84 protein-coding genes, 5 tRNA genes and 2 riboswitches (2 of these 91 running past the window's edge) are annotated in these 115,343 nt (G+C 45.0%); of the genes, 52 read left to right on the top strand and 37 right to left on the bottom strand.

Going from position 1 to position 115,343, the window contains the following annotated elements; translation table 11 throughout:
- The 4 genes from IDJ77_RS19740 to IDJ77_RS19725 all read right to left on the bottom strand — a co-directional run.
- A tRNA-Gly gene (locus IDJ77_RS19740) sits at window positions 1-56 on the bottom strand (it extends 20 nt beyond the left edge of the window).
- A 50-nt stretch (window positions 57-106) separates the two neighbouring features.
- Window positions 107-191: transfer RNA gene (locus tag IDJ77_RS19735), tRNA-Leu, on the bottom strand.
- 93 nt (window positions 192-284) lie between these two features.
- Window positions 285-357, bottom strand: a tRNA-Gly gene (locus IDJ77_RS19730).
- 122 nt (window positions 358-479) lie between these two features.
- Entirely contained in the window at window positions 480-962 is a 483-nt protein-coding gene (locus IDJ77_RS19725) for a regulatory protein RecX (protein ID WP_191190706.1), read from the bottom strand.
- 57 nt (window positions 963-1,019) lie between these two features.
- Here IDJ77_RS19725 and IDJ77_RS19720 point away from each other — a divergent pair, with 57 nt between their 5' ends.
- Together IDJ77_RS19720 and IDJ77_RS19715 are read left to right on the top strand one after the other, a co-directional pair.
- Window positions 1,020-3,482: a bifunctional UDP-N-acetylmuramoyl-tripeptide:D-alanyl-D-alanine ligase/alanine racemase gene (locus tag IDJ77_RS19720; protein WP_191190705.1), complete on the top strand. Its 2,463-nt coding sequence runs from the start codon at window positions 1,020-1,022 to the stop codon at window positions 3,480-3,482.
- 14 nt (window positions 3,483-3,496) lie between these two features.
- Window positions 3,497-4,090, top strand: coding sequence for a DUF502 domain-containing protein (locus IDJ77_RS19715; RefSeq protein ID WP_191190704.1), 594 nt, complete (start codon window positions 3,497-3,499; stop codon window positions 4,088-4,090).
- Here IDJ77_RS19715 and IDJ77_RS19710 read toward each other — a convergent pair.
- The 4 genes from IDJ77_RS19710 to IDJ77_RS19695 all read right to left on the bottom strand — a co-directional run bounded on the left by IDJ77_RS19710 (window position 4,074) and on the right by IDJ77_RS19695 (window position 9,089).
- Complete coding sequence (locus IDJ77_RS19710; protein WP_191190703.1) at window positions 4,074-5,345, bottom strand: TCR/Tet family MFS transporter; 1,272 nt, start codon at window positions 5,343-5,345, stop codon at window positions 4,074-4,076. The genes IDJ77_RS19715 and IDJ77_RS19710 overlap by 17 nt on opposite strands.
- 51 nt (window positions 5,346-5,396) lie before the next feature.
- Window positions 5,397-6,659 (bottom strand): TCR/Tet family MFS transporter, encoded by a 1,263-nt coding sequence (locus tag IDJ77_RS19705; protein WP_191190702.1) that lies wholly within the window; start codon window positions 6,657-6,659, stop codon window positions 5,397-5,399.
- Window positions 6,660-6,761: 102 nt separating this feature from the next.
- Entirely contained in the window at window positions 6,762-7,469 is a 708-nt protein-coding gene (locus IDJ77_RS19700; protein WP_191190701.1) for an LOG family protein, read from the bottom strand.
- Window positions 7,470-7,589: 120 nt separating this feature from the next.
- Window positions 7,590-9,089, bottom strand: coding sequence for a sodium:solute symporter (locus IDJ77_RS19695; RefSeq protein ID WP_191190700.1), 1,500 nt, complete (start codon window positions 9,087-9,089; stop codon window positions 7,590-7,592).
- A 359-nt stretch (window positions 9,090-9,448) separates the two neighbouring features.
- Between IDJ77_RS19695 and trpA the strand changes: the two genes are divergently transcribed.
- Window positions 9,449-10,219, top strand: coding sequence for a tryptophan synthase subunit alpha (trpA, locus tag IDJ77_RS19690; RefSeq protein ID WP_191190719.1), 771 nt, complete (start codon window positions 9,449-9,451; stop codon window positions 10,217-10,219).
- Window positions 10,220-10,389: 170 nt separating this feature from the next.
- Here trpA and IDJ77_RS19685 read toward each other — a convergent pair whose 3' ends face one another.
- From IDJ77_RS19685 to sucC, 5 genes are all read right to left on the bottom strand, one after another.
- Complete coding sequence (locus tag IDJ77_RS19685) at window positions 10,390-11,010, bottom strand: L-threonylcarbamoyladenylate synthase (protein ID WP_191190699.1); 621 nt, start codon at window positions 11,008-11,010, stop codon at window positions 10,390-10,392.
- 19 nt (window positions 11,011-11,029) lie between these two features.
- Window positions 11,030-11,866: a hypothetical protein gene (locus IDJ77_RS19680; RefSeq protein ID WP_191190698.1), complete on the bottom strand. Its 837-nt coding sequence runs from the start codon at window positions 11,864-11,866 to the stop codon at window positions 11,030-11,032.
- A 118-nt stretch (window positions 11,867-11,984) separates the two neighbouring features.
- Complete coding sequence (locus IDJ77_RS19675) at window positions 11,985-12,518, bottom strand: YceI family protein (protein ID WP_191190697.1); 534 nt, start codon at window positions 12,516-12,518, stop codon at window positions 11,985-11,987.
- Window positions 12,519-12,735: 217 nt separating this feature from the next.
- Window positions 12,736-13,206 (bottom strand): hypothetical protein, encoded by a 471-nt coding sequence (locus IDJ77_RS19670; protein ID WP_191190696.1) that lies wholly within the window; start codon window positions 13,204-13,206, stop codon window positions 12,736-12,738.
- Between the two features lie 612 nt (window positions 13,207-13,818).
- Complete coding sequence (gene sucC / locus IDJ77_RS19665) at window positions 13,819-15,012, bottom strand: ADP-forming succinate--CoA ligase subunit beta (protein WP_191190695.1); 1,194 nt, start codon at window positions 15,010-15,012, stop codon at window positions 13,819-13,821.
- A gap of 178 nt (window positions 15,013-15,190) precedes the next feature.
- On the opposite strand from sucC, the gene IDJ77_RS19660 reads away from it, so the two are divergent.
- From IDJ77_RS19660 to IDJ77_RS19645, 4 genes are all read left to right on the top strand, one after another.
- Window positions 15,191-15,850 carry an ABC transporter ATP-binding protein gene (locus IDJ77_RS19660; RefSeq protein ID WP_191190694.1) on the top strand — a complete coding sequence of 220 codons (660 nt, stop codon included), beginning with the start codon at window positions 15,191-15,193 and terminating at the stop codon, window positions 15,848-15,850.
- Window positions 15,850-16,158, top strand: coding sequence for a hypothetical protein (locus IDJ77_RS19655; RefSeq protein ID WP_191190693.1), 309 nt, complete (start codon window positions 15,850-15,852; stop codon window positions 16,156-16,158). Before IDJ77_RS19660 ends, IDJ77_RS19655 begins: the two co-directional genes overlap by 1 nt.
- Window positions 16,139-16,756 carry an HAD hydrolase-like protein gene (locus IDJ77_RS19650; RefSeq protein WP_191190692.1) on the top strand — a complete coding sequence of 206 codons (618 nt, stop codon included), beginning with the start codon at window positions 16,139-16,141 and terminating at the stop codon, window positions 16,754-16,756. The genes IDJ77_RS19655 and IDJ77_RS19650 overlap by 20 nt, the downstream gene beginning before the upstream one ends.
- 65 nt (window positions 16,757-16,821) lie before the next feature.
- The gene (locus tag IDJ77_RS19645; protein WP_191190691.1) at window positions 16,822-18,348 is read left to right on the top strand and encodes a S41 family peptidase; all 1,527 of its coding nucleotides are present in this window, start codon (window positions 16,822-16,824) and stop codon (window positions 18,346-18,348) included.
- A gap of 60 nt (window positions 18,349-18,408) precedes the next feature.
- On the opposite strand, the gene smc is transcribed toward IDJ77_RS19645, so the two are convergent.
- From smc to IDJ77_RS19595, 10 genes are all read right to left on the bottom strand, one after another.
- The gene (gene smc, locus IDJ77_RS19640) at window positions 18,409-21,951 is read right to left on the bottom strand and encodes a chromosome segregation protein SMC (RefSeq protein WP_191190690.1); all 3,543 of its coding nucleotides are present in this window, start codon (window positions 21,949-21,951) and stop codon (window positions 18,409-18,411) included.
- 137 nt (window positions 21,952-22,088) lie between these two features.
- Complete coding sequence (locus tag IDJ77_RS19635; RefSeq protein ID WP_191190689.1) at window positions 22,089-22,874, bottom strand: PhzF family phenazine biosynthesis protein; 786 nt, start codon at window positions 22,872-22,874, stop codon at window positions 22,089-22,091.
- A gap of 11 nt (window positions 22,875-22,885) precedes the next feature.
- On the bottom strand, window positions 22,886-23,542 hold the full coding sequence (locus IDJ77_RS19630) for an ATP-binding cassette domain-containing protein (protein WP_191190688.1): 657 nt from the start codon (window positions 23,540-23,542) through the stop codon (window positions 22,886-22,888).
- Window positions 23,539-23,841, bottom strand: coding sequence for a hypothetical protein (locus IDJ77_RS19625; protein ID WP_191190687.1), 303 nt, complete (start codon window positions 23,839-23,841; stop codon window positions 23,539-23,541). Before IDJ77_RS19625 ends, IDJ77_RS19630 begins: the two co-directional genes overlap by 4 nt.
- Window positions 23,842-23,969: 128 nt before the next feature.
- On the bottom strand, window positions 23,970-24,830 hold the full coding sequence (locus IDJ77_RS19620) for a sigma-70 family RNA polymerase sigma factor (RefSeq protein ID WP_078348167.1): 861 nt from the start codon (window positions 24,828-24,830) through the stop codon (window positions 23,970-23,972).
- Window positions 24,831-24,952: 122 nt separating this feature from the next.
- Complete coding sequence (locus tag IDJ77_RS19615; protein WP_191190686.1) at window positions 24,953-25,792, bottom strand: MBL fold metallo-hydrolase; 840 nt, start codon at window positions 25,790-25,792, stop codon at window positions 24,953-24,955.
- Between the two features lie 273 nt (window positions 25,793-26,065).
- Window positions 26,066-26,992, bottom strand: a complete 927-nt coding sequence (locus tag IDJ77_RS19610) for a hypothetical protein (protein ID WP_191190685.1) — start codon at window positions 26,990-26,992, stop codon at window positions 26,066-26,068.
- A 321-nt stretch (window positions 26,993-27,313) separates the two neighbouring features.
- Window positions 27,314-28,105 (bottom strand): polysaccharide deacetylase family protein, encoded by a 792-nt coding sequence (locus IDJ77_RS19605; protein WP_191190684.1) that lies wholly within the window; start codon window positions 28,103-28,105, stop codon window positions 27,314-27,316.
- Window positions 28,086-29,063 carry a glycosyltransferase family 2 protein gene (locus IDJ77_RS19600; RefSeq protein ID WP_317174361.1) on the bottom strand — a complete coding sequence of 326 codons (978 nt, stop codon included), beginning with the start codon at window positions 29,061-29,063 and terminating at the stop codon, window positions 28,086-28,088. Before IDJ77_RS19600 ends, IDJ77_RS19605 begins: the two co-directional genes overlap by 20 nt.
- Window positions 29,064-29,097: 34 nt before the next feature.
- A complete protein-coding gene (locus IDJ77_RS19595) occupies window positions 29,098-30,312 on the bottom strand; it encodes a glycosyltransferase family 87 protein (protein ID WP_191190682.1) in 1,215 nt (404 codons plus the stop codon).
- 296 nt (window positions 30,313-30,608) lie between these two features.
- On the opposite strand from IDJ77_RS19595, the gene IDJ77_RS19590 reads away from it, so the two are divergent.
- The 12 genes from IDJ77_RS19590 (at window position 30,609) to IDJ77_RS19535 (ending at window position 44,435) form a co-directional block, all read left to right on the top strand.
- The gene (locus tag IDJ77_RS19590) at window positions 30,609-31,301 is read left to right on the top strand and encodes a class I SAM-dependent methyltransferase (RefSeq protein ID WP_191190681.1); all 693 of its coding nucleotides are present in this window, start codon (window positions 30,609-30,611) and stop codon (window positions 31,299-31,301) included.
- A gap of 290 nt (window positions 31,302-31,591) precedes the next feature.
- Window positions 31,592-32,710 (top strand): glycoside hydrolase family 130 protein, encoded by a 1,119-nt coding sequence (locus tag IDJ77_RS19585; RefSeq protein WP_191190680.1) that lies wholly within the window; start codon window positions 31,592-31,594, stop codon window positions 32,708-32,710.
- 243 nt (window positions 32,711-32,953) lie between these two features.
- Window positions 32,954-33,505, top strand: coding sequence for a hypothetical protein (locus tag IDJ77_RS19580; RefSeq protein WP_191190679.1), 552 nt, complete (start codon window positions 32,954-32,956; stop codon window positions 33,503-33,505).
- 192 nt (window positions 33,506-33,697) lie between these two features.
- Complete coding sequence (locus tag IDJ77_RS19575) at window positions 33,698-34,633, top strand: hypothetical protein (protein ID WP_191190678.1); 936 nt, start codon at window positions 33,698-33,700, stop codon at window positions 34,631-34,633.
- 16 nt (window positions 34,634-34,649) lie between these two features.
- The gene (locus IDJ77_RS19570; protein ID WP_191190677.1) at window positions 34,650-36,194 is read left to right on the top strand and encodes a phosphatase PAP2 family protein; all 1,545 of its coding nucleotides are present in this window, start codon (window positions 34,650-34,652) and stop codon (window positions 36,192-36,194) included.
- Between the two features lie 27 nt (window positions 36,195-36,221).
- Window positions 36,222-37,034 carry a hypothetical protein gene (locus tag IDJ77_RS19565; RefSeq protein WP_191190676.1) on the top strand — a complete coding sequence of 271 codons (813 nt, stop codon included), beginning with the start codon at window positions 36,222-36,224 and terminating at the stop codon, window positions 37,032-37,034.
- A gap of 228 nt (window positions 37,035-37,262) precedes the next feature.
- Window positions 37,263-38,363: a transporter gene (locus IDJ77_RS19560; RefSeq protein ID WP_224751166.1), complete on the top strand. Its 1,101-nt coding sequence runs from the start codon at window positions 37,263-37,265 to the stop codon at window positions 38,361-38,363.
- A gap of 167 nt (window positions 38,364-38,530) precedes the next feature.
- A complete protein-coding gene (locus tag IDJ77_RS19555; RefSeq protein WP_191190675.1) occupies window positions 38,531-38,998 on the top strand; it encodes a RidA family protein in 468 nt (155 codons plus the stop codon).
- 17 nt (window positions 38,999-39,015) lie between these two features.
- Window positions 39,016-40,116 (top strand): D-TA family PLP-dependent enzyme, encoded by a 1,101-nt coding sequence (locus IDJ77_RS19550; RefSeq protein WP_191190674.1) that lies wholly within the window; start codon window positions 39,016-39,018, stop codon window positions 40,114-40,116.
- A gap of 62 nt (window positions 40,117-40,178) precedes the next feature.
- On the top strand, window positions 40,179-41,249 hold the full coding sequence (locus IDJ77_RS19545) for a dipeptidase (protein WP_191190673.1): 1,071 nt from the start codon (window positions 40,179-40,181) through the stop codon (window positions 41,247-41,249).
- 9 nt (window positions 41,250-41,258) lie between these two features.
- Window positions 41,259-43,856 carry an MGH1-like glycoside hydrolase domain-containing protein gene (locus tag IDJ77_RS19540; protein ID WP_191190672.1) on the top strand — a complete coding sequence of 866 codons (2,598 nt, stop codon included), beginning with the start codon at window positions 41,259-41,261 and terminating at the stop codon, window positions 43,854-43,856.
- A gap of 75 nt (window positions 43,857-43,931) precedes the next feature.
- Window positions 43,932-44,435 carry a hypothetical protein gene (locus tag IDJ77_RS19535; RefSeq protein ID WP_191190671.1) on the top strand — a complete coding sequence of 168 codons (504 nt, stop codon included), beginning with the start codon at window positions 43,932-43,934 and terminating at the stop codon, window positions 44,433-44,435.
- Between the two features lie 57 nt (window positions 44,436-44,492).
- Here the strand turns inward: IDJ77_RS19535 and IDJ77_RS19530 are convergent, their stop codons facing one another.
- On the bottom strand, window positions 44,493-45,119 hold the full coding sequence (locus tag IDJ77_RS19530; RefSeq protein ID WP_191190670.1) for a hypothetical protein: 627 nt from the start codon (window positions 45,117-45,119) through the stop codon (window positions 44,493-44,495).
- Between the two features lie 178 nt (window positions 45,120-45,297).
- Between IDJ77_RS19530 and IDJ77_RS19525 the strand changes: the two genes are divergently transcribed.
- Together IDJ77_RS19525 and IDJ77_RS19520 are read left to right on the top strand one after the other, a co-directional pair.
- The gene (locus tag IDJ77_RS19525; RefSeq protein ID WP_191190669.1) at window positions 45,298-46,809 is read left to right on the top strand and encodes a family 43 glycosylhydrolase; all 1,512 of its coding nucleotides are present in this window, start codon (window positions 45,298-45,300) and stop codon (window positions 46,807-46,809) included.
- A gap of 319 nt (window positions 46,810-47,128) precedes the next feature.
- Entirely contained in the window at window positions 47,129-48,058 is a 930-nt protein-coding gene (locus IDJ77_RS19520) for a sugar phosphate isomerase/epimerase family protein (protein WP_191190668.1), read from the top strand.
- 99 nt (window positions 48,059-48,157) lie between these two features.
- Here the strand turns inward: IDJ77_RS19520 and IDJ77_RS19515 are convergent, their stop codons facing one another.
- From IDJ77_RS19515 to htpG, 4 genes are all read right to left on the bottom strand, one after another.
- Window positions 48,158-48,430 (bottom strand): hypothetical protein, encoded by a 273-nt coding sequence (locus IDJ77_RS19515; protein WP_191190667.1) that lies wholly within the window; start codon window positions 48,428-48,430, stop codon window positions 48,158-48,160.
- 4 nt (window positions 48,431-48,434) lie between these two features.
- Window positions 48,435-48,950 (bottom strand): DUF4251 domain-containing protein, encoded by a 516-nt coding sequence (locus tag IDJ77_RS19510; RefSeq protein ID WP_191190666.1) that lies wholly within the window; start codon window positions 48,948-48,950, stop codon window positions 48,435-48,437.
- Window positions 48,951-48,960: 10 nt separating this feature from the next.
- A complete protein-coding gene (locus tag IDJ77_RS19505) occupies window positions 48,961-49,116 on the bottom strand; it encodes a hypothetical protein (protein ID WP_191190665.1) in 156 nt (51 codons plus the stop codon).
- Window positions 49,117-49,385: 269 nt separating this feature from the next.
- Window positions 49,386-51,269: a molecular chaperone HtpG gene (htpG, locus tag IDJ77_RS19500; RefSeq protein WP_191190664.1), complete on the bottom strand. Its 1,884-nt coding sequence runs from the start codon at window positions 51,267-51,269 to the stop codon at window positions 49,386-49,388.
- A gap of 135 nt (window positions 51,270-51,404) precedes the next feature.
- On the opposite strand from htpG, the gene IDJ77_RS19495 reads away from it, so the two are divergent.
- Window positions 51,405-51,938, top strand: a complete 534-nt coding sequence (locus IDJ77_RS19495; RefSeq protein ID WP_191190663.1) for a hypothetical protein — start codon at window positions 51,405-51,407, stop codon at window positions 51,936-51,938.
- Here the strand turns inward: IDJ77_RS19495 and IDJ77_RS19490 are convergent.
- The 3 genes from IDJ77_RS19490 to IDJ77_RS19480 all read right to left on the bottom strand — a co-directional run bounded on the left by IDJ77_RS19490 (window position 51,898) and on the right by IDJ77_RS19480 (window position 55,275).
- A complete protein-coding gene (locus IDJ77_RS19490) occupies window positions 51,898-52,428 on the bottom strand; it encodes an NADPH-dependent FMN reductase (RefSeq protein WP_191190662.1) in 531 nt (176 codons plus the stop codon). The genes IDJ77_RS19495 and IDJ77_RS19490 overlap by 41 nt on opposite strands.
- A 143-nt stretch (window positions 52,429-52,571) precedes the next feature.
- Window positions 52,572-53,927 (bottom strand): sensor histidine kinase, encoded by a 1,356-nt coding sequence (locus tag IDJ77_RS19485; RefSeq protein ID WP_191190661.1) that lies wholly within the window; start codon window positions 53,925-53,927, stop codon window positions 52,572-52,574.
- A complete protein-coding gene (locus IDJ77_RS19480) occupies window positions 53,917-55,275 on the bottom strand; it encodes a sigma-54-dependent transcriptional regulator (RefSeq protein ID WP_191190660.1) in 1,359 nt (452 codons plus the stop codon). The genes IDJ77_RS19485 and IDJ77_RS19480 overlap by 11 nt, the downstream gene beginning before the upstream one ends.
- A 311-nt stretch (window positions 55,276-55,586) precedes the next feature.
- Here IDJ77_RS19480 and IDJ77_RS19475 point away from each other — a divergent pair, with 311 nt between their 5' ends.
- The 14 genes from IDJ77_RS19475 to IDJ77_RS19410 all read left to right on the top strand — a co-directional run bounded on the left by IDJ77_RS19475 (window position 55,587) and on the right by IDJ77_RS19410 (window position 86,660).
- Window positions 55,587-56,846, top strand: coding sequence for an efflux RND transporter periplasmic adaptor subunit (locus IDJ77_RS19475; RefSeq protein ID WP_191190659.1), 1,260 nt, complete (start codon window positions 55,587-55,589; stop codon window positions 56,844-56,846).
- Window positions 56,847-56,990: 144 nt separating this feature from the next.
- Window positions 56,991-57,668, top strand: a complete 678-nt coding sequence (locus IDJ77_RS19470) for an ABC transporter ATP-binding protein (RefSeq protein ID WP_128534849.1) — start codon at window positions 56,991-56,993, stop codon at window positions 57,666-57,668.
- 288 nt (window positions 57,669-57,956) lie between these two features.
- Window positions 57,957-60,314: an ABC transporter permease gene (locus tag IDJ77_RS19465; RefSeq protein ID WP_191190658.1), complete on the top strand. Its 2,358-nt coding sequence runs from the start codon at window positions 57,957-57,959 to the stop codon at window positions 60,312-60,314.
- Between the two features lie 89 nt (window positions 60,315-60,403).
- Window positions 60,404-62,779, top strand: a complete 2,376-nt coding sequence (locus IDJ77_RS19460) for an ABC transporter permease (protein WP_191190657.1) — start codon at window positions 60,404-60,406, stop codon at window positions 62,777-62,779.
- Between the two features lie 76 nt (window positions 62,780-62,855).
- Window positions 62,856-65,282: an ABC transporter permease gene (locus IDJ77_RS19455; RefSeq protein ID WP_191190656.1), complete on the top strand. Its 2,427-nt coding sequence runs from the start codon at window positions 62,856-62,858 to the stop codon at window positions 65,280-65,282.
- A 136-nt stretch (window positions 65,283-65,418) separates the two neighbouring features.
- Window positions 65,419-67,815, top strand: coding sequence for an ABC transporter permease (locus IDJ77_RS19450; protein ID WP_191190655.1), 2,397 nt, complete (start codon window positions 65,419-65,421; stop codon window positions 67,813-67,815).
- Between the two features lie 105 nt (window positions 67,816-67,920).
- Window positions 67,921-70,275: an ABC transporter permease gene (locus IDJ77_RS19445; RefSeq protein ID WP_191190654.1), complete on the top strand. Its 2,355-nt coding sequence runs from the start codon at window positions 67,921-67,923 to the stop codon at window positions 70,273-70,275.
- Between the two features lie 134 nt (window positions 70,276-70,409).
- On the top strand, window positions 70,410-72,785 hold the full coding sequence (locus IDJ77_RS19440) for an ABC transporter permease (protein WP_191190653.1): 2,376 nt from the start codon (window positions 70,410-70,412) through the stop codon (window positions 72,783-72,785).
- A gap of 126 nt (window positions 72,786-72,911) precedes the next feature.
- A complete protein-coding gene (locus IDJ77_RS19435) occupies window positions 72,912-75,305 on the top strand; it encodes an ABC transporter permease (protein WP_191190652.1) in 2,394 nt (797 codons plus the stop codon).
- A gap of 114 nt (window positions 75,306-75,419) precedes the next feature.
- Window positions 75,420-77,843 (top strand): ABC transporter permease, encoded by a 2,424-nt coding sequence (locus tag IDJ77_RS27870; protein WP_191190651.1) that lies wholly within the window; start codon window positions 75,420-75,422, stop codon window positions 77,841-77,843.
- A gap of 96 nt (window positions 77,844-77,939) precedes the next feature.
- Window positions 77,940-80,345 carry an ABC transporter permease gene (locus tag IDJ77_RS19425; protein WP_191190650.1) on the top strand — a complete coding sequence of 802 codons (2,406 nt, stop codon included), beginning with the start codon at window positions 77,940-77,942 and terminating at the stop codon, window positions 80,343-80,345.
- Window positions 80,346-80,610: 265 nt separating this feature from the next.
- On the top strand, window positions 80,611-82,992 hold the full coding sequence (locus tag IDJ77_RS19420) for an ABC transporter permease (protein ID WP_191190649.1): 2,382 nt from the start codon (window positions 80,611-80,613) through the stop codon (window positions 82,990-82,992).
- A 132-nt stretch (window positions 82,993-83,124) separates the two neighbouring features.
- A complete protein-coding gene (locus IDJ77_RS19415; protein WP_191190648.1) occupies window positions 83,125-84,144 on the top strand; it encodes a DUF4097 family beta strand repeat-containing protein in 1,020 nt (339 codons plus the stop codon).
- Window positions 84,145-84,290: 146 nt separating this feature from the next.
- On the top strand, window positions 84,291-86,660 hold the full coding sequence (locus IDJ77_RS19410) for an ABC transporter permease (protein ID WP_191190647.1): 2,370 nt from the start codon (window positions 84,291-84,293) through the stop codon (window positions 86,658-86,660).
- 145 nt (window positions 86,661-86,805) lie between these two features.
- Here IDJ77_RS19410 and IDJ77_RS19405 read toward each other — a convergent pair whose 3' ends face one another.
- Window positions 86,806-87,027 (bottom strand): DUF6965 family protein, encoded by a 222-nt coding sequence (locus tag IDJ77_RS19405; protein WP_191190646.1) that lies wholly within the window; start codon window positions 87,025-87,027, stop codon window positions 86,806-86,808.
- Window positions 87,028-87,214: 187 nt separating this feature from the next.
- On the opposite strand from IDJ77_RS19405, the gene IDJ77_RS19400 reads away from it, so the two are divergent.
- The 6 genes from IDJ77_RS19400 (at window position 87,215) to IDJ77_RS19375 (ending at window position 98,428) form a co-directional block, all read left to right on the top strand.
- Entirely contained in the window at window positions 87,215-87,808 is a 594-nt protein-coding gene (locus tag IDJ77_RS19400; RefSeq protein ID WP_191190645.1) for an RNA polymerase sigma factor, read from the top strand.
- A 108-nt stretch (window positions 87,809-87,916) separates the two neighbouring features.
- Window positions 87,917-89,176, top strand: coding sequence for a FecR family protein (locus IDJ77_RS19395; protein WP_191190644.1), 1,260 nt, complete (start codon window positions 87,917-87,919; stop codon window positions 89,174-89,176).
- A 276-nt stretch (window positions 89,177-89,452) separates the two neighbouring features.
- Window positions 89,453-92,686, top strand: coding sequence for a TonB-dependent receptor (locus IDJ77_RS19390; protein ID WP_191190643.1), 3,234 nt, complete (start codon window positions 89,453-89,455; stop codon window positions 92,684-92,686).
- Window positions 92,687-92,696: 10 nt separating this feature from the next.
- Window positions 92,697-94,376, top strand: a complete 1,680-nt coding sequence (locus IDJ77_RS19385; RefSeq protein ID WP_191190642.1) for a RagB/SusD family nutrient uptake outer membrane protein — start codon at window positions 92,697-92,699, stop codon at window positions 94,374-94,376.
- A 105-nt stretch (window positions 94,377-94,481) separates the two neighbouring features.
- A complete protein-coding gene (locus tag IDJ77_RS19380; protein ID WP_191190641.1) occupies window positions 94,482-96,509 on the top strand; it encodes an FAD-dependent oxidoreductase in 2,028 nt (675 codons plus the stop codon).
- An 11-nt stretch (window positions 96,510-96,520) separates the two neighbouring features.
- The gene (locus tag IDJ77_RS19375) at window positions 96,521-98,428 is read left to right on the top strand and encodes an FAD-dependent oxidoreductase (protein WP_224751165.1); all 1,908 of its coding nucleotides are present in this window, start codon (window positions 96,521-96,523) and stop codon (window positions 98,426-98,428) included.
- Window positions 98,429-98,993: 565 nt separating this feature from the next.
- On the opposite strand, the gene IDJ77_RS19370 is transcribed toward IDJ77_RS19375, so the two are convergent.
- Window positions 98,994-99,992 carry a helix-turn-helix domain-containing protein gene (locus tag IDJ77_RS19370; RefSeq protein ID WP_191190640.1) on the bottom strand — a complete coding sequence of 333 codons (999 nt, stop codon included), beginning with the start codon at window positions 99,990-99,992 and terminating at the stop codon, window positions 98,994-98,996.
- A gap of 99 nt (window positions 99,993-100,091) precedes the next feature.
- On the opposite strand from IDJ77_RS19370, the gene IDJ77_RS19365 reads away from it, so the two are divergent.
- Both IDJ77_RS19365 and IDJ77_RS19360 read left to right on the top strand, forming a co-directional pair.
- Complete coding sequence (locus IDJ77_RS19365) at window positions 100,092-102,350, top strand: TonB-dependent receptor (protein WP_191190639.1); 2,259 nt, start codon at window positions 100,092-100,094, stop codon at window positions 102,348-102,350.
- A gap of 41 nt (window positions 102,351-102,391) precedes the next feature.
- Complete coding sequence (locus IDJ77_RS19360; protein WP_191190638.1) at window positions 102,392-103,762, top strand: HmuY family protein; 1,371 nt, start codon at window positions 102,392-102,394, stop codon at window positions 103,760-103,762.
- 106 nt (window positions 103,763-103,868) lie between these two features.
- On the opposite strand, the gene IDJ77_RS19355 is transcribed toward IDJ77_RS19360, so the two are convergent.
- Both IDJ77_RS19355 and IDJ77_RS19350 read right to left on the bottom strand, forming a co-directional pair.
- Window positions 103,869-105,308, bottom strand: a complete 1,440-nt coding sequence (locus IDJ77_RS19355; RefSeq protein WP_191190637.1) for a SusD/RagB family nutrient-binding outer membrane lipoprotein — start codon at window positions 105,306-105,308, stop codon at window positions 103,869-103,871.
- Between the two features lie 5 nt (window positions 105,309-105,313).
- Window positions 105,314-108,502 carry a SusC/RagA family TonB-linked outer membrane protein gene (locus IDJ77_RS19350; RefSeq protein ID WP_191190636.1) on the bottom strand — a complete coding sequence of 1,063 codons (3,189 nt, stop codon included), beginning with the start codon at window positions 108,500-108,502 and terminating at the stop codon, window positions 105,314-105,316.
- A 389-nt stretch (window positions 108,503-108,891) separates the two neighbouring features.
- A riboswitch (SAM riboswitch) is annotated at window positions 108,892-109,000 on the bottom strand.
- A gap of 238 nt (window positions 109,001-109,238) precedes the next feature.
- Between IDJ77_RS19350 and IDJ77_RS19345 the strand changes: the two genes are divergently transcribed.
- Together IDJ77_RS19345 and IDJ77_RS19340 are read left to right on the top strand one after the other, a co-directional pair.
- Window positions 109,239-109,829 carry a class I SAM-dependent methyltransferase gene (locus IDJ77_RS19345; RefSeq protein ID WP_191190635.1) on the top strand — a complete coding sequence of 197 codons (591 nt, stop codon included), beginning with the start codon at window positions 109,239-109,241 and terminating at the stop codon, window positions 109,827-109,829.
- Between the two features lie 523 nt (window positions 109,830-110,352).
- Window positions 110,353-110,712 carry a diacylglycerol kinase family protein gene (locus IDJ77_RS19340; RefSeq protein WP_191190634.1) on the top strand — a complete coding sequence of 120 codons (360 nt, stop codon included), beginning with the start codon at window positions 110,353-110,355 and terminating at the stop codon, window positions 110,710-110,712.
- A gap of 88 nt (window positions 110,713-110,800) precedes the next feature.
- On the opposite strand, the gene IDJ77_RS19335 is transcribed toward IDJ77_RS19340, so the two are convergent.
- A tRNA-Cys gene (locus IDJ77_RS19335) sits at window positions 110,801-110,872 on the bottom strand.
- Window positions 110,873-110,881: 9 nt separating this feature from the next.
- Complete coding sequence (locus IDJ77_RS19330) at window positions 110,882-112,000, bottom strand: cysteine desulfurase family protein (protein ID WP_191190633.1); 1,119 nt, start codon at window positions 111,998-112,000, stop codon at window positions 110,882-110,884.
- A 387-nt stretch (window positions 112,001-112,387) separates the two neighbouring features.
- Between IDJ77_RS19330 and IDJ77_RS19325 the strand changes: the two genes are divergently transcribed.
- From IDJ77_RS19325 to IDJ77_RS19300, 6 genes are all read left to right on the top strand, one after another.
- Window positions 112,388-113,284 (top strand): PIG-L family deacetylase, encoded by an 897-nt coding sequence (locus IDJ77_RS19325; protein WP_191190632.1) that lies wholly within the window; start codon window positions 112,388-112,390, stop codon window positions 113,282-113,284.
- Between the two features lie 255 nt (window positions 113,285-113,539).
- Complete coding sequence (locus IDJ77_RS19320) at window positions 113,540-113,722, top strand: histone H1 (protein ID WP_191190631.1); 183 nt, start codon at window positions 113,540-113,542, stop codon at window positions 113,720-113,722.
- A 6-nt stretch (window positions 113,723-113,728) separates the two neighbouring features.
- Window positions 113,729-113,802: transfer RNA gene (locus tag IDJ77_RS19315), tRNA-Cys, on the top strand.
- 11 nt (window positions 113,803-113,813) lie between these two features.
- On the top strand, window positions 113,814-114,248 hold the full coding sequence (locus tag IDJ77_RS19310; RefSeq protein ID WP_191190630.1) for a hypothetical protein: 435 nt from the start codon (window positions 113,814-113,816) through the stop codon (window positions 114,246-114,248).
- A 5-nt stretch (window positions 114,249-114,253) separates the two neighbouring features.
- Window positions 114,254-114,574, top strand: coding sequence for a thioredoxin (trxA, locus tag IDJ77_RS19305; RefSeq protein WP_191190629.1), 321 nt, complete (start codon window positions 114,254-114,256; stop codon window positions 114,572-114,574).
- 84 nt (window positions 114,575-114,658) lie between these two features.
- A riboswitch (SAM riboswitch) is annotated at window positions 114,659-114,775 on the top strand.
- 98 nt (window positions 114,776-114,873) lie between these two features.
- Window positions 114,874-115,343, top strand: partial view of a cysteine desulfurase family protein gene (locus IDJ77_RS19300; protein WP_191190628.1) — the 5' portion only. Its footprint extends 667 nt past the window's final position; 470 of the gene's 1,137 nt are visible here — the first part of the coding sequence; the start codon lies at window positions 114,874-114,876; the stop codon falls past the right edge of the window.

Raw genomic sequence — 115,343 nt, 5'->3', positions numbered from 1 at the left:
GAACTCGCGACCCCGACCTTGGCAAGGTCGTGCTCTACCAACTGAGCTACTTTCGCGTTGGTCTTCATAAATCAAAAAACCGATACGGGCATGCATCGGTTTTTTGTACTCAGAGCGGGAATCGAACCCGCACTCCGTTTACGGGAACAGGATTTTAAGTCCTGCGTGTCTACCAGTTCCACCATCTGAGCGAATGATCTTCTGAATCTAAGTTAGTTATAAAACCAACAAATATTAGTAAGAACCTTCAAAAATAAATCCCTTCTTTTTAACGGAAGGGATTGAGCGAAAGACGAGATTCGAACTCGCGACCCCGACCTTGGCAAGGTCGTGCTCTACCAACTGAGCTACTTTCGCATTGGTATTTCCTTTTAAACTTTGGCTTCGGTGTACCCCTTTGCCTATCTCGTTTGCGGGAGTGCAAATATAGACAGAATTGAAGGTTCTGCAAGGAAAAAATGAACTTTTTTTTAAGTTTTTTATAACTCGCTGTTTTTCAAAACCTCCGAGCTTAGCTCCGGTTCAAAACCGCGGCTTAAAGCGTACTGCTGCAGTTTATAGTTGCGTTTAGCTGTATTCTTTTCGGTTACGGTGTTTGCTTTTTTCTCTATTAGTCGGGTTAGCGCGGCCATATAGTCGCTAAGATCGATGGTTTGCAGCGCCTTTTTTATCAGCACCGGCGATACATTTTTTTGTTTAAGCCCCTGTTTTATCTTAATGCGGCCCCAGCTTTTCTGGTTAAATTTGCCGCGTACATAAGCATTGGCAAAGCGCTCCTCGTTTAAATAATTTCCCTCAATTAATTGGATGATAATGTTTTCTATGGCAGCCGTATACAAGCCCCATTCGTACAGTTTATCGCGCACCTCCTGCTGCGAGCGCTCCTGGTAGGCGCAATAGTGCTCGGCTTTTTTAAGCCCCACGGCCTGGTCGGTAATTTTTACTTTTTTAGGGCTGTCCATCAAAACCAAAATTCGTTAAAATTCTTGTATTCGTAGAAATATAAGCAAATTCGTAACATGCAAAACACTTATTTGGTAAGCGAAGTAAAAGGCATCATAAATGCCGGCGGAGATGTGGTGACCGATAGCCCCGTTAGTGTTTTGCTCACCGATAGCCGACGCATCACCAATCCCCCGGCCTCGCTGTTTTTTGCATTGAGCGACAGGCGCAACGGGCACGAGTTTATTGCCGACGCCTATACAGCCGGCGTTCGCAGCTTTGTAGTAAAGCAGCGGCCGGAAGTAACCATGGCCGATGCCAATTTCCTGGTAGTGGCCGATGTGCTGACTGCGCTGCAGGCGCTCGCCACACATCACCGCAACCAGTTTAGCCTGCAGGTGATAGGCATTACGGGCAGCAACGGCAAAACTATTGTTAAGGAGTGGCTGTATCAATTGTTCTGCCCCGAGAAAAATATCGTGCGCAACCCCAAAAGCTATAACTCGCAGATAGGGGTCCCACTTTCGGTATGGCAGATAAACGCTGGGCACAACCTCGGTATTTTTGAAGCGGGAATCTCTACCTCCGGCGAAATGGAGAAGCTGGAGGCGATGATCAGCCCCTCAATTGGCATCCTTACACATATGGGCACTGCGCACGATGAAGGCTTTGAATCGCCGGAGGCCAAACTGAAAGAAAAATTAAAGCTGTTTAAAAATTGCAAACAGCTGGTATATAATTACGAGGTGTTGCTAAACTATAAAGATGCGCTAAGCGATATCGAATGCTTTACCTGGAGCCGGAAGTTTAAGCTTGCCAACCTGTATGTTTTCAGCGAAACCGCCATATCTGATAAATATTACCTGCGGGCCATCTACAAAGAAAAAGAGGTAGAATGCCTTATCCCCTTTAGAGATGATGCATCGATAGAGAATGCCATTGTTTGCTGGGCAACCATGCTGGCTATGGGGTACAGCCCTGCCGATGCCGATGACAGGATAGAGCGCCTGAGCGCCGTAAGTATGCGCCTGGAGCTGAAGCACGGCGTAAACGATTGCTCTATTATAGATGATTCGTACAATTCCGATATCCAGTCGCTGGAGATAGCGCTCAACTTTTTGGGGCAGCAGAACCAGCATTATAAAAAAACGGTGATACTGTCGGATATCTACCAATCGGGCTTGCAGCAGGATGCCCTGTACAAGCAGGTGGCGCAACTCATCAAAGACAAAAGAATAGAGCGCTTTATTGGTGTTGGTGCCGATTTGAACCAACATAAGGAATACTTTACCATCCCCGAAACTCATTTTTACCCCGATACGGCGGCGTTGCTACAAGATATTGGCAAACTGCACTTCCGCGAGGAAACCATTCTGATCAAAGGTTCGCGCAGTTTTGAATTTGAGCGGATAAGCCGTGTGCTGGGCCAAAAAGCGCACGAAACGGTGCTGGAGATAAACCTGAATACGCTGCTGAGCAACCTCAATTTTTATAAAGCTAAGCTAAACCCGGGGGTTAAGGTAATGGCCATGGTGAAGGCATTCTCGTACGGCAGCGGCACCTTCGAAGTGGCTAATATGCTGCAATATAATAAGGTAGATTACCTCGCGGTAGCTTATACCGACGAAGGTATCGCGCTTCGCGAAGGTGGCATCACCCTGCCCATTGTAGTATTAAACCCCGAGCCTTTGGCTTATGATAAGCTAACCATTTATAAGCTGGAGCCCGAGATCTACAGTTTTACCTTGCTGGATGAGTTTGTAAAATATGCGCAAGAGAACGAAATTACTAATTACCCCATCCACATAAAAATAGATACGGGTATGCACCGGCTGGGTTTTGAGGAGTACGAGGTAGAGACCCTTTGCGATCTGCTGGAGATCAATAAATATGTAAAGGTGAAATCGGTATTCTCGCACCTGGTGGCCAGCGATAACGAGCAGCATGACCTGTTCACACTAAAGCAAATAGGCATATTTCAGAAAGCCTACGCGCAGATAGAGGAAGCTGTAGGCTACACCGTGATAAAGCACATCAGTAATACATCGGGCATAAGCCGCTGGCCTACCGCGCAGTATGATATGGTGAGGCTGGGTATTGGCTTGTACGGTGTAGACGCGGCGGTGCCCGCAGATGATGCCGGCTTAAAACCCGTGGCCACGCTGAAAACCACCGTATCGCAGGTGAAAAAAGTGCTTGCTAATGATACCATTGGCTACAACCGCAACGGCAGCCTCAAAGATGATGGCGTAATAGCCACGGTACGCATAGGTTATGCCGATGGCTATTTACGCGCTTTTGGCAATGGCGTGGGCCGGATGCTGGTGAACGGCGTGCTGGTGCCAACCGTTGGCAATGTATCTATGGATATGTGTATGCTGGATATTACCGACGTACCCGGCGTACGCGAGGGGGATGAGGTGATCGTTTTTAACGAGCAGCAACGGATAGAACAGCTTGCTGCACAGATAGGTACCATTCCGTATGAAATATTAACAAATATTTCGCAACGGGTAAAAAGGGTGTACTTTTACGAATAGCGTATATTTGCCGCATGAAAAGGTTATTTGGTGCCCTGTTAAATTACTTTATAAAAGGCTTACTAATCGTAGTGCCGCTTGGCGCTGCATTCTTTTTGATATTCTGGGCGGTATCAACGTTGGATAACGCGCTTAACCTGAGTGCCCACCTATGGGTTGACAAAAACGGCAAACCTATTTACATCCCGGGTTTGGGAATCCTCAATGTGTTCGTCATCATTTTTATAGCCGGCATACTGGTTACAAATGTTATAACCGACCCGATAAAAAACTGGTTCAGGCGCTGGCTCAACCGCTTGCCCATATTCAAATTCCTGTACTCCTCTATAAAAGACCTTACCGAAGCATTTGTTGGCGATGAGAAGAAATTCAACGAACCCGTATTAGTAGAGGTGAACGAATTTGGACTAAAGAAAATAGGCTTTATGGTACGTAAGGACATGTCTTCGATAGGTCTGCCCGGAGAAGTAGCTGTATATTTTCCATGGTCGTACTCATTTGCAGGGCAGGTGGTTATCATATCCGCCGCTAAAGTAACGCCTATAGATAAGAGCGCTGCCGAAATAATGAAGTTTGTGATATCCGGTGGTGTTAGCGGGCTGGAATAGTGGCCTGTTGCGTTAATAGCTTAGGGTCTTTCTTTTTAAAACTCCTGATGGTTAATATAATGGCGATCCCCATCAGTATCGCTCCCAATAAAAACGGTGCTCCCGGGAAATAGATCTTCGATTCGTTTGTGGTAAAGTGGTGGAATATGGTGGTCATCATCAGCGGGCCAATAATAGTGGTAACGCTCACTAAACTGGTTAAAGCGCCCTGTAGCTCGCCTTGCTCTTTTGCCGATACGTGTTCGGAAATAAAACCCTGAAGCGCTGTGCCGCCAATGCCGCCCATACAATAGGGTATCATTACTACATACATCAGCCACGGCGTATTATTAAACGATATGAGGGCCAGCCCAATTCCATAAAGGGCGATACCCGCCAGGATGTTTTTCCTCAAGCCGAACTTCGGGATCGTCCACCTCACCAGCCCCCCCTGCACGCCAACAATAAGTAAGCCCAGGAAGATCCCCAATGCGCCAATGCTGCTTTCCGACCATTTGAATTTCTCCACCACGTAAAACGGCAAAACACCTTCTACCGCTTTTTGGCCAATGTATACAATGGTATAAGCCGTGATGAGTGTACTTACTGCCAGCGAATGGTGCCTTAAACCCAATAAAGAACCGATAGGGTTAGCACGTTTTATTTCGAACCTGCGGCGGTTTTTCAGATGGAGCGATTCGGGAAGTACAAAGTAACCGTAGATAGCATTAATAAAGGCCAGCCCGGCTGCAACAAAAAACGGCAGCCTGATGAATACACCGCCTAAAAAGCCACCGAGGCCAATTCCTAAAATAAAACCCAGCCCTGTAGCAGCGCCTATTAGCCCGAAATTGGCGGCCCGTTTATCGCCCGTGCTTACGTCTGAGATATACGCCGAAGCCGTAGTGGTACTGGCGCCCGCTACGCCGGCTATAAAACGCCCGATAAACAACCAAAATATGGTTGGCGCGAAGCCCATGAAAAGGTAATCGATACCAAAACCGAAGAGAGATATCAGTAATACCGGGCGGCGCCCGTAGCGGTCGCTCAGATTGCCCAGTATAGGGGCGCACACAAACTGCATAGTGGCATAGGTAAAGGTAAGCCAACCGCTGTACTGGCTGGCCATACTAACGCCAACATGGCCCAATTGCTCTAAAAGAGTAGGGAGTATAGGGATAATGATACCAAGGCCCATGGTATCGATCAGAACCGTAACAAAGATAAACCCCAATGCACCATGCCGTTTTTTCGGCTTCTCCTGTATATCTGCCATGTATATTGCTTAGAACAGATAAACTGCTGAAAGTTTCATTGATATTGATAATTAGTGTGCCGCAACCTCAATTGGCACAGCATTTTTACTTTCGCGCGCTCGTTTAAAGCTCAAAATGGCTAAAATAGTACTCAACAGCATTAATAGCGCACCCGCCAGAAATGCCGCGCCCGGGAAATGGACAGGTGCCGTTTTACCTGTAAAAAAAGAGAACAGGTTAGTCATCATAATTGGCCCGAAGATAGAGGTCACGCTCATTAAACTGGTAAGGCCGCCCTGTAATTCGCCCTGCTCGTTTGGCGGTATTTGCCCGCTGATAAGGCCCTGTAAGGCGGGCCCGGCTATACCACCAAGGCAGTATATCACCAAAATGGCAAACATCATCCAGCTTTGGCCCGCAAACGCAAACAAGAACAAGCCCAAAGTGTAGAGCAGCAAGCCGTAAATAATACTTTTCTTTTGCCCAAAATACGGGATGGTTGCCCTGATGAGCAAGCCCTGCACCAAACCTGACAGCACGCCAACCAAACCCAGCGACAAACCCACAATGGATTCTGTCCATTGAAAACGCTGCATGGTAAAGAAGGTCCAGGTGCTTTGCACGGCGTGCGCTGCAAGGTATATCAGTATAAGCGATGCGATAAGCCCGCTTACTGCAGGATATTTTTTTAATTGCATTAAAGAGCCCACGGGGTTTGCGCGGCGCCATTCAAATGGGCGGCGGTGCGCCTTATCTAACGATTCGGGAAGTACAAAGTAACCATAAGCGGCATTGATCAATGCCAATGCGCCCGCGGTAAGGAAGGGTAGTTTGGTGCTGTATTGACCCAATACACCACCCAATACCGGGCCAATTATAAAGCCAAGCCCAAAGGCCGCGCCGATAATACCAAAGTTTTGCGCACGTTTTTCGGGCGGACTAACGTCTGCTATATATGCCGAAGCAGTGGTGAAACTTGCGCCGGTTATACCCGCGATGATACGGCCCACAAATAACCACCAAATAGTAGGGGCGAATGCCAGGAAAGCATAATCGATAGCGAAACCAAGCAGAGAGCCCAATAATACAGGACGACGGCCGTATTTGTCGCTAAGGTTACCCAAAACCGGCGCAAACAGGAATTGCATTACCGAATAAGCAAACAATAGCCAGCCACTCCATTGCGCGGCAGCACTAAGGTCGCCGTGGATGAGGTTCTCTATCAATTTTGGAAATACCGGGATGATGATACCAAAGCCGGTGATATCAATAAGCAGCGTAACAAATATAAAGCCTAAGGCTGCAGGTTTTTTGGTTTGGGCAGAAGCGTCCATACCGTAAAGATGTGATTAAAATTTAAAACATCCTTAAAAAGGTATAAAAAAAGCGATGGGGAGTAAACCGCATCGCTTTTAATTCTGTGTGTGTGTTTCCGCTTAAAAATTCGGTTTAAGTACATATTTATCATAAAAACGGAAGATGTGCTCGGCCGCTTCTTCGGCAGTATCAACCACACGGTAAAGGTTCAGGTCGTCTTTGCTGATGTTGTGCTCTTCATCCAGCATGCGTTCTTCAACCCATTTAAACAGGCCGCCCCAGTAATCCTTACCCACAAAAACAATGGGGAAACGGGCTATCTTACCGGTTTGTATGAGGGTTATCGCCTCAAAAGATTCGTCCATAGTACCAAAGCCGCCGGGCAGGATGATGAAGCCCTGCGAGTACTTCATAAACATTACCTTGCGGATAAAGAAGTAATCAAACTCCAGAATCTTATCCCTATCGATATAACGGTTATGGAACTGCTCAAAAGGCAACTCGATGTTTAACCCTACCGATTTACCGCCGGCTTCGTAAGCGCCTTTGTTGGCCGCCTCCATAATACCCGGGCCACCGCCGGAGATGACGCCGTAACCGCGCTCGGTTAACAGGCGGGCGGTATCTTCTGCCAGTTTGTAAAATTTGTTATCGTTTTTGGTACGTGCCGAACCGAAGATGGATACGCAGGGGCCTATTTTTGCCAGCTTCTCAAATCCGTCTACAAACTCGGCCATTATCTTAAATATCTGCCAGGAATCGGTAACCTTTATCTCCTGCCAGTTCTTGTTCTCAAACGCTTGTCTTATTTTATCCTCACTTGTCATAACTGTATTTTAATACGAAGGGAAACATTTATTAATATCCAAAAGCTACCCTCCAAAATTTTTGGAAAGTTCGAAAGTTAGTAAATGCTTTTGATAGTACAATAGTTGGGCGGTTAAGTTTTAGGCTTTTGCTGTGCTCACCTCAACGCGGTGTGCTTTTTTGCTCGATGTTACCCATAATCCAAAGAAAGTTATCAGCCCGTTTACAATGATGAGCTCGTTATCAAAAACGTAGCCGCCCAACAGGCGCTTGCTTTCGGTGCTCAGGAAGAAACATATCGCCGGGGAGATCAGGCAAATAAAAGGTACCAGTTTATCTTTCACCTGCCTGCCGCTCACAAATAAGCCAAAGGAATATAAGCCCAACAGCGGCCCGTAAGTGTACGATGCAACTTTAAAAATGGCTCCAACAACGGCATCATTATTAATAGCATTGAAAATAATGATAGTTAAAAACATCAGCCCCGAAAAGGCTATATGCACGATGTGTCTGGTGCTTACATTTTTTTTGCTGTTTACATCATCTTTTTTATTGAAGCCTAAAAAGTCCACACAAAAGGAGGTGGTGAGCGCCGTTAATGCCGAATCGGTTGTGGCGAAGGTTGCCGCCGTTAAACCCAGCATAAATACCATGGCGGGTACAATGCCCAGGTATTTTAAGGCGATGGTAGGGTAGAGGTAGTCGGTTTTTTCTACGCTAATGCCATATTTATTGGCGTAGATATAAAGCAGTGCACCTACGCTGAGGAAGAAAATGTTAATCACCACGAACACTGCTGTAAAGCTGAACATGTTCTTTTGCGCTTCCTTGATGTTTTTAAGGCTGAGGTTTTTCTGCATCAGATCCTGGTCTAAACCGGTCATGCCGATGGTGATAAACATGCCACCAAGAAACTCTTTGGTGATATGGAACTTGCTGCTCAGGAAATCGTTAAAGAAGAAGATCTTAGAATAGCTGCTTTCTTTAACAGCTTCAATGGCCTGCAAAATATTATAATCGAGGCTACGGCAGATGAAATAAATCGACAGGAAAACAGACGTAACCAGGAAGAACGTTTGCAGGCTATCAGTAATAATGATTGTTTTTAGGCCGCCCTTGTAGGTGTAGCTCCAGATCAGCAGCAGCGAGATCAGCACTGTAACCGCGAAGGGGACCCCATAGCTATCGAAAATGAATTTCTGCAGCACAATAACCACCAGGTACAGCCGGAACGACGACCCGATGGTGCGGCTGATAAGGAAAATACCAGCTGCGGTTTTGTAGCTCCAGGTGCCCAGCGCCTGCTCTATATAGCTGTAGATAGAAGTTAGCTTTAAGCGGTAGTATAAAGGCAGCAGTACCGTAGCGATGATGATAAAACCGGCGGCGTTCCCCAATACAAACTGGAAGTAGGCAAACTGATCGCCGCTTGGGGCACCAACTTTACCGGGAACGGAGATAAACGTAACCCCGCTCAATGCTGTGCCTATCATCCCGAAGGCCACCAAATACCATTTGGAGTTGCGGTTAGCCACAAAAAAGGTATCGTTATTGGCCGAGTTTTTTGAGGTGAGGTGCGATATCACCAGCAACACCAAAAAGTAACCTATTATAAATGTGAGCAATATTCCGGGGGCCATGGCTTTTTCTGTTTTTTCGAATGTAGGTGTTTAAGGCCTATCAAGCAAATTATTGATCTTTTGCCTGTAAGTGTTCCACTTTGAATGTGGAACACCTGTTTTTTTCATTTAATTGATAATCAGTATTTTGCATGTTTTTAGTAAAACAATTTGGAACACCCCTGTTGTTTAAATAATCGCTATAATCATCTGAATATAAAATCATTAACAAAAATAAGCTATATCGGCCATAGCACGCTGAAACACCTTTAGTGGAACACCCATAAAAGTTTTTCAATAAACAGCCCGAAAGAAATTATTTAACGATATTTTTGTAGTGTACTTTGCATGCGAACAATATGGCTGATATAATTACCCCGATGAACCGGTTGAACAAACTTTTCGAAACCAAAAAGGATAACCTGCTGTCTATCTACTATACTGCCGGTTACCCGGAGCTGAACACCACGGTTGATATTGCCGAGGCCCTTGAAAAAGCCGGTGCCGATTTCCTGGAGATAGGGTTCCCATATTCCGATCCGGTTGCAGATGGGCCCACCATTCAGCATAGTTCTGAAAGCTCGCTGTTAAACGGAATGACCTTAACCGTATTATTTGAGCAGCTGAAAGATCTGCGCCAGCGGGTAAGCATCCCTATTTTATTGATGGGTTATGTAAACCCCATTGTACAGTACGGCGTGGAGCGTTTTTGCAAGGACGCCGCGGCTGTTGGTGTCGACGGCATCATCGTGCCCGACCTGCCCATGTACGAGTACGAAATGCTGTACAGCAACCATTTTGAAGATAATAACCTCAGTAATATATTCCTCGTAACCCCGCAAACCTCAGAAGAGCGTATCCGCAAGATAGATGAGCTGAGCAATAGCTTTATTTACCTGCTTTCATCCTCATCCATTACCGGTGGTAATTTACAGCTTACCGATAGTATAGAAGGCTATTACAATCGCGTAAAAGCCATGAACCTGGAAAACCCTGCCATTATCGGTTTCGGTATTTCAGATCATGCTTCGTTCAGTAAAGCCTGCCAATACGCCAATGGCGCTATTGTAGGCAGCGCTTTTGTGAAATTGTTGGGTACGGAGAATTATATGGAGAAGATCCCGGGATTTATTGCGGGGATAAAGGGATAACTCTCTTTCGCGTTATATAATTGCACGCTGCGCATTGTAGCCGTCATGTTGAACCTGTTTCAACACCCCATCATAAAAGTAGCCACAATGCTTAATCGCTGCGCATGATCATGGGCCCGTCCCGTGAGGTGTCGAAATAAATTCGGCATGACGTGGAAGTTTATTTATCCTTACAAATACTCTTCCAGCTCACCTTTACCTTCACGGATAATTTCAAACTCGCCATTGGTGCAGTCTACTACGGTAGAAGGGACGTTATCGCCGTAGCCGCCGTCAATCACCATATCTACCAGGTCCTGGTATTTTTCGTAGATCAGTTCGGGGTCGGTACTGTATTCGATGATCTCATCCTCATCATGTATCGAGGTGGATAGGATAGGGTTACCCAATATCTTTACAATTTCGCGGGCTATGTTATTATCAGGGACACGGATACCCACTGTTTTCTTATTAGAACTCAGCATCTTGGGCACCGCGTGGCTGGCATTGAAAATAAAAGTGAACGGCCCTGGCAATGCTTTCTTCAGCACCCTGAAAGTGGTGTTGTCAATGGGTTTTATATAGTCGGAAATATGGCTCAGATCGTAGCAGATGAAGGAGAAATTTGCCTTCTCGGGCTTAATGCCGCGGATCTTGCAAATAGCTTCGATAGCCTTATGGTTAGTGATATCGCAGCCAAGCCCGTAAACGGTATCGGTAGGGTAAATGATGAGCCCGCCCTTGCGCAGCACTTCGGCCACCTGCTCAATAGCTTTCTCGTTCGGGTTTTCGGGGTATATTTTTATCAGCATAATATTATTAGCTGCAATATTAGTAGTTTGAATATTGAAACTCCTGTGCCATTGTCAAATAGGCGTAATTAGTTATTAAACCATCTATTTCCTTTACTGTTTTAAACATTTCTCTCAAGGCTGCGGGCCTGCTCAGTGGGTCAAACTGATCGGCGTTGTTATTTATCTCGTCCGTTATCGCTTGCCGTAATGAGCGTATGTAGATGGCCTTTTGCGTTTGTGTGCTATACGATTTTGTAAAATAGTCATCTGTTTTACCTGTTTTTCTATCGAACGCTTTGTAAACAGCATACTCGGCATACCCAACAATTCGCATATCCTGGTGAGAAAAATTAAAGCCACCACTCAGCCTGCCGCAAACATGATTGATAGCTCTAAAGAGCTTTTGCAACGTATCGCGTTTGCCCTTAAATAATTGTTCGCCGTTGTATTTTTTTAAAAAGTAGAAGTACAATTCAAAATAAGCATCATGACATACCTCGCAACTGAAACTATCACCGTCACACGGTGGTAGTTTCCCTTGAAGTCCGCGCTTAGCGTAGGTTTGATCAGGAGGGAGTATTTGCGTAGTATCTCCTAATTCGGGGAATGAAAGCAATAAGCGTTTAAGCTCCCCAACAGACATGTAGAATTTGCGGCCATCCGTTTCGTTAATTAAAATGCTGGCGCGGTTAGCCGGATTTTTTGAGAGTTTGGCCGAGTCGCAACTGTTTTCGATACTTGTGGTGTCGCTGGATCTGGCAACTAACTCAGGAGTAATTACCCTGTCTTTTGTGGCAGAAGTTTTCGTCTGGTCTTTACATCCAAAAAGGATGCATATCAACAATAATAGCAATAAGGTTCGGTCGGCTGGCATAAGAGGCAATTTACTCAATTTGGCCCAAAGACTAAACAAAAAAACCACCCGATGTGGGTGGCTTTTTTGTTTATTTTATATTTGAATCCGAAATCTCAATTCCGAAATCCCAAATCAATTACGCTTGTTTTGCAAACTGAACGTTGATGATCAGTTTAATGTCTGAACCTAACACAACCGAACCTGCTTCGGTTACGCCGTCCCAAACCAAACCAAAATCTTTACGGTTAATTTTACCGGTTACTTCAAAACCAGCTTTAGTGTTACCGTAAAAATCGCCTGCTACACCGCCGTGCTCTACATCAAGGGTCACCGGTTTGGTTACGTCTTTAATAGTAAGGTCGCCGGTTAATTTATAGTCGTCGCCATCTTTGGTAAACGAGGTTGATTTGAAGCTGATCTTTGGATATGTTTCTGCATCAAAAAACTCTGCCGATTTTAAGTGACCATCGCGCATTTCCTGGTTGGTGTCGATGCTGTTCACATCTAATGAAAAGCTTACGTCAGCGCCTTCGAAATCGTCGCTTTCGGTTGTTAATTCGCCTTCAAATGTTTTGAAAGAACCTGTTACGGTTGATATTACCAAGTGTTTTACTTTAAATTGTACTTCTGAGTGCATTGGGTCTAAAACCCATTTTGTTGCTGTTGCCATGATGTTTTTATGTTTTAAATTTTGTTTCTCTTAATTATGATACAAATATAATAATAGATGTTTAAACATGTATTATATTCTTCTCATTTTACAATAGGTAGACAATTGTAAGTTATAACATGTATTTTATAGATATTGTTTCGGCAAATAAGCGACAAAAGGGGCAAAGTGCCATTATTATAGCGTGAAGGATATGTTAAGTTATTGGGTAGCAGGCTTAATTTATAAGGATCTCAAAATAGTCGTCGTTTTTACCGGTGATCTTTTTTACGCTTACCAATAGCTGTTTATCTCCATTTTTAAAAACGAAGTAGCTTTCTTTTTCAATTATGCCGATCCCCGTAAACTTATAGCCTTCTTTTACGAGGTTATCCATAAATTCTTTGTAGAAGAAAATGTTCATTATCCAGTACCGCAACGACTTGTTTTTGGGCGAGGTTGCTTTCAATAAATAGAAGTCGGCTACTTCATCTACCGATCTTGTTTGAAATTCCCATGTATAGATCTTGCCGCCGCTTTCTTCCTGGGCTGATGTCATTCTATAGCCCTTGCCTACTAAGGTTTCGTTGATAGTGCTATCCGGCACCTGGTGAAAGCGCATCAAGTCTGCGGGCGTAAAAAGTGTTTGGCTTTTTGCATTTAATAATGATGCTAAAACGGTGATAATGATAATTAGGGTTTTTTTCATGGTTAAGTTTATGCACAGGATGCAAAACCACGTCACATTCCATAATGGATGTTACTAAATCTTAATGTTCCCACAGGTCTCTGGCAGATTTAAGTTAACCCATAAAAACACCGCTTTAAAAGACATCGCTACTGCATATTTAATATCATAAAACGTTCCGATGGAACGTAAAATGGACGGTTTACATGTTTCTACCCATAAGCCGTCCCGAAGGGACGAAGAAGGTAAATGCGTATCCCTTCGGGATACCTTATGGGTAGAAAAAAGAAAGGTATAAAGCGCGTTCCATCGGAACGCTTTATGGGTTCTGACGATGATAATTAGCACAAGATTTTATGGATTAATTTAAATTTTTCAAAGAGCCCCTGCGGGAGAAAAAATTCCTGTCACGTACTTTGCAGCTCGCTATTTGACTCACCCCGAATGCGCTTCGCTGTTCGACCCTCTCTACTTCGTAAAGAGGATTTAAGAAAGGAAGAAATAAAAAAAGAACCCCTTCTTTGCGCAGCAGAGAAGGGGCGGGGGATGAGTAAACTCGCGTCGCGCACAACTGCAACTATTAAACAAAAAAGGGGCACAAGGCCCCTTCATATACTTTATGCTTTTGTTAAATTATAAAGCTAAAACTTCTTTAACACGCTCAGCAGCTTCTTTTAAAAGGATAGCTGAGTATACTTTTAAGCCTGAGTTATCTATCAGTTCTTTCGCTTCGGCAGCGTTGGTGCCTTGTAAACGAACGATGATTGGCACCGGGATGTTACCGATCTCTTTGTAAGCGTCAATAACGCCCTGTGCAACACGGTCGCAACGAACGATACCACCAAAGATGTTGATGAGGATAGCTTTCACGTTAGGGTCAGACAGGATGATGTTGAAACCAGCTTTAACCGTTTGCGCGTTTGCTGTTCCGCCAACGTCTAAAAAGTTAGCGGGCTCGCCGCCGGCCAGTTTAATAATATCCATGGTTGCCATGGCCAAACCTGCGCCGTTAACCATACAGCCAACGTTACCATCAAGCTTTACATAGTTAAGGTTGCTTTTGCTTGCCTCAACTTCTGTTGGATCTTCCTCGTCGGTATCGCGCATCGCTGCGTAATCCGGGTGGCGGTATAAAGCGTTATCATCTAAGTTTACCTTAGCATCAACCGCTAATATTTTGTTATCAGATGTTTTTAAAACCGGGTTGATCTCAAACTGTGAAGAATCGGTAGCATCGTAAGCTTTGTACAAAGCAGTGATGAATTTCACCATGTCTTTAAAAGCATCGCCGCTTAAACCCAGGTTAAAGGCAATTTTACGCGCCTGGAAAGCTTGTAAACCAACTTTAGGGTCGATCTCTTCTTTGTGGATCAGCTCCGGAGTGCTGTGCGCTACTTCTTCGATATCCATACCACCTTCGGTAGAATACATGATAATGTTGCGGCCCGCAGCACGATCGAGCAGTACGCTCACGTAAAACTCTTTTACTTCGCTTTCGCCGGGGTAGTAAACATCCTGTGCTACTAATACTTTCTTTACTAATTTACCTTCGGGTCCGGTTTGCGGGGTAACCAACTGCATGCCGATGATCTTGCCAGCAATTTCTTTTACCTGTTCGGCATTTTTAGCAAGCTTTACACCGCCGCCTTTGCCGCGGCCACCTGCGTGGATCTGTGCTTTAATAACCGTCCAGTCCGACCCATAGTCTTCCTTCATTTTCTGGGCAGCTGCAACAGCATCCTCTGGTGTATCTGCAACTATGCCTTCCTGTACTCTAACGCCAAAGCTTTTTAGTATCGCTTTGCCCTGATATTCGTGAATATTCATGTTTTTTGAAAGATTTGCGGTAAAACTACTATTTTCTTTTTAGAGATTGGAGGTTAGAGGTTAGAGATTTGTCACAAATTAGAGATTTGAGGTTAACGGCTGGAGATTGAATAGCAGTTCTTCTAACCTCTGGTCAACTAATCTCTAAACTCTGAACGCAAATCACTAATTTTACCGCATGCTTAAAGCACAATCTATCCATAAATCCTACGGGCAGCTTCATATATTAAAAGGTGTTGATCTGCAGGTAAACCGGGGCGAAATTGTAACTATCGTTGGCGCGTCGGGTGCGGGCAAAAGTTCGCTGCTCAATATCCTGGGCACACTGGATAATGCCGATTCGGGGCAGCTGTTTATTGATAATGTGGAGGTGAGCAAGCTGGATAACAAACACCTGAGCGATTTCCGGAACCGTAAAATTGGCTTCATATTCCAGTTCCACCACTTACTGGTAGAGTTTAACGCGATAGAAAATGTATGTATGCCCGCCTTTATTGCCGGTGTACCACGCCCCGAAGCTGAAAAACGCGCAACAGAATTGCTGGAAATGCTTGGGCTGGGCGACAGGCTTACGCATAAGCCTGCGGAACTATCGGGAGGGGAGCAGCAAAGGGTTGCCGTTGCGCGTGCTTTAATAAACAAACCCGCGCTGATATTTGCGGATGAACCCTCAGGGAATCTTGATTCGAAGAACGCGCTGGAATTGCACGAGCTTTTTGTGAGGCTGCGTAATGAGTTTAACCAAACCTTTGTAATTGTAACCCACAACGAGGAACTCGCCGGCATGGCCGACCGCACCATATTAATGAAGGATGGTTTGATAGTAGATAGTTTATAGTGAGTATATTAATAACCACCGCCACATCTGCACAGGCATATAAGCTGAAAAATAAGCTGAACAACCCGGATATTTTGCTGGGCGATTTTAGCGATCTGCCCGATTTTATGGTGAAAAGCATGGGGCTGCTTAAGCTGCCAAACCCCGCATCGGTAAGTTACCAGCACGAGATGCTTACGCTTTGTTTGGATAACGGTATTGATACCGTTTATGTTTTAACAGGGCAGGAGCTTGAATTGCTGCGCGAATCCGCACTATTGTTTAAAGAATATAACATCGATATTTTAGATGGCCAAATTGAAATATAGCGATATAGACCCGCGTAAAAAGGCTTTTATTTTTGAACTGGATAATGTTTTGTACCCCGAAAAGGATTACATATACCAAATTTACTATCTTTTTGCCAACCTGCTGGAGTACACCGATCTTACCGACGCGAAACAGACAACCAATTTGATGATAGATACGTATATCAATAAAGGAGGCGATGCTGTTTTTGATGAATTGGTGCATACGCTGAAGGTTGACGAAAAATACCGGCCGAATTTGGGGCTGCTGATGGACAACGGCAAAGTGCCCCTAAAGCTGCTTTTGTACCAGAATATCCTGGAGTTTTTGCAGGAGGCCGTTACCGACAGGAAAAAACTATTCATCGTTACCAACGGAAACCCTCAGCAGCAGCTTAATAAAATTAAGCACATGGAGTGGCATGGTTTGGAGCCATATTTAATAGCTTATTTTGCAAATGAAACTACGCCAAAACCTGAACCCGATGTGCTGCATTTGCTGATGAAAGAGCATCAACTGGAAAGAAGAGACCTGTTGATGATAGAAAATTCTGAAACAGATGTTTTATGTGCCCAAACAACAGGAATAGATTACGTAAATGTGAACGAGTTTTTGTAATTTCAAGCCTGTAATATATTATTGATATATCCGTTAACCAACATATACTATATACATATATAAAAATGCGAAAAATATTTTACCTTGTTATATTACTTGCCGTAGTTGTATCATCCTGTAAAAAAAGCAAAACGCCGGCTCCGGACGACACGCCTATAGGCCCATCTAAAACAGGCACTACGCTCGATTTGATCCGCGATTCGATCTACCTGTACGCCAAAGAAGCCTATTATTGGAACGATGGTCTGCCGGATTACGCTACTTTTAAGCCACGTACTTTTACCGGCAGCGATGATATCAGCGCTTTGCAAAAAGAGGTTGACGCTTTATCTCAATATAAAATAAACCCAAGCACCGGTAAGCCATACGAATACTATCCCGCCTCGCCGGGCGAAGCCAAATATTCGTTTATTGATGACGGTACCGTATCATCAGAATTGAACGGCGTAAACGGCGATTTCGGCTTTGCGCCGATCTATGCCGCAGTAAATGATTTGCGCGTAAGGTATGTTTATCCTAACTCACCTGCCGACCTGGCCGGGTTGAAACGCGGATACCAGATCACCAGTATTAACGGGCGTACCAATTTAGCTTATGATGGTAATGGCGGCGCGGGTACAAATTTAAATTTTGTAATAAATGCTTATGCCAACAGCAGTACTATTACCATGGTACTAAAAAAACCGGATGCAACCAATATAACTGTTACCCTTAATGCAACTACTTATACAACAAACCCCGTGATAACCCATAAGGTTTTTGACCAGGGGACCGGCAAAAAAGTTGGGTATATTGTATTTAACAGCTTTACATCGATGGCAAATGCGCAGCCAAAACTGGATGAGGCGTTTACCGATTTTAACACACAGGGCATTACCGACCTGGTGGTAGATCTGCGCTATAACGGCGGTGGTTTTGTAAACACAGCCGAATATTTGAGTAACCTAATAGTACCCGCAGCAAAATCGGGTACCACTATGTATACCGCTTTTTACAATACCGATCTGCAAGCCAATAAATATCCTTTATTGAGTACTATATATGATATTTCGCCAGGCGATTTTTTACCGGTCAATAACCAGGTGAAATTCAGTAAGAAAGGTAGCCTGAATATCAGCAGGGTGTTTTTTATCGTAACCGGTTCAACGGCTTCAGCAAGTGAGCTTACTATCAATAATTTGATCCCCGAAATGGATGTAAAACTAATTGGTACCACAAGTTACGGCAAGCCTGTTGGTTTTTTTGGTATAGATATTAACAAGTACCAGCTTTATGTGCCTGAATTTGAAACCAAAAATTCGGCAACCAAGGGAGGCTATTATGCCGGTATGACGCCGGGATCGACAGATTACCCGGGGCTTGAGCATATAGATGACGTTACCAAAGATTTTGGCGACCCAACCGAACTGCTGCTTGCATACGCGCTTAATTATGTAAAAACAGGCACATTTACCGTAGCTGGCCAGGTGATACAAAGCACCGCCGGAAAAGCCAATGTAATGTCGGTTGACCAATCAAGGGAGGCGGGTATAGAAATGGATGGCAATAAATTCCGCGGAATGGTGTTTAACAAATCGCTTAAAAAGAAATAGTTTTAGGTGTTATAGATAACGATAAAAAGGCGTTTCGGGAAACCGGGACGCCTTTTTTGTTTAGTCGGCCAGTTCGCGCAGATCTACAGGCACTACGCGGGAGATGCCTTGCTCTACCATGGTAACACCGTAGATAATATCGGTACAGGCGATAGTGCGTTTGTTGTGCGATATGATGATAAACTGCGATTCTTTTGAGAATTTGCGGATGATATTGTTAAACTTATCAATATTGGTATCATCAAGCGGGGCATCCACCTCATCAAAAATACAGAAAGGGGCAGGTTTAAGCAGGTAAAGCGAGAACAGGATGGCCGTTGCTGTAAGTGTTTTCTCCCCCCCCGAAAGCTGGTTGATAGATAGGGGGCGCTTGCCTTTTGGCCGGGCGATGATATCTATTTCCGATTCCAGCGGGTGCGATGGGTCGGAGAGGATGAGGTCGCAGCTGTCTTCCTCGTTAAATAATGAGCGGAACACTTTAATGAAATTCTCGCGCACCAGCGTAAACGCCGACATGAATTTTTCTTTAGCAGTATCATCAATTTCCTGAATAGTAGCTAAAAGCGATGCCTTTGCCTCCGCCAGGTCCTTCTTTTGTGCCTGGATAAAGCTGTGGCGTTCGCTCATCTCGTTATAAGCCTCTACCGCCATCGGGTTAATGGCGCCAAAATCATCCATCTGGCGTTTCAGTTTATCGGTACGCTCACGTATGTCGGCTTCGCTTTCAGTTTGATTTTCTTCCGTTTCGGGGAGGTCGGCAATATCTACATTAAACTCTACCGAAAGGCGCTCTTTAAGTGCGTTCAGTTCCAGTTTTAAGTTATTGCGGGCATCCTTCAATTCGTTCTCTATCAGTTCGGCCTGGTCTTTATTGCGGCGTAATACCAGTATCTCGTTCTCACTCTCGGTGATGCTGCCGCGCCATGTATAATACTCTCGCTCGGCTTCCTGGGTAGCTTTTTCAAGGTTTTCTTTTTGCTCGTACATCCCCAACAGGTCCTCGTCGCTATCGCCGGTTTGCTGCAGGTTCTCTTTGATCAACGCCTTCACTTTCTCCATCTCGGCGCTATTGTGCATAATACGGCCATCCAGGTTATCCAGCTGCGATTCGCGGTACTCCAAATCCTTCAGCAAACCCGAAACCTTGTTCTGCTGCTGATGGAAGCGGATATTTTCCTGGTTGTAGGCGTTGGACTGCACGGATACAAACTCGTTCAGCTCGTTAAAGGCTTGTTGCTTATCCAGCATCAGGTCGGCCTGCGCCTGTTTTTGCTCGCGGTACTCAACCAAAGCCGGTTGCAGCGTTTGTATCTCGAGTTTGATGCCGGCTATTTTGTTTGCAATATCCTGTTTGCGGTTGAGGCTGTTCTCAATAAAGGCCTGGTATTGTTCCTGCTTTGTTTTTACCGTTACCAGTTCGGTGTTCAGTTTATTAAGATCGATTTGTTTTTGCCTGATCTCGTTTGCTTTGCCGGATGCTTTTAGGGCAGTTAATGTGCTCTGTAGCTCCTGGCTTTGATTTTTGAATGCACCAATGCGCGTTTCCGCTTGCTTAATTTCCTTCAGCAGGTTATCCAAATTCTTGGCGCGCCCAATTCGCTTACCCTCAAACAAACCTACCGAACCACCCGCCATGGTATGGCGCGATTTATTGAACTTCCCGCTTTTGCCAATAAGCACCACGCCATCGGGCAGAGCCATGTTATTAATATCCTGTTCCGTATGGTCATTTACCAAATAAACATTTTTGAGTAAGTGGGTACAAAGAGGAGCATAACGCGGCTCTACTTCAATAACCGATAGGGCAGGGATAGATACTCCACTTAAATTAACATTGGCAACTGCTGTTTCTGCGCTATAATTATCTAATATAAAAAATTGTGCCCTGCCTTTTGATGAATTGCTGAGCAGGTTGATCGCTGCTATCGCCTCATCGTAATTATTCACCACATAGTGGTTCATCAGCGGCTCCAGGTAGTTTTCTATCGCTATGCGGTATTCTTCCTTACAAAACAGTATATCGCTGAACAGGGTAATATTTTTGGCCCAGTTGGTGTTCTTTTTGAGGAAACGGATCGACTCGGGGAAACCCTCCAAATTATCAACCATGCTTTTGGTAAGGTTGTATTCGTTCTGCTTTGCATCCAGCTTGCGGCTATCGGCGGCAATGCTTTCGGTAACGGTTTTTAACTCGCCCTCGGTAGTTATTATCTGTTCCTGCAGCTTGTTTTCTGCATCAACAGCAAGTTCGTATTCGCTTTTCAGCGTTTCGGTACGGCCATCCAGTTCGGCAACAACGCGGTTAAAGTGGGAGAGTTCCACCTCCTTGTTGCTGGCATCCTCCATATTGCGCAGGCTTTCCTGCTCCAGGGCCTGCTGCTGGATATTCAGGATATCAATATCCTTTTCGGTTTTATAAACCTGGTTTTGCAGGCGGTTGTTTACCGCGTTTAGCTCATTCAATTCGGCACGCGCTTCCGTTTGCGAAAGGCGCAGATCATCTACCGCGGCTTTTAGCTCGGCAACGCGGGCGGTAATGGTTTGCAGGTTTTCATCCTCCTGCATTTTTTCCTCGTTGAGGCGCTTAATATTATACTGAACGTGCTTGTGCTGGTTGGTATCCCGCTCCAGTTCTTCCTTTAAGCGGCTTTCTTTATCCTGCTGATGTTTTAACTGCTCGTTCTTAATGCGCTTTTCGCTTTCGTATGCACGGATCTTTGATACAAATTCGTTGGTGGTTTTCTGCTGTGCAGCAAGGTTCTTTTCCCGCGTAAGGCTATCCAACTTTTGCTGCTGCAGGGCCGCTTCCAAAGTATCTATTTTGGTGGATAGGCCAGAACGTTCTACCCGTTGCTTCTGCTCTTTTTCCTCAATCTCCGCCAGTGTCTTGCTGAACCCCGCAATGCGAAAGGATGCGAGCGACATGCTCAATATTTTATACTGATCGCGCAGGCGGTAGTAGCGTTCGGTTTTCTTAGCCTGGTTCTCCAGGGTTTTCAGGTTTTTTTCGATCTCGAAAAGCAGGTCCTCCACGCGCTCCAGGTCGGCCTCGGTATCTTTTAACTTGCTGAAGGTTTGTTTTTTGCGTAGCTTGTATTTGGAGATGCCCGACGCTTCCTCAAACAAATTACGGCGCGAGCCTTCCTTGTTGTTGATGATCTCGTCTATCATCCGCAGCTCGATGATGGAGTAGGAATCGGCACCTACGCCGGTATCCATAAACATATCGGTGATGTCCTTCAGGCGGCATTGCACATCGTTCAGGCGGTACTCGCTTTCGCCCGTGCGGTACAGGCGGCGGGTTAATGTTACCTGCGAAAAATCGGTAGGGAGGATGTTTTTGGTATTATCGAAAGTGAGCGATACCTCGGCTAAATTGGCCGCCTTACGGCTCTTGGTTCCGTTAAAAATAACATTATCCATCTTCTCCGATCGCAGCATCCGGGTACTTTGCTCGCCCAAAACCCAGCGGATGGCATCTACTACATTGCTCTTACCACAGCCATTGGGCCCCACAATAGCGGTAACACCCTCATTAAAGTTGATGGTTATTTTATCGCCAAAGCTTTTGAAACCCTTGATTTCTAATTGAGTAAGCTGCATTCAGGGAGATGTCCGTATCTAAAAATTCAAACCTTGAAGATAGGAAAAAAACTTTAGCCCCCCAACCCCCTGAAGGGGGAGTTGAAATTTATTTGAGCGTGTAAAAAGCTCCCCCTTCAGGGGGCTGGGGGGCGCTGCTAAACGTAAATTTCTCCCTTTAAATAAGTAACCGCTTTACCAGCCATCAATACCCTGTCGCCTTTCAATTCGCACCAAAGCTCGCCTTTACGTGCACTGACCTGGTAAGCATGTAATGTGTTTTTGCCTAATTTGCCGGCCCAGTACGGAATTAAATTGCAATGCGCCGAACCGGTAACCGGGTCCTCGGGTACGCCGGCAGCAGGGGCAAAGAACCGCGACACAAAATCAACCTCCTTACCCGGCGCGGTAACGATTACGCCCAGTGTATCTATTTTGGCTAAAGCAGAATGATCCGGAACGATACCCGTTACATCTTCTTCGCTTTCGTAAACCAGCATATAATCCCGCGAGCGCAATACCTTCAGCGGCTTCTTACCCCCCAATGCCGCTACCAAACCTTCGGGCGCGTCTGCTGCGAAGGGCGGCCTCGATGGGAAATCCATACAATATTTATTGCCATCGCGCTTTACGGCCAGGGTGCCCGCTTTTACGGTATCGAAATAAATGGTATCGCCATCATAGCCCAACTCGGTAAAAATAATATGGGCCGAGGCAAGGGTGGCGTGGCCGCAAAGGTCTATCTCCAGCTCGGGCGTAAACCAGCGCAGCAGGTAGCCATTCTCGTTCTTTACAAAAAAGGCGGTTTCGGCAAGGTTGTTTTCCAAAGCTATCTTTTGCATCACAGCATCGGGCAGCCACTCGCTAAGCGGACAAACAGCAGCCGGGTTACCGCCGAAAAGCTTATCGGTAAAGGCATCGGCCTGGTAAATTGGGATGATCATGGTATTGATGTTTACTTCCCGCTAAGATACCCGTAAGTAACCAGTTCATCATTATTGTTGATGTGTTTTGTTACCCCATCGCTCAATAAAATTACCTTATCGCTTACTTCGAGGATGTTGTGGTATTGGTGGTCGGTTATAATGATGCCTTTGCGTTTGGCGCAGGCGCGGATCACCGGCTTAAACTCCTCTGCCTGGATAGGGGAGATATGGGTAAAGGGCTCATCTAATAATATAAAATCGGCACGGCTGTGAATGATCATCATGGTTTCCAATTGTCGCAGTTCTCCGCCGGAAAGTTCGTGGATCTTTTTACCGGCGTTACGCTGAAAAATGGACAGTTCGGTAAACTCCGCCCACGATTGCGGATCTACTATTTGCTTCGCCAGCTTTTCTATCTTGATGCCGGCAGGCAGGTAGTTATGCTGCGGCAGATAGGCAATACGATTATGATGATACCCCTTTTGAATATATTGCTCATCTATACTTACATAGCGGTAGCCCGCCTCAAGCGTGCCGAAGATGATTTTTAATAGCGATGACTTTCCGCAGCCGTTGCGCCCCAGCAAACCTATTACTTCGCCCTGCCTGCAGTTAAGATATACACTCTGCAGTATCTTGCGCCCATCGAACTCCAGCTGCACGCTGTCTACCTTTAGTGTTTTCATTTTATTAAAAGGTAGATGGTTAACATGGCGAAGTAGAGGGTAAGGTCGATGCCGTAGGTGTAAGCGTACATCCGCCGGATACTGTAGCCCGCGTTGCGGTAATACATGTATACATTTTTGGCGGTATAACTTTGCAGGTAGGTGGTAGCCGCGTAGCCTATCAGCTTGAAAAACAAGATCAAACCGGCAATTTTAACGCCATACAGGTATATAAACCATAAACAAACAAAACTGAACGCGAGGTTCCAGAGTAAAATGGGTTTGTAAAAATACCAGACGAGCTTGCGGATATCAGACATTGAGTTAATTGTGCCAGGCAGACAAGCGGTAAACGCAATCGGTAAATTGATATTGCCCAACAGGCAATAAAGAGCATAAAAAAACCTCCGCTGTTCGGGCGGAGGCTTTTATAAGTTGATCTGAGGTATTATCCCAGGTATGATTTCAGGATCTTACTGCGTGAGGTATGGCGTAAACGTTGCAGCGCCTTATCTTTTATCTGGCGCACTCGTTCGCGGGTTAAATTGAACTTTTCGCCAATTTCTTCCAGCGACAGCGGGTGGTTACTACCCAAGCCGAAGAACAATACAATGATTTCGCGCTCGCGTTCGGTAAGGGTGGATAAAGAGCGCTTTATTTCTTCTGATAACGACTCGTTGATCAATATCGAATCGGTATTTGGTTCCTGGTTTTCCAGTACATCCAGCAAAGTATTTTCTTCGCCCTGTACAAAGGGGGCGTCCATACTTACATGGCGACCGCTGTTACTCAGCGTATCAGAGATCTTATCTACAGTAGTTTCCAGTATATCTGCCAGTTCTTCAGGAGATGGCTCGCGCTCGTATTCCTGCTCTAACTTGCTGAATGCCTTGCTTATTTTACTAAGCGAACCTACCTGGTTCAATGGTAAACGTACTATACGGCTTTGCTCGGCAATAGCCTGCAGTATCGACTGGCGGATCCACCAAACGGCGTACGAAATGAATTTGAATCCCTTGGTTTCATCGAAACGCTTTGCGGCTTTAATAAGGCCTAAATTGCCTTCGTTTATAAGGTCGCCGAGGGTAAGGCCCTGGTTTTGATATTGTTTGGCAACAGACACCACAAAGCGAAGGTTGGTTTTTGTTAACCTTTCTAATGCAGCCTGGTCGCCCTCGCGTATTTTTTGAGCTAAGATTACTTCTTCTTCGGCAGTGATCAAATCAACTTTACCAATTTCGTGCAGGTATTTGTCGAGGGATTGCGACTCACGATTGGTAATGGATTGCGTTATTTTGAGTTGTCTCATCTATTTAGTTAAACCTCGATTCTGTTTTTTAGAATTGAACGTGCAAAGCTATAATTTTGTTTCTTAAAGTTAAAAAACGCCGTTGCTAAAATGCAATATTTATTGATATATTAAAAGCAAAATTAAAGTTTATCAAGGCTAAATATTTCGTTAACCTTAATGCCTTTCTCGGTTTGCTGCAAAGTACAACATTCGTTTACCGGGTCGTGTTCTAAATACAATATGTATTCTTTTTCAACTGCCTCATTCCAAAACACTTTGCGCTCTTCCAACGTTTTCAGCGGGAACATATCATAGGCCATTACATAGGGCAGGGGCAAATGCCCAACAGAGGGCAGCAGATCGGCCATATATAATATCTGCCTGCCTTTGTAATTGATCAGGGGCAGCATCATGGCATCGGTATGCCCATAGGCCAGGCGGATGCTGATATCATCAGTAAAGCTTGCACCATCCACGGCATCTATAAAACGCAATTGCCCGCTTTCCTGTATCGGTAAAATGTTCTCTTTCAAAAAGGAGGCTTTCTCCCGGTCGTTTGGGTTTACGGCCCAGTCCCAATGCTGCGGGTTACTCCAGTAGGTGGCATTTTTAAAGGCCGGTTTCAGCAATTCCCCATCGCGCGTAACTGCACCGCCTACATGGTCGAAATGGAGGTGGGTGAGGAACACATCCGTTATATCATCCCGGTGGAAACCTTTGGCGGCAAGTGAACTATCCATGGTAGCATTGCCGTGCAGGTAATAGTGGCTAAAAAACTTCTCGCTTTGTTTATTGCCGATACCGGTATCTATCAATATTAGCCGGTCGCCGTCCTCTATCAGCAGGCAGCGCATGGCCCAGGTACACAGGTTGTTCTCGTCGGCCGGGTTAGTTTTTTGCCAGATGGATTTGGGGACTACGCCAAACACAGCCCCGCCATCCAATTTAAAAAAACCTGTATCTATAGTGTGAAGGTTCATAATTGATACGAATTTGAAAAATATTATTGATACAACCGCCAATAAATTCAAATATCATTAGCATTTGTGAGCACGTTTTCGTGTGCAAAAAAGTGCATAAATTTCTTATTTTTTTATGTTAGCATATGGTCTTTGCAGTAAACCCGTCACAAAAACTCAAGGTTTTGCAATGGTTTTTGAATTTATATTCCGCAAAAATGCCCCGCAAGTATTGATCTTGCGGGGACATGGGCGTAAATAGGTTTAGATAAATTACGTATATCAAGCTTTGGTTTAAAGAAGATTAAACTTCTGCATCAGTTGGGTAACGTTTTGCCTTTGGAAGCCAACAAAGTTGCTCAAAGCATAACTATCCCTGTCTTTTAGCATATCATCAGCCACGGCGGCATCTACCCAAAAGGAGCCATCTGGTTGGTCGTGTCTTTTAGGCCCGTCTATCCAGTCATTTCCCCACGAATTGCAGCAGAGCAAGCCCTTGCGGTCCGCAGCATCATCAACAGCAACAAAACACATGCAATGAGACCAGGTGCCATACGGCGCGGCAAAACCTTCGGCATCACGCTGGTTCCTAAACCCTCTGTTTGATGCCACTACCACCGGGTATCCATTTGCTATGGCGTCCCTCGCTTCTTCATACGAAGTAACCAGGGCGTAATTTTGTACGGGGTGTAAACGTGCTATAGGTTCTAAAAAGTCGGGCACCCCTTGCTGCCCCCAGTTTTTAGCTCTTGGGCCCGAGTATGCCGACAGGTCTACCGTATCGTAAACCTGCCTAAGCAATATGCCAAACTGTTTTATCCATTGTGCGGCCCAGATGCCGGTACTGCCATCGTGCGAAAGGATGCTCCTTGGCACACCATTGTTGGCTATTTCTACCCTTGATCCGCCGTATATGGGTTCGGTAGCTGTATCGGTTATAAATTCCTGCGTATCATCAAACGATTTTTGCATGGCCATCAAAACGTTTACGCCCAAAGCGAAACCAAAAGAAACACAATCGCCGATAGCCTGCATCCAAACCGGGAAACTGGTGCCTGTAACCTGCTCATATATCTTGTGCAATAAAATAACTTTGCCTGCCCCGTCCCCGGCTATATCATTATAAAATGAAACTGCCTGGATGTCGAAGCTTTCCTGGGCCATCAGTGCGCTTGCCGGATCATCTATCCAGCCGCATAATTTTTCAAAATCGTTTGTCATTGTTTTAGTTTTAGGTTGTTTATTGTAAATGGAAATGAGTATAATAAACTTATGGCTACCTATTTGGGCGATAGCGAAGTTATTACCCGAAGATACTGTGTGTATTTGAAAACAAACACCGTAAATAGCCCGGAGCGGGGTGGGTATTTTTCCCGCATCACTAAAATTAAAAGAGTAGGGGGAAGTTAAAATTCAGGTGTTAGCTTTCAGCTTGCGAAGCCTTCGCGCAACACCTTGCAACACAGCGCGGTAAAATAGCGCACGGTAAACCGAAACCCTTTTTGAAAAAAAAAATCTTTGGGTAAAAGAAGGGCTGGAACTCTAAGCTTCGGCCTGAATTGAACTCAGCTCCAAAAACTCACTTATCGTCCCAAAAGCTAAGCCTCTTTGCTTAAAGCTGATGATCAACTCTTCCATGCGCCGCAGCATGGCCGCCCCGCTGTTTTTACTCACATAGCCGGGGAAGCCGAATTTGGCTTTATCGTTAAGATCGGTGAACTCCCAGGGATGATAGTACAGGTTAAGGTATTTATCAGCCCGGTAGGTTTTGTGGCACAGGTATTTATAAAACCACATGGGGAAGTTATGCAAGGCCAGCCAAAAGAGGGGCAACCTCAGTTTCGGGCTTACCGATGCAGGCAATTGCAGCACGCCACTTTGCCAAAACATGGTGCGCGAAACCTTAAGGTTATTATACCGCCCCGGCAGGAATGTGGGGTTAATAGAGCTATTGTACAGGTAACCGGCTTTGTGGATCTCGGCCTCGTCAACCGGCATCATGCGGGCCATACGGTAGCCGGTTACGGGCTGGCCGGTGATGCCTTCCAATACCAGTTTGGAGCTAAGCAAATGCGCAGGCTCAAATTCTGAATGATAATATCCGTGCGAGGCAACTTCGTGCCCATCAGCTACCATCCTTTTAATAAGCTGAGGCCTGGCAAGCGCGAAGGTGGCGGTGCAAAAAAACGTGGCTTTTACCTGCTGCTTTTGCAGCATGGCCAGTATAACTTCGGTACCCGCGGTTGATATGGCTATCTGCTCGTCGAAAGAAATGGTTTTGCCGTATTCAAGCGGCATATCAAATTCCTCTATATCAAAACTCAACAAGATCATGCTGCTGTTGTCTTATGCTACTGCTTTCTACCACGTAATTTGGCCTTAACTTGGTTTGCAGGAATATTTTGCCCACGTAAATACCAATAATACCCATGATGATGAGCTGCAGGCCGCCTAAAAAGAATACAGACATTAAAATAGATGCCCACCCGGCAGATGCGTAACCTACCACTGCGTGCCCCATATAATAGCAATACAGCACATAAGGCAAACAAATAGCGGTTAAGGTAGAAAAGCCAAAACCCAGGTAAACCGCAAAATAAAGCGGGCGGATACTGAACGAGGTGATCCCCTGGAAAGCAAAGCGTACCATTTTAATAAACGAATACTTACTCTCGCCAGAGTGGCGCGGATCGGCCACGTAATTGATACCGTATTGCGAAAAGCCCAGCCATTTGATAATGCCGCGTAAAAAAGGGTCTATCTCTTTAAATTGCAACAGGGCATCGGCAACCTTCCGGTCGATGAGCCTGAAATCGGCGGTGCCGGGTTCCATATTTATTTCGGACAAACGGTTGGCCAGCGCATAAAACATATTGGATGTAGTACGCTTAAACAACGATGTTTCAGCGGCAGATTTTCGCCTGCTGTATACAATATCGTAACCTTCTTCCCATTTGTTTAAAAACGCGGGGATCAGTTCCGGCGGGTGCTGCAGGTCGCCATCCATACAAATAACGCAATGGCCGTCGGCATAGTCCAGGCCTGCTTTTAAAGCATTTTGGTGCCCAAAATTGCGGCTCAGTTTTATATAATGGATGTGGCCGTCCTGGCTGTTCAGGGTTTTTAACAGGTTGGCGGTCTCGTCCTTGCTTCCGTCGTCCACAAAAATAAATTCGTAGTCGTAAGGCTGGGCGGCAAAAACCTTGCGCAGGCCTTGTATAAGTATAGGTAAATTTTGTTCTTCGTTAAATGCAGGTACAACAACCGATACCTTTTTCTGGAGGCTGTTCACTGTTTTTGTTCGATGGTTAGGGGCTATCATATATTTAATTGGTAGGGGCAATAGTTTGTGCGGGCTCGGTAACCCGTATAATTTGATGTGCAGGCTTTTTCGCCAGCATTTCGGTTATTACTGCAAGCCATACCAGCAGGCATGGTAACGCTTTTAGCGCGTACGGCAGCATAAAATTACTTTTGATGTAAGCCGGGAAAATATCGGTACGGAACAAGCTGCCAACATAAATGGCGAACACAAAAAGTGCTATCTGCCCCTTTGTGAAAGGCCTTGGTGCTGATATAAACCAGATCGCTATCCCCACAAAGGCAATTATGTAAGTACACTGTTCGGAACCGGTGCTAAACAACACTACAAATAACAGGCAAGAGGACAGCATCAGCAATCTTGGCCGTATGCCCTCGGCCATATAATTTTTAAGGCTGGATAGGCCAAACAGCGCAAGCCCGGCTAACAGTACGGGGAGTATATTTATGGGGTGGCCAATAATGCGGCGCATCATCCCCATTACAGATATATCCTGATTAGGGTTGTTCATGGCTAAGTTTTCAACGTTTTTACTTACCAGCGAGTGGTACCAATCCAGGTAAGAGTGGGCGATGAACTGCGGTGAAAAGAATACCATTGGCAATACAAAAAGTACCGCTGCCCAAACCGCAAGGCCTAAAACAAATTGCTTTTTTTGTTTGGATAGCAGGAAGAAAACGATCCCGATAACGCCGTAAAGCTTAATAAATAACCCAAGCATAATAAACAGCGCCGCCCAAAAATCCTTTTTCTTATCAACCAGTACCCAGGTGATGATCAACAAGCCCGCAATGGCGCCATTGGTTTGATACTCTTTTAGAGAGAATATAAGCTCCTGCGTACAGATAATGCAGATAATGTTTTTTTGAAGATTACTTAGCGGCAACTGCCTGATGGCAAGGAAAAGAAAAACGGCATTGCAAACCTGCCAAAGATAAACACCCAATTGCCCTTTTATAACGGCAAAGGGGGCTATTATAACGCAAAATATAGGTCCGTAATGGTTGCTGTCAAAATAATATTGCGGGTATTGGGCGTATAAATTTTGCCTCATGGAGGCATTGAAATAAGTATACTTGAAAATAAGGTAATTATTGATTGACCCGTAACCGAGATTTTTGAAAGTATAAAGGACGGCGATGAATATCCAGGCCGATAGGATGATGTACTTATTACTCAGAAGTTTAATAAACAGGTTGGGTTGCCCTATGTTGGCCATCGGTTTTTTTGTTACTGATCATCAGTACGGTGATTGCCGGCCCAATGTAACAGCGGTGTAAACAATAGTTTTTAATTAATTAGTGGGATAAATATAGTTCATTTTTTGAAATTGTATTGAAAATGTTACAAAAAATTGCCTGATTTTCGGGGGAGTTAAATCTTGCTAAACGCCCGTTAAATCCGGCGCGGAAATTTTGCTGAACAGTTTTTGAGCAAGTGTTTTTTGTGCGATAGCAAAGGGATTTTTATCTTTTGCGTACAATGCTTTTCTTTGACCGATAAAACTTAAATAATTTGGCGAAGGATATTTTCGGGCAAGCCTTGTGGGGGCATTTCAAAACAACCAAGCCCGCCAAGCTTTTCATCAACAACAAGTACGGCCCTAAAGAGGAGATGCCGCTGGATGTCTATTTCCGCGGGGAAGAGGATATGCCCGACCTCGAGCTGCTTGCATTAAGTAAATGCCGTGGCCGGGTGCTGGATATTGGCGCCGGGGCAGGCAGCCATGCTTTGGTATTGCAGCACAGAGGAGTTGATGTTACCGCGATGGATATATCTGGCAGGGCAGTGGATATTATGCTGGAACGCGGCGTTAAGCAGGCGTTTGAGCAGGATATATACGCTTACGGCGGCGAAAAATACGACACCCTGTTATTGTTGATGAATGGCATCGGGCTTACCGGGAATATTCAACAATTACGTGTATTTTTACAGCATACCAAAAAGCTCCTTAAACCGGGCGGCCAATTATTATTCGATTCATCTGATATTGCTTATTTGTACGAAGGCGATCTGCCTGCCGGTAATTATTACGGCGAGCTATGGTACCAATATGCCTACAAAGGGCAAAAGACCGACTGGTTCCAGTGGTTGTATATTGATGCGGACACCCTGATACAGGTAGCTGCCGAAGAAAACTGGGCGATAGATATACTGGATGAAGATGATATGGATGGATATTTGGCAAGGCTGATGGTAATAGAGTAAATCGATTAAAAAAATCTACAGAATGACAACCTTAATAATAATTTACGTTTTAGGATATCTTTTGATCTTCTTGATATCTGTTCTAATCACAAGATGGATATTTAGGATCGATACGCTTATTAACTATCAAAAGATGCAATATCAGATACTCAGACAAATAGCTGATAAATTGGGTGTTGAAGAACATTTGATAAAGGAAATTGATACAGGGAACGTTCAACAAAAAAGTGCGCCTATGGTACCGAGTCAAAAACTAATGGATGACGATTCGGTATAAATCTTCAATTACGATGAAAACTTTCTACAAAACCTTACAAACCCTCTGCCTGCTTTTATTAACCGCAGGCACTTTATCCGCACAAACTAAACTACCCACCTGGGCATTCGGCCCCTTTGTGCGGCCTGCGGGAGTGAACCCGCTTATCAGCCCCGATACCACCACCCGTTTTAACGACCCAATGTATAAGCGCAGCGTTGACTGGGAAAGCAACGACACCTTTAACCCGGCGGCCACCATCAAAAACGGTAAGATCTATATTTTGTACCGTGCCGAAGATAAATCGGGCACCGGGATAGGGGGAAGGACCTCGCGCATCGGGCTGGCGGAAAGCACTAATGGCACCACCGTGAAACGTTCGCCTGTACCCATGCTGTATCCATCCAACGATAGCCAGAAAGCATTTGAGTGGACCGGCGGCTGCGAAGACCCGCGTGTTGCCATGACAGCTAATGGAACCTACGTAGTTTTCTACACCCAGTGGAACCACGATCTGCCACGCCTGGGTGTTGCAACCTCTAAAGACCTAAAGACATGGGTAAAGCACGGCCCGATATTTCAAAAAGCCTACAACGGTAAATTCCATAAAATAGCCAGCAAGTCGGCTTCCATTATTACCAAACTGGTAAATGGCAAGCAGGTGATCGCCAAGATAAACGGTAAATACTGGATGTATTGGGGCGAAACCGGCGTGTACGCCGCCACCTCAACCGACCTGGTGAACTGGAAACCCTTAATTAATAAAGACAGCACGCTGAATGCCCTGATATCCCCGCGCCGCAATTATTTCGACAGCGACCTCACCGAATGCGGTCCGCCGGCCATCATCACACCAAAAGGCATCGTGCTTTTATACAACGGCAAAAATAACCCAACTTATGGCGATAAAAACTACACCGCCAACTCTTACTGCGGCGGGCAGGTAATGTTCTCTGCTGCAGACCCCACCAGGGCCATCAGCCGATTAGATAAGCCTTTCTTTGTACCGCAGGAGCCGTTTGAAAAAAGCGGGCAATACCCGGCAGGTACCGTATTTATGGAAGGGCTTGTTTATTTTAAAAGCAAATGGTTTTTATATTACGGCTGTGCCGATTCGCGGGTAGGGGTGGCTATTTACACGCCGGGGAAGTAATAGATGTGCAGATTTCAAATGTGCAAATTTCAGATTAGGACGTACATAGGCATCACAAGTGGCCATGATATATTACATCAGGGACAAAATTCATTCTTCATCCGCACATCTGAAATTTGAAACCTAACATTTTGTTTCTGTAACTTTTTTGCGGGGATACAATAAACATTTGAATTTGTTTGGAAAATAAATTAATTCATATATATTTACCACCGAATTATACCCCTAATTGTACCAGATTTAGTGAAAAGGTTTTTTGCGATACTGTTATTAAGTGTACACCTGTTTTATACAGGAGGGTATGGCCTATTCTTCCAATATTTCATCCACCGGTCTGAAGTGCAGATGGTAAAGCAGATCTACGAAAATAAAGTAGATGCTACACAGCTTATCCAGATAAAACTGCCAATGCATAACCCGCAAATGCAGGACTGGCCCGACTACGAACACGTACAGGGGCAAATTCAGTTAAAGGATAATTATTACAACTACGTTGGCGTAAAAATGACCAAGGATACCATGTACCTGGTTTGTATTGCCAACAGCGTAAAAACCCGGCTGGTAAGTGCCAACCTTATTGTAGCCAAAGATGTAAGCGATGTACCGCTGAGCAAAAAAGGAGCGGATGCGCAGGTGAAGAAATCCGCCGCCGGTATCGAATATAATAACCCCGTTGTTCATTACAACTTTGTTACCTTCTCCCAAACTTTGAAAGGACATGAGAACCCTATATCTGCAAAGTTAACCAATCCGTACATCGAATCCCCGGGCAAACCGCCCAACTTCAGCGCATAACAAAATATATTTGATTTTGTATCCCTTACATTTTTTACTGTGCCTCAACATTGGGGGATAGTTAATTCATCTTGCATTTCGCCGTGTTGGTACCCGGTAAAAAATGTAAAGGATATATGTTGATACCTGTGCTTATTTAAGCCTGGTTGTGCTGAATTTTTATCTTAATTAATTTTACCCTAACTCCATTTTATGAAATATCTTTTACAATATACTTACAGGTATTGTGCTGGTATTATTGCTTTTGTTGCTCTGTCACAAACCGTTTGTGCGCAAACAGAAAGCGATGCTATCATGATCCCGAAAAACTATTTATGCATCGCCGGCATGTACGCCCACAACAACTGGGACCACTACTGGGAAGGTACCCTTAAGCGCGAAAACCTGAACCTTGGTACCATCAGCAGCAATATTTACAACGTTGGGGCTGTTTACGGGCTTAGCAACCGCATTAACGTTTCGGCATTTATGCCATACATTCAAACCAAAGCCAGCGCAGGTACGCTGCGTGGCCAGCGCGGTTTCCAGGATATCAACCTGGCCGTTAAATGGATGGCCGTGCGCGAACAAATTGGCAGGGGCTTGCTTAGCTTTCATGCTATAGCCTCCGGTTCTATCCCCGTAGGTAATTACCAGGGCGATTATTTGCCTTTCGCGCTGGGCAGCCGCAGCAAAAGCATTGCTATACGCGGTTTGGTGAATTACCAGATAGGCAGGTTCTTCGTAGCCGGTGCCGGCCAGTACATCCGCAAGGATAACATCACCATTGACCGCGACGCTTACTACACTACAGAAATGCACTACACCAACCAGGTAGCATTGCCAAACGCTACCAACTTTTTAGTGAGCGCGGGCTTCCGCAGCCTGTTGCTTAACGTAGAAGCAATTGCAACCAAATACACCACATTGGGTGGTTTTGATATCACCCGTAATAACATGCCTTTCCCAAGTAACCGCATGAATGCCACCGCTGTAGGCGGTTTAGTAAAATACATGCCACAAACATTAAAAGGGCTTGAGTTTACATTAGGCAGCAACTATGTGGTAGCCGGCCGTAATGTTGGCCAAAACCTGCAGGTTATGGGTGGTGTAGATTATGTTTTTTCGGTTAAAAAAGAAAAGAAATAAGTAGGAGAGAATTATCATGAAAAAAAATATACTATATATATCAGCAGTATTAGCGGTGGCGCTCTTCGCATCGTCATGCAAAAAAGATATTACCGAGCGTAACCAGGACCTGCCAGCATTAGCACCAGCCAATATCGACCTGAATGCTGATACCTGGGTGCCGATCTTAACAGGTGCATCAAGTTTTACAGTAGCTACACCGGAGGCCATCACCACGCCAAACTACCTGGCCGACCTGAACGAAATTAAAAGCTACCAAAAGAACCTCACCAGCGAACAAAAAGATATTATTAAATACTGGAGCGCAGGCTCTGTATTACGCTGGAACGAGATATTGCGCGAACTGGTTGCCAAACACAACCTGCCGCCATACCAAAACGACGACGGAAGCTACCCTTTCCCAAGCGCTGCAAACCCATTGGCTTATCCGCAATTTCCGTTCTCAAACCCTCCGTATGCTGCCCGTGCTTATGCCTATATAAGCGCCGCACAATACGATGCGTTGGTACAGGCCTGGAAGTTTAAAAAATCTTTCAACCGTGCTGCACCTTACAAAAACGATGTGAATGTACAGGCGCTGGTTCCTAAATCCGATCTCCCGTCTTACCCAAGCGAAGATGCTACCGTTGCCGGTGTTACCGCGCAAATGATGGTGTTATTATTCCCGGGCGATTTGGATTTTATCCAGAAAAAGGTTGCCGAAGAGAAATTGTATCGCTTAATGGCAGGTGCCAACACCCGGTCGGACTGGGATGCCGGCGAAAACCTGGGCAAACAGGTTGCCAACGTGTTTTTAGCACGTGCGCGTACAGATAAAGCCGGTGCCGCCATTGGTACCCAGGCCGATTGGACCAAATTTGAAACAGATGCCAAAGCTGCCGGTAACACTCCATGGATCAGCCTTGAATTGCCGCACCGCCCGCCGATGCTGCCTTTGTTCCCTAAAGTTACGCCTATACTGTTACCGGCCGCTGCTGTAGCTACAGTTCGCCCTGCCGCACCTTACAAAGAAGGTACAGCAGAGTATGAAAAAGATTTGAAAGAAGTAATGGCCATGAGTAATGATCATAGCCGCGACCACGAGCGCATCGTTGCTTTTTGGGCAGATGGCGTAGGAACCGCAACGCCTCCGGGTCACTGGAATTCCATTGCTGCTGAAGAGTTTGTAAAACACAACTGGAGCGAGGTACGCTGGGCACGCAATTTTGCATTGCTGAACATGGCGCAAATGGACGCCGCCATTGTATGCTGGGACACGAAGTATTTTTACTTTAACCCGCGCCCAACGCAAATGGTAGCCGGGATAAAAACGTTGACAGGTATACCAAACTTCCCGTCGTATATCTCGGGCCACGCTACTTTTAGCGGTGCCGCAGCAACAGTTTTAGGTTATTTAGTGCCGGAACGTGCTACGGAATTCATGGCAATGGCAAATGAAGCCGGCATGTCGAGGTTGTACGGTGGCATTCACTACCGCAACGATTGTACCGTTGGTTTAGCAACCGGCGTTAAAGTTGGCGAGTATGCTGTTAACAGAGGCAAAACCGACGGAGCAAACTAAAAACGACAGAAAGAGAATTATTTGCTGATGAGAACCGAACAAAAACTGCACTATATATTACGCATCGCTATAGCAATGTGTTTTATTGGGCATGGTGTTTTTGGTGTAATTACCAAAGAGATCTGGTGCAATTATTTTGCGGTGTTTGGTATTGGTAAGGTAACAGCCTATTCGCTGATGCCCTGGGTTGGCGCTTTCGATATTTTAATGGGTGTAATTATGCTGGTTTATCCGGTACGCGCCATTGCCTTATGGCTGGTAGTGTGGGGTACGTTTACGGCATTTTTAAGGCCCATGTCGGGCGAGCCTTTTGCAGAAGTGATAGAGCGTGCCGGTAATTTTGGCGCGCCATTGGCTTTGCTCATCCTATCGGGCGGTATAAAAAACTGGAAACAATTATTTGTGCCGATAGACCCATCGGCGCAGATAAGCGCAAAAACAATGGAAACTGTAAGTCATTGTTTAAAGGTGGTGGTTTTTTTACTGCTGATGGGGCATGGCTGGCTAAACGTTATCGAAAAGAAAGGACTGTTAAACCAGTACGCTTCGCTTGGATTTTCATATCCGGGTAAGGTTGCCGTAATGGTTGGCGTTTTCGAGATAGCCGCCGCGCTTATGGTACTCATCAAACCTGTTAGAAATATATTGCTTGTGTTGTTCATCTGGAAAATTTCTACCGAATTGTTTTATCCGCATTACGAAGTTTTTGAATGGATAGAACGCGGCGGAAGTTACGGGGCGATATTGGCATTATGGTTCGCGCATAAAGAAACATCACCTGGTTTTAGCGTATCCTCTCTGCAAAAATTTAATAAACAAGAACCTACTAACCAATTATAAACTTCCTGTAAAATACCGGGGGTTACTGCCGGCCTTTGTTGGCCGGCAGTATAATAACATTTACCGTTTTTCACGCAAAAATCTACAATGAAATTTATCCTTAAATTCCTTTCGGGGGTAGTTGTGCTCTGTTTTTATTATGCGCGGTGCTATTGGATAAACCTTAGTGTATCATTCAAATTATAATCTTAATAAACATTTACTAATTTTTAAAAGCCCCACATTATCATGAGAATCCTTCTAAAATTCGCGGCTGCGATCGCCGTCTTCTTATTCCTAACTAAAACTAATGTAAACGCGCAGGGTTGCGTGGCCATCCGCAGTACCGGCGGTTTATGCAACATGGACGAACATCCGGATAGCACCAACTCGGGTGGCGTATGGTTGTTTAACAGCAACAGCCGCTACTACCGCTCGTACAAACACTTTGTAGGCTCCGAAGAGCAAAAACAACGTATTGCGCTGGGCACAAACGTAATAAACCACTCTTACGCGCAGGATCTTACGCTTACCCGCATATTTAACAACCGCTGGTCGTTTGCGTTAGATATCCCAATGCTGGCCAATAGCCGCTCATCGTTGTACGAGCATGGTGGCAAAGAACGTCGTTATACGCATTCATTCGGCGTGGGCGATATCACCCTGAAAGCTTATGCATGGTTGTTAAACCCCGCTAAAGCCAAAAAAGGCAACATACAGGCGGGCCTGGGTATAAAACTGCCTACAGGTTCGTACACCTACCAGGATTATTTTTACAACACTGGTACAGGCGGTGCTAAAACGCTTGGCCCGGTAGATCAGTCTATCCAGTTAGGCGATGGCGGTACCGGCATTACAACCGAGATCAACACCTACTACAACTTTTCGCATAAATTTGGCTTATACGGTAGCTTTTACTACCTCATCAGCCCGCGCGAGCTGAACGGCGTGTCGTCTGCCCGCGGCGGTACACCAAGTGCCAAAGCAGTAGCCAACGGCAGCGATATCATGAGCGTACCCGATCAGTTAATGGTACGCGCAGGTGCAAACTATGGTGCAGGTAAATTTAACTTCTCTGCCGGTATCCGTTACGAGTGCCTTCCGGTTAAAGATCTGGTTGGCGGCAGCAATGGTTTCCGCAGACCGGGTTATATTACTTCTATAGAGCCGGGCGTAACTTACCGCATCAGCAAATTCTCTATCTACACCTTTGTACCTGTAGCTATTGTACGTAACCGCACCCAAAGTGTGCCTGATAAAATTTCTACGCAGTTAACCGGTGTAAACAGCCATGGTGATGCTGCATTTGCAGATTACGCCGTAAACCTTGGCGTATCGTTTAAATTATAAAAATTTCTAATACGTGTTTAATTAAAGTGGTTAAAAGCCGGGCGTAGTGACCCCGGCTTTTTTTGTTTTACAGGTACCAAATTGCGAATTACGAAATTCATGTCCCTTAAATGTCTTATTGTGTATTATTGATGAAAATTGTGCCAACTCTTTAATAGTTTTACAACATGAAACGTGCCGAACAAAACTTTACAGCCTTAAGGCTTATTTTACCTCCCGCGCCAAAACCGCTTGGAGTGTACAAACCTTGTTTAATTGATGGAAAGTACCTGTACGTATCCGGCCATGGAACGGTTAAAAGCGATGGCAGCCTGATCATTGGTCGTATTGGCCAGGATATGACAGCCGAAGAAGGCAAGCTTGCCGCAAGGCAGGTTGGTTTAGCTATTTTGGCTACCATAAAAGCCCACGTAGGCAGTTTAAATAAAGTTAAACGTGTAATAAAAGTGCTGGGTATGGTTAACTGCACGCCCGATTTTGAAAAACATCCCTTTGTAATTAATGGTGCAAGCGAGTTGTTTGCCGCTGTTTGGGGCGAGGACGACGGTATTGGTGTACGCAGTGCCGTAGGCATGGGTTCGTTGCCGGATAATATCCCGGTGGAGATAGAGGCTTTATTTGAACTTGATCTGTAAATAACCGCCTGCGGAATATGTGGTATACTATCAAGGATGTTGATCAACTGGATACGCCTGCGTTAGTGGTGTATCCCGATAGGGTGAAATACAATATCGACCTGGTGAAAACCATGGTGGATGATGTTGCCCGCCTTCGCCCGCACGTAAAAACCCATAAAAGCCCCGATATTACCAGGCTGATGCTGCACGCCTGCATCGGTAAATTTAAATGCGCTACCATTGCCGAGGCCGAAATGCTTGGCATGTACAAAGCACCCGATGTGTTGCTGGCCTATCAGCCCAACGCGCCAAAGCTGGCGAGGTTTATCCGCCTGATAAAAACGTATCCCGATACCGCTTTTTCCTGCCTGGTGGATAATGTTGGTACCGCAAATACTATTGCCGAAGCGGCTCTGAGCGAAGACTTGGTGATTCCCGTTTTTATCGACCTGAATATCGGCATGAACCGCACGGGTATTATCCCTGCAGATGCTTTGGAATTGTACCAGGCCTGCGCAGAAATAGCGGGCATTACCATAAAGGGCCTCCACGCGTACGACGGTCATATCCATGATGCTGATTACGGGGTAAGGCGGCAGCGATCCGATGAATCGATTGAACCCGTGCTGGAGCTGGCATCGGCTATATACGATGAGGGCTATCCCGCGCCGGTTGTTATAGCAGGTGGTTCGCCAACTTTCCCAATCATCGCCCAAAGGGAGACGATAGAATGCAGCCCCGGTACGTTTGCCTATTGGGACAGAGGGTACGAACTGGCTTTTGAGGAGCAGCCCTTCCAAACGGCGGCTTTGATTGTTGCACGGGTTATTTCCCTGCCCAATGAAACGAAGGTATGCATTGATGTAGGGCATAAATCCGTATCGGCAGAGAATGAACTGAGCAAGCGAATTTACTTCCTCAACGCGCCCGAACTGTTGTTTAAAGGCCAAAGCGAAGAACATTTAGTAGCCGATGCAGGACCTAATCACCATTATAAAATAGGCGATATTTTATACGGGCTCCCTTATCATATTTGCCCTACCGTAGCTTTATATGAGCGCGCAATAACCGTTGAAAACCAACAAATTACCGGAGAGTGGTTGAATGTGGCGAGGGATAGAAAGATAACGATATAAATAGTTTTCATCATAAAAAATCGGTGTAATCTCTCTTTAATCTGTGTAATCAAGAAAATAATATGTTTATTATCGACGCCCACCTCGACCTCAGCATGAACGCGCTGGAATGGAACCGCGACCTTACGCAGCCCATTGCAGCCATCAACGCCCGCGAGGCCGGGTTAACTGATAAGCCGGATAGAGGCCTTGGCGTAGTTTCGTTACCCGAACTGCGCAAAGGTAACATTGGGTTGGTTGTGGCTACGCAAATAGGCCGCTACGTGGCACCGGATAATCATTTGCCTGGCTGGCATTCTCCGCAGCAGGCATGGGCGCAAACCCAGGGGCAGCTGGCCTGGTATAATGCCATGGAAGATGCCGGGGGAATGGTGCAAATAAACGACTTGGCTTCGCTGGAAAATCATTTACAATTATGGGCGGATGGAGAAGATAAGCTTAACAAGCCGGTAGGCTATATTTTAAGTTTAGAGGGTGCCGATTCTTTTGTGGATGTGAGTAATTTGGAACGTGCCTACATGAATGGCCTTCGGGCCGTCGGCCCTGCGCATTACGGGCCGGGCAGGTATGCCAATGGTACGGATGCAACCGGCAAAATGGGCGCTAACGGACTGGAGCTATTAAAAGAAATGGAGCGCCTGAATGTTATTTTAGATGCCACCCACCTTTGTGATGATGCCTTTTGGCAGGCTTTGGATAATTTTAACGGCCATGTTTGGGCAAGCCACAACAACTGCCGTGCACTGGTAGACCATAACCGGCAATACAGCGATGAAATGATAAAAGCGCTCGTAGACAGAGGCGCCGTAATAGGCGCTGCATTGGATGCCTGGATGATGGTACCGGGATGGGTGAGGGGCCGGTCTACCCCTAAAGGGATGAATTGCAATATGGAGGTAATGGTTAACCATATCGACCATATTTGCCAGCTGGCCGGTAACGCCCTGCATGTGGGTATGGGTACGGACCTGGATGGCGCTTTTGGTAAAGAGCAATGTCCGTATGATCTGGAAACCATTGCCGATCTGCAAAAGGTGCCCGAACTATTAAAGAAACGAGGCTACACCGATACCGATATAGATAATATGATGCACGGCAACTGGCTCCGGTTTTTAAGGAATGCGTGGAAGTAGAGGGATAATATGAACGAAGAACAAGAACGTTTAAAGGTTACAGGCTGGAAAAAATGGGGCCCTTACGTAAGCGACCGCCAATGGGGAACCGTGCGTGAAGATTACAGCGCCAATGGCGATGCATGGGCGTCCACCACACATGATATGGCCCGCAGCAAAGCTTACCGCTGGGGCGAAGAAGGCATTGCGGGCATCAGCGATAAACAGCAATACCTGTGCTTTGCCATTGCCCTTTGGAACAAGAAAGACCCAATCCTGAAGGAACGGTATTTTGGCCTTAGCAACAGTGAGGGTAACCACGGAGAGGATGTTAAGGAACTGTATTACTACCTTGATAATACGCCCACGCATTCGTACATGAAAATGCTGTACAAATATCCGCAGCAGGAGTTTCCGTATATAGCATTACTGCAAGAGAATAAACGCCGCGGACGCGCCGATGGCGAATTTGAACTGATAGATACCGGCATCTTCAAAAACGACGAATACTTCGACGTTTTTGTAGAATACGCCAAGCAGGATCAGGACGATATCTGCATCAAAATAACCATTCATAACCGCAGCAATACCGAAGCAAGCCTAAATGTGCTGCCAACTTTATGGTTCCGTAATACCTGGACGTTGGGGTACGACCATGATGTGCCCTCGCTCTCAGCAATATCAGCCAATCGCCTCAAAATAAACCACCACGAATTAGGCGAGCTTTATCTGGCTGCCGAAGGTAATCCCGACTTGCTTTTTTGTGGCAACGAAACCAACACCAAGCGCTTTAATAATTTTGACGACGGCAAGCGTTTTTACAAAGATGGTATTAACGACCATATCATCCACGGTGCCGAAACGGTAAACCCTGACAAGATTGGCACCAAGGCCGCCGCGAATTACGACATCAGCATTGCTGCAAAAGGAAGTTATACAATCAAACTTAGATTGTCTGATAAACAGGAAAACGGCTTTGCCAATTTTGACGACGTGTTTGCAAATCGCAAGGCGGAAGCTGATGAGTTCTACGAAAAACTTCAGTCGGATAATAACGCCGACAAGGCCATGATACAGCGCCAGGCTTTTGCCGGCATGTTGTGGAACAAGCAATTCTATTATTACGATATCCACCAATGGTTAAAAGGTGATCCGGCGCAGCCCGTACCGCCGGCGCAACGCCTCAACGGGCGCAATAGCAAATGGCCGCAGTTTAATAACCGCGGCGATATTATCTCCATGCCCGATAAATGGGAGTTCCCCTGGTTTGCCTCCTGGGATCTGGCTTTTCATTGCATCCCGCTGGCAAGCGTGGATATGGCCTTTGCCAAAAGGCAACTTACCTTATTGGTGAAGGATTGGTACATGCATCCAAACGGTCAGTTACCGGCTTACGAATGGGATTTTAGCGATGCCAACCCGCCCGTGCATGCCATGGCCACCTGGAAGATCTATTTGCTGGATAAGGCAAACAACAACGGCACCGGCGATACCTATTTTTTAGAACGCATCTTTCATAAGCTGATGATGAACTTTACCTGGTGGGTAAACCGCAAGGACGAAGCAGGCAACAATATTTTTGAGGGCGGATTCCTTGGACTGGATAACATCGGCGTGTTCGACCGCAACACACGGTTTGGCGATGGTACCCATTTGGAACAAGTAGATGGTACCAGTTGGATGGCCATGTATTCGCTTAACCTGTTGCGTATTGCCACGGAGCTTGCAGCTACCAATAAGGCTTACGAGGATATCGCCTCTAAATTCTTCGAACATTTTATTTATATCGCCGGGGCGATGTCGACCCTGGGGACGGACAACACAGGTCTTTGGGACGAAGCCGACGGCTTTTTCTACGACCAGCTTCGCCTGCCAAACGGCTATGCCGAAAAGATGCGGGTACGCAGTATGGTTGGCCTGATCCCGCTGTTTGCTGCCGAGGTACTGGATGATAACGCCATCGTGAATAATCCTATTTTTCGTAAGCGCATGGATTGGTTCACCGCCAACCGGCCCGACCTGGCTTCGCTGGTGTCGCGCTGGGACGAGGTGAGGGCGGGGGGCACGCACCTCATCAGCCTGCTGCGGGGCTACCGCATGAAAAGCCTGCTGCGCTACATGCTGGATGAGAAAGAGTTTTTAAGCGAATATGGCGTTCGCTCGTTGTCTAAATATCATCTCGAACATCCCTACAGCATCAACCTCTATGGTAATAATTTCAGCATTAAATATATCCCTGCCGAAAGCGATAGCGGCCTTTTTGGCGGCAACAGTAACTGGCGCGGTCCGGTGTGGATGCCCATGAATTACCTCATCATCGAAAGCCTGAACACCTACCACCAATACTACGGCGACGATTTTAAGGTAGAATGCCCAACCGGCAGCGGCAATATGATGAACCTGAAAGAAGTAGCCAACGAGATCTATAGTCGCGTATCGCGCATTTTTCTGAAGGACGGGCAAGGCAGGCGCGCCGTATTCGGTAATAACGAAAAACTACAAACCGACCCCGAGTTTAACAGCCACATCCTCTATTACGAATACTTTGACGGCGATAACGGCAGCGGCAAAGGCGCCTCCCACCAAACCGGCTGGACTGGGCTGATAGCGAATTGTTTGTATCATTGAGGAGGGGATTGAATAGTTTAGTTTGTAAAACGAATAGGTACATTTATGTTTCTCGGTGAGAACTGACGGTGGAGTATGAAAATCAATTTTAAATCGATATTCGGGATAAAGGAAGCTGCCACAAAGATTTCACCTGAAATTCAAGAGCAACTCAAATATGACGAAGGCGTAGATTTTTACTACACAAATCTAATCAACGCCATAATTCTTTTTTCGTTAACATCAAGCGAGTTGGACAAATTAGCCGGCCCTGCATTTGATCCGCTTTTTGAGCTCGAATCAGAAATAGATGCTGCGTTTACGCCAGTTTGCTTTGAAACTGTATTTCGGAATAATGCAATAGATGACTCTTTGAAACCAGAATTATTGGCTTTTAAGCAAGCTACAGATGATATCCCGGACAATATTTGGGATTGGGACTGTATAGAAAGCGACCCAACCTGGAAGATTATTAGACAAAAAGCCAATGAATTATTGGATAAATTAGGTATACAAGACAGAACCTATAACGAAGATTATATCACTGTATACGATGGTGAAGGTAATATTTTAAAAAAGGGGAAAAGAGTTTACCGTTGAGGTCTCCCACTAAACCGACTGGACAGAGTTGATTGCGAATTGTTTGCATCATTGAATTTAGTCGCTTTCAAATATATATACCGCTTTCTTTTTCTTTTTGGAATAAGCAATGCCATAAGTTCCTTCATACCCATAATTATAAAAGAATCCTACTGAACTTGCGATTGCCTTTATTTCATTCCAATCGGCTTTTTCAGATTCATCCGCTTCGATATAATCATTTTCTGGCGTATGATTGTCGCCAATAGCCGGAGAAACAAACCGGTTCTCGTCAAAAAAATGTGCCATACGGGCGTTTATGGTGTCTATCTTTTGTTTGGTATTTAAAACATCTTCCATATCGCCCAACAGATCTGTCGCGGTAAATGCCTCCTTGTTGAGTTGCCTTCCGTCATGGCCGGTTATCTCGAAGACGACAGTACCCGTAAGTATCCCTTTGCCATACAGTGTAATATTAAATTTATCCTTTTCAACCGTATCCGAAAAAAACCGGTCGGCAGTATAATTTAATAGCATGTGAATGGTATCTAAAACGTCGGTGTTTCTTGTTGTATCGATAACGCGGGCAGGGGCAGGGCTCACATGCATAACTGCTGTAGTGTCCGACTTTACAGCCGCTGGTTTATTGTTCCCGCAAGCAGCCATGAACAGAGCGAATAGTATTATAAGATTAGGTATTTTCATTTGGTAGTAATGATGCCTGCTGTTTGGTTGTGATTAGGGTTAAATTGATTAGGGTAAAGCTACCAATATTACAGCTACGATTTACTAATGCAATAAATCAAACAGCCCCCTGATAAAAAACAGCCCGATAAATGATCCTTTTTATTAGGTTTGTTTATCCCCACATTTTCGTTTAATTATGAGAAAACTCCTCACCTCAATTATCCTTGCTTCTTTAACATTCTCAATATTCTGCATCCCTGCCTTCGCCCAAATCAAAAACTTCAATAGGGAAGGCAAACAGATAACCCGCTTTAGCACTCTGGGCGATGCGGTGGATGCGCATGATGGTGAGATCGCTTATTTCGACGGTACGTATTACCTGTACGGCACCAGTTACGATTGTGGTTTTCAGTGGGGGAATAAAACGGCGCCCTTCTGCGGGTTTAAAAGTTATTCCTCAAAAGATATGGTGAACTGGACGGACGAGGGATTCCTGTTCGATGCCAAAACACCCGTTTGGCAGTCGCGCTGCGATGGTAAAACTTATGGCTGCTTTCGCCCGCATGTGGTCTACAATGCAAAAACAAAACTGTACGTGCTTTGGATAAACGTTTACGATAATGTGGTGGGGTACCGTGTGTTCACCAGCAAAACGCCTGTTGGCCCTTTTAACGAAGTTGCTGAACCACACCTCGCCGTAAACAGCGATATGCCCGCAGCAGGCTTAAACAACGGCGACCATGATACATTTATAGATGACGACGGCACGGCATACCTGGCCTATACCGACTGGCGCACCAAAGGTACCATCGTGATAGAGAAACTAAGCGCCGACTATTTAACCGGCACAGGTGAAGTTGTAAAACGCGTCACCGAAGGCGAAACCGAAGCGCCCGGCTTATTTAAACGCAAAGGTATTTACTACGTGGTTTATTCCGACCCGAATTGCGGGTATTGTTCGGGCACGGGTACATCTTACCGTACTGCGAAGTCGCCATTGGGCCCCTGGTCTAAACCCACGAAGATCAGCGATAATTCCTGCGGCGGGCAGCCCTCGTTTGTATCAACCCTTAAAGTAAACAAGGAAACCATCTATCTCTACGGCAGCGACCTGTGGAACAACGCCGCCAAAAACGAAGCGCTGGCTAATTTTTACTGGGCGCCGCTTGCTTTTAATGAAGACGGTTCTATCAAGCCCTTACAATGCGCTGTGGAATATAGCATGCCTACAGCCAAACCCGGCGTTAAGCCTGGTCGATCCCTGGATGATATTTGGGATTTGAAATGCGATATAGGCGGACAAGTGCAGCGGTCGCAAACATTTAAAGTTTTGCGTTCAACATTATTGAGTAAGTTCAGTATCACAGTGTTTCAAAATAACACGCCCAATGCACCGTTGGTGATTGACATATATAAAGCAGGTGCCAATCATTTAGCCACAGGCAAAGCCCTGGCATCTAAAAGTATCCCGGTTGAGGAAGTGGGCTGGTCGGCAAGGAATATTTTTATTAGACCGAATATCCGGGTAGCAAAAGGGCAGGAGTATGTCATTGTCTTGAAGTCAGCATCTACAGCGGGTTGTTACGGGGTTGCTCATGCAAAGGTAAAAACACATTCAGTCTCTGCATCAATAAGTACCGATGGTGGTGTTACATTTATGTCATCCGAACAGGGAGGAGAGCTGAAATACCAGATACTTATTAAGTAGTTTGTTCAGAAAAAAATGCGCTAAGGATAGGAGCGGATACCGGCCATGTGGCTAAGGCCCGTGTAGTATGAGCGTATAGCCTGGCCCGCAGGGAGCGCCATGAATGTTAACTTACTATGTGGCTAAACCCCTCCCCGCATCTGCGCTCATTTCCTGCACACCCCTCCCCAGGGAGGGAATGGGAATCTTATTTTTCTGTAACCACTCTCTATTAACCATTCACCAAAACGCCTATTGCGTTAAAAAGACACAATAATATTTTTTTATTCGATTTTATTGATTTAGATTTACTTACCAAGTAAACAAACACTAAATTATAATGAATAATAACAGGCGTAATTTCTTAAAAACGGCCGGTACACTGGCCATTGGCGGCGTGGCTTTATCGGGCAAGGCGGCTTCTCTTTTAAACTTTAAAGGCAAACATGCGGTTGGGATACAGCTGTTCACCTTTTTTAACGTAATGGATGCCGACGTAAAGGGTACGCTAAGCAAAGTTTCGGCAGCGGGGTATAAAGAGATAGAATCGGCCTTCAGTAAAAAAGGGGGGTACTACGGTTTAAAACCTAAAGAGTTTAAAGCGATGGTGAACGGCGAGGGACTCGCATGGAAAAGCCACCACGTACTGGGTGCGCCTTTTAAACTGCCTCCGGGCGCAAAAATGCCTGCCGGGCCAGATGGCAAACCGATAGTAATACCACCAATGGCCAACCTGCGCGATAATATGCAGCAACTGGTTGACGAAGCTGCCGAGGGTGGCGTAAAATACCTGGTTTGCGCCAGCACGCCCATCACCTCATTAGAAGAAATTAAGCTCTCGATAGATACATTAAACAAAAGCGCCGAACTGGCCAAAAAAGCAGGCCTGCAATTCTGCTACCACAACCACGATGCAGAGTTCCGCGCGGTCGAAGGCAAAATACCTTACGACCTGTTTTTGGCTGAAACCGACCCGAAGAATTTAAAGTTTGAGCTCGACCTGGCATGGTCTATAAAAGGTGGTAAAGACCCGGTGGAGATGTTTAAACAACACCCCGGCCGTTTCCCGCTTTGGCATGTGAAGGACCTGGATGCAGCACGCGAAACCGTTTTACCGGTAGGCAGCGGCACCATCGACTTTAAACCCATTTTTGCTGCTGCAAAAACCGCCGGTATGGAACACTTTTTTGTGGAGCACGATATGCCGAAAGACCCGTTTGCCAGCATGGTAAGCAGCATTGGCTATATCAATAAAAATCTGATCGCTTAAGCAGCTTCACCTAATCCTCTCCAAAGGAGAGGACTTGAAAAATATTTAGAACCCTCTCCTTTGGAGAGGGCTGGGTGAGGCCTCGATTTTCCACAAACCTTATTGTAAGTACGTCTGCACAAATTCATCGTTGCCGATGGCGCTTACAATAAGGCTTATTATATTTTTGGCAGGGGAGTGGTCGTCTATTGATGATGCGAATTCTTCCAGCCCATCCAGGTAGGCAACTGCCTGCTGCTCGTCGTCAAATAACAACACGGTATCGCCGTTGATCTCTATATCTGTACCATTAAGCGGTTGCGGAATGCCGTATTGATTTAGCAGGTCCTGTGATACGTTATCCGGGCCTCCCGGGATGTTAATTTTTAGCATAGTATTATATTTTAGCCTTCGGAATTTCTACTATAAACCCACCAAAACGGATCATTTGCCTGTTATTGCTTTGTACCGACAGGCTCGCATAGCCGTTAGACGAAACGTTCAGGATCATTTGAGCGGTGTTTTTGGTGTCCTTAGGTTTTATATAAACCATATAACTGCCGTTTGTTTTTTCTTCGAGGTTATAATCGAATTTGGTAGAAGTAAATTGAATCCCCGATTCGGATGGATTATTATATCCCGCGTTAAAAAAAACCACGCCAAAGTAGGGTAAATAAGATACAAGGGTATCCTGCCCAACCTTTACATCGTAATCGCTGGTGAGGTACTGTTGCGTACCGCCCATGGGGTACATAAACTGCGCTTTAAACAGGTAGTTTTTAGATTGCATCAATTGCTTTATCTCGGCTTCTTTTGCTGCTTTTTTGTCGGCTTTTTTATTTTGTGCCAGCCCGGGCTGTATGGCGGAAACCGCTATAATAAAGGTGAAGATGATTTTTACTAAAGTTTTCATTGTTAATGTATTATGGTATAAATATAACGCTTGTTTGATGTATAACAGTATAGTTATCAATAAGTTTAAATGCTAAAAGCGTCTGTATTGGTTTAGGCTTTTTTAGCGCTATTTGGTTTAATCCCACCGGCCCGTAAACCTTCTGCCTGTTTGTTATCTTTTTCATGTTCTTGTGTTTTTACAGGTAGGATGCAGTGGGAGGGGAGATTCCATAAAGTGCAGGCAAAATAATTCAGGGCAACAAAAAGCCACCCCTTTGGAGGATGGCTTTGTGTAGTGGTTAGGACTCACTCCGGATGCGCTATCGCTGTCCGACCCTCTCTATCTACGGTAAAGAGGGTGCGGAGTTTTTTCTTAACCCTCTTTGCGAAGCAGAGAGGGTCGACCAGCGTAGCGTAGTCGGGGTGAGTAAATAGCCCTGCGTACGTTGCGTTATTAAATCAAACTCACGCTCCTGTTCACAAATTCTGTCAACTCAGCACCTGTTAACAAACCTTGCGAAAGCAGGGCCAGGTCAAACGCCTGTTTGGCCAATTGTGCCTGTGCATCGGTATTCTCATCAGCCAATATTTTGGAGATGAGTTTGTGGTTACCGTTTACAATTACGTTGTAGTTATCGGGCATACTGCCGTAAAAGCTCATACCACCGCCCATGGCAGCCATATCTTTCATACGGCGCATAAACTCGTCCATGGTAACGGTTACCGGCAACTCGTCCGGACTAAGGCTTTCCAGCTTCACTTTGTAAGCAGGCTTGTTGATGGCCTTATCAAAGATCTCTTTGATCTTGGTTGATTGCTCTTCGGTTAATACCGATTCCGGGTTCTCATCCTTTTTGATCAGTTTATCAGCAACATCAGCGTCCACACGTTTTAATTGTGTTTTTTCTAATTTCTGCTCCAGCTGACTAATGAAATGGGTATCTATCGGCGAGTTCATCACCATAACATCATACCCCTTTTTAGTGGCCGACTGGATGAACGCATCCTGTTTCTCCGGATCGTTGGTGTAGATGTAAACCAGTTGCCCGTCTTTATCGGTCTGGGTAGGCTCAACCTTGTCTTTATATTCGGCAAGGGTGAAGTTTTCTTTTTGGGTGTTGGTAACCAAAACGAAATCCTTTGCCTTATCGTAAAACTTGTCTTCGCTGATCATACCGTATTTCACAAACAGGCCAATATCGCCCCATTTTTCTTCGAAACCTTTACGGTCGCTTTTAAACAGGTCTGCTAATTTATCAGCTACTTTTTTGGTGATATAGGTATTGATCTTTTTAACGGCACTATCGGCTTGCAGGAAGCTGCGCGATACGTTCAGCGGGATATCCGGTGAATCGATAACGCCGTGCAGCAGCATCAAAAACTCAGGAACGATGTCCTTCACCTCATCGGTAATGAACACCTGGCGACTGAACAATTTGATCTTATTCTTAGTGATCTCGAAATCGTTCTTCAGCTTCGGGAAGTACAATACACCGGTAAGGTTGAACGGGTAATCCACATTCAGGTGGATCCAGAACAAGGGGTCTTCGCTGTACGGGTAAAGCTCTTTGTAGAATTTCAGGTAATCTTCGTCCTTCAGTTCGCTTGGCGATTTTGTCCAGATAGGAGTGGTATCGTTGATGATGTTATCCGTTTCAACCGATACGTATTTTGGTTTGCCTTCTTCGTCCTCGCCGTCTTCTTCTTCCTGTGTAGTTGTGCCAAATTTGATTGGTACAGGCAGGAATTTAGCGTATTTGTCCAGAATTCCCTGTAGTTTTTGCTTATCCAGGAATTCTTCGCTTTCGGCATTGATATGCAGGGTGATTTCGGTACCGCGTTCTACAAGACTGCCTTCGCTTATTTCAAACTCGGTGCTGCCGTCGCAGGTCCAGCGGGCGGGTTCTGCGCCTTCCTGGTAGCTTAGGGTTTCAATATCCACACGGTCGGCCACCATAAATGCCGAATAAAAACCAAGCCCAAAACGGCCGATGATCTCGTTGGCATCTTTTGCTTCCTTAAATTTCTCCACAAATTCGGTAGCGCCCGAGAAAGCGATCTGGTTAATGTATTTTTTTATTTCTTCGGCCGTCATCCCCAAACCGTTATCAGATATGGTGATGGTCTTTTTGTCTGCATCAAAAGCTACTTCCACACGCAGGTTGCCAAGCTCGCCGTTGTACTGCCCTAATGACGCTAAACGCTTAATTTTTTGCGTCGCATCCACGGCGTTAGAAACCAGCTCGCGCAGAAATATCTCGTTATCAGAGTATAAAAACTTTTTAATGATAGGGAAAATGTTTTCGGTGTGTATCGAAATAGATCCTTTTTCTTGCATTGTTTTATGGTTTTAGAATTATCGTATAGTTTACAATAGGGGTTTAACAAGGGCCGTTCCAAAGTGGGTAGGAGTGACGAATTGGCAGGGATACGGATGTGCATATTTTAGATGTGCACATGGTTTTTATTTAGTATGTTTAGGCATCTTATCACAATAATCGATACAAAAGCACAACGCATGTTTTATTTTAAGAAAGTTTACATCAACGATTTATCAAAAACCGAAGTAGAAAGACTGTTGAGGAAAGCATCGTTAAAGCGGGTAGATTCTTTGGATCTGATTTCGGCAAGTACAGATGTAGGCACTGATAAATTGTTTTTGGGCTTTATAGGAAAATCTGCGTTGTTATTTACCAGGCTTCACACCTCTTTGGAAAGGTTTTTGCCCAAACTTATTATCAAATTACCATTGGATACCGATGAATGTTACTATCAGTTACGGCTTAAAAGCCTATCCGCAATAGTCTGTTTTGTACTTGCATTGCTTTTGATGCTTTCGCTGTTTCAAACTGTAACAGGCGAAATTAATGTCGACGGTTTCTTTACAGTGTTGCTGATTTGTATCGTATACTTTGGGTTGATTCTTTTAGAGGTAAAAATTACATCCAGCCGAATAAACAAGGCGCTTAGCCAATTACTTTCAACAATTCCTCTACAAGTTTCTTAACCCTTTCCTCTGTCTCATGATCCGTTATCACCCCATCCCCATTAACCTTCGACCGTACAAACTGCACCAACAAAGCAGCCTCCGGGATAACCCTGGCAGATAGCGCTCCTAATATCAGCTGCATAGCCGCATGTGCCGCTTCGCCGCCGAGGGAGGCGGTGATAAGGGCAACTGGTTTGTCTACAACGCTGCTGCTGCTTACCATCCAATCCAGCGCGTTTTTAAGCTGCCCGGGTACGCCGTAGGCGTATTCGGGTGTACAGATAATGATGGCATCAGCGCTGGTGATGAGGCTCCTTAATTCTGCAACGGCTTCGGGCGGGTGTTCGTTATCCAGCCCGGGGTCGAAAGGGGGGATAGCGGCGAGGCGGTTGTAGATGAAGTAGTTGATATCGACAGGAATTAACCCGCTGATATGGTTGAGTATCGCATGGTTAGACGAGCCTGAACGCAGGCTGCCGGGGATAGCAAAGATGGATTTCTTACTCATTAATAGTCGATAATAAACCACGTCATTGCGAGGTACGAAGCGATCTCTACGCAGGCAGAGCCGCTATGCAAGGCGCTCTGCTTATAGGGAGATTGCTTCGTACCTCGCAATGACGATGTGGAGAAAAGTCTCAGGACCTGCACCTACGCATTAAACTGCAAGATAAACGTAGCTCCCTTGCCTTCGGTAGATTGTACCTGGATATTCCCTTTATGCAACAGCATAATTTGTTTACAAAGGCTAAGCCCGATACCGCTGCCGGTTTTGCGGGTACTGAAGAAGGGGATAAAGATCTTATCCAGCAGTTCGGGTGGCATACCGAGGCCGTTATCCATAATTTTCACCAGTATCTTGTTGTTGGCCTTTGCTTCTGCCGAGAGGGTGATGCGTGGCTCTGATTTGTCTTTCACTGCCTCTATAGCGTTCACCAGCAGGTTGATCATCACCTGGTCTATGAGGTTGATATCCGCTTCGATGGCCAGTGCAGGATCACGTAGGATAATCTCCAGTTCGATATGTTTCTTCTCCAAGGTTGGGCGCATCAGGCTGTTAAGGTTCTCGAACATGTTACGCACCAGGATCTTGTTCAGATCCAGCTTGGTGATCTTATTGAGGCTGCGGTAGCTTTCAGTAAACTTAAGCAAGCCTTCGCTGCGGCGTTTGATGGTGTCGATGCCCAGTTCTATGTCTTCCAGGTCGGCATTGGCGATACCGCCGGTTATCTCGGGGCTTTGCAGGCGGTTCTTCAATGTATCGGCTAAAGAGGAGATAGGCGCAACCGAGTTCATGATCTCATGCGTCATCACATTCAGTAATTTGCTCCATGCCTTTGATTCCGTCTCGTCCAAAGCCTCGCTCACGTTCTGGAAGGCCACCAGTTTATACATTTTCTCGTCGCTGCGCATAACACTGGCGGATACCAGCATTTTTACCTGCTGCTGGTTACGGGTGATGCTAAGCACCTGCGCGTCGCCGGGCTTTAGTTTAATGATATCAGCGTACAGCTCTGGCTCGCGTTTTTCCAGCGAATGGATGGTTTTTAAATAGGGGACACCGATGAGGTTTTTAAAGGCTTCATTTATCCAGCCGGTTTCGCCGGTTTCCTGCTCGTAGCTGAGCAGCCCGGTATCTACCAATTCTAATATCTTTTGCAGGTAATGGTACTGCGTCTCGCGTTCGCGACTGATGAGTTTAAAGGTAGTGTTGATCTCGTTAAAGCCCTTGCGTAGTGGTTTTAGTTCGTTTGGGGCACGGCGCACATCAAAGTGGCGACTAAAATCGCGGTAGTGGATAGATTCTACAAACTGGTTCACCTCGTCCTGCGCCTTGCGCTGGAAACGGATCAGATCGAGCACCGAAAACACCACCATCGGTATAGTAAGCACCCCATAAATATATGCCCCCCTGCCCGATACCACAACCACCGATGTGGCCGTAATGGCAATAAATAAAAATATGACACGCAGCAGTAGCCGCCATTCGTAACGGTTAAATGTCATACTTGCTCAATCTGCGGTAAAGGGCGGTACGGGTTAACCCCAGTTCTTTTGCGGCGCGGGTGATGTTACCGCTATGTTTTTCTATCACGCGGAGGATGGCGTTCTTCTCCATTGCGCTCAATGGTATGTTACTGTCGTCCTCGGTAAGTGTTTCACCTGGTGTTTCCAGTATCGAAAAAATAAGGTCGTCGGGGCGCAGAACGTGATCGTCCGCCATAATTACGGCGCGCTCAATAGTATATTGCAGCTCGCGCACATTGCCCGGGAAGTTGTACGATTTTAACTTGGTTAAAGCCGCGCTGTCGAAATCTACACTTGGCTTTAAGTATTTGCTGGCGTACAACTTGGCAAAATGGCGGGCCAATATCACAATATCCTCGTTGCGGCGGCGCAATGGCGGCATGTTTATCTCCACCGTGTTAATACGGTAAATTAAATCCTTACGGAATTTATTTTCGTTAGCCAGTTCAGACAAGGGTACGTTAGTAGCGCAAATGAGCCGGATATTGATATCAATGGCTTTGTTGGTGCCCAGGCGCGTTACCTGCCTGTTTTGCAGTATGGTAAGCAGCTTGGCCTGCTGCTGCAGGCTGATGTTGCCTATCTCATCCAAAAATAAAGTACCGCCTTCGGCTTCCTCAAAACGGCCCATGCGGTCTTCCCGTGCATCGGTATAAGCACCTTTTTTGTGGCCGAAGAGTTCGCTTTCAAACAAGCTATCCGTCAATGCGCCAACATCCACTTTTATAAATGGTTTATCGGCGCGCAGCGAGCGCTCGTGAATGGCTTTTGCCATCAGGTCTTTACCCGTACCGTTTTCGCCAAGTATCAAAATATTGGCATCGGTAGGCGCGATCTTATTTACCTTGTGGAAAATATCCTCCATCACTTCCGATTCACCCAAAATAGATGTCCCTGCACTGCTTTTGCCCGATGGTTTGCTGGCTTTGCTGGTGCCCTCTTTTTTATCAAGCAGATCTTTTATGGTCTCTATCAGCTTCTCGTTATGCCATGGCTTCACCACAAAATCATTCGCACCCTCTTTTAACGAGCGTACGGCCAGGTCGATATCGCCATAGGCGGTTATCATAATAACACAAACGTTGGGTTTCCACTCTTTAATTTTGCGCAGCCAGTAAATGCCTTCGTTGCCGGTATTAATGGCGCTGTTAAAGTTCATATCCAGCAGCACAAGGTCAACCTGGTTGCGTTGCAGCAGCCAGTTCAGGTTCTCCGGGTTCTTTTCGGTGATAATTTCCTGTGTTTCTGTTTTAAGTAATAACTTAACAGCGGTTAGTACATCGGGGTCGTCGTCAACAATTAAAACGGTCGCTTTTTTAAGTATCATTTTATAGTAGTTGGTTCATGGTTGATAGTTCATGGTACTTCAGTGTACACATAAAATACATCCCGCAATTTAGTATTTGCATGTTAAATATCATACCATTTACGCTATAATACCTATAGTATTGATAATCAACTATGAACTGTAATCCATCAACTATGAACTCAAAAAAACTATTGTATCAATACCGAACACATGCTGTAACAATAGCGTACGGTGTAATTTAGCCAAATAGGTTTAATTGACTGAAATACAGCAATTTAATTTGTGGCATGTGTTTTTGTATCTATCAACAAAATATTAAGAATTATACAGTGGACAGAGTAATACAAAAAAAGACATGGGGTACCAAAAGGCTTGTAACTATAGCCGGTATAACAGCAGCAGTTTTATTTGGCGGTTGGATGATCATCAGCACCGCATCGAGCAAAAGCAAGTTAAACGTAGATACCGAACGCATAACTGTTAGCGATATTAAAAAAGGCCCGTTCCAGGAGTTTATACCTGTTAACGGCGTGGTGATGCCGCTTACCACCATTTACCTGGATGCGGTTGAAGGCGGCCGTGTAGAAGAGAAATATGTTGAAGATGGCGCTAACCTTAAAAAAGGTGACCCGATCATCAAATTAGCCAACACCGATTTGGAGCTAAACCTGGCTAACCAGGAAACAGCGGTTTACGCCGCGCAGACGCAGATGCAGATCTCGCACAACAGCGCGCAACAAAACACCATCACCAAGCTTAACCAAATGGCCGATGTAGATAATGCTTATAAAGAAGCTGAACGCGTTTACCTTTTGGACAAGAGATTACTCGACCAGAAAGCGATAGGCCTACAGGAATATAAGGCTGCCGAAAATGCCTACGCTTACCAGGTAAGGCGCAAAAAATTAACCACGCAGATCTTAAAACAAGATACTTCGTTAACCAAACAGGAAGCAGACCAGGCCCGTGAGCAATACGCGCACATGAAGAGCACACTGGAACTGATGCGTAAAAAAGTGGCCGACCTAACCGTACGTGCACCTATCGACGGTCAGTTAACATCGATGGATGCCGAAGTAGGGCAGAACAAGAATAAAGGCGAGCACTTAGGCCAGATAGATGCGCAAAGCGGCTTTAAAGTACGTGTAGATGTAGAAGAGCATTACCTATCTCGCATATACAACGGTTTAGTGGGTGATTTTACTTTTGCTGATAAAACTTATAAATTGGTGATCAAGAAAGTGTTTACACAGGTTACCAGCGGCCGTTTCCAGGTAGATATGCAGTTTGTTGGTGAAGTACCTAAAGGTATCCGCAAGGGCCAAACCTTACAGATCCGCCTGGCATTGAGCGACGAAACAACCGCGGTATTGGTACCTAAAGGTGGTTTTTACCAGCAAACCGGTGGTAACTGGATCTTTAAAGTTGCCGAAGATGGTAAAACAGCTTACAAGGTTGATATACAGATAGGCCGCCAAAACCCTGATTATTATGAGGTATTACAAGGCTTAAAACCTGGCGACAAAGTGGTAACATCCAGCTACGAAAACTATACCGATATACAGGAACTGGTGCTGAAGAAACCGTAAGGAGGGCGGAAGCCCCACCCAGCCTCCCCAAAGGGGAGGAGGTATGGCGTAAGAATGAACTAATCAATTAAAAATATACAAATCACAATTAAATCAAAAATAGCCCTTTCGCTTTAGCCGGCGGAAGGGTTTAAGGGAGGCCAAATGATAAAAATTACAAATCTTGAGAAATTTTACCGCACAGAAGAGGTAGAGACCATTGCACTAAACAAGCTGTCGATGGAAGTTAACACCGGCGAGTTTGTGGCCATTATGGGTCCATCTGGTTGCGGTAAATCTACACTGCTAAACATTTTGGGTATGCTGGACGATCCGGATAATGGCAGCTACGTTTTCAACGGCGTTGAAATAGCCCATTTTAACGAACGCAAACGTGCCGACCTGCGCAAGCACAACATCGGTTTCGTTTTCCAGAGCTTTAACCTGATAGATGAGCTTACCGTTTTCGAAAACGTTGAGCTACCATTGATCTATACCGGCGTAAGCAGTGCAGATCGTGTAAAACGCGTGGAGGAAGTGCTTGATAAAATGCAGATCATGCACCGCCGCAACCACTACCCGCAGCAGTTATCGGGCGGTCAGCAACAGCGTGTGGCCATTGCCCGTGCGGTTGTTAACAAACCAAAATTGATATTGGCGGATGAACCTACCGGTAACCTGGATAGCAGCAACGGTAACGATGTAATGGAACTGTTAACCGATCTGAACGAGCAGGGTACAACCATTATTATGGTTACGCACTCTGAGCATGATGCTCGTTACAGCCACCGCATCATCCGCCTGTTAGACGGGCAAACCGTGATGGAAAACATCATGGTATAATAACTTTTAACAGCCTCATCCGCCCTTCGCGCACCTTCTCCAAAGGAGAAGGGTTGGTTATTCGAAAGTCCTCTCCTTTGGAGAGGATTTAGGTGAGACTGGGTTAACCTATTTGATTAATATATAGTTAAGTGTGCCTCCGGCTTTACCCACTGCCAATGCAAATTGGCGGTGGGACGGCTTGAGAATTGCCCTGTTTTGGGTGAATGAATGGTGAATTGAGAGTGGTGAGTAGTTAAGAGTTTTAATCGGTGAAATCAATCTTCATCGGTGTAATCGCAAAAAAATATGTTTAAGAATTACATTAAAATAACCTGGCGTAACTTGTTAAAAAACAAGGGTTTTACCGCTATAAATATTGCCGGTTTGGCAGTTGGGATGGCCAGTGCCGCCCTCATTTTGTTTTGGGTACAAAACGAGGTAAGCTACGACCAGTTCCACGATAAAAAAGACCGTCTTTACCAGATGTATAACCGCTCGGTTTTTGATGGTAAAATGTGGTGCTGGGGAACTACGCCAAAAGTAATGCGCAGCAGCCTTAAACAGGATTACCCGCAGGTAGAGCAGGTATCGCGCACCAATAATTGCAACTTCTTATTCACGCTTGGCGAAAAGCATCTTACACTGGCCGGTAATTATACCGACCCGGATTTCCTGACGATGTTCAGTTTCCCGCTGGTAAAGGGTAACCTAAAAACGGCACTGAACGAAATGAAGAGCATTGTTCTTACCGAAAAAACAGCTAAAAAACTGTTTGGCGATGAGGACGCGATGGGCAAAACCATCAAAATAGACAGTGTTGATTATTTTACGGTTACCGCTGTAATGAAAGATCTTCCTAACAACACCCAATTCGATTTTGAATACCTGATGCCATGGACCTACCTGGAGAAGGTTGACAAGCAAGTGGAGAAGAACTGGGGCAACAATTCGGTACAAACCTGGGCACTTTTAAAACCCGGCGTAACCGAAGCTGCTATAAACAAGCAGGTTAAAGATATTACGCGTTCGCATTCCGATATTAAAGATATCGATGTGTTTATGCATCCCGCCACCAAATGGCATTTATATTCCAAGTTCGAGAATGGTAAGATAGTGGGTGGCCGCATCGAAACCATCAGATTGTTCAGTATTATTGCTGCATTCATTTTGCTGATCGCCTGCATCAACTTCATGAACCTGAGCACTGCCCGCAGCGAGAAGCGCGCCAAAGAAGTAGGTATCCGTAAAGTAGTAGGGGCCTCAAAAGGGAGCCTTATTTCGCAATTCCTCGGCGAAAGTATCATGATCGCATTTTTCTCCGGTATATTGGCGCTCATCATCATCCAGCTTTCCCTTTCGGGTTTTAATAACCTTACCGATAAACATTTAATTATTCCTTATAACAGCCCGGCGTTCTGGCTGATATCATTATCATTTATCCTTTTCACAGGCGTGTTATCAGGCAGCTACCCGGCGCTATACCTGTCATCGTTTATCCCGGTAAAAGTATTAAAGGGCACTTTCAAGGCAGCCAATGCGGCCATATCGCCACGTAAAATATTGGTGGTGGTGCAATTCACCTTTGCTATTGTACTCATCATTTCTACCATCATTGTACGCGAGCAATTAGAGTACGCTCAAAACCGGGATACCGGTTACAAAAAGAACAACCTGGTATACACCTTTATGACGGGCAACGTCGACAAGAATTATAAGCTCATCCGTAACGAATTGTTAACCAGCGGTGCAGCTGTTGCCGTAAGCAAAACCAGCGCGCCAATGACAGAAGGCTGGAGCGATACCTGGGATTATACCTGGCAAGGCAAACAGGAAGGCGCCAAGATAGACTTTAACATGTACAACACTGACGGCTCTTTCACCAAAACAATGGGCCTGAAGGTTATAGAGGGCCGCGATATAGACGCGGAAAAGTACCCTTCAGATTCGCTTGCTGTTATGCTAAACGAGGCATCGGTAAAAATAATGGGATTTAAACATCCCATTGGCCAAATTGTAAAGAATGGCGATAACAAGCTAACCGTAGTAGGTGTGGTGAAAGATTTCATCCTGCAATCGCCATATGAACCGGTGAGGCCTATGATCATACAAGGCCCCAAATCGTGGTTCAATGTTATCCATTATAAACTTAACGATAAAAACACAACAGCCCAAAACCTGAAACTGGCAGAAGGCGTGTTTAAGAAATTTAACTCCGAGTACCCCTTCGATTATCATTTTGTTGACGATGAATACGCCAAGAAATTTAAGGACGAACAACGTACCGGCACACTGGCCACACTTTTTGCCGGCCTAACCATATTTATATCCTGCTTAGGGCTGTTCGGCCTGGCCACATACATGGCACAGAACCGCATCAAAGAAATTGGTGTACGCAAGGTGCTGGGAGCATCAGTATTTGGTGTTACGTCTATGCTATCAAAAGACTTTTTAACCCTGGTTGGCATCGCCTTCCTGTTTGCCACGCCATTGGCCTGGTTCGGTATGCATAGTTGGCTACAGGGATACACTTATCGTGTACCAATAAGTATTTGGGTGTTTATAACGGCCGCAGTGGTAACCATTATGATATCTATTATAACGGTGAGTTTCCAGGCTATCAAAGCCGCGCTGGCAAACCCGGTGAAGAGTTTGAGAAGCGAGTAAATAAGAGACAAGAGTAAAGAACCAAGAATCAAGATAGAATCAGTGTAATCGGTGAAATCAATTTTCAAATCGGTGTAATCAAAAAAATAATGTTAAAAAACTATATCAAAATAGCCTGGCGTAACTTGTATAAAAACAAGGCGTTTTCGCTGATCCACATATTGGGGTTAACCATCGGTATCACCGTGTGCATGATGATATTCGTTTACATCATGAACGAGTTCAGTGTGGATAAATTCCACGCCAAGGGCAAACGTATGTACCGCGTAATGCGCACCTTTGATGAACTGAAAGAAGGTGTACCGTATCTTTCGGGGCCTTATGCAACGGCTTTATTGAACGATTTTCCGGGGGATATAAAACAAGCCGTACGGGTTCAGCCAAATCAGGGGTTGATCTCTTTTGGCGATAAAGCCTTTGTAGAAAAAAAACTATATAATGCTGATGCTGATTTCTTTAGCCTGTTTTCCTTCAAGCTTTTAAAAGGCAATGCATCGTCGGTACTGAAAGATCCCTCGAGCATTGTGCTTACCGAAACTACCGCAAAAAAATACTTTGGCAGCATTGATAATGCCATGGGCAAAGTGGTAACGCTGGATAAACAAAAACAGTTGAAAGTCACCGGTATCGCGCAGGATGTGCCAGCCAATTCGCACTTGAATTTTGATGTGGTTGTGCCATTATCTAACTATTTTAACGAGGATTACTTTAAGGTTTGGATCAACAATGGCCTTTTTACTTATGTATTGCTGGATGAGCATAGCGATAAGGCGCAGCTGGAGAAGAAGTTTCCGCAGTTTATGGATAAATACATGGGCAAGGATATGGCGCGTTTCGGTGCCAAATTCGGCCTGAAACTTACCGCACTGAACGATATTTATTTTGAGCCCGCATCAGCCTTTGATAATGTAAAGCATGGCGATAAAACGGTAGTATATATCTTCATTTCTATCGCGGTACTCATCATGCTTATTGCCTGTATTAATTTTACCAACCTGTCCACCATCCGGGCAGTGGAACGCTCTAAAGAAGTTGGGCTGCGCAAGGTTTTAGGGGCTTTAAAGAACCACCTTGTACTGCAATTCATCGGCGAGAGCATGCTGCTTACCATTATCTCCTGCATTTTATCTGTAGTGATATTAATTGCAGCGATGCCCTGGTACCGCGAGCTGCTCGGCTATAACGTATCTGCCAGCTGGAACTCGGCACCTATCTACCTGTTTTTAGCAGGGGTGATCGTCGTTATCGGCTTTCTGGCGGGCAGCTACCCGGCGTTTTTTCTGTCGGCTTTTTCACCAATACAGGCGCTGAAAGGCAAACTGCGTTTGGGCAAAAGCGGGGCCTTCTTCAGGCAATCGCTCGTGGTGGTGCAGTTTAGTATTTCGGTATTGCTCATTATCGGCACCATCGTTATCATGAAGCAGATGAGCTTTGTAAAAGGCAAAGAGCTTGGTTATGATAAAGAGCAGGCCGTAATTGTACAGCTGGATAATAACGACATCTACAACCAAATGAGCGTTTTCAAAAAAGAGCTGGAAAGCAACGCCAATATTGCAAGCGTGTCGCTCATGTCGGGCGAGCCCGGCGGTTTCCATGATATGCATACTTTTGAAGCAGAGGGCCAGCACGATAAATTTAAATCGCGCACGGAGTTCGCCGACTTCCAGTTTGTTAAAACGCTTGGGGTGAAAATAGTAGCCGGCCGCGATTTTTCGCCTCAGTTTACAACGGATTCTACCGACGCGGTGCTCATCAACCAAACTGCCGCCAAAAAACTTGGCTTTACACCAGAGCAGGCTATTGGTAAGCAAATAAAAAATACCATTCGCGACGATAAACCACGCCGTGTAATAGGTGTAGTGAAAGATTACAATTTCCTTTCGCTGAAGGAGAATATGGATGCTCTCATTATATCACCTGCAATGGACAGGAGGGTAGCCGTTATCAAAATAAAAGCGGGTAATATTAAAAACTCCCTTGCTGTAATAAAGCAGGTGTACAGCCAGGTTGCCCCGGTTTATCCTTTCGAATACAGCTTCCTCGATCAGAAATTTGATACCACCTACAAAACCGATATCCGCCAGCAAACCATGCTGGCCATCTTTTCGGGCCTGGCTATTTTCATCGCCTGTTTAGGTTTATTCGGACTGGCATCCTTCACAGCGGTAAAACGCACCAAGGAGATCGGCGTACGCAAGGTGTTGGGCTCGTCGGTGCCAAATATACTGCTGCTGTTATCAAAAGACTTGTTGAAACCTGTTGCGGTTGCTACGGTGATTGCGATACCATTGGGCTATTACTTTATGCACACATGGCTGCAAAACTTTGCTTATAAAACGCCGCTGCATTGGTCGATCTTTTTATTTGCTGCATTAATAACATTTGGGATAGCCCTGGCAACAGTAAGCTTTAAATCGCTGAACGCAGCATTGGCAAACCCGGTGAAGAGTTTAAGAAGTGAGTAGTTTTAGAAGCAAGAAGTAAGATACAAGAATCAAGAGTGGGATCAACGTAATCATTTAATCATTAGCATCAACGGTCATGTTCAGAAACTATATAAAAACAGCATTCCGTAGCCTCTTGAAAAACAAGGGCTTTACGGCTATAAACATACTGGGACTGGCCCTTGGGCTGGGCGCCTGCCTGCTTATTGTATTTTATGTGGTTGATGAGCTGAGCTACGACCTTTACAACACCAAAAGCGAGCGTATATATCGCGTAAATGCGGACCTTAAACTCGGCGAGAACCGGAAAGATTACGCTGTAGTAATGCCGCCGCTGGCAAAAACACTTGTTGCCGAATATCCTTACGTAGAAGACGCTGTACGCATAAAAAATGCCTACACCATGCATGTTAAAAAAGGTGAGGTGAATATGGTAGAGAATAAAGTTGCCTTTGCCGATCCATCGCTTTTTAATGTTTTTACGCTGCCAATGATAAGCGGAGATAGTAAAACCGCCCTTGCCGAGCCAAATTCGGTAGTGGTGACCGAAAGCACCGCCAAAAAGTATTTTGATAAAACGGATGTGGTTGGCAAGATGATGATTCTTAATGATAACCAAAATTTTAAGATCACGGGGGTAATAAAGGATGTGCCAAAAAACTCGCACTTTAACGTCGATTTCTTTTTATCCATGGCCACCTGGGGGGATAGCCGATCGAATGCCTGGCTGCGTAATGATTATAATACCTATGTATTGCTGAAGGACGTTAAAGATGCCAAAAAACTGGGAGGCAGTTTTGATGCCTTACTGCAAAAATTCAGTGGCGACCAAATGAAAAGCGAAATAGGCATGAGCTACGCCGATTTTGAGAAAAGTGGCAGCTATTTCCGGTTGAACCTTACGCCGCTTACCGATATCCACCTCAAATCTAATCGTACGGGTGAATTGAGCGCAAATGGCACCACGCAATACGTGTACATATTTTCGGCAATAGCTATATTTATATTGCTGATTGCCTGCGTAAACTTCATGAACCTTTCTACCGCCCGGTCATCAAACCGCGCCCGCGAGGTTGGGGTACGCAAAGTGCTTGGTTCGCCACGTAAATACCTTATCGCGCAGTTCCTTTCAGAATCTATCATGATCACCTTCTTTGCAACCGTTATCGCGCTTTTTGCCGCTGTAGCATTGCTGCCGCTGTTTAACCAACTGGCCGGGAAAGATATCGCCATTACACAAGCAACATTGCTTTGGTTGTTGCCGGTATCAGCGCTTATTGTATTGGTTGTTGGTTCGCTGGCCGGCTCGTACCCCGCATTCTTCCTCTCGGCCTTCCAGCCGATAGATGTGCTGAAGGGCAAACTATCAGCCGGTTTTAAGGGCGGCGGTCTGAGGAGCTTTTTGGTGGTTTTCCAGTTTGGCATTTCGGTGTTCCTTATTATTGGCACGCTGATCATTAATAATCAGCTCAACTACATCCAAACTACCAATCTGGGTTTTAACCGTAACCAGGTACTCATTATTCAAAACGCCTACGAGCTTAACAAATCAACCAAAAATTTCAAAGAGGAGTTAAGCCAATTACCCGGTGTTGCCGGCGTTACCATGACGAATTTCCTCCCGGTATCGGGCAACAGGGGTACATCCATCTATTTTAAAGATGCAACGCTCGATCAAAAGAACTCCATTTTCCCGCAAAGCTGGGAAGTAGATGCCGACTGGATCCCAACGCTGGATATGAAAATGGCAGCGGGGCGTAACTTCGACAAAGGCAGGCTCTCCGATTCGGGTGCGGTTATCATCAACGAGGCGGCCGCCAAATTCCTGGGTTATAAAAACCCGCTGAACCAAACGCTTTACAAATCGCTTGGCGGAAAAACCGAATTGTCTAATACCGTAAAATACGAAGTAATTGGCGTGGTGAAAGATTTTCACTTCAGTTCGCTGCATGATAAAATAGAGCCTGTTATTATCCGCCTTGGAGAAAACAACGGTGCGGTAAGTCTGCGGGTAAATACGGCAAACTTGCCCGCTTTAATGTCACAGATAAAAACCAAATGGACGTCGTTCTCGCCGGTACAAATGAATTTCTCCTTTATGGATCAGGATTTTGACGCGTCCTACCGCTCGGAGCAGCGGGTGGGTACCATCTTCATCATATTTACCACGCTGGCAATTATTATAGCATGCTTGGGCCTGTTTGGGCTGGCGGCTTACGCAGCAGAGCAACGTACAAAAGAAATAGGCATCCGCAAGGTATTGGGTGCCGATGTAAGCGCCATAGTGGCCATGTTATCTAAAGATTTTGTAAAACTGGTGGTGATATCCATCGCAGTAGCCTCGCCGTTGGCCTGGTACTGTATGCACCTGTGGCTACAGGATTTTGCCTACCGGATAAACATACAATGGTGGGTAATTGCCGCTGCTGGCTTAACAGCCATTTTAATAGCTGTAGTAACGGTAAGCTTTCAGGCCATTAAAGCGGCATTGGCAAACCCGGTGAATAGCTTGAAGAATGAATAAAGAGTTGATGGCTGATAGTTCATGGTTCATAGCCGGAAAAGAACAATGAAGCTACTATGATCTATCAACCATTAACTATCAACTAATATAAATCGGTGAAATCAATTTTCAATCGGTGTAATCAAAAAATATAATTATGATAAGAAACTATTTAAAAACGGCCTGGCGTAATATCTTAGGGAATAAGTTTTACGCGTCCATTAATGTGGCCGGCCTTACCGTAGGGCTGGTTGTTGGTTTGTTTATGCTGCTTTGGGTGCAGGACGAATTGAGCTACGATAAATTTAACTCCAAGGCCGATAATATCTACAAGATAGGTATTGTGGGCGGCACGGGTATCAGCAAGCAGATCTTCAATAATATCATAGCGCCGGTTGCAACCTTCGCCAAAAGAGAACTGCCCGAGGTGCAGGATGCTGTGCGTATTATGACTTTAGGCAACGCACCGTTCCGGTACAAAGACAAAGTTTTTTATGAAGACGATTTTGCCTTTACCGACCCTTCCTATTTCACAGTGTTTGATTTTAACCTGATCAAAGGGGATAAGCGCCATCCTTTTGCCGATAATAGCTCCATCGTAATAACCCAGGAGATGGCCGATAAATACTTCGGCAAGGAAGACCCGATCGGTAAAGTAGTTACCCTTGGTCAGGACGAGCAATTGAAAGTAACCGGTGTTATCCCCAACTATCCCGCAAATTCCAGCTTTAAGTATCGCATTTTGATGCCTTTATCGCGGTTTAACGATCTGGCATACATCAAAAACAGAAAAACCTACGATAATAAAACCTTCATCTCCTCGATGGATGCGGATTGGAGCATGTTTGGTTTCCAAACTTACCTGCTTTTGAAACCTGGTACAACTGTAAATACCGTTGCATTTGAGAAAAAGCTGCAGGCCATCCACGAGCGTAACAAGCCCGAAGATGCGCCCGTGCCATACCTATCGCAGCCGCTGCTGAAAATGCACCTTTACAAAGCCGACGGTACCGATGGTGGCATTTCTACTGTGCGTACCTTTGGTATTGTGGCGCTGATGATCTTAGTTATCGCTTGTATCAATTATGTAAACTTATCTACCGCCCGCAGTATGCTGCGCGCCAAGGAGGTAAGCATGCGCAAAATAATTGGCGCCAATAAGTTCCAACTGTTTATGCAGTTTATGGCCGAAACCACGCTGCTGTTTGTCATAGCCGCCATATTTGCCTTTGCGCTGATGTTTGTGCTGTTGCCTTATTACAACCAGTTCTCGGGCAAACAAATTACGCTCAACTTATCCAGTTATAACATCTGGGCCTGCATTTTGGTAACGCTGTTGGGAACGCTCGCGGCATCAAGTATTTACCCGGCCTTGCTGCTTTCTTCGTTCGAGCCATTAAAGGCACTGAAGGGCAAGATCTCTATCGGTATCGGCAACGCTGCCTTCCGGAGGGTGTTGGTGGTGCTGCAATTTGCAGTATCTATCGTGTTGATCATCGGCACCCTAATCATCGGCAAACAATTGAAATTCATCAGGGATAAAAACCTGGGGTACGATAAAGAGAATGTTTTATCCTTCAGCATGCGCAACGATATGGTGCCGCATTATGATGTCATCAAGAATGAGCTGCAGAAAAACCCTGCCGTATTGGATGTAACCCGCGCCGGTCGTGATATCATCACCGGCGGCAGCTCTACCGGCGACTCGGATTGGGATGGCAAACCGGTCAACTCTAATATGTGGTTCAACCAGATCTACGCCGATAAGGACCTGCTGAGCTTCTTCAAAATGAAAATTATTGACGGGGCTGGTTTTACCGGTGCGGTGGCAGATTCTGCACACTTCCTCATTAACGAAACCGCCGTGAAAGAAATGGGCCTTAAAAACCCTATCGGTAAACGTCTGCGTGTGCAAACCGTGACCGGCACCATCATTGGCGTTGTAAAGGATTTTCACTTTACCACCATTCACAAGCAAATTGAACCGGCGGTATTCCAGTATAACCCCAATAACTGCTGGAAGGTCTATCTGAAAACAACCGGCCGCGATGCTCAAAGCGCAATCGCATCCGCACATGCTTTATGGAAACGGTATAATGGCGATATTCCATTCAATTACACTTTCTTAGACGATAGCTTTAAAAAATTATATACCGACGATCAGCGCACGGGCTCTTTATTCAACATGTTCTCGGGCATTGCCATCATTATCTCCTGCCTGGGGCTGTTTGGCCTGGCCACCTATTCGGCACAGGTAAAAACCAGGGAGATCGGTATCCGCAAGGTACTTGGCGCAAGCGTAAGCCGAATTATAGGTTTATTGGCCGCCGAATTTATGGTATTGATCATTATTTCCATCGTGATAGCTATCCCGGTAGGCTGGTACGCCATGAACGCCTGGCTTCAGGATTTTGCCTATAAAATAAATATCACCTGGGTGGTATTTGTGCTGGCGGGCGGCGGTGCAACTTTAATAGCATTGGCCACCATCAGCATTCAGTCAGTAAAAGCAGCCATAGCCAACCCGGTGAAGAGTTTGAAAAATGGAGAATAGAGGAGAAGCTAAGGGTTCATGGTTCATAGCCGAAAACAAAACGCAGCTACTATGAACTATCAACCATGATCTATGAACTAAATAATCAGTGTAATCACAAAAGTTATGATAAAGAACTATTTTAAAATTGCATGGAGGAACCTTATCAGGAATAAGGGCTTCTCGTTAACTAACATACTGGGGCTCACCATCGGGATGATCTGTACTATCTTCATTTTTTTATGGGTGAAGGATGAGGTGGCATACGATAAGTTCCACCAGAACCACAACAATATTTACCAGGTGATGGCCACGCGTGATTTTAAGCCGACCATCTTTACCGATCCTAACATGGTGTTGCCGTTGGCCAAAACGCTGGAAGGCGGCAACCCGCAGGTATTGCGTACCGTGGTTACCACGCACCAGGAATCGCACCTGTTTGAGTACAAAGAGACCAAATTGAAAAAGGATTGGTACCAGGTGAGCGACCAGTTTTTCAACATATTTAGCTGGAAGTTTGTAAAGGGCAATGCCGCTACAGTATTGAGCGATCCAAAATCCATCGCCATTACCGAATCTGCCGCCAAAGCATTTTTTGGCAATGATGACCCGATGGATAAGATCATTAAAGTTGACAATGAGAACAGTTTTAAAGTAGCCGCCGTTTTGGCCGACCCTCCGGGCAACTCAACCTTTAAATTTGATTTTATCGCGCCGTTTGATTTCTCGTCTGATTATATTAAAAGACGGATGAAGGAGTGGACCAATTCGTCGCATAGCGTATTTGTGCAAACCACGCCAAACGCCAATATGGCCGCGGTAGATAAGTATATTGATAAAGTAAAGCATGAGCACGACAAAGGCGATAAAATAAGCACGTACTGGACTTTTCCGATGAACAAATGGCACCTGTACAGTGAGTTTAAGGATGGTAAAAACGTAGGTGGTATGATCGAGTACGTACGCATGTTCACCGTTATCGCTATCATTATTTTATTGATCGCCTGTGTAAACTTCATGAACCTTTCCACCGCGCGTTCAGAGAAGCGTGCTAAAGAAGTAGGGATCCGCAAAACCTTAGGATCTGACAGGAAGCAACTGCTCACCCAGTTCTTTTTCGAATCTATCATACTGGCGCTTATTGCCTTTATATTGGCCATTGGCTTTGTTTACATATTAATGCCATCATTTAACTTGTTGGTGAGTAAAACATTGCGGCTTAGTATTATCGATCCATTCTTCCTGATCGGCGCCTTTATTATCATTCTGTTCACCGGCGTGGTTGCCGGCAGTTACCCTGCTTTATACTTGTCGTCATTTAATCCGGTGAAGGTGCTTAAAGGTACTTTTGCGGCCGGTAAGAGCGCAGTATTACCCAGGCGGATTTTGGTTGTGGGGCAGTTTGTGATGTCGATACTGCTGATCTCGGCTACTATCATTGTTTACCAGCAGATCCAGCATATTAAGGATAAGAGTATCGGTTACAACCCGAATAACCTCATCATGATACCCTCATCAAGTGATATCGATAAAAATTACGCTGCGATAAAGCAGGACCTGGAAAACACAGGGCTTGTGGCCGCTACTACGCGTACCTCATCGCCTATAACCGAGATCTGGTGGAAATCGGGTTCGCCAGATTACCAGGGCAAAGCAGCTAATGGTGATATTATTTTTTCGGGCCTGCAAACCGACGTGGGTTTCACCAAAACGATGGGTATCAAAATATTGCAGGGTCGCGATTTTAACAATACACCCGGAGATACTTCGGTAATGCTATTGAACAAAGCGGCTGTGGAAGCCATGAAATTGAAAAACCCGGTAGGTATGGAAATGAAATACGGCCGTAAATTCACCGTGGTAGGTGTTATTGATAACGTGGTAATGGCATCGCCGTATGACCCCGTTGAGCCGTTGATGGTTTATTACGATGGAAGAGGCTCCAGTGTGGTAAACGTGCGCCTAAAAGAGGGTGTACAGCCAAAAACCGCCATTACCCAGCTCGAAACCATCTTTAAAAAATACAACCCGCAAAACCTGTTCGAGTACCAGTTTGTAGACCAGGAGTTCGGCAAGAAATTCCTGACAGAAGAGCTCATTAGCCGTATCACCAATATTTTTGCAGGCCTGGCCATATTTATCTGCTGTATCGGCCTGGCCGGTTTGGCATCGTTCACCATCGAAAAACGCTTCCGCGAAATTGGCGTACGTAAGGTAATGGGCGCATCGGTACAACAACTGCTGATGCTCATCTCTACTGAGTTTTTAAAGCTGGTGACTATTGCTTTCGTAATAGCTGTACCATTAACCTGGTACCTGATGAGTAACTGGCTCAAAAAATACACGTACCATATCGACGTAAGCGCATGGGTATTTGCCGCCGTTGGCGTGCTGATACTGTTGCTTACCCTTGTAGTAGTAAGCCTCAACACCATGAAAGCCGCGCTGGCCAACCCGGTGAAGAGTCTTCGTAGTGAATAGGGTTCATGGTTCATAGATGATAGTTCATAGATGATAGTTCATAGCCGATAGTTTGAGCTACAATGACTATCATCTATTAACCATGAACTAAGAATCGGTGCAATCAATAAAGAATCGGTGTAATCAAAATTATCATGTTAAAGAACTACATCAAAATTGCGTGGCGCAACCTTATCAAGGATAAGCAGTTTACGTTGCTGAATGTGCTGGGGCTGTCGGCAGGCATTGCCTGTACCTTACTCATTTACCTTTGGGTGCACGATGAGTTGAGTTACGATAAATTTTTTTATAAGGATAGCCAGGTTTTCCAGGTGATGGAACTGCGTGGAGCCGGTGAGAACATTGGGCTTACCGACGAATCATCCGGCCTGGTTAGTGAAGCCATAAAGCTTACCAACCCGCAAATTGAGTACGCCGCACCGGTTGCACCTGCAGATTGGTTTCAGAAGTTTACGCTAACCAGCGGCGATAAAAACATCAAGGCCGTAGGGCAATATGTAGGGAAGGAGTATTTCAATATCTTTTCCTTTAAAATGCTCGATGGCGATAAAAGCAAAGTACTGGAAGCCAAAAACTCCATCGTAATATCTGATGAACTGGCTAAAAGGCTTTTTAATACCCGCGAGGGCGCAATAGGGAAGGTGATCAAATTTCAGCATGAGAAGGATTTCTTTGTTTCGGGCGTGTTTGAAAAACTGCCGGTGCATTCCTCGCAGCAGTTTGATTTTGTATTATCGTTTGATTACCTGGCCGATGTACAGGGTTGGGTAAAAACCTGGAACAACGGAGGGCCGCACAACTTTGTACTCCTGAAAAAAGGCACCGATCTGACAGCTTTCAATAACCGCATTAGTGATGTAGTTAAAAAGAACAGTGGCGACACAACCCGCAAACTGGTGGCCATGCAATTCTCCAAAAACTACCTGGCTAATACCTTTAACCACGGTTCGCGTGTTGGGGGCAGGGAGGAGTATGTAAAACTGTTCTCGCTCATCGCGGTTTTTATTTTGCTGATCGCCTGTATTAACTTCATGAACCTGTCTACCGCCAAAGCATCCGGCAGGATGAAGGAGGTGGGTATTAAAAAAGTGATAGGAGCAGAGCGCAGCCAGCTAATACTGCAGTTCCTGTCCGAATCGTTACTGCTCTCCATCATCACCATGATATTTGCCGTGGGCCTTACCTGGATACTGCTGCCGCAATTTAACCAGCTTACCGGCAAGGACATTAAACTGGTGTTCGATTTTCAGCTGATCGCGGTACTTATCGGCATAGCGGTAGCTACGGGCCTTATATCGGGCAGCTACCCGGCTTTGTACCTTTCTAAATTTAAGCCGTTAGCGATATTAAAGGGCAAGCTCAATACCTCCTTTGCCGAATTAATAGCGCGTAAGGGGCTGGTGGTTTTTCAATTCACGCTATCGGTAATGCTCATCATCGCGGTATTGGTAGTTTATAAGCAAGTTAAATTTATACAATCTACCGCGCTGGGCTACAATAAGGATAATATGATCCGCTTTGACTCGGAAGGTAAGCTCTCGGGCCACGAGGAAGCCTTTAACGCCGAATTGCGGAAGATCCCCGGCGTGGTGAACGCCAGCTTTACGCAACACAATATTGTTGGCCGGAATTTTGGCACAGCAGTGGTAAACTGGGATGGTAAAACCTCTAACCAGGATACATACTTCGAAGGGTTTTATGGCGGGTTTGAGTTCATCGAAACGATGAATATGCAGGTTATTGCGGGCCGCGCATTCAACAAGAATTTTGGTATCCCCGCCGAAAGTAAGAAAGTGATGCTGAATGAGACAGCAGTTAAGGCTATGCATCTCAAAGGGAATCCTATCGGCCAAAATGTTGATATATTTAATAACAAATATCAGGTAGTTGGCATCGTAAAAGATTTCCATTTCGAGTCCTTGCATGAGGCGGTAAAGCCCTCCTTCATTAACCTGGCCTGGGGCGGGAGTCCGTATTTTAAGATCATGATCCGGATAAAACCCGGCAATCAAAAAGAAACCATTGCGCAGGTACAAAAGGTATACGAAAGTTTTAACCCGGGCTTCCCGTTCTCTTTTAACTTCTTAGATGAAGCCTACCAAAAACAATACGAAACCGAAACCCGGGTATCTGTTTTAGCCAATTATTTTTCGGCCCTGGCTATTATTATTTCCTGCCTCGGCTTATTCGGGCTTGTAGCATTTACCGCGCAAAAACGGCGCAAAGAGATCGGTATCCGCAAGGTGGTAGGCGCGTCGGTGAATAGCATCACCATGATGCTGACGACGGACTTCCTGAAGCTGGTAGTAATAGCCGTGCTCATCGCCTTCCCGGTGGCCTGGTACATTATGCACCAATGGCTGCAGGGCTTTGTTTACCGGATAGATATCGGCCCGTTGGTGTTCATCATAGCGGCGGCAGCAATTATTGTAATAACCATACTCACGGTAGGTTTCCAGGCGATAAAAGCCGCGCTGGTAAATCCGGTGAAGAGCCTTCGTAGTGAGTAGTGAGTAGTGAGTACAAGAATACGTTTTCGAATAAGAAGGTTCAGTGTAACTGGTGAATCATCAAGAAAAAATCGGTGAAATCAATAAAAATAGAATCGGTGAAATCATAAAATAATCTGTGTAATCATGATACGGAACTACATCAAAATTGCCCTGCGTAATCTTACCAAGCAGAAAATGTTCAGCCTTATCAACATCGGCGGACTGGCCATTGGCCTGGCTGTTTGTATGACGATACTGATGTATGTTTCGCACGAAATGACCTATGACAGTTTCCACAAAAATGGTGAAAGGACATTTGGCATACACGCAACGCTTAAAATTGGCGGCAACCAGATGAACATGGCCTATATGAGCTATGCTACGGGCCCCATTGCCAAGCAAACCCAACCGGGCGTAGAAAGCTACATGCGCACCATGAAATACTTTAAGCCGTTTGTGGTGAATAACCCGGCTTCGCCCGAAACAAAATTCTCGGAAACAGACCTGCTTTTTGCCGATGCCGGCTTCTTTGATTTCTTTTCTTTTAAGCTCAAATCGGGCAGCAAAGAAGACGCACTAACCAAACCTTATTCGGTAATATTATCGCAGGATATGGCGGATAAATACTTCGGTACCGAAAACCCTATCGGTAAAACCATCACCATAAAAACAGACAGTGCCTACACTTACCAGGTTACCGGTGTTGCCGAAAACAGCCCTTCTAACTCTTCTATCAAATACAGCTTTATCGCATCCGGCCAAAGCCTTATTGCGATGAAGGAGGGCAAAAACTACACAGGCGACCAGGCCGTTGGCCCCGGTTCCTTCGACGTTTACTTAAGATTGAAAAGCCTTGAAGATACTGCCAAAGTAAAAACCGGTATGGAGCGCATTGCGAAGAGCGATAAGCGTTTTGATGACGTGAAATTCAGCCTTTCGCCACTGGCGGATATGCACCTTAAAAGCAATTTTGGCGATGCGTCAAACATCAAATACCTCAAGATCTTCCCGTTGGTAGCTGTGCTAATATTGCTGCTGGCCCTGGTGAACTACATGAGCTTATCCACTGCTCGTTCAACGCTGCGTGCTAAAGAGGTAGGGGTGCGCAAGGTATCCGGCGCAAGCCGCAAAACCATAGCCATGCAGTTTTATGTAGAATCGGGCATATTTACGCTGTTATCCTTTGTATTGGGCTATGTGCTTTGCTATGCCTTTAAGCCCTGGTTTACCAATACGTTGCAACTTAAAATTGATAATTCGTTTTTATACAGTCCGCTGGTGTTGGTACTATTTCTTTCGCTGTTTGTTTTAACGGCTTTAATTGCAGGGAGTTATCCATCTTTGGTATTGTCGGCCTTTAAGCCCATCGCCACGCTGAAAGGTAAAATGAGTAAGCAAACCGGCGGCGTTGCGGTGCGTAAAGTGTTCACTACTTTGCAGTTTGCCATATCGGTTGGACTGATCATCTGCGGTATTATTATCGACAGGCAACTGTACTATTTCCGCCATGCCGATACCGGGATGGACCGGGAAAATATTGTAATGATCCCTGTTGGCAGCGGCTTTGGTACAAACTACCCGGCTTTTAAACAGGATATTAATTCGCTGGGTGGTATAGCCAGCACCGCTACCTCTCATTATGCCATGTTTAAGGGCTATGATATGAATTTCATCAACGGCAAAACCAAAGAAGAGAGCGTTGCGCTGGCTGCATTATCAGTTGATAACCATTACATTAGTACGCTTAATTTAAAGTGGAAGATAGCCCCGGTTTCTGAAACCAGCATGATAGGTAAGAATAAGGTAGTTATCAACGAAGAAGCGATAGATAAGCTGCATTTGAAACCCAACCCGGTAGGCACGTACATCGAATCGGGTGATCAGAAGTTTGAGATAACCGGCGTGCTGAAGGACTTTAATTTCAGTTCGATGCAATCTACTATACAACCGTTGGGGCTTTTCATCGCGCCCGATACCACCAAATACTGGGCAAAGGTGGGCTGCAGTCTCTTCGCCAAAATAAAACCCAATACCAATTTACCCAGCCTGCTGGAGAACATCCAAAGCATCTACAAAAAATACGACAGCGGCACACCATTCAGCTACACCTTTATGGATGACGCCTTTAACGAGCAATACAAGGCTGAGGACAGGCTATCGTCCATCTTTAGCATATTTACCTATATCACCATATTGCTGGCTACCATGGGCTTGTTTGGCTTAACTGCCTTTACCATCGAGCAGCGCAACAAGGAGATCGGCATCCGCAAGATCTTAGGCGCAAGCCTTACCACCATCACCTCACTGTTATCTATAGATTTTATAAAGCTGGTAGTAATATCCGTTATCATCGCCTCGCCGGTAGCCTGGTGGGCCATGCATAACTGGCTGCAAAACTTTGCATACCGTATCAACATTCCGTGGTGGGTGTTTGGGGCCGCGGGTGTAATTGCTGTATTTACGGCGGTTGTAACCATTAGCTACCACGCCTTAAGAGCAGCGGTTGCTAACCCGGTAAAGAGTTTGCGGTCGGAATAGAAGCAAGACAACAAGAGTCAGGAATCAAGAAGAAAGAAATCGTTGAAATCAATACGATCAGTGCAACAAAATCGGTGAAATCAAAAAAAGTAATCGGTGTAATCCTAAAATAACATGATTAGAAATTATTTAAAAAGTGCCCTGCGTAACATTACCCGGCACAAGTTTATCTCGTTCATCAACATATTCGGCTTAACAGTGGGGCTTACCTGCTGCCTGCTTATTTTAACCTATATCATCAACGAGAACAGTTACGATAAGTATAACACCAATGCCGATGATACCTACCGCGTAACCCGCACCTTTTACTCGCAACCCGGGGTAGAAAGCCTGCATTTAAGCGCCGTGGCACCGCCATTTGGGCCGCTGCTGCAAAACGCCTTCCCGGATATTAAGAAGGTGACGCGTGTTATCCCAACCGGTACCAGCGCGCTGCACTACAAGGAAAAATTGTTTAATGAAAAAGGGACTTTTGTTGCCGACGAGAATTTCTTTGACGTTTTTGATGTGGATGTCTCAAAAGGCGATCCGCATGCGGCGCTTACCGATCCATATAGCATTATGCTTAGCGAAGGCATCGCAAAAAAATACTTCGGTGACGAAGACCCAATGAACAAGGGGTTGCGGTTAGACGACAATAAACATGAGTTTAAGGTTACAGGCGTATTTAAGGCCCTTCCTAAAAACGCACACTTGCACCCGGAGATGCTATTGTCATTCAATACATTGAAGGATAGTACTGTTTATGGCAAAATAGATCTTACTGCAGATTTTGGCGGCAATTTTATTTACACTTACCTGTTGTTTCCTAAAGGCTACAATACTGCGCGCATCGAATCGCAATTGCCCGACTTTTTAGATAAATATGTAAACTTGGGTGGTACGGTAAAAACTCACCTACAAACCAAACTTGATTTCCAAAAGCTAACGGATATACATCTCCGTTCACATCTCGACGACGAAATAGAACAAAACGGCGATATTAAACGCGTTTACATATTTTCGGCCATCGCGTTGTTTATCCTGCTTATTGCCTGTATAAATTATATGAATCTGGCTACGGCACGTTCGGTTTTAAGGGCGAAAGAAATAGGTATCCGCAAGGTGATAGGGGCTCAACGTAGAGAAATTATTTCCCAGTTTTTAAGCGAATCGGTATTGATCACCTGGGTGGCGCTTATCCTGGCCATTGCGCTAACAGTGCTCTTGCTACCCTGGATAAACAGCCTGTCGGAACTGGACCTGTCTGTTAGAAGTTTACTGAATGCCAAAATATTATTACCATTATTAGCGCTGCCCTTCATTATTGGCTTAATAAGTGGTATTTACCCTGCAATCTTCATGTCATCATTTATCCCCGCCAAAGTACTAAAGGGCATGCTGAAGGTGGGCTCGGGCAATGTATCGTTCAGGCAGGTGTTGGTGGTACTGCAATTTTCTATCTCGATCATACTCATTGTGGCTACCGCGGTGGTTTTCCAGCAACTGCAATACATCCAGAACAAAGCGCTTGGTTTTAACAAAGAACATATCATTACCATGGGTTACGAACGGGCGCTTACCCCGCAATATGAAGCCTTTAAAGATGATTTGATTAAAAGCGGGCAAGTGAAAGAAGTTGGCCTTTCGTCGCGTATTCCATCCGGCAGGCTGCTGGATGCACAGGGCGCATCGTTAATTGAAGGCAGTAGTGCCCAACCGGTGAAGTTCGATCTGAAATACATACGCGCCGATTATGGCTTTATACCTACTTACACCATGCAAATGGCAGCCGGGCGAAACTTCTCCAAGGCCTTTCCGACCGACACCAATAATACTATTATTAATGAGGCGGCAGTCCGCGCTTTTGGTTGGAAAAATGCCGACGCTGCCATAGGTAAAAACCTGGCGTATGGCGGAATAAAAGGAAAGGTGATTGGCGTGGTGAAGGATTTCCATTTCGAATCGCTCCACCAAAAAATAATTCCCCTTTTGTTTCAATTACCTGCGCAGAAAGGTACTTACAACCGTATCTCCATTAAAATAAACGGTGCAAACCCCAAAGCCGCTATTGCGGCTATTGAAACCACCTGGCATAAATACCTGCCCGAAACACCATTCGATTATACTTTTTTGGATGAACGCTTTGGCAAACTATACAGTAGCGAGCAGCAGCAGGGAAGCCTGTTCACCATCTTCTCGTTCATCGCCATATTCATCGCATGTTTAGGCTTGTTCGGGCTATCAGCTTTTACCATTACGCAGCGGGTAAAAGAGATCGGCGTACGCAAAGTATTAGGCGCCAGCGTACCGCAAATTGTAGGGGAGCTATCGCGCGATTTTTTAAAACTGGTAATATTGGCGGCAATAATATCCCTGCCCGTAGCCTGGTATGCCATGAACAAATGGCTGCTCGATTTTGAGTTTCGCATCAGTATCAGCTGGTGGATATTGGTCATGGCCGGCGTAGTGGCGCTTATCGTGGCTTTTGTAACTATCAGTTTCCAATCCATCAAAGCAGCGCTGGCAAACCCGGTGAAGAGCTTGAGGAGCGAATAGGTTCATAGTTGATGGTTCATAGTTCATAGTCGTTTTTTTTCTATGAACTATGAACCATCGCCCATGAACCAAATCAATCGGTGTAATCAAAAGAATATGTATAAAAACTATTTCAAAACGGCCTGGCGCAATTTGCGCAGCCACAAGGCAACCAGTATCATTAATATTGGCGGTTTATCTGTTGGGATGGCTGCCGCTGTGCTGATATTTATATGGGTACAAAATGAGTTTAATTTTGATAAAAACCAACCGGAGGGCGCCAATATTTACAGGATAAAAAGTTACCTCTCCATTGATAAAAGCACTACCTGGATCTGGGAGCATTCGCCGTATGTACTGGGCGACGCCATGAAAAAAGAAATACCCGAGGTGGAAAACGTAACCCGTTTATCGCCAAACACCTATCGGGCGATGTACCTCAATGTAAATGGCGAATTCTTTGGCGAAAAAACAACCGCCTATGTAGATAGCGAATGGTTTAATGTGTTTAAATACGATTTTGTAAGCGGGAACGCCATTGCCTTCAATCAAAACCCTTTCAGCATCATCCTCAGCGAAAGCAAGGCTAAAAAGTATTTTAACAACCAGGATGCGGTGGGGAAAACCATCCGGATAGATTCGGTAAATTACCAGGTGCAGGGGGTGATAAAAGATATCCCTGCAAACTCCAGTTTTGTGTTTGATGTGCTGATGCCCATAGCGGCCAAACAAAGCAATAAAAGCGAAAAGGATAACGACCTGCAGTGGGGCAACTTTAATTACATGACTTTTGTGAAGGTGCACCCTGGTGGTAAACTAAAACCCATATCGCAGAAGATAAAGGCTATCCTGCATAAAAACCGTAAAGAAGATAACCTGCAAATTGGCCTTACCCCATTAGCCGCGCTCCATTTTGAGAACGATCTGCAAAATTCATCGCTGGCGCATGGCGATAAAAAAGTGGCCTACATTTTTGTTGCCCTTGGTGTTTTGCTGCTACTGATAGCCTGCATCAACTATGTAAACCTTACCACGGCCCGGGCAAGCCTGCGGGCCAAAGAGGTTAGCGTGAAAAAAATAGTAGGAGCGGGCAGGGGCCAGCTTTTTATGCAATTCATTACCGAATCGGTAGTGGTGAGTATATTATCATTGGCGCTCACATTGGTTTTAATATGGTTTTGCCTGCCGGCGTTTAATCAGTTCACCGGCCGTACTTTTGCGCTTTCGTTCGGGTCGGGTTATATTGGGCTGGTGCTCGCCGGTACTTTGCTGGTTGCCGTTTTGCTAAACAGCATTTATCCGGCGCTGTTGCTCTCTTCCTTTAAGCCGATGAGTATTTTTAGAGGGAGCAGCGTTTTACATGTTAAAGATATTTCCCTGCGTAAGGGCTTGGTTGTGGTACAATTCACCTTCTCTATCTTCCTCATTATCGGTGTAATTACCATATACAGGCAATTGAATTTTATTAATTCGCAAAACCCGGGGTATAACCGCGCGCAGGTGCTTACCATTTCGCTGCCGATAAGCTCGTTCTACAAATACAAAGGGGAAGCAAGGGAGGCTTTTTGCAAGAGTGTTAAACAATCGCTGTTGTCGCAATCCGGCGTTAACGCGGTATCTATGATGGGTACGCATTCTATTCAGGATAATCAAAGCTTATCCTCCGGTGGTACCGACTGGGATGGCCGGGCAAAGGGTTTCGATCCTTCTATCGCTTTTTTTAACGTAGACCCTGATTATACCAAAATTGTAAAGCTCAACCTGCTGCAAGGCCGGTGGTTCATCCCCGGCGACCCGGCAGATAAACGAAACGCCATACTCAATGAGACTGCTGCGCAGGAGTTGCATTTGCATAAGCCTTACGTTGGGCAGCGCTTTGTTTCCCGTGGCGATACCGGCCAGGTAATTGGCGTGATAAAAGATTTTAACTATAAAAGTATGCACGAGAAGATCAGCCCGGCGATATTTAAAAACGACCAGGACTGGGTAAATACCTTTTTAGTTGGCGTAACAGCCGGTAAACAGGCCGAAACGATAAAGAAAATAGAGGCTGTTTGGGGACAGTACTTTACAGGTGAACCTTTGGAGTATAGTTTTCTGGATCAGGAATTTGATAAGCTTTATAAAGACGACGCTAAATCTTCCGGGCTGATGTCGGTATTTGCGATTGTGGCTGTTATGATCTCCTCCCTTGGCTTATTTGGCCTGGCCGCGTTTACAGCAGAACAGCGCGGTAAAGAGATCGGCATCCGCAAGGTATTGGGTGCAACAGTATCCGGCTTGGTAAACTTACTTTCCCGGGATTTTATTATGCTGGTATTAGCAGCCCTTGTTATCGCAGCACCGCTTGCCGGATGGCTGATGGGCAAATGGCTCGAAAACTTTGCCTACAGAATTAATGTTAGCTGGTGGATATATCTTGCTGCCGGGATAATAGCGGTACTTATCGCCTTCATCACTATCAGCTTCCAGGCCGTAAAAGCAGCTATGGCTAACCCGGTGAAGAGCCTTCGTTCCGAGTGAAGGAGTTCATAGTTGATGGTTCATAGTTCATGGAAGGAAAAGCAGTTGGTCGAAAGACCTTGAACTACCTGCAGCTACCATGAACTATTAACCATCTGCCATTAACTAACCCGTAGTTACCATGAACTAACCTGTATCATAACCGAACACTCTATTGTAACACATGCGTACAGGCTCTGTAAAATACAATATCATAACTTACTTATAAACAGCATTTTGTATGTTTGGTATATCTTTTACTATGGATATACCAAACAAATACATCATGCTTAGGAATTACTTTAAAATAGCCTGGAGGAACCTTAAAAAGCACAAAGCTTTTTCGTTCATCAATATTTTTGGCCTTGCCGTTGGCATTGCCGCGTTCTGGCTGATAGCGCTTTATGTTACCGACGAATTAAGTTACGACCGATATAACACCAAATCCGACCGTATTTTCCGCGTGGTACAACACGGTACCTGGAACAGCGGCAAGTTCGATCTGGCGGTTACTTCTGCACCATATGCGGCAGCATTAAAGTCAGATTTTCCGCAGGTGGAACAAACCGCCAGGATAGATCCCGAAGGCGGCGGCAAAATAACCGTTGGCGATAAAACCATCAACGAAGGCGGTATGCTATTTACCGATAACGCTATCCTAAAGATCTTTAGCTACCAGTTTTTACAGGGCGATGCGCAAACCGCTTTAAGCAAACCGCAAAGCATCGTATTAACCAAAACCCTTGCCGAGACACTTTTTGGCGATGCGGAATCGGCTATTAATAAAACCATTTCTATAGAAGGCACAGCAACCAACGTTACCGGCGTAATTGCCGATGTGCCGGTTAATTCTCACTTTACGTTTAAAGCATTACGCTCCTTACCCGAAGGCTTCACCAGCAACTGGGACGATTCGGGCATTTACACGTACGTGCTTTTAAAGGATGCTGATAGCAAAAATGCCATTGAAGCAGCAAGCGATCAATTCTTTGGCAAATACTTAAAAAAGCAAATGGGCGATATGAAGTTCCGTTTAGAACTGCAGCCGCTTACCTCCATACACCTGCACTCTAATTTAGGTTACGAGCTGGGTTCAAACGGTAATATCACTTACATCTACGTGTTCGGTATCACAGCCTTACTCATTTTGGTGATCGCGGTAATCAACTACGTAAACCTCGCTACAGCGCGCTCGTCTATCCGTATCAAAGAGATAGGTGTCCGTAAAGTTATCGGATCAGACAGGGGCCAACTCATCACCATGTTCTTTGCCGAATCGGTGCTGCTTACCTTTATTGCCACGCTGATAGCGGCAGTGCTCATTCAGTTGTCGCTGCCTTATTTTAACCAGTTATCCGGCAAAACATTGGTACTTATGCAATTTGGTACGGTGCAAACGGTTGCCATGTTTGTTGGCTTCTCCTTGTTCACCGGCATCCTTAGCGGTACATACCCGGCCATGTTCTTGTCGGGTTTTGGCACCATCAACTCCATGAAGGGGCAATTGGGCAACCAAATGGCTACCATCTTCTTCCGCAAATCATTGGTGGTGTTCCAGTTTGTTATTACCATTGTAATGATCGTTGGCTCCTGCGTAATTTACCAGCAGCTACGCTTCGCCATGAATAAAGACCTGGGCTTTAACAAGGCACAAACGCTTACCTTCCATATCAACAACCGCGATGTAAGGGGCAAGGTTGCCGCTTTAAGAGCGCAGCTTTTACAAAATCCTAATATCGAAGACGTTTCTACCGCGGGCAACCCTATTGGCAATAATAACCTGAATAGCGGCGGCTTGAATGCCGGCACCGGGGAATCAGAATCGTTATTGGTACAAAAACTCACCATAGATGAGGACTTTATCCCCACCCTGCAAATTAAAATGAATAAGGGTCGTAATTTTTCAAAGGAGATCACCAGCGATGTAAATGAATCTATTGTGGTGAACCAAACCCTTGTTGATAAATTAGGAATTAAGGATGCTGTTGGTCGACGAGTGAAAATTGGCGAAGATGACAAGCGTAATCCAATCATGCGCACCATTGTGGGTGTGGCTAAAGACTTTAACACCTATTCGCTTCAGCACAAGATATTGCCACTGGTTTTAAGCTTGCCACAGGACGCCGGCGATAAAGACAACCTGTACATCAGGGTAGGTAAAAATAATATCCAGGCATCTTTGGCTTATATCAAACAGGTGTACGCAACATTCGATATCGAGAATAAACCTGAATTCCGCTTTCTCGACCAAAACTTTGCCGCCCAATACCAAACCGAACAAAAACAAGGCAGCATCCTGTTGATCTTCACCATACTGGCTATCAGCATAGCATGTTTAGGTTTGTTTGGCCTGGTAACCTTTACTGCAGAGCAGCGCATCAAAGAGATCGGCATCCGCAAGGTATTGGGTGCAAGCGTAACCAGCATTGTAAGCCTTTTAAGTACAGATCTGATGAAACTGGTGATCATAGCCACCCTGATAGCCTGCCCCATAGCTTATTTTGCCATGGACAAATGGCTGCAGGATTTTGAATACAAGATAACCATTAACTGGTGGGTGTTTCTGCTGGCAGGTGGCGGTGCAAGCATTGTGGCGCTGGCAACCATCAGCATACAATCGATAAAAGCAGCTATTACAAACCCGGTGAAGAGCTTGAAAAGCGAATAGGATTTTGGGATGAAAGACAAAGGGATAAAAGAGCAAGGACAAATCGTCTTTCGTCTAAAAATCTTTCATCTTTTGTCTCAAAGAATGCAACTATTTAACAAGGATAACCATCTATTATAAAAACTAAACAACATGAAAAAATTCCTATTTTTTTTAGTCCTGGCATCACCTGTATACCTGGCTTCGGCACAGGATAACAAAACGCCATATCTCACCAGATCTTTAGCATCTGACAATGTAAAAACCGTATTTGTAAACACCAGCGGCGGCAGTATTTCTGTTAAAGGAGGCGAGGAACCACGCATAGAGGTTTACATAGTTGGCAACAACAGGCAAAACCTGAGCAAAGACGAAATTAAAAAGCGGCTGGACGAGGATTACACCTTGGATATAGCCGTACACGATGGCGAACTACATGCTACCGCGAAGCAAAAACACAACATTAATAACTGGAGAAGAAGCCTGAGTATCGGCTTTAGAGTGTACGTAAACAAAGCTACCGCAACCAACCTTAACACCAGCGGCGGCAGCATCAGCATTGCCAACTTAACAGGTAACCAAAACTTCGAGACCAGCGGCGGCAGCTTAAGTATCAACACCGTTGTCGGTATTATCAAAGGTGAAACCAGCGGCGGCAGCATCAGCGTGGCCAACTCGAGCAAAGAGATAGAGCTAACCACCAGCGGTGGCAGCATTAATGCGAGCAATTGTCAGGGCCATATTAAACTGGAAACTTCAGGTGGTTCGGTTAGGCTGGATAACCTTAAAGGTTATATAAAGGCCGAAACCAGCGGCGGCAGTGTTAATGGCAGCCATGTAGATGGCGAACTGATTGCCGGTACCAGCGGCGGCAGTGTTAGCCTGATGGATGTTGCGGGCAGTGTTGACGCATCAACCAGCGCGGGCAGCATTCATGTGCAAATGACCCGTGTAGATAAATATGTAAAAATTGACGGCAACTCGGGCCATGTAGACCTGCAATTACCGGCTAAACAAGGCTTTAACCTGGATGTACGCGGCGACCGTGTAAACATGGCCATGAGCGGTACATTTGAAGGACAGAAAGAAAAAGAAAAAGTTGTCGGCAAGCTTAACGGCGGCGGTTCGCTGGTTGAAGTGCGCGGCGACGGCAGCGTTAATGTAAGCTATTAAGTTCATAGTTGATGGTTCATAGCGAATAGGTTTGCTGTGAACCATAACTATTTTCATGAAGTCTATTTGTTCATAGACCAGGATTAATGGTTCATTTGAAGCTCTCGCTATGAACCATTAATTATTAACTATTAACCATCAACTATATGTTTAAAAATTACCTGAAAATAGCGTGGAGAAGCATTGTTAAACACAAGGGCTTTTCGTTTTTAAATGCCGGCGGCTTAGCCTTGGGTATAGCCAGTTGTTTGCTGCTGATACTTTATGTGTTTTACCACCTTAATTACGACTGGCATTTTAAGAACATCGAGAACATATACCTGGTAGAAAATAACCAGCCCGGCGATGGTAAAACCTACACCTTTGCTGCAACACCCGGGCAAGCAGCGGCGGCTATCAAGGCAGAGATACCTGATGTAGTGCGCTCTGTAAGGGTCATCAGCTACACCGCCGAAGGATTACTAACCTACAAGGATAATAGCTTTAAAAAGAACGGGCTATTTGCCGACAACGGTTTCTTTGATATCTTCTCGTATAAATTCATCAAAGGCAGCCCGGCAACTGCGCTCAAGCTGCCAAACTCGGTAGTAATAACCCAATCCCTGGCTACCACGCTTTTTGGCAAGGAAGACCCTATCAATAAAATAGTAAAACGTAATAACCAGTTACCACTCACTGTAACGGGTGTAATAGAGGACCTGCCCGCGAACGCAACCTTTCAGTTTGAGTTTGTGTTGCCCTGGGTGATGTTTGAAGATGCCAACGCCTGGGCCAAGAACTCGGGCTGGGGTAGTAATTATGCCCGTACCGTTGTTCAGTTGAAAAGCGCTGAAGGATTAACCCGCGCCAACAACATCATGAAAGATATGGTGAACCGGCATAACGATGGTAACAAGAATGTGCTGTTTTTATACCCATTCTCCAGGCTGCACCTGTATAATAAATTTGAGGACGGCAAAAATGTAGGCGGTATGATCAGCCAAATCCAGCTGTTTGTTGTGCTGGCTATTTGTATTTTGCTGATAGCCTGTGTTAATTTCATGAACCTGTCTACCGCTCGGTCGGAAGAGCGCGCAAAAGAGGTTGGTATCCGCAAGGCTATCGGATCGGGCAGGGGCTCGCTTATCGGGCAGTTTATATCCGAGTCGGTTATTTTATCGTTCCTCTCTACTGTTGTGGCTGTTATTATCGTGGTATTGAGCCTGCCGTATTTTAATGATCTGCTTGGCATCAAACTCGCGTTGCCATATGCTAATGCCAGCGCGTGGCTGTTTATAGTAGGCATCGGAGTAATAACAGGCGTTATTGCCGGTAGTTACCCTGCGTTCTACCTGTCTTCATTCGAGCCGATTAAGGTGCTGAAGGGTGTATTTAAAGGGGGCAGCTCAGCTGTGCCGTTGCGTAAAATATTAGTAGTGCTGCAGTTTGGTATCGCGGTGTTTTTAATAACCGCTACCATTGTTATTTACCGCCAAATAAAACATGTGCAGGATATTTCCATCGGGTTTGAGAAAAACAACCTGGTAGAGATACCGATGGAGGGCGACCTGCAGAAGAACGCGCAGGTGTTTATTAACGATCTGAAGAATAGCGGGGCGATAACCAACGCCACCACTTTTTCGCAAAGTATCACCGAATCGGGCAACAATACCTGGGGCATCAGCTGGCCGGGTAAGCGCGATGATCAGAAGATATTGTTCGACGTGTTTTTGGCTGGCGACGATTTTACAAAAACTGCCGGCGTGCAATTAATAAAAGGCCGGGAGTTTTCTAAAGGAAACCCTTTAGATACCGCGCAGAAAACCGTTATGATAAACGAGAGCGCCGCCAAACTAATGAACCTTAAAAACCCGATAGGTGCCATCATTAAGTACGGTGATAACCCGCTGACGGTAGTAGGAATTTATAAAGACTTTGTTTGGGGATCACCTTACGAAAAAACAAGGCCGATGATCACCCAGTATTCGGGCAATTATGGTGTAGTGATAGATCTTCGCCTGAGCCAAAACCGTAGCATAACGGCCAATATAGATGCAATCACCAAATCGCTTAAAAGCGTAAACCCTTTCTTCCCGCCAACTATCAAGTTTGTGGATGGCGATTTTGAAAAGAAGTTCCAGAACGAAAAAATGCTGGCTACACTGGCCAATTTATTCGGCGGACTGGCGATCATCATCTCCTGCCTTGGCTTGCTTGGCCTCGCCGCGTACGCCGCCGAACAAAGGGTAAAGGAAATAGGGGTGCGCAAAGTGTTAGGCGCTTCGGTATTAAACCTTACCGCCTTGTTATCTAAAGATTTTTTACTGCTGGTAGCTTTCGGTATTGTGTTAGCCATACCATTTTGCTTATGGCTAATAAACCAATGGCTGCAAAATTACGAGAACCACATCACCCTCAGCTGGTGGATGCTCGCCCTATCAGGCATTATAACCGTATTTATAGCGTTGGCAACGGTAAGCTACCAGGCCATCAAGGCAGCGCTGGCAAACCCAGTGAAGAGTTTGCGAAGCGAGTAGTTTTAAGTAGGAAGCCGAAAGTTTGAAGTCTGAAGATAAGCATTGATACGGTGCTGTTCTTCGGACTTTTTTTTATTTAAAAAAGGAGATTGTTTGCAAACTATAGGTTTTAAATAGTAACACTGCCCCAAATAGCTAAGGCTATTTAAAACCGCGGGATCTCGGGCCCGTTGTAGGGTTTTTCCATCGCAGTGGCGATCATGATCAACCGATGCCGGCAACGATGATCTTTCGGGTCGGCCATCATCGCATCCAGGTTGTTTTTAACGGCCTGCTTAACATTGTGTTGGGTCGATGCCCTGTCTAAGCGCAATGTTTCGGGTAATAGTGCATGTTCAAAATAGGCCACCAATTCTTCATCTGTCATCCTGCAAAAGTAAAAAATACGGGGACATCCGGATCGGGTTTCAAACAAAATAATTCCTGCAGGGTAGTGGGGGAGGTAGTTATCCTTATGAATGAAAATGTTTTTCAAAAACACAAATCAATTTAAATATGCACGTGATATTTATTATTACATTTGTTTACCAATTATTATAAAACCTAATTTTTTAATGACCGAACATAACGATGAGCGGGCACTAATACTGCGTATTAATGAAGGTGACCGTTCGGCTTTTAGTGTCCTTTATTCCCGGTATTTGCATGTGTTGTACCGGTATGTGTATTTGTTTACCAAATCAAAGGAAACAAGTGAAGATATCGTGCATAACGTGTTTATAAAAATTTGGGAGCATCGTACATCCTTAAACAATGTAAATTGTTTTAAAGCCTACCTGTACCAATGCGCTAAAAATATGCTGCTTGATGAAATAAGGAGAAATCAAACCAGGGAAAAAGTGCTGTCATTGCTAACGGATGGTAAGGAAGAAACAGGAGAGGAGCTGGAATCAAGGATCATTTACGGCGACTATTACCGGATAGCTCAGGATGCGATAAATCTTTTGCCCGAACGTAGGAAACTGATTGTTGAAATGCGCACTAAAGAAGATCTTAGCCTCGACGAAATTGCTCAAAAATTACATATATCTAAGTTTGTAGTAAAAAAACAGCTGTACAGCGGCCTGCACTTTATAAAAGCGCATCTGCAAAAGCATGCCGAACTCACCCTGTTTCTGGCTTTGTTTCTTGCTCCTTTTGATCTGTAGCATTTATCCCTGGTCAAAAAAAAATTCTTTTCTAATACCGGCTATTCCTTTTAAAAAATATATTTTTCCGGAGGGGTTCTTTTGTTGGGTTCGTTCGTCTCTACAATAATGATGGACGAAAAATCGCTTAACGAGTTCCTGGAAAAATACGTAGCCGACCGGTATACTGAGCAGGAGCATGTATTATTTATGGAGTGGCTGAACACCGCACCCTTAGATGAAGTACAGCATATAATTGACAAATATCAATCTATAACCCAAAGAAAGCAGGACGGTGAAATTGGGCAATATGCAGCTCTGTCCCGCCGCATCGAGGAAAGCATAGACGGGTTGCAAAGCGGGGTTCAGCAAAGTGAGAAAGTTATAAAACTATGGCCGTCTTTTAAAAAGATAGCGTCTGTGGCCGCTGTTTTTATCTTATGTTTATTCGCGCTCATCTATTTCTTATCCTCACCAAACGATGAGCAAAAAATTCTTGTTAAGGCAAAGCCGGTATTAAACAACCATAAAGTGCTACCGGGCGGTAACAGGGCCATGCTTACCCTTGCCGATGGCTCAAGTATCCTATTAGGATCGGCACCTAACGGCGTATTGGCTAAGCAGGCCAATATTGATATCCGTAAGGCAACAGCGGGTAACATTGTATACGATGCATCAAATACATTAAAGCCTGGCGCACAGGTATTATATAACACTATTACTACACCGCGCGGCGGGCAATACAAGGTTACTTTATCTGATGGTACTAAGGTTTGGCTTAATGCTGCTTCATCGTTAAAATTCCCTGCGGCATTTTTGGCTACCGAGCGCACAGTTGAACTAACAGGCGAGGCCTATTTTGAGGTAGCAAAGCTTACGGGCCCTTTAGTTGCCGGGCATACTGCCGGCCGCATTCCGTTTAAGGTAGTTACCGCCCGCCAAACCGTTGAAGTTTTAGGCACCCATTTTAATGTTAACGCATATGCCGATGAGGCAACCGTTAATACTACATTATTGGAAGGCAGCGTAAAAGTGATCCACGCTGAAACCAATTCCGCACAACTTTTAAAGCCGGGGCAACAGGCGAGGCTACGGGATAATATCCGCGTTTTAAATGTGGATGCTTCAGATTTTATCGCCTGGACGAATGGCTATTTCACTTTTTCTCATGAAAATATCGGAAGCATTATGCGCCAGATATCACGCTGGTATGATATCAATATTCAATACGAAGGGGATATTACACAAGAAGTTTTTGTAGGGACCATATCCAAATTTAAGGATGTAGAACAGGTATTGCACATGCTGCAACTAACCGGATCTGTACACTTTAAGATAGAAAACGACCCCGCAGCATTAGGAAATAAAAGAATAATAGTTATGCCATAAACAACACAAATAATGCGCTCTGGAAAATATGAAGGTTCCGCTGGCCGGCGGAACCTCAAAAATGTCTGGAATTAGCATATAAATCGTCGACTAACAACCTATTAACCAATTAAAAACCAAACATTCAAATGTATGAATTTTTTTACTCAAACCGGGTATAAGCTCCCTGCTTATGCCCCTGACAAAATGCCTAACGTTGCAATTTTGAAGCTTTTTGGCGGCAATTCTGCAAAAAAAAGAAAGATCATTATGCGAATAAATTTAACATTTGCTTTTTTGATTACCATTCTTCTGCAGCTTAGCCTTGCCGCGGATGCACAAAAGGTGACATTTAAAAAAGAAAATGCCTCGCTTGAGGATGTTTTAAAAGAAATTCGAAAGCAAACGAATTATAATTTTCTGTACACCGATGAGATGATGAAAGGCACAAGGCCTGTGGATGTACAATTTAAGAACGCTTCGCTTGAGGAGGCTCTTATATATAGTTTTTCGGGTCAGCCATTAACTTATTCCATCAGCCAGCAAACGGTTGTCATCAGGCGCTTGCCTAAATCTGCACAAGAGGTGGTGATACCGTTACCACCTCTTTTAATTACCGGCAAGGTGACCGATACGCTTGGGGCCGCGCTTCCGGGGGTTAATATAAAACTAAAGGGATCACCTGCCGGTACAACCACCGGTAATGACGGGCGGTATTCCATAACCGTTCCTGACGGGACTGCAGTACTGATCTTTAGTTATCTGGGCTTTACCACACAGGAAATAGACGTGAATGGAAGAAGTACTATTAACGTTCAGCTTAAAGAAAAATCCTCAGCGCTAAATGAGATAGTTGTTGTAGGCTACGGCACGCAAAAGAAAGTGAATTTAACGGGCGCCGTTTCGGTAATACCAGGCAAGGACCTCGCTACCCGCCCGGTTGGCCAAACATCGGCAGCCTTAGCGGGCATAGCTCCCGGCGTAACAGTTGTGCAAAACTCGGGAAGACCAGGTGGCGATGCAGCAGTCATCAGGATAAGAGGGGTGGGAACAACTGGCAATGCTGACGCATTGGTACTGATCGATGGGATAGAGGGCACTATGAACAATATAGATGCGAACATCATCGAATCTATATCCATTTTAAAGGATGCTGCATCAGCCTCAATTTATGGCTCGCGGGCGGCAAACGGTGTTATTTTGATAACCACCAAACGCGGATCGGGTAAGAAAATAAGTATAAATTACAACAGTTACGCCGGATGGCAAAAGCCAACCAATATGCCGGATGTAGTTAGCGGACTTGATCACATGCTGCTGATGAATGAGGCCTACACCAATGTCGGCAGAACGCAACTGTATCCCAATGATCTGATCGAGCAATATCGCGCGCAGAATGGTGTAAGTTCGGATAAATATCCCAATACCGACTGGCAAAAGCAGGTATTAACCGGCTCCGGTTTTCAGCAAAGCCATTTTTTAACCATCAACGGAGGTTCCGATAACATCCGTGTGTTTACATCAGTAGGTTATTTTGATCAAAAAGGCATTATTGAAAATTCAAATTATAGGCGATACACCGTTCGTAACAATACAGATATCACTTTTTCGAAGAAATTAAGCATGAAGTTTGATCTGCAGTTTGTGAATGGGATCACCAGAGAACCAGCAATAGGTACCGGTAATGTATTTAACTACATGGACGGTATCCCCGCCAACCAGTTAGACCGAAATTCTAACGGAACATGGGGCATTGGCTGGAACGGCCTGAATCCTGTTGCTGCCGGTATAGATGGTGGAACAAACCAAACCACCAGCCCGTCGGGAATTATTAATGCATCTATTAATTATCGCCCGGTTGAATGGTTAACTGCCGAGTTTACTATCGCTCCAAAACTGGGTGAAGCTGTAGGCAAGAATTTTAACAAATCAATTCAAACTTACTATCCCGATGGGTCAATAGGGTATAAGTCACCAGCTTTAACCTCCCTAACCGAAACTAACAACCGCTCTATTTATAATAACATGCGGGCCACACTTACAGCGGATAAAGGATTTGGCCTCCACACGTTTAGGGTGTTGGTTGGCGCTTCGCAGGAAGATTATCACAATGATGTTATAAGTGCATTCCGCGATACATATATTTTGCCGAATTATCCGGTGATCAATGCCGGCTCCGCCGTAAACCAACAGACAGCCGGCTCCTCCGAAGAATGGGCGCTGCGTTCTTTTTTTGGCAGGATAAATTATGATTATAAGCAAAAATTCCTCTTAGAAGTGAATGGCCGGTATGACGGTTCTTCCCGTTTTCTCAGCGGAAAAAGGTATGCATTCTTCCCTTCGGCATCTGCCGGCTGGCGTATATCACAGGAAAAATTCATGCAACCATTAAAAAAAGTTGTTGATGAGTTAAAGATCAGGGCCTCATGGGGGCGTTTGGGTAACCAAAATATAGGTACTTATCCATCCACCACATCGGTAGATCTTGGGTCGGGTGTGCTGGGAAAACAAGTTGTAGGTGTAGCTGCGCTAAATAGCCTGGCTAATTCGGATATCAGTTGGGAAACTACAGAAATGTCTGACATCGGGATCGACGCGGTTTTATTCTCCAACTTAACCATCACTGCCGACTACTACATCAGGAAAACAAAAGACATATTATTAGGCCTCGATATTCCTTTAATTATTGGCTTAAATGCTCCGGCTCAAAATGCTGGGGTGGTAAGTAACAAAGGCTGGGAAGTAGGCGTAGGTTATCGGGGAAATGTAAGCGACTTTAAGTATGGTATAAACGTTAACCTTTCGGATGTTATCAATAAAGTAGTTGATCTGCGCGGAAAAAATCAAACAGGCCTGTCGGTTTACCGGGAAGGATACGCGGCCAATTCTATATACGGCTTACAAGCGGAAGGTTTCTTTAAAGACGCACAGGATGTAGCCGGCCATGCAAAACAATTTGGTACAGTAGCCCCCGGCGATCTTAAGTATAAAGACCAGAACAACGACGGGATTATTAATGATAATGATAAGGTGGTTTTGGGCAGCACTATTCCGCGTTATACATTCGGGGTTAACTTCAACGGTTCGTACAAAGGACTGGACCTTAGCTTTTTATTACAGGGAGTGGGTAAAGGGAATTCGTATTTGTATGGCCCTGGTATTATGCCCTTTAGCGTAGGTAATTTGGGCGGTACCATCCTGGAACCTAATAAAGACAGGTGGACACCTGCTACGCCTAATGCTAAATATCCAAGGCTTGCTTTCGGTGAATCAAACAACGAGCAGAACTCAAGCTTCTGGATGAAAGATGCCTCTTACATGAGGCTTAAAAATATCCAGTTAGGGTACACCTTCCCGGCTTCCATATCCGGTTTGGCCGGAATCAAAAAACTGCGGTTGTATGTGAATGGATCGAACCTGTTCACCCTTGATAATTTCTGGGATGGCTTTGATGTAGAATCTCCTGTTGGAACGGTAAGCGTTTATCCGCAGGTGAAAGTTTACAGTTTTGGTTTAAGCGCTAATTTTTAATTTTTTAAAGATGAAAAAGAATATAAAATATTTTTTATTGATCACGATACTTGTTTTTGCAAGCACTGCTTGTAAAAAAGATTACCTGGACAAAGTGCCCTTATCGGGACCTTCAAATCAATCGTTTTTTACCAGCCAGGACGAGTTGATATTAGCAGTGAATGGTATATACAGCTCAATGGCAATTACTCCGAGCGATGGCATGCCCTATAATATGACGATAGACGCGGTGACTGATATTAACTGGGACCGTAATACAAGCGGCCTGCAGGCTATAGGCAGAGGGAACCAGGATAGTAATAGCGACTATGGTTTGAACCTGTGGAGTTCTTTTTACAAACTTATTGCCCGTTGCAACTTTATATTGGATAATGCAGAGAAAGTAAAAAGTGTAGTTACGCCGGCTATTTTTGCCCGATCTGTTGCGGAAGCCCGCTTTGGTAGAGCTTACGCTTATCAAAACCTTATAGAACTTTACGGCGGCGTTCCGCTGGTAACCAAAGTGCTTGCCCTGAACGAGGCGCAAGTGCCAAGAAATACCAAGGACGAGGTATTAACTTTTGTGCTGGCCGAACTAGAAGAAGCATCAAAAGACCTGCCGGTAACTTACGGGGCAGCTGATGTAGGCCGCGCAACCAAGGGTGCGGCACTTGCTTTAAAGGCCCGTGCTGCGTTGTTTAATGGCAAATGGGATGTTGCCGCAACAGCCGCTAAAGCGGTAATGGATTTAAATACTTATGCCCTGCATACCAGTTTTAGCGATCTGTTCACTTATAACGGTCAAAATTCAAAAGAGATCATTTTTTCTCTGCAGTATTTAAAAACTGCCAAAAAAACACACTCGGTACCCCGCAACCTGTTATCCAGGAACGGGCAGGGCACATCTAACAAAGTACCTTCACAATCACTTGTAGATTCATACGAATGTACCGATGGATTAACAATTGATCAGTCGCCGTTGTATAACCCCGCTAAACCATTTTTAAATCGCGACCCCAGGCTTGGCTTTACAGTGGCTTTACCTGGTTCGGTTTATTTCAATTATCAATTTGAAACCCATAAAGACAGCCTGAAGTGCTGGAATTATAACACCAGCCCGGCAACAAGAGTGGATAATCAGGACGCTCTAAACGCTTTTGCTACGTTTACGGGATATTGCTGGCGCAAATATGTGGACCTGACGGATAAGGTAGATGTGGCCAATTCAGAGATGAACATTATCGTGGTAAGGTACGCGGAAGTATTGCTGACCTATGCGGAGGCTAAAATAGAAAGCGGTACAGTAGATGCAAGCGTTTACGCGGCTATTAATAGTGTAAGGCAGAGGCCGGGCGTAAACATGCCGGCAATCCCATCAGGCTTATCGCAGGCCGAACTACGGTCTGTTGTACACAAAGAGCGGATGTACGAATTTGCGATGGAGGGGCTGCGTTTATTTGATATAAGGCGATGGAAAATAGCGGCACAGGTGATGGCCGGGCCTTTTTATGGCCGCATACCTAAAGGGCTATTGGCCAGTGCCCCTGTTATAGATGCTAACGGAATTGCCAATTATACAAGCGTACCTAACAGGGCAGATATGCGCGTTATAGAAACCCGGTTGTTTAATATCAACCGCGATTATCTTTGGCCGATCCCTAATATCGAGATCGTTACCAACCCAAAACTGGTACAAAACCCCGGCTACTAAGTGGGCGGTGTTGTTTTAAAATATAGTTTAAAAGGCCTGCTGTTTACAGCGGCGGGCCTTTTTCCCGAATAAATTTCATGTTGTTTCTATAACAAATAATTAGTGATGAAAAAACATCAAAGAACAATAGCCATGCTCCTGATAGCGCTAAGCTTTTTTATTGCCGCGGATGTGCAGGCCCAAAATGAACATAAAATAGAGGTTGATATATGCATATACGGCGGTACATCCGCTGGGGTAATTGCGGCGTATACGGCAAAAAAAATGGGCAAAACAGTTGTACTGGTAGAACCCGGTAAACATTTAGGCGGGATGACATCCGGCGGTTTAGGCTACACCGATATTGGCAACAAATATGTAGTTACCGGCCTTGCCCGCGATTTTTACCGCCGCATTGGCGATCATTATAAAAAATTTGAGCAGTGGGTGTTTGAACCCAAAGTAGCAGAAGGCATATTTAACGATTACGTAAAACGGGCGGGTTTTAGCGTTATGTATAATAACCGTATTGTCAAAGTGAATAAAGCCGGGAATAAACTACAGGAAATAGTTGTGGAAAACACTACCCAGCCTGCTGCCGCTAACCATAGTTCAATAAGGGCCAAGGTGTTTATTGATTGCACTTACGAAGGTGATTTGATGGCGATGTCGGGTGTTGCTTATAGCGTTGGGAGGGAAGCCAACAGTGAATATAACGAAACCATTAACGGCGTAGAACTGATGGAAGGGCATCAATTCCCGGGAGGCATAGACCCGTATGTGGTGCCTGGACAGCCCCAAAGCGGATATTTATGGGGCGTTGGCGGCGAGCTGCTGCAAGCAACCGGAGCAGGCGATAAAAAGGTACAGGCTTATAATTTCCGTATCACCCTAACAAATGTGCCGGAAAATCGCATTGCTATTACCAGGCCCGAAAATTACGATCCTAAGAAATATGAACTGTTGATACGCCTGAAGGAGAAAAAGCCCTGGAAAGCGCTAAGCGACGTATTTATCTGGAGTATAATGCCCAACGGCAAAACAGACATCAATAATAAAGGCGGTTTTTCTACCGATATGATAGGGATGAACTGGGAATACCCGGATGCAGACTACAACGAAAGGGCAGTGATTTGGAAAGCACATGAAGATTACACAAAAGGCCTTTTATACTTTGTTGGAAATGATCCGCGGATCCCATCGAACATCCGGGAGGAAATGCAAAAATGGGGGTACCCGAAAGATGAATTTACCGACAGCCATAACTGGACACCGCAGCTTTATATCCGCGAAGCGCGGCGTATGATTGGCGAGTTAGTGATGACTCAGCATTATTGCCAGGGAAAAGAAGTAGCAACCGATGGGGTTGGAATGGCGGCTTATACGATGGATTCGCATAATTGCGACCGCCTGGTAGTAAATGGGCAGGTTAAAAACGAGGGTAATGTTGAAGTTGGTGGTTTTGGGCCTTATCCAATTTCCTACAGGGCAATAATCCCGAAGGAAAAGGAAGCCAATAACTTATTTGTACCTGTATGTTTATCGGCTACACATATCGCTTATGGCTCCATCAGGATGGAACCTGTATTTATGGTGCTTGCCCAGTCTGCAGCCGTAGCCGCTTGCCAGGCTATCGATAAAAAAATATCTGTGCAGCGTGTAAATGTGGCAGCGGTACAAAACCTATTAAAGACCGATCCGCTTGCAGATAGAAGCATACCGGAGCTGTTGGTTGATAATGGTGACAGCGCAAATGTACAGGTAACCGGCAACTGGAAAATGGAAAAAAGCGGCGGTTACGGGCCGTCATTTTTGTTAGATACTTCCAAAGCATCTTCAGCTGCTTCCGTTCGGTTTATCCCTGCTGTAATTAAAGATGGCACATATCATGTGTATTCCTATTTTCCTAAAGTTAAAAATGCTGCGGTTAAGACTACCATCACAGTTTATGACGGGCGAAAGACGACGGAAAAAATAATAAACCAATCGGACGTACAAGTGCAGGGCCAGACATCTGGCGAATGGGTATCATTGGGGGAATATGATCTTGCAAGCGGCAATAAGGCTTATGTACAGGTTTCTAATCAAAATGCCGATGGAGCGATCATCGCCGATGCGGTTCTGTTTATTCCTGTAAAAAAAGCCAGCTTGTAAACTTAAAAATTATGCGCAAAACTCAATCAAAAATAAAATTACTATTGGTTATGTGTATGGCGTTTATACTTGCAGCCAATGCACAACCGGGTACATCAGGCACCCACATCCCAAAATACGACCTGGTAATTGTAGGGGGTACACCATCGGGTATCATGGCAGCAATTGCGGCGGCAAGGCTTGGCAAAACATCGGTAATCCTGGAGCGAACCGCTCATGTGGGTGGATTGCCTGCCAATGGGCTTGGGGCAACCGATATTGCTACACGTGGTGCAACCACTGGTTTGTTTACAGAATTTGTTGCCCGCGTAAAAAAGTATTATATAGACAAGTACGGCGCAGCATCTGATCAGGTAAAGGATTGTAGCGAGGGTTATCACTTTGAACCATCTGTTGCCGAGAAAGTGTTTGGAGCAATGTTAAAGGAAGACAGCAGTAAGATCACGGTGCTGAAAATGCGCCAGTTTGATGCCGAACCTCAAAACATAGAGCTGTTAAGCGGCAAAATAGCCCGGATAACCGTATTGAATCGGGAGACGAAAAAAAATGAGGAGTTTGCAGGTTCTGTTTTTATAGATGCTACCTACGAAGGCGATTTGGGGGCGGCTGCAAAAATACCCTTCAGGGTGGGCCGCGAAGGCAAAGATGAATTTAACGAGCCTGGCGCTGGCCGTGTTTACAAATATTGGCAAGGTGCCGAAGGGCCGGGTACTACTAACCAGGCCGATAACGCGGTACAATCTTATAATTACCGGATTTGCCTTACCAACGATCCATCCAATAGCTTACCGGTTGAAAAGCCCGTGAATTACAACCGGCAGGAGTATGTTTCTATGATAGAGGATGTTTGGACGGGTAAACACACCGGCGTGCAAATGCTGGAGGTTACTCCTGCAATGATGGAAGATAACCGTAAAACACTTGCCGCCGGCGGTATTACAAAAATTCCGGGCGATAGGTGGGGGATAGGGAAAATTACAAACATGGTGCAACTTCCCAACCATAAAACCGACGGTAACAACCAGCATATGGCTTTTATATCTACCGATCTTCCGGAAGAAAACTGGCCATGGCCAACTTCAGACTGGAATTGGAGGGATGCGTTTGCCGAACGCTTGAAATCATACACAATTGGCCTCATTTACTTTGCACAAAATGATAAAGAATTGCCGGAGAGCTTTCGTAAAGCTACAAGGGAATGGGGCCTGGCTAAAGATGAGTACAGCGATAATGGCAATTTTCCGCGCCAGGTTTATATCAGGGAAGGCCGCCGCTTTGAAGCGACTTGTTTTTTTACTGCAAAGGATGCTACAGCCGTATCGCCCGGTAAAAGGCCGCCTGTGCATCCCTCAAGTGTAACCGCAAGCCACTATGCGCTCGATTCGCATGCCGTGAGAAAACGCGAACCGGGTAAAATCCATCTCGACGGCTTTATTAGTTACCCGACATCAGTTTATACAGTACCATTGGGTGTAATGGTTCCGCGCCAGGTAAGTAATTTAATACTGCCTGTTCCGGTATCTGGCAGCCACATAGGTTTTTCTACCATCCGTATGGAGCCTTGCTGGATGGCACTTGGCCAGGCAGCAGGTATAACTGCATCATTAGCCATCGACGGGCGCAGCCGTATAAGCGACGTAAATACCGAACAACTACAGAACAAGCTAATAGATCAAAAAGCAACGTTGATATATTATAAGGATATCAACCCTTCATCTGCCGATTTTAAGATGGTGCAGTTTATGGGTTTAAAAGGCTATTTACCCGGATGGGAGGCGCGTTTGGATGCACCGGTTGATAAACAGCAGGTATTGTTATGGAATAAACTCTCAGGGTTAAAAAAAACAATCTCGCAGGGTGCTATTACCCGCAAACAAATGCTGGCCAGTATTTATCTATCGTTGAATAAAGTAAAATGAGTTTATAAATATTGATTTTTACCAGTTAGGGTGTTGGGAAATTGCCACATCCTAACCGGTTAGTAAAGCCGCAGCGCGTTGTAAAAATAACGGAACCAGTAATCGGTGCTGTTAACGGTATTACACCGCGAGGAAGTAATTATGAAGCAAGGCACTTATTAGCCCAATGCCCATTTTTTTCGGTCACACATATAACATTTATAGTATTTCAGCGGAAGCCAGCCAAGCAATATCTTAACTATTTGTGGTCTCGGTGTCCGGTACCAGTTGGTTGTGCCGCAAACACATGGTTTATCCGGCGATTTGTTTTTTGAAGGGGGATTCATAACCTTAGAAGTTTAATGATTTAACTTCTCTTATTCGGCTATAATTGGTAAACAAATATAATTATTAGTTGCAATCTAACATTAAATATCTATCATTTTTTTGATAATAACTCAGAAGAAAAATACTAACAAAACCCGGAGTTCGGGGTCATTACGAGTATTTGCATGTATCGTATTGGAATATTAAGCTCCATTCAGCATCCTGTATTCATTGGGCGATTTTCCTGTTTCTTTTTTTATCAGGTCGCCCAAATAGTTAGCAGATAAATTAAGCTGGCCTGCGCAATAAATATTTTGCTGGGCAGGTATCCAAACTGTTTCTTAAAAGCAACGCTGAAATGATGCGCATTCTTGTAACCAACCTCATGGGCTACCTCGCTAACTTTGTGATTGCCCGAAGAGAGCATGGCCATCGCTTTCTCCATACGCAGGGTAAACAAATAGCCAAATACGGTTGTGCCAAACGCGTCTCTAAACCCTTTTTTTAACTTAAAATCGTTCAGGCCCACCTTGTGCGCGAGGTCTATTACCGAGTAGGGTTGCCTTAGGTTGTTTTTGATGATTTGCTTAGCCAATTCAAGTTTTTCCAGGTCGTTTGCCTTTATTAAAGGGGGGCGACGAGGCGAGACTGCCTGTTTTAACTGCTCCATGCTAATAAATAATAGTTCGAGCATTTTGGCAGTCAGGTAGATCTGGTGCAGGCAATTGTTATCGGCACAATGCAAAACCGCGCCAATAATTTCGGCCATTGGCAAGGTTACCGGCCTACCGATCAGCCAGTTATTAACGGACATCTTGCTTTTTAGGAGCATAGTTTCCTCCTCTGATAACAATTTCGACAATACATCGCCATAAAAGCAAACCACAAAAAGCCTTGCATTGCCTTTTACGGCTAAAACAACCTCCTTATTACCCTGTGCAGGCAAAATAAAATGCCCCTGTTCTTGCAAATCGAGACCTTCGCCAGAACTGTCTGTCATGCTGAAATGTCCTGCAAGCGTGTAGCACATCGTTAATACGGGCTCATCTAAACGGATCATTAATGGTGTGGTTTCCGGAAATTTAAGTTCTGTAGCGAATGCAGATATCCCCGCCACCTGGAACACCCGGATATTTGCAGTAAACCCGAAAAACGAATTATCAGTCAGCCAGATAAAAGGATGATTACTCCCTTCTAAAGCAAAAACATTAGCCCTAAACAGGGACTCAGAAGAAGGAGGATGCGTAATTGTGAGCATGCAGGTAATCCGTTTAGCGTTGAAAATAATCCCGTTCGCGTTAACAGCAGAACTAAAAATCATCCAAATTTGCGACATTATTTTTAATTAGTCTAAATAATGATAAAATACTTTACGATTCTTTTTTGTTTCTTATTCGTCTTCCAAAAAATCATACATGCTCAAACGAATTATGGCACGTTGCAGGGCGATGTAAAAACAAGCGATGGTAAACCCGCAGCAGGGGTGGCCGTGCTGTTGCTTAATTCGCCGTATGGGGCAAGTACCCAGGCCAACGGCAAATACATTATTAACGTGAAGGCGGGTAGCTACGTGCTGCAGCTTAAGGCTTTGGGGGCAGCTACAACAGCATTTAATGTAACTATAGAAGCGGGCAAAACATCCACACAGCCCGAAGTGGTATTAACGATTACCGCTCTGCAACTAAAAGATGTGGTGGTTACCGGCCAGTATGCGCCGCAGTCCTTAAAAAACTCGGTTTATATGGTGCGTACCATCACCAGCGAGCAGATCCGCTTACGCAATCCATCCAAAGTACAGGATATCCTTACCGATCAACTGGGCATCCGCTTTACAAACGATCTTACGCTGGGCACCTCAGATATATCGCTGATGGGGGTATCGGGCCAACGGGTGAAAATTTTGCTGGATGGTGTCCCACTACTGGATAGGGGCGACACACGCGAAAGCCTTAACCAGATAGATATTAACACGGTTGATCACGTAGAGATAGTAGAAGGCCCCATGTCGGTAAATTATGGCAGCGATGCGCTGGGCGGTGTAATAAACCTGATTACCAAACGTGGCACCGGTGGCGAGAACCTGCGGGTATTTGGCCGGATACAGGAAGAAACAGCAGGAAAAAAATATAAAGGATTTGACGGAAGCGGTACCCACCAGGAAAATTTAGGAGTAAACTGGGAACACAGCGGCTGGCAACTATCGGGCAATGTTACCCGCAATAATTTTGACGGGGCAAAGCTGGGCTGGATGCCTAAAGATCAATTACTGGGGAGCGGGATAGCAGGCTACCGCAGCAATAAATTGCACCTTTGGTACCGTTTTGATGGCGAGGATGAAACGCTGCGGAACGATGGTACGCCAAACCCATCAACCAATATACAGATAGACCAGCATTTTTTAACGAATCGCTGGATGCATCAATTGCAGGCGGAGTGGCAATTAAACGACAGGCTGAGCTTTAACGGCGCTGCTTCTTATACCGATTACAGCCGCCGCACCCAAACCACCAGCCTGGATGTACTTACAGGCGACCGCAGGCTCACCTTGGGTGTTGGCGAACAGGATAAAGCAGCCTTTGATGCCAAGTTCTTTCGCGGTACGGTGCAGTACAAGCTTACCGATAATATCTCAATACAACCAGGTACTGAGATAAACCTGACGGGCAGCACTGGTGCGCGGATAAAAGGCAGCCCCGTTATAAATGATTATGCCTTTTTCCTTTCTTCGGAGATCTTGTTAACTCCGGCCATCAGCGTTCGCCCGGGAGCCAGGTTCAGCAAAAATTCAGTTTATGATGCGCCGCCGGTTATTCCATCCTTAAACACAAAAATTAAACTCTCCGGCGATCTGGATCTGCGCCTGGCTTATGCCCGTGGTTTCCGCTCGCCCGCCCTGCGCGAATTGTACTTTAACTTTTTTGATGCCAGTCACTCCATCCGTGGTAACGAAAACCTGAAAGCCGAATACTCCAACAGCTTTAATGGCTCGCTGGCATGGCGTTCTTACCATGTGGGCGCGGTAAACATCCGGTCATCGGCGGGTGGTTTTTATAACCAGTTTCACAACCTCATCACCACAGGCTATGATCCTGCCGATCCATCGGTGATGACTTATATCAATATCGATAACTACAAAACTACGGGTGGCACCTTCGATAACACCATCAATTACAAAAATCTTCAGGCTAAACTTGGCTTCTCCTACACCGGCGTATACAACCGCCTGCAGGAAAGCGATAATACGCTGCCCGGCTTTACCTGGTACCCCGAAGTTAACAGCACCCTGCTTTACCACATCGGGGGGATCAAAACAGATCTGAGCTTATTTTACAAATACAACGGCAAATTACCCGCTTATGAATTGCGCACAGTTAGCGGTGTAACGAGCATACACAGGGCAGAACGCGCGGCATTCCACACCGCAGATCTTACCATCAACAAGTTCATCAATACGCGGATCAGCCTTGCGGGCGGCGTGAAAAACCTGTTCAACGTAACCAATGTAAATAACACCTCGGCCGATCTGGGCGGCGCGCACAGTACCGGTGGCCCGGTGCCCATCGGTTACGGGCGCTCATTCTTTTTGGGTTTAACCTTTCAATACAGTAAATACTAATTCATACACACAATAATTACACAAATTAACTAATACATTTTATGAAAAAATTATCCTATTTCCTGTTAGCCTTTGTGCTGATAACTACGGCCTGTAAAAAAAACGATCCTGCTTTGCCAGATAATGAACTGAGTTTTTCAGCAGCTACACAGGGCCTCTCTGCAGCCGATGCCTCTATAGAGATTGTGCTAAGCCTTGGCCGCGCTACCGATGTTGCCATCCCCGTAGTTATCGATCTGCAATCAACAGGTGTTACTTACGGTACAGAATTTACCACCGTACCAGCCGCTTCAGCTAATACTATCAACGCAACCATCCCGGCTGGTAGCAGCTCAACAACCATTAAACTGGTAAAAACAGCAGGCATTTTTCTTCTGGGGAACGAGTCGGTTACGTTTAACGTTAAATCTGCCGGCTCTCCGGTAGTAATTGGCAGCACAAGTAAACTGGTACTGAGCTTTTCATCTATCACGTCAACCGGTTCGGCTTTAACATTGGAGGGTGGCGAAGGCGGTTCGGCCGCTGTTAACTCGGTTTATGTAGACCTGAGCGCCAATTATCAAACATCAGTAAAACGCAACAGTTGGGACCTCGGCTTTTACAGCGGCACCGATTTCAGGGTGATCTTGAACAACACAACTGCTGCATCGGTAGTAGCTGTTAATAAAACCGATATCAACGCGGTATCTGCAAGCGATATCACTATTACCGATCTTCAACTGGGTTTTGGCTTAGGTACCTTCAATATTTATGACGATGTAAACGGCGATCTGACAAAAACTGCCATCCCTGCGGTATCTGCAACAGATGGCGACAATAAGGTATACGTGATTAACCGCATAGGTGGCTCGGGCACAACAGCTGCCGCCGCCGACCTCGAAAAGATCCGCGTATTGCGCAACGCGACAGGTTACACCCTGCAATATGCCAAGCTTAACGAAACCACTTTCAAAACCATCACCATTGCAAAAGATCCAACGCATAATTACAGCTTTATCAATTTCGATAGCGGCACATCTGTTAACGTTGAACCTGCCAAAGACCGTTGGGATTTCACCTGGGGTTACAGCATTTATTATACAGGTACCACCCCTTATGCTTTCTCCGACCTGGTATTTACCAATTACTTAGGCGGCACACAGGTTGCGGAGGTATTAACCACTGCATTTACTTATGATGCATTTGCAGAAGCCAACATTGGCGCGGTTACTTTTAGCCCAAGCCGTAACACCATTGGTTCTGGCTGGCGTGCAACTACCGGCACCGTGGGCGTAAAAACAGATCGTTTTTATGTAGTTAAAGATGCTGCGGGCAATGTGTACAAACTCAAGTTTGTAAGCTTTACTACCGCAGATGGCGGTACGCGCGGTTATCCGAAGATAGAGTATGCGTTAGTTAAAAAAGGCGCTTAAATTCTCGCCCTAATATCTATTCATGAAAAAACGGCTCCTTTTTGGGGCCGTTTTTTTATGGACAATGATGACGTTAATGAGTGATAAGCGTTATGACATTGGTTTATTAATTCACATCAAACCAAAGTTTGGTAGTCAGCGCATCTGCACCCTGGTTGGCTACGGCAGCTTTATAGCTTGTTCCGTTTAAAGATTGCTCGGTACCCGGGTAAAGGAACCTTGAGGGCAGTTTTCCGCCGAGCGTGCCGGCCACGGATGGTTGTAGCTGCGGATAATCCAATCTGCGCCATTCGGCAAATGCCTCCAAACCCTGGCCAAATAAGGCAAGCCATTTTTGTTCGCCTATTGATTTTTTATAATTTGCAGCATCGTATTGTACCGATGGCTGCGCTGTATAAGTGGCTATGGCGGCGTCTGCAATACCATACTGTTTTAGCGATGCAGTGACAGCTTGGCTGTACAGGTCGGCAGCGTTTTCGGTTGTGAAACCACGCGCTGCGGCTTCTGCGCGGTCAAACAGCACCTCGGCATAGCTGATGATCACTGCAGGTGCGTTTGGGGCCAAAAAGTAAGTTCCAGGCTTAGATGTTTTGGTGAAACCTAAATTGCTGGCATCGCCAACCAGTAAACCGTTGGGTATGCCAACATAAGTATTTGGCGTTGCATCCTGGGTTTTGCTGGCGTAAACCGGCAGGCGCGGGTCGTTTAAGGCAAACAGCTTGTCAACAATTGTTTTGCTAATCCGGTAGTCGTCGCGGGTATCAAACAAGTTGCTTATCGGGTTTTGATTTGGCGAGGCCAGGTAAACCAATTGGGCAGTTTCGCTATTAGCACTGATATAGCCGCTGCCTTCTGCCTGTATATCTGCCAATACCTGCTTTGCTTTTTCGGGTTCACGGTCTGCTATCCTTAAAGCGATACGCAATCGTAAAGAGTTTGCAAACTTTTTCCATAACGCTATTTTGTTACTGTAGATCACATCACCGGCTATGGGCGTGCCCGAAGGATTTAACGCTGCTTGTGCCGTTTTCAAATCTTCCAGCAATGCAAAATAAACGTCTTTTTGTTTATCGTAAGCCGGTGTTAAGTTTTCGCTGATGTTAGCAGCCTGGGTATACGGGATATCGCCATAGTTATCGGTCAGCAATGTAAATACCCAGGAACGCAGCACCAGCGCAACCCCTTTATAATTTGGATTAGCCTGTGCATCGGCAAGTTTAATTACCTGGTTAAGGTTTACAATGCTTTTAGCATAGCCAACACTCCACAGATCCTGGAAGGCGGTATTGGTGTAAATATACCTGTCAGGGTCGGTGTATTGAATTTTTGCCCAATGCTGTACAAACAGCAGGCTGGCATCCATGTTATTGGCTGTTCCCCAGTAGGTATCGGCAGTGGCTTTGGTTGCTGCAGTCAGCAAATAATCTGGCTGTGCAATTTGCGAAGCATTGGGGTTTGTATTGATCTTTTCCAGATCTTTTTTGCAGGAGCTTGCCGATAGCAATAGGGTTCCTGATAATAGTATGGTTGTATATTTAAGTTTCATGATCGTTAGAATTTAAGGTTAACATTAAAGCCAATGTTGCGTACGGTTGGCAGGGTAAGATCTTCCAGACCCTGGCCGTTGCCGGTATTAAAGGCGGTCTCCGGGTCGATATTGGGTACATTTTTATGGATGATCCACAGGTTACGGCCCACTAACGATAACGTAGCCGATTGCAGCCCGATGCCTTTAACCCATTGCGACGGGAAAGTGTAACCTATTTTAACTTCGCGCAGTTTTACGTAAGAAGCGCTGTAAACAAAAGCCTCGTCGACGTTAGTAAAGCCTTTGTAGTAAGATTGTGCAGGCACAATGGTGGTATTAGGTGTGCCATCTGCTTTTACGCCTTTAAAAATCAGGCCGTCATCATAAACAGTTTCACCGGCCGGTGCGCTTGCGCCTGTGTTTATTTGTAGAGCCGGATTTGTCGTTTTATTCTGCGGATAATAATAAGTTAAACCGCCGTTAGCTGCTCCTCGCCCGGGAAGGGTAGAGGCTAATACGCCTGTATAAGTACCTGTACGGTTGGTGTTAGAATAAATTGAACCGCCAATGCGTGCGTCAACCAGGAAACTCAGGTTAATGCCTTTGTAGGTGAAGCTGTTGTTGATGCTTCCAAGCCAGTCCGGCGTATATTTACCCAGGTACTTTTTGGTGTTATTAACCACCGGAGTACCATTGGCACCAATAATAATTTGGCCCGCTGCATCGCGGGTGTACGAAGTGCCAAATAAAGTACCATAAGGCTGACCAACAGCTGCTAATACCTGCACAGTGCGGTTGGTGCCCAGTATATAACTTTGTAGTTTGCCTTCATTATCAAGAGAAATTACTTTGCTTTTATTACGCGAGTAGTTAACCGTTACATCCCAGGTAAAGTCTTTCGATTTAACAGGTGTTAAACCCAATTGTACCTCGAGCCCTTTGTTGTTAATGCGGCCACCGTTGATCAGCTTTTGGCTGTAGCCGGTAGTTTGGCTTACATCCACATTCAGGATCTGGTTAACACTGTTGGTGTTGTAAACACTCAGGTCCAGTCTGATCCTGTCATTTAAGAAACCTGCTTCGATACCAGCCTCACCGGAGGTTGTGGTTTCAGGCTTCAGATCTGGGTTTAAGCTGATGCTTGCCGCGCTCTGCTGCGGGTTTGTACCGAATGGCGCTGTAAAGTTGTAGGTATTATTGAGTTGATATGGCGTAGTTGCTTTACCCACTTTTGACCAGCCGCCGCGTAGTTTCAAATAACTTAATACGTCACTCTTCAAGTCGAGCGCCTCAGAAAGCACCAGGCTTCCGTTTACTGATGGATAGAAGTACGATAGATTAGCTGCCGGTAAGGTAGATGACCAATCGTTACGGCCCGTTAAATTCAGGAATGCGTAGTTCCTGAAACCAAGTTGAGCCGATGCGAAGTAGCTATAGGTTTTTAGTTTGCCGTAATAATTGGATGATACCAGTGGGTCGCGCGAATTGCTCAGCGTATACAAACCCGCTACCGCCAGTTTCGGCGCTATCTGGTCGTTTTGTTCATTCAGTATGGTGCTGATGTTACCCCCACCAAATACATCAAGCGAGAAATCTTTGTTCAGCTTTTTAGTATATTGTAATCGAGCCTCGGTATTAGTTTCATTTACGGTGTAGGCATCTTCTTCATACGAGCCAAAAGGTGTGCCGTTGGTGCCGTAAGCTACTTTGATCTTGCGCCTGTCATTATAATAATCGGTACCCGTACGGAAGTTGGCAGATAGGCCGTCAATGATCTTATAATTTAATTCTACACTACCAATAATGCGGTTCTTATGTTGGCCAACGGTATTTTCATAAGCGATGAAATAAGGGTTGCTATAATAGCTATTATTCCAGTTAAATGTATTGCCATTGGCATCGCGATAGTTTTTAAGCTGGTTAATATCTACCTGCCTGCCAAACCAGGTAAATTGCAGCATGGTACTGGTGGCGCGCCTGCCGTAAGCGCCCGGCAAATTATCTGCATCATCTTTAATATAATTGGCAATAGTAGTAATAGTTAATTTAGGCGTAGGGCGGAAGGTGGTATTCAACAGGAAAGAGTTTCTGCCCTGCGATGAATTTGGCACTACGCCGGTTTGGTGCAGGTTGTTATAAGATAATCGGTAATCAAACTTATCGCTGCTTCCCGCCAAAGCAACGCCATTGTTTAACGTAACGCCCGTTTTGAAAAAGTCGCGTACGTTATTGGGGTGTGCTACAAAAGGTGCAGGCTGCCCGTTCGAAAAGAACTGCGGAATAAGCTGCCCATTCAAAGCCGGTCCCCAGCTTTCGTCAACACCGTCGTTTACACCGGCACCGGCACCGTTCACGTAGCTGAATTTACCGTTTGCGCCCTGCCCGAATTCATTCTGATAATCGGGGAATACCTTGAGGGTGGCAAATGAAGTGTTGGAGTTGATAGTAATACCCAGGCCTTTAGCGCCTTTGCCGGTTTTGGTTTTAATGAGGATAACACCACCAGCAGCACGATAACCATAAAGAGCCGCCGCATTAGGGCCCTTTAATACACTGATGGATTCGATGTCTTCCGAATTTAGATCCGAGATAGCATTTTGGAAATCTCTGGAGCCGTTAGTACCCTGAAATTGGGAGTTATCTACAATAACACCATCCACCACAAATAGCGGCTGATTATTGCCCGATACCGATGTTTCGCCGCGGATAACTATACGGGATGAACCCATATCGCCCTGACTGCCGGTAACCTGTACACCAGCTATTTTGCCGGATAAGGCGTTGATGAGGTTGCTTTCTTTAGCTTCGGATATATCCTTTGCTTTAAGCCCCTGTACGGCGTAACCTAATGACTTTTTATCTTTTGATATGTTAAGCGCGGTAACCACCACCTCGTTTAACGAATTAGGAGCGTCTTGTAAGATGATATTTAGTGGTTCACCATTGGTCGTAACCGGGACTTCCAGCGTAGCAAAGCCAAGATATGATATCCGCAGCACATCATTTGCGTTTGCGTTGATGGTGAATTTTCCCAGCACATCGGTTTGGGTACCGTTGGCAGAGCCCTTTACGCCGATGCTAACACCGGGAAGCGGTTGCCCGTCGGACTTAGCGGTTACCACACCGCTTACTTTTACAGACTGTGCATTTGCCTGCTGCAGGGTTAAGAATAGCAATATAATTGCCAGTAATGATTTGTAAGTTTTAAACATGATTTGTTTACTGTATGGGTCAAAAAAAGTCAATACGAATGCATGCAGCTCTGGCTATGGCATGTACAAAGGCACAAACCAGCGAGCTTTTTGAATTGTAAAGAATGAAAGGGTAATGTTTAACCAGGCTTAGCAGAACTGCTTACGCCGGCAAAATTGCTGAAAGATTAACAGCAACAACACATCGAAGACATGCGGCAAGGGACAGAATAGTTGGTAGTTAAAGGCCGGGTGTAGATGCAGGGTCTCGGGTTAGCGGTAGTAGTGTTTGTTTTCATATAACATTAGATATTTGATGATGCGGTAAACGATCTGTACAACTATCTGAAAGTAGGGGAGGAACTGATGAGCTAATGAAAAACCTTTACAGGCATTGCAAATAATTGCGAACATTATCTTTTCTGTATTGCTACAGATAGGAATTAGCACCTTTATACCTATGGCGTACAGGTTGCTAAGACATCATCGGGCCTTTCCCTCAGTCTTTCTTGATAATTATTAAGAACGATTACGATGCAAATATATAATTAGTTCTACTAAATTGGTAGATATTATATAATTTAATTGTCATTTCCATTTTTATCGGTAATGATCATGCAATAGCTGCAATTATTTAGCGCTGCATTCCCGTGCAGGAATACTTTTTTAATAATAAATAAAAAGTACTTTTAAATTCAAAGTAAAAATATATTTTTGTGTCGCAAAGCTTGCTAGGCTTACGAAGCGAATATTTAAAATGAGTAAACAAACCGAATCTTTTTATAACACATTCTCCATTTTTTACCCGCTGGCTGATGTTTTTCTGCGGGCGCAAAAGAAAGTACTGTTTAAAGAGACCAATGATTTACCCGAAGGAAATTTGCTGGAGATAGGGGTTGGTAACGGATCTCATTTTAAATTTTACAAAAAACACTGCATTACAGGTATCGATACATCGGGGGCAATGCTTGAACTTGCCCGCAAGCAGATCGTTGGAAACATCCGCCTTTTAAAAATGGACGGAAAGGCACTGTTATTTGATGATGGGCAGTTTGATTCTGTTGTGATCTCGCGTGTTATTGCTGTGGTAGATGATCCCGGGCAACTAATGGCGGAAGTACTAAGAGTGTTAAAACCGCAGGGGCAGGTTTTTATTCTTAATCATTTCACCCCCGATAACTGGCTGAGGTTTATCGATCATGCGTTTAAACCCATCTCCAAATTCCTTCACTTTAAATCTGTTTTTCATGTCCATGATATCCCCACGATTAAAAAATTCCGGCTTTTAAAGGAAGTTCATTTTGGCTTCGCATCGTATTTCAAGCTTTTAATTTATCAAAAGAAGTGAAAAAAGAGTACCTGTATATCGCTGTATCGCTGCTCATAAGCCTGTTTATCTACTTGTTTTACCGCACAGAAAAAACAGTGGTTAATGAGATGCTCATCAGTATTATATCTTTTGATACCTACGCTGCATGGAAGGCAAATATGGTTCACTTTATCCCTATAAATGATATAGTTGTTTATTCCTTACCCGAGGGGTTATGGGTGTTTTGCATAACGCTCACCTCAAAACCGTATTACATTAAGCTGAGGAACCGGCGAATATATTGTGTGTTTATTCCGCTCGTTTTTTCTGTTGGTTTGGAGATACTCCAACTTCTCCATATTACAAACGGGCGGTTTGATCTTAAGGACATAGGTATTTCTATTGTGTTTTGGGGGATCGGAAATTACGCTTTTAGGAATAAGGCCCCTAAGCAGAATATTTTAGCTTCGCTAAATTTAAAAACGGTAATTTGTGTAGGCACTTACGCTATTGTCTACCTCTCACATGTTTTTAAATAGACATCCATCACACCGAAACCAGCATGAACAAAATTAAGAAACACCTAACCAGTTATCAGTATTCTATAAATGGAATATGGCTGGCATTTCGATATGAAAACAACATGATCTTTCATCTCGTCGCGGCTATTACCGTTGTTATTGTAAATAGTTTGTTGAAAGTTACTCAAACCGAATGGCTGATCACATTGATACTGATTGGCCTGGCATGGATGGCAGAGATCTTCAATACCGCTATAGAAAAGTTAGCAGACCAGGTTACCAGAGAACAGGACCCTTTGATTGGCCAGGTAAAGGATCTGGCCTCCGGGGCAGTGCTTATTATATGTATTGTAGCGGCGGTGTGCGCCGCCATCATTTACTTGCCTTATCTGTTAAAATGAGCTGAATAATACTTGGGGCCTGAAAATTAGCCAGTTTAAAATCAAAACTATCTCCAAATTCGGTTACTACAATTGCTTTCATATTTTGAGGTGTGAGGACGGATTCGAACCGTCGTTTGAGGTTTTGCAGACCTCCGCCTAACCACTCGGCCACTCCACCATTATCGGTTTAAGCTGCCGCTTGTTTTAGTACGGTTGCTATACCTGCCACCATTTCGTCAATCTCCGTTACTGTGTTTTTATAGCTGAACGAGAACCGGATGGTTTCCATGCCTGTTGGTATTCCCAGCGCTTTAAAAACAGGGATAGATTGTGCAGTATAGTCGGAACCGCCCGAAACGGTAATATCAAGATCATCGAGATAGTCGCTCAAAGGCCGCCCGCCCCAATGCGGAAAACTAACGCTTAAAATTCCCGGCAGGCTTTCTTCCGGTTTTCCTCCGTTTATCCGCACGCCCGGAACCAATTCATGTAGTTTAGCGATCAGTGTAATTTTTAAGCTGTTGATGTAGCGATGGGTGTTCTCTATATCCCAATAGGCAATTTCCAGGGCTTTTGCAAGGCCAACAATAGCAGGCACGTTTTCGGTACCTGCTTGTTGTTCCGGGCTGTTGCCATAAATGAGTTTGTTAATCCGTTTGCCGCTACGGTTAACTAAAAACCCTGCACCCAATGGCCCATGGAATTTATTTGCCGATGCAGATGCAAAATCAAGTTTTAACCTTTCGGGATAAAGAGCATAGCTGCCGATGGTTTGGACCGTATCTGAATGAACCGTAGCGCTGTATTTGTGCCCGAGTTCGGCAATGTCTGCTATCGGGGTTACCAGGCCGGTAATGTTATTAGCGTGCCTTACCGATATCAAATTACGCGTATTGGTTCGTAACAGGTATTCCAGATGGTTAAGGTCAGGCCGGCCTATCCGGTCGGTCTTCAAAAAACTTATTCTCGCGTTATGTTTCTTTTGAAGCACGCCAAGCGTTTGCAGAATGGCGGCGTGCTCAAAAGGCGTAGTGATGATGTGATCGATACCTTGCCAGGCTATCGCGGTGGTCAACGCCATGTTGTTTGCTTCAGTGCCGTTTGATGTAAAAACGACGGTATCTGCAGGCACTTTTAGTAATGCTGCAATAGTATCCCGGCTATTTTCGATAGCTTCCTTTGCTTTTCGGCCATAGCTGTGGTTTGCGCTGGCGTTGCCAAAATGTTCTGTTAAATAAGGCGCCATAGCGCTAAAAACGTCTGGATGAATTGGGGTAGACGAAGCATTGTCTAAATAAATACCCATGATATTAAAATGAAATAAAACAATAATTGAATACGGTCGAACGACGGGGGAGGGGAGATTTAACAACAACAGAACAAGTACATTTTCATAATATAGATTTTTAAAAGAACCCCTGCGAACAAGGGTTCTGTAGATCAACTCAACAAAAAATAAGACCTAAATACTTATCACAAAGCAAAAGTAGAATTAATTCTATAAATCCTATAGAAATAGTAGATTATTTTTATGTTTGCATCGCAACGATTTTAAAACTTAGTTAAGTGATTTTTTAGTTTTTCAAATTGTTCTTATATAGTCTTCTCTTCATTTAGGTTTATAATTGGTTGTAAAGAGTTCCTGCCCATCAGGAGCTCTTTCTTTTTTATTAATATATCTTGAGTACTGCATATGAGGTTTTTTCTGTTCCTGTTTTTACTTTTTAGCTGCGAGTTGGCTATTGCACAAACTAATTTTAAGGGGCCACGGGTACTGGTAGTTATCGCTCATCCGGATGATGAAACCACTATTTCTGTTACGCTGTACAAAATTGCCAACGAGCAACATGGGCAGGTAGATCTGTTTGTGATCACCAACGGCGAGGCCGGGTATAAATATGCTACCCTTGCAGAGAACTATTATGGTAGCGCACTTACCGATGAAAAAACCGGCAGGCAAAGCCTGCCACGCATACGTAAGCAGGAGCTAATGAAGGCGGGACACATTTTAGGCGTATCTAACTATTACTTTGCCGATCAGGGTGATACTAAATATACACTAAATGAAAAACAGCCCATGGATAGCTGTTGGAAGGTAGCAGCCGTACGAAAAAAATTAAGGAAAATATTGACTACTCAACAGTATGATTTTGTGTTTTGTATGTTACCCGAGCCGCAAACCCACGGCCAGCATAAAGCGGCGGCATTACTTGCTTTAGACGTACTGCGCGACTTACCCCTTACAGAAAGGCCGGTTATATTAGGTGCTTTATTAACTAATAAAACAGCGCCGCAGTTTAAATTTACGCAGCTGGGCGACTATGCCCAAACGCAGGTGCTTACAGATACAGCCTCTTTTGGCATCGACAGAACAGAAAGCTTTAGCTACCATAACCGGGTTAATTATAAGGTTATTGCCAACTGGGACATAGCCGAACATAAATCGCAGGGTGTTACCCAAATGACAATGAATGAAGGGGATCTGGAACAATTTTGGTTTTTTAAACAGAACGCTCCTGCAGGCCTGGAGAAATGCAGGAAGTTGTTTAACGAATTGAAGCGTACCCCTTATCTATCTAAAACATACTAAAATAATAAATAAATTATTTTGATTTTAGAGAGAACATTTATACTTTTGAATCTCTATAAAATCTATAGATAATATATACAATGAGCAAACGGAGCCTTTTTATATTTTTAAATCTTTACAGCAAAGCAGCATTCTGCTGTTGTTGCGGTTGATCCGTTATCGTTTCCAATAAATTTCTGTGGCGCTGCCGCAGCCTTCATTAATTTCCTTCCTTAATTGTCTTTTATTTACAAAATCTCTTATACACAATTATTTATGGCAAAGTTTGCACAATTAAAAAGTCTGATAGCCAATGCAGAGCAGGATGCGGATAAATTTTATAACAATGATAACCATGCGGCTGGCACCAGGCTGAGAAACAGTTTACAACAAATAAAAAAAGTGGCACAGGAAATAAGGCAGGAAGTATCCGAGCTTAAAGTCAGCAGCAAGAAGTAGCAAAATGGTCAGATGGCCGAGCGGTTAGGCAAGGGTCTGCAAAACCTTCTACAGCGGTTCAAATCCGCTTCTGACCTCCATTAAATAGGGTATGAAAAAAGTAATCACGAGCGCTATGATCTTTACATTTTTTACTTTGGCCGAGCATAAATTGTTTGCGCAAACGGCAATTGGCTCATTTACGATAGAGAACTATTATAGGGTAAAATGGGGGCATGCCGAAGAATTTATTGCACTTTGGAAAAAGAACCATTACCCGCTTTTAAAAAAGCTATTGGAGAAAGGCGATGTATTAAGTATCCGCGCGGAAGCGCCCTTAATACACAGCAGCGAAGATAGCCGGTGGGATTTTAAAGTGGTCTTAACCTTTAAAAATGAACACCTGGCGTTCGACTACAGTATAACCGATCCGTTTAAAAAACAATTGTTCCCCGATGAGGAAGCGTATAAAAAGGCCGAACAACACCGTTTTGAACTGCTTTTGGCGCACTGGGATGTACCTGTTGAGGATCTGGCTTTAAATTAAAAAATATGTCTGTAACTATAACTGATGCAAATTTTGATGAGCTGGTGATTAAAGCTGAAAAACCGGTACTGTTGGATTTTTGGGCCGATTGGTGTGGCCCATGTAAAATGGTTAGCCCGGTTATTGAAGAGCTTTTTGCCGACTATAAAGACGTGGCCATCATAGCAAAAATAGATGCCGAGAAAAACCCGGAAACTTCAAAAAAGTACGGTATCCGAAACATTCCCGCCATGCTGTTTTTTAAGAATGGCGAGATAGTAGACAAGCAGATCGGGGCGGTCCCCAAGAAATGCCTGGTTGAAAAACTGAGTAAACAACTCTTATAAAACTTAATTTTACAATTAATTATATAAAATCTATAGGATTAATAGAATTAATAATATATTTGCATCATCATTTAGTTCTTTTATAACTTATCCAGAAAGACAGAGGGAAAGGCCCTACGACGTCTTAGCAACCTGTACCGGCTTTTTAAAGCTTGTAAAAGGTGCTAATTCCTGCTCCATTTAATTGGGGAAAGATAAGATGACTATAAATTAAAAGCTTCGATAGCTTTGTCCGTTATGTCTTCTGTTTTTTGAGATAAGTTACTAAAGCAAATTGTAACATTAAAAAAATAAAGACAATGAGAATTTACCTGGACAACGCCGCCACCACCCAATTGGATAACGAAGTTTTTAAAGCAATAACTCCTTACTTATTAGAATTTTACGGTAACCCATCATCGCACCATGCACATGGGCGCGAGGCAAAGGTTGCCATAGACGGCGCGCGCGCTACCATAGCCGATCTGCTGAACGCATCGCCAAACGAAATTGTATTTACCAGCGGAGGGACAGAGGCAGATAACACGGCTATACTATCGAGCGTACGTTCTCATCAAATAAAACATGTGATCACTACACCTTTTGAGCATCACGCCGTGCTACACACACTCGAAGTTTTAAAAAACAACGGCGAAATAAAATTAAGTTTTATTAATACCGATAACCGCGGCAACCTGGATATTAACCACCTGGATGATCTTTTGAGGGATAACAAACAATCGCTGGTATCGGTAATGCATGCCAATAACGAAATAGGCAACCTGAATAA

This window comes from Mucilaginibacter pankratovii (assembly GCF_014773265.1).
GTDB classification, from domain to species: Bacteria; Bacteroidota; Bacteroidia; order Sphingobacteriales; family Sphingobacteriaceae; genus Mucilaginibacter; species Mucilaginibacter pankratovii.
This window is presented reverse-complemented; position numbering and strand designations above follow the sequence as displayed.

Coding starts and splice junctions, on each gene's coding strand:
- IDJ77_RS19725 (WP_191190706.1), bottom strand. CDS start 962: ATGGACAGCCCTAAAAAAGTAAAAATTACCGACCAGGCCGTGGGGCTT.
- IDJ77_RS19720 (WP_191190705.1), top strand. CDS start 1,020: ATGCAAAACACTTATTTGGTAAGCGAAGTAAAAGGCATCATAAATGCC.
- IDJ77_RS19715 (WP_191190704.1), top strand. CDS start 3,497: ATGAAAAGGTTATTTGGTGCCCTGTTAAATTACTTTATAAAAGGCTTA.
- IDJ77_RS19710 (WP_191190703.1), bottom strand. CDS start 5,345: ATGGCAGATATACAGGAGAAGCCGAAAAAACGGCATGGTGCATTGGGG.
- IDJ77_RS19705 (WP_191190702.1), bottom strand. CDS start 6,659: ATGGACGCTTCTGCCCAAACCAAAAAACCTGCAGCCTTAGGCTTTATA.
- IDJ77_RS19700 (WP_191190701.1), bottom strand. CDS start 7,469: ATGACAAGTGAGGATAAAATAAGACAAGCGTTTGAGAACAAGAACTGG.
- IDJ77_RS19695 (WP_191190700.1), bottom strand. CDS start 9,089: ATGGCCCCCGGAATATTGCTCACATTTATAATAGGTTACTTTTTGGTG.
- trpA (WP_191190719.1), top strand. CDS start 9,449: ATGAACCGGTTGAACAAACTTTTCGAAACCAAAAAGGATAACCTGCTG.
- IDJ77_RS19685 (WP_191190699.1), bottom strand. CDS start 11,010: ATGCTGATAAAAATATACCCCGAAAACCCGAACGAGAAAGCTATTGAG.
- IDJ77_RS19680 (WP_191190698.1), bottom strand. CDS start 11,866: ATGCCAGCCGACCGAACCTTATTGCTATTATTGTTGATATGCATCCTT.
- IDJ77_RS19675 (WP_191190697.1), bottom strand. CDS start 12,518: ATGGCAACAGCAACAAAATGGGTTTTAGACCCAATGCACTCAGAAGTA.
- IDJ77_RS19670 (WP_191190696.1), bottom strand. CDS start 13,206: ATGAAAAAAACCCTAATTATCATTATCACCGTTTTAGCATCATTATTA.
- sucC (WP_191190695.1), bottom strand. CDS start 15,012: ATGAATATTCACGAATATCAGGGCAAAGCGATACTAAAAAGCTTTGGC.
- IDJ77_RS19660 (WP_191190694.1), top strand. CDS start 15,191: ATGCTTAAAGCACAATCTATCCATAAATCCTACGGGCAGCTTCATATA.
- IDJ77_RS19650 (WP_191190692.1), top strand. CDS start 16,139: ATGGCCAAATTGAAATATAGCGATATAGACCCGCGTAAAAAGGCTTTT.
- IDJ77_RS19645 (WP_191190691.1), top strand. CDS start 16,822: ATGCGAAAAATATTTTACCTTGTTATATTACTTGCCGTAGTTGTATCA.
- smc (WP_191190690.1), bottom strand. CDS start 21,951: ATGCAGCTTACTCAATTAGAAATCAAGGGTTTCAAAAGCTTTGGCGAT.
- IDJ77_RS19635 (WP_191190689.1), bottom strand. CDS start 22,874: ATGATCATCCCAATTTACCAGGCCGATGCCTTTACCGATAAGCTTTTC.
- IDJ77_RS19630 (WP_191190688.1), bottom strand. CDS start 23,542: ATGAAAACACTAAAGGTAGACAGCGTGCAGCTGGAGTTCGATGGGCGC.
- IDJ77_RS19625 (WP_191190687.1), bottom strand. CDS start 23,841: ATGTCTGATATCCGCAAGCTCGTCTGGTATTTTTACAAACCCATTTTA.
- IDJ77_RS19620 (WP_078348167.1), bottom strand. CDS start 24,830: ATGAGACAACTCAAAATAACGCAATCCATTACCAATCGTGAGTCGCAA.
- IDJ77_RS19615 (WP_191190686.1), bottom strand. CDS start 25,792: ATGAACCTTCACACTATAGATACAGGTTTTTTTAAATTGGATGGCGGG.
- IDJ77_RS19610 (WP_191190685.1), bottom strand. CDS start 26,992: ATGACAAACGATTTTGAAAAATTATGCGGCTGGATAGATGATCCGGCA.
- IDJ77_RS19605 (WP_191190684.1), bottom strand. CDS start 28,105: ATGATCTTGTTGAGTTTTGATATAGAGGAATTTGATATGCCGCTTGAA.
- IDJ77_RS19595 (WP_191190682.1), bottom strand. CDS start 30,312: ATGGCCAACATAGGGCAACCCAACCTGTTTATTAAACTTCTGAGTAAT.
- IDJ77_RS19585 (WP_191190680.1), top strand. CDS start 31,592: ATGAAAACTTTCTACAAAACCTTACAAACCCTCTGCCTGCTTTTATTA.
- IDJ77_RS19575 (WP_191190678.1), top strand. CDS start 33,698: ATGAAATATCTTTTACAATATACTTACAGGTATTGTGCTGGTATTATT.
- IDJ77_RS19570 (WP_191190677.1), top strand. CDS start 34,650: ATGAAAAAAAATATACTATATATATCAGCAGTATTAGCGGTGGCGCTC.
- IDJ77_RS19565 (WP_191190676.1), top strand. CDS start 36,222: ATGAGAACCGAACAAAAACTGCACTATATATTACGCATCGCTATAGCA.
- IDJ77_RS19560 (WP_224751166.1), top strand. CDS start 37,263: ATGAGAATCCTTCTAAAATTCGCGGCTGCGATCGCCGTCTTCTTATTC.
- IDJ77_RS19555 (WP_191190675.1), top strand. CDS start 38,531: ATGAAACGTGCCGAACAAAACTTTACAGCCTTAAGGCTTATTTTACCT.
- IDJ77_RS19550 (WP_191190674.1), top strand. CDS start 39,016: ATGTGGTATACTATCAAGGATGTTGATCAACTGGATACGCCTGCGTTA.
- IDJ77_RS19545 (WP_191190673.1), top strand. CDS start 40,179: ATGTTTATTATCGACGCCCACCTCGACCTCAGCATGAACGCGCTGGAA.
- IDJ77_RS19540 (WP_191190672.1), top strand. CDS start 41,259: ATGAACGAAGAACAAGAACGTTTAAAGGTTACAGGCTGGAAAAAATGG.
- IDJ77_RS19535 (WP_191190671.1), top strand. CDS start 43,932: ATGAAAATCAATTTTAAATCGATATTCGGGATAAAGGAAGCTGCCACA.
- IDJ77_RS19530 (WP_191190670.1), bottom strand. CDS start 45,119: ATGAAAATACCTAATCTTATAATACTATTCGCTCTGTTCATGGCTGCT.
- IDJ77_RS19525 (WP_191190669.1), top strand. CDS start 45,298: ATGAGAAAACTCCTCACCTCAATTATCCTTGCTTCTTTAACATTCTCA.
- IDJ77_RS19520 (WP_191190668.1), top strand. CDS start 47,129: ATGAATAATAACAGGCGTAATTTCTTAAAAACGGCCGGTACACTGGCC.
- IDJ77_RS19515 (WP_191190667.1), bottom strand. CDS start 48,430: ATGCTAAAAATTAACATCCCGGGAGGCCCGGATAACGTATCACAGGAC.
- IDJ77_RS19510 (WP_191190666.1), bottom strand. CDS start 48,950: ATGAAAACTTTAGTAAAAATCATCTTCACCTTTATTATAGCGGTTTCC.
- IDJ77_RS19505 (WP_191190665.1), bottom strand. CDS start 49,116: ATGAAAAAGATAACAAACAGGCAGAAGGTTTACGGGCCGGTGGGATTA.
- htpG (WP_191190664.1), bottom strand. CDS start 51,269: ATGCAAGAAAAAGGATCTATTTCGATACACACCGAAAACATTTTCCCT.
- IDJ77_RS19495 (WP_191190663.1), top strand. CDS start 51,405: ATGTTTAGGCATCTTATCACAATAATCGATACAAAAGCACAACGCATG.
- IDJ77_RS19490 (WP_191190662.1), bottom strand. CDS start 52,428: ATGAGTAAGAAATCCATCTTTGCTATCCCCGGCAGCCTGCGTTCAGGC.
- IDJ77_RS19485 (WP_191190661.1), bottom strand. CDS start 53,927: ATGACATTTAACCGTTACGAATGGCGGCTACTGCTGCGTGTCATATTT.
- IDJ77_RS19480 (WP_191190660.1), bottom strand. CDS start 55,275: ATGATACTTAAAAAAGCGACCGTTTTAATTGTTGACGACGACCCCGAT.
- IDJ77_RS19470 (WP_128534849.1), top strand. CDS start 56,991: ATGATAAAAATTACAAATCTTGAGAAATTTTACCGCACAGAAGAGGTA.
- IDJ77_RS19465 (WP_191190658.1), top strand. CDS start 57,957: ATGTTTAAGAATTACATTAAAATAACCTGGCGTAACTTGTTAAAAAAC.
- IDJ77_RS19460 (WP_191190657.1), top strand. CDS start 60,404: ATGTTAAAAAACTATATCAAAATAGCCTGGCGTAACTTGTATAAAAAC.
- IDJ77_RS19455 (WP_191190656.1), top strand. CDS start 62,856: ATGTTCAGAAACTATATAAAAACAGCATTCCGTAGCCTCTTGAAAAAC.
- IDJ77_RS19450 (WP_191190655.1), top strand. CDS start 65,419: ATGATAAGAAACTATTTAAAAACGGCCTGGCGTAATATCTTAGGGAAT.
- IDJ77_RS19445 (WP_191190654.1), top strand. CDS start 67,921: ATGATAAAGAACTATTTTAAAATTGCATGGAGGAACCTTATCAGGAAT.
- IDJ77_RS19440 (WP_191190653.1), top strand. CDS start 70,410: ATGTTAAAGAACTACATCAAAATTGCGTGGCGCAACCTTATCAAGGAT.
- IDJ77_RS19435 (WP_191190652.1), top strand. CDS start 72,912: ATGATACGGAACTACATCAAAATTGCCCTGCGTAATCTTACCAAGCAG.
- IDJ77_RS27870 (WP_191190651.1), top strand. CDS start 75,420: ATGATTAGAAATTATTTAAAAAGTGCCCTGCGTAACATTACCCGGCAC.
- IDJ77_RS19425 (WP_191190650.1), top strand. CDS start 77,940: ATGTATAAAAACTATTTCAAAACGGCCTGGCGCAATTTGCGCAGCCAC.
- IDJ77_RS19420 (WP_191190649.1), top strand. CDS start 80,611: ATGCTTAGGAATTACTTTAAAATAGCCTGGAGGAACCTTAAAAAGCAC.
- IDJ77_RS19415 (WP_191190648.1), top strand. CDS start 83,125: ATGAAAAAATTCCTATTTTTTTTAGTCCTGGCATCACCTGTATACCTG.
- IDJ77_RS19410 (WP_191190647.1), top strand. CDS start 84,291: ATGTTTAAAAATTACCTGAAAATAGCGTGGAGAAGCATTGTTAAACAC.
- IDJ77_RS19405 (WP_191190646.1), bottom strand. CDS start 87,027: ATGACAGATGAAGAATTGGTGGCCTATTTTGAACATGCACTATTACCC.
- IDJ77_RS19400 (WP_191190645.1), top strand. CDS start 87,215: ATGACCGAACATAACGATGAGCGGGCACTAATACTGCGTATTAATGAA.
- IDJ77_RS19395 (WP_191190644.1), top strand. CDS start 87,917: ATGATGGACGAAAAATCGCTTAACGAGTTCCTGGAAAAATACGTAGCC.
- IDJ77_RS19385 (WP_191190642.1), top strand. CDS start 92,697: ATGAAAAAGAATATAAAATATTTTTTATTGATCACGATACTTGTTTTT.
- IDJ77_RS19380 (WP_191190641.1), top strand. CDS start 94,482: ATGAAAAAACATCAAAGAACAATAGCCATGCTCCTGATAGCGCTAAGC.
- IDJ77_RS19375 (WP_224751165.1), top strand. CDS start 96,521: ATGCGCAAAACTCAATCAAAAATAAAATTACTATTGGTTATGTGTATG.
- IDJ77_RS19370 (WP_191190640.1), bottom strand. CDS start 99,992: ATGCTCACAATTACGCATCCTCCTTCTTCTGAGTCCCTGTTTAGGGCT.
- IDJ77_RS19365 (WP_191190639.1), top strand. CDS start 100,092: ATGATAAAATACTTTACGATTCTTTTTTGTTTCTTATTCGTCTTCCAA.
- IDJ77_RS19360 (WP_191190638.1), top strand. CDS start 102,392: ATGAAAAAATTATCCTATTTCCTGTTAGCCTTTGTGCTGATAACTACG.
- IDJ77_RS19355 (WP_191190637.1), bottom strand. CDS start 105,308: ATGAAACTTAAATATACAACCATACTATTATCAGGAACCCTATTGCTA.
- IDJ77_RS19350 (WP_191190636.1), bottom strand. CDS start 108,502: ATGTTTAAAACTTACAAATCATTACTGGCAATTATATTGCTATTCTTA.
- IDJ77_RS19345 (WP_191190635.1), top strand. CDS start 109,239: ATGAGTAAACAAACCGAATCTTTTTATAACACATTCTCCATTTTTTAC.
- IDJ77_RS19340 (WP_191190634.1), top strand. CDS start 110,353: ATGAACAAAATTAAGAAACACCTAACCAGTTATCAGTATTCTATAAAT.
- IDJ77_RS19330 (WP_191190633.1), bottom strand. CDS start 112,000: ATGGGTATTTATTTAGACAATGCTTCGTCTACCCCAATTCATCCAGAC.
- IDJ77_RS19325 (WP_191190632.1), top strand. CDS start 112,388: ATGAGGTTTTTTCTGTTCCTGTTTTTACTTTTTAGCTGCGAGTTGGCT.
- IDJ77_RS19320 (WP_191190631.1), top strand. CDS start 113,540: ATGGCAAAGTTTGCACAATTAAAAAGTCTGATAGCCAATGCAGAGCAG.
- IDJ77_RS19310 (WP_191190630.1), top strand. CDS start 113,814: ATGAAAAAAGTAATCACGAGCGCTATGATCTTTACATTTTTTACTTTG.
- trxA (WP_191190629.1), top strand. CDS start 114,254: ATGTCTGTAACTATAACTGATGCAAATTTTGATGAGCTGGTGATTAAA.